Origin of the sequence: Peptoniphilus sp. GNH (genome assembly GCA_021307325.1) — a bacterium.
Lineage (GTDB): Bacteria > Bacillota > Clostridia > Tissierellales > Peptoniphilaceae > KA00134.
This window is the reverse complement of record CP089931.1, coordinates 1268776-1384118: the sequence shown is the minus strand read 5'-3', so window position 1 is coordinate 1384118 and position 115343 is coordinate 1268776. Positions and strand designations below refer to the sequence as shown.

Here is a 115343-nt window from a genome sequence, read left to right as displayed (position 1 = left end):
ATTAAAGACGGTGATTACTTTAGTCATTTTTTCACCTCTTTGTTTATTATACTTGCTTTTAAATTTATTTAAAAGCGTTTCACGTGAAACGCACGAATTTATTTTTTGTTTTTTATTTGTGCCGCATTTAATTTTGCCACCTATTATGTATGAGGATTTTTAAAAATTTTTATTCTTTTATAAGTTCTTTGTTGTCTTGTAAGTTTTTTTGATTTTATTTTAAAACACAAAAACCGTTTCACGTGAAACGGTTTTTTATTTTTCTTTTTAGTATTTGTTTGTGTCTTTGTTAATAATTTTTATAGTAAAACTTTTTCTAAGTTATTTTGTTTTCTTTAAAAGTGTATATTAATTTTATCTGTACTTAAAAATTTTTTTGCTAACTTTTTAATCTTTTTTTAGATTGCTTGTGTCGATTCCAAGTTCTTCAAAGAGATTTAGCCAATCATTTTTATCGGTGTCTTCTGCGTTTTTGGTATCCTCGTTTACTTTTTCGAGTGTATCTCTATCAAGCTTGCTCTCTCCTAGGGGGTAGACCACATTATTCTCTTGATATATGTGCCTTCTTAAAAGATATACATAAGACATGGTGTTTGCTATTATGTGAAGTTTATTAAGAGCTGATGGGTCTTTTTCGTAGTTTTCTATGGCATCTTCTAGGATCATAACTGTTGCCCTTGCCATTTGATGCTCTGCAAGCATGCCGTATTGGATTACTTTTTGAGCTGCCTGACCTAGATTGGCGCTCATCTCTTTAAATAAGAAATCTTCCTCCTTGCCATGGTGCTTTTTATCGGCATAATTTCTTATAAAATATATAGCCCTTTTGAAAAAGTCTGGATTTAATTTCTTACCTTCTAAAATATCCACACATTCTTTTTCTACTATATCCAAAAATTTTGAAATATTTTCATGTTCTTTTACTAAAACATCTATACAGTACATTTTACCTCCTTAATATCAGACGAATCTATATAGTTTAAATTATAAGACTTGCATAAACCTTTCACAAAGTTATTTCTCAATTCTCTATAAATAACGCCTTTATCTTTCCAGAATTTTGAATGTATTTCTAGATTCTCCCTCCAGGCAATCCCATCCTCATTCTCTTTTAAAAGTTCCAAGGCCCTATCACAGGGCATCCCATCTAAAAATCTCTCATTTAGTTTTTCAAAGACTTGAATAGGTTTTTCGATTTGTTTACCTTCCTCTAGTCCCAGCTTATAAAAATAATTTTTTATATCGTCTAAATTATTTTTTTCAAGAATTAAATCCACAGTCTTTGCAAGACCAAGCTCCACTATGGAGATATTTTGATTTATCCATCCATGAATGTTTTCTAAATTTATGATATCTTCCAAGTTTCCCTCTTCAAGGCTACCAGCGTATCTCAAAACTTCTTCTCTTTTTTCCTCGAGGTCAAATTTTTCCAAAAGGTCTCTATTTATCCAATCTAAATATTTGATTTTATTGTACATAAAATAATGAATTGCTGACAAAAATCTGCTCATACTCTCTCCTTTTCTTTTATGAGTAGAGTATATTACAAAAGCTTAAATAAATCTGTGACATTTGCCACACTTTTAAGTCTTAAAAACTTATTCCCGTATCTCTTGTTTACAATAAAAAAAACAGATCAAATTTTCGATCTGTTTTAGTTTAAAATTCAAAATCTCAATATTCTCTTTCTTTTTGAATGACAACCTTTCTGTAAGGATCTTTTCCTTCTGAATGGGTTGATACTCCTTCAAAAGATTGAAGAGCTGAGTGAATGATTCTTCTTTCAGCAGCATTCATAGGTTCTAGTCTTATTGATCTTCCAGATTTCACGACCTTATCAGCCATTCTTTCAGCAAGCTCCACTAGAGTATTTTCTCTCTTTTTTCTATAACCTGATGCATCGACTATAACCCTTATATAGGTTTGTGACACCTTGTTTACAAGTAGAGAGAGCAGATATTGAATCGAATCCAGAGTCACTCCTCTTTTTCCGATTACAATTCCCAATTTTTCCTCATCACCTAAGATGTTTATATTTAGAAAGTTGTCCACTCTTTCAATTTCTACTTCATATTCAATTCCAAGATTTGATAAAACTTTATTCAAAAATCCAAAGACTACTGAATCTATCTTAGCTTCTTCATCCTCTTCTTCTCTTTCTATCTCATTTTCTAAAACTTCTATTTTTTCTTCAATTTCTTCTTCTAAGTCATCAGAAGTTTCAGATTCTTGGCTCTTCTCTCTTTCCTTTTTTTCTTGGAAAATTTCTTTTACAATATCCTTAGCATCTTGAATTACAGTCACCTTTACAGTAGCTTCCTTGCTACCTATAAGGCCAAAAAAGCCCTTGCTTGGTTCTTCTATAATTTCGACTTCGACTTCACTTTCATTTTTTCCAAGTTCAATAAGAGCCTCATTAACAGCTTCTTCAACAGTCTTAGCTGTCTTTATCAGGTACATCTTTATCCTCCTCGGTCTTTTTTATAACCATATTGGTAATTTGTTGTTGTAAAACTTGGAATAAGTTTGAAACAATCCAATAGATTACAAGTGCAGCAGCAAATCTCCTACCCATCATGAAGATCATAACAGGCATCACGAGCATCATTGTATTCATCATACTCTTGCCCTGGTCCATACCTTGACTTTCATTTGCCTTTTGAGCCAAGTAACTCGAAAGGAAGGTCGAAAGACCTGCTAAAAATGGCAAGATCACGCTTGGATCGGGATTATCTATATTGGAGATGTAGAAAAAATTCTTTTGAATTGAATCATACATTCCCGCTTCTTTAAAGATATATTGAGCCGGATACATAAACACCCTATAAAAAGCGATAAGTACCACTAGGGTAAATATCATAGGCAAGCATCCTCCCAACATTGAGTAATTAGAATCCTTGTAGAGCTGTTGTTGTTTTTGTGCAAGAGTTTGGGGATCGTGTTTGTATTTTTGCTTTAGCTTTTCAATTTCTGGCTGCAAAATAGCCATCTTCTTTTGGTTTTTAATTTGAGAAAAGCTAAGAGGCAACATAACCAGCTTGAGAATCAGCGTTGCAAGAACTATAGATATTGCAAAAAATGATACAGAACTAGGCTCTGCAAAGGCTCCTTGAAGCCCATCATAGATTGCCCTTACAAACATTCCCAAGACATTTCTTAGTAATTCCATTTATCCTCCTATGGTAAGGGATCATATCCTCCCTTAGAAAATGGATGACATCTTAAAATTCTTCTTATCAAGAGATAGCTTCCCTTAAAAAATCCGTATTTTTCGTAAGCCTCTTTACCATACTGGCTACAAGTCGGTCTAAATCGACAATGAGCTCCTGGAAAAATATAAGGTGAAATAATTTTTTGATAAAATTTTATTAAAATCAACATGAAATTTTTAGGCAAATCCATCATAAATTTCAATATAATCACCTCTTAAATTTTTTTAAGCCACCCCTTATAACGTGAACAAAAGAGCCCTCCAATTCTTTATAAGAAATATCTACGCAGCTTTTTTTTACTACAATTACCCCATCGACTCCCAAATTCAAAATATCCTTATATTGTCTATATATGGACTTGAGCCTTCTTTTTAGCAAGTTTCTAGTAACGGCATTGCCGACCTTTTTAGAAATGGAAAATCCCAATCTAGGATGACCCATTCTATTTTTTTTCATGTAAAAAGTGAGGTTTCTGTTTCCGAAAATATTTCTCTTTCCATAAACCGAATCAAAGTCTCGACTCTTTTTCAAATAGATGTCCTTATCCATAACTTATGCGGAAAGTCTCTTTCTACCCTTTCTTCTTCTAGCCTTCAAAACAGCACGACCGTTTTTAGTTCTCATTCTAGCTCTAAAACCGTGTTCTCTTTTTCTAGACTTATTTTTTGGTTGAAATGTTCTTTTCACATTTATCCCTCCTTTCGTAAAGCTAACTAGTATTATATTGACCACCAGACCCTTATGTCAAGTTTTTTGTCTACAAATACCACTTTTTTAAGGATTTTTTGACAAATTTGCCTGTGGATACTTTGTTGATAAGTTTTTGGCTTTTTGATAAAATAATTGTGGATAAATTTGCTTTTTACAAGCAATTATACTTAATTTTTATAAACAACCTGTTTATACTTTGTGGATAAGTCACTTTTTAAGCTGCAATAATTTTGTTGATTATAAAGATGTTTTCCACATCACTACAAAAGAGGAGGGCTATTTCAATATGGAAATGGACGGGCTATTTTCTAAAATAATGAAAATAATAGAAAAAAATTCCATGAACCCGGCGACTTATCACACCTGGTTTTCTAAATTAAAATACAAGTCCATAGATTATGATAAAAATATTTTTGCAATGACTGTTCCCACAGCTTTTATTTCAACTTATTTAAACAACACTCCCAAGCATTTCAAACTCATAAAAGATTCTGTTAGGGAAGTCACAGGTGTAGATTTTGAGATAAAAATTTCAACAGATGATCAAGAAGATTTTGACATCAAAGATTCTCTACATATAAAAAAGGAAGATATTTTTAGAAATTTTTCAAGGCTCAACGAAAAATACACCTTCGATACATTCGTAGTTGGAAAATCAAACGAATTTGCCAGGGCAATCTCCCTTCAAGTAGCTGAAAATTATGACGACCCTTCTAGAGTGCAGGCCAACCCTCTTTTTATATATGGTGGAGTTGGACTTGGTAAAACTCACCTTATGCAGGCCATAGGTCATTTTTATTTGGAACAAGACCCGAACAAAAAAGTTCTCTATGTCACAAGTGAGCAGTTTACAAACGAACTCATAAATTCAATTCAAAAGGGAACTAATGAAAAATTTCGACAAAAATACCGATCTGTCGACCTTCTTCTAATAGATGATATCCAATTTATAGCTGACAAAGACACCACTCAGGAGGAGTTTTTTAATACCTTTAACGAACTTCACTCCAGAAATAAACAGATAGTCTTGACATCTGATAAGCCTCCCAAGGAAATCAAAAAACTAGAAGAAAGACTTATTTCAAGATTTGCCTGGGGCATTGTTGTGGATATAGGCCCGCCAGATTTGGAAACTAGAATAGCCATTTTGAGAAATAAGGCCGATTCAGAAGGCTTTGAAGTGGATGCAGAAATCATAAATTTAATAGCTGAAAATGTCAGAAGCAACATCAGAGAGCTAGAGGGAGCTCTTTCTAGTATCATAGCCTATTCCAAGCTTGTAAATGGAAATATCTCAACAGATATAGCCAAGATAGTATTAAAAGATTTGATAGATTCCAAAAAGAAAAAAGTCATAAATTCGGACTATATAAAGCAAGTTGTAGCAAAAGAATTTCAAATCTCGGTTCAAGATCTAAACTCCAAAAAGAGGACAGCAAACATAGCCTTCCCGAGGCAAATTGCCATGTATATAACAAGAGAACTAACTGAACTATCTCTTCCTAGAATAGGAGAGGAGTTTGGAGGAAGAGATCACTCAACTGTAATTCACGCCATAGATAAGATAAGTAAAAATATGGAAGAATCTACGGAATTTAAAGTAAAAATAAAGCAGATTTTGGCAAAAATAAAATCCTAATGTGGATAAAAATAAACTTATAAAAAACTTATCCACAACTTATCCAAATAAAAAAGTTCTACTTTTTATTATTTGATGGACTTATTAACAAATCAACAAGTACTACTACTATTACTAAATATATATCTATTATATCTAGGAGGAACAATGAATTTCAAAATAAATAAAATTTCCTTAAATCAAGCTATATCAACAGTACAAAAAGCAATCTCGACTAGGACAACAGATCCTCTACTAGAAGGCATCTATGTAAGAGTAAAAGACAATACCATAACTCTTTTCGCAACTGACAACATAATAAGTATAGTTACAAAAATAGAATGCAAGTCCACAGAAGATGGGGAATTTGTTGTAGCATCCAAACTTTTCGGAGACATCATAAGAAAGCTACCAGACGCCTTAATAGACATCACTGTTGACAAAAATATGATGAATATAAAATGCGAAAAGTCAAAATTCAACATAAGCATTCACTCAGCATCAGGTTTTCCTGAAATACCTTCCATAAGCGGAAGTCAAAGTTTCACAATGGATTGCCAAGAACTAAAGACAGCCATAAGGCAGACAAGTTTTGCGGTTTCACAAGATGAAATAAGAAAGACCTTCACCGGTGTTCTTATGCACATAAAAAAAGACCATATAAATTTTGTAGCCCTAGATGGTTTTAGATTGGCCCTAAAAAGGGTTGACTTACAAGTGGATTTAGAAGAAAAATCAATCATACCGGCAAGATCGCTTACAGAGCTTTCAAAAATCTTGCCGGAAGAAGGAGAAGTAAAAATCATAACAAGTCTAAATGCAATTTCCTTTGAAAGTGAGTCTACTTGCCTTTATTCGACCTTACTAGCAGGTGAATTCTTTTCTTATGATGAGCTAATAAGAAAAGACCATGATTTAGTCGCCAAGGTCATAAGAAGAGAACTCATAAATTCATTAGAAAGAGCGTCTTTACTTGCAAAAGAAGAAAGAGCCAATCTTGTGAGAGTTGAAATAAAAGACCAAATACTAAATATATCTTCCAATTCAGAAATAGGAGATGTAAAAGAAGATATTTTCTGTCAAATGGAAGGCAGGGAAATACAAATAGCCTTCAACTCCAAATACCTTCTAGACGGATTAAAAATAATGGAAGACGAAGAAGTAAGGCTAAACTTCATAGATTCAGTAAATCCTCTTATCATAAAAGGAGTAGATGATGAGTCCTACCTCTACTTAGTATTACCAGTGAGGTTGGCAGGATGATCGAATTTAAGCTGGAAACAGAATATATAAAGCTCCAAGACCTCTTAAAAGTCTTAAATCTAGTTTACTCTGGTGGAGAAGCAAAACAATTAATCTTAGAAGGGCTAGTCAAGGTAAATGGAGAAATCTGTACCATGAGAGGTAAAAAACTAAGACCCAAAGACAAGGTTCTTTTTGAAAATCAAGAAATACTAATAAAATAGGTGGAAAATGAAAATTTTAAGCCTACGGCTTGTAGATTTTAGGTCGTACAGGTCATATATTTTAAAGCCAAGCGAACACAAAAATATAATTTTAGGAGAAAATGGCAGGGGTAAGACCAACCTCCTAGAAGCCATAGGCATGTGTATAAATGGCAAAAGTTTTAGAAATTCAAAAGACAAGGACCTCATAAATTTTCAAGCAGAGGCCATGTGTATAGAGGCCAAGGCTGATATAGCAGGTCTTATATATGACATTAAAATTTTAATGACAAAAGAAGTAAAGACCATCTATATAAATGAAAAAGTAATCAAATCCTTGAGAGAACTTGCTCAAATAGGAAGCAAGGTGGTTTTCACTCCGGATGACATATTCATGATAAAAGGCTCGCCCCAAGACAGGAGAAACTTCCTAGACTCCTGTTTGGAAAACTTGACCTACATCTATGAATTTAACAACAAAAATTACAAAAAAGTCCTTGCTCAGAGAAATAAACTCTTAAAAATGAGAAATACCAAGGATTTTGACAGCTTAATAAACATATATGATAGACAGTTGGTAAAATACGGAAGCTACCTAATAAGAAGTAGAAAAAGATATATAGACAGACTCTTGCAAGTTTCAGCCTTAAATTTCAAAAAAATATTTTCGCAAGATGCAAAATTTCATATATCCTACAAATCTTGTCTTGAATATATGGAAGATGAAAGAGAAATGCAAAAAGAATTTTTAAAACTTTTGAAAGATAACTTAGAAAGAGATAGATATTTTGGAAACACCGGCATCGGACCTCATAGAGAAGATTTAGAATTTTATTTTAATCAAAAAGATTTAAAAGACTTCGGATCTCAAGGTCAGGTGCGATCAGCAGTTTTGGCACTAAAAATTTCAGAGTGTCAGCTGGTAAAAGAACTAAGAGGAATAAATCCGATTCTCCTCTTAGACGATGTTTTTTCAGAATTGGATGAAAAAAGAAGAAAAGATTTATTTTCAAACTTGGGAGATCTTCAATCATTTATTACAACAACTGATTTTGACATATATGAAGAAGATGCTAACATAATCAGAATTTAGGAGATAAGAATTATAATGGTAAAATCAAAAACTAGTAGACATTATGATGCAGACGACATAAGAGTCTTAACAGGGCTAGAGCCGGTAAGGACAAGACCTGGTATGTATATAGGTTCGACAGGACCTAGAGGTCTTCACCACATGGTTTATGAAGTAGTTGACAACTCAATTGACGAGGCCCTTGCGGGAATTTGCGACAAAATAACAATAAGATTGGAAAAAGATGGGGCAGCCTCAGTAGAAGACAACGGATCGGGAATACCTACAAAGACCCATCCACAAACTGGAAAATCAACACTTGAAACAGTCCTCACAGTGCTTCATGCAGGTGGAAAGTTTGACAATAACGCCTATAAGGTTTCTGGAGGTCTACACGGAGTAGGGGTATCCGTAGTAAATGCCTTATCAAACAAACTCATAGCCATCGTAAAAAGAGAAGGAAAAGTATTCAAGCAAGAATTTTCAAAGGGAAATCCTACAAGTGAATTGCAAATCATAGGAACAGCGGAAGAAGGAGAAACTGGAACCAAGATAATATTTTATCCAGATCCAGAAATATTCAAAGAAACTGTCGAATTTGACTATGATATCCTAGCCAAGAGATTTAGAGAAATGGCATTTCTAAATAAGGGAATCAGAATTGAATTTATAGACGATAGAAATGACAAAAAAGACACCTACCACTATGAAGGTGGGATTAAAAGTTTTGTAGAATTTATAAACAAGAAAAAAGTACCTATCCACAATAAAATAATATATATGGATGAATTAAAAGAAGGAGTCGCAGTAGAAGCTGCCTTCCAATACACAGATTCCTATTCTGAAACAATTTTGACCTTTGCCAACAACATCAACACAGAAGAAGGCGGAACCCATATGTCCGGCTTTAGAACAGCCCTAACAAGGACTATAAATGACTATGGAAGAAAGTACAACATAATAAAAGAAAAAGAAGAAAACCTCTCTGGAGAAGATGTAAGAGAAGGACTTTCTGGAGTCATAAGTGTAAAGCTACCCAATCCCCAATTCGAAGGTCAAACCAAAACTAAACTTGGAAACTCTGAAATAAGAGGAATTGTAGATTCTATAATTTCAGACAAATTAATAAACTTCTTGGAAGAAAGCCCAAAAGATGCCAAGCAGATTCTAGACAAGGCCCTACAAGCCAGAAGAGCAAGAGAAGCAGCTCGCAAGGCGAGAGATTTGACCAGAAAAAAATCAGTTCTAGATACAATGGCACTTCCCGGAAAACTTTGGGACTGTCATCTTTCAGATATAGGACAAAATGAAATCTTTCTAGTCGAAGGAGATTCTGCCGGCGGCACTGCGAAAACAGGAAGAGACTCAGAAATTCAAGCCATCCTCCCACTTAGAGGAAAGATAATGAACGTAGAAAAGGCTAGACTTGACAAGATTTTAAATTCAGAAGAAATAAAAAATATGATCACAGCCTTTGGTACGGGTATAGGAGACGATTTCTCATTAGAAGGCTTGAGATATGGAAAGATAATAATAATGACAGATGCCGATGTAGACGGTGCTCATATAATGACCCTACTTTTGACATTCTTCTTTAGATACATGAGACCCCTCATAGAAGAAGGTCATGTCTATGTGGCAAAATCACCCCTATTTGGAATAAAAAGAGGGGAAAAAGTCATAAGATATTGCTACTCTGAAGAAGAACTTGACTCAGCCATGAAAGAACTTGGCAGAGAAAAGAATTACAAAATTTCCAGATACAAGGGACTTGGAGAAATGAATGCCGACCAACTTTGGGAGACCACAATGAATCCAGACTCGAGAATTTTGATAAAAGTCCAAATAGAAGACTTAGTAGAAGCAGATGAAGTATTCTCAACCCTTATGGGATCAGAAGTAGACCCCAGAAGAGAATTTATTCAAGAAAATGCAATTTACGCCACAAACATAGATGCATAGGAGTGGAAAATGGAAACAGAAAATAGAGAAACAGGAATAATAGACGCATCCATAGAAGACAAAATGCGTACATCCTACTTAGACTACTCCATGAGTGTCATAGTATCACGTGCCCTTCCGGATGTCAGAGACGGTTTAAAACCAGTCCACAGAAGAATAATTTATGGAATGCAAACCCTTGGCATCACACCAGACAAGGGATATAGAAAATCCGCAAGTCTTGTCGGAGAAATCATGGGTAAATTTCACCCCCATGGCGACTCCTCAATCTATGATGCAGCCGTAAGACTAGCTCAAGACTTCAACACTCGCTATCTCTTAGCAGACGGTCAAGGTAACTTTGGTACAGTAGACGGAGACCCGCCAGCAGCCATGAGGTATACAGAAATTAGAATGTCACCCTTGGCACTTGAAATGCTAAAAGATATAAACAAGGACACAGTAGATTTTGTTCCAAACTTTGATGAAAGAGAAGTAGAACCGACAGTCCTTCCATCAAGATTTCCAAATCTTTTGGTAAATGGTTCAGCTGGTATAGCTGTCGGCATGGCTACAAATATGGCTCCTCACAATCTAAAAGAAGTCATAGATGCCTGCGTGCTTTATATAAAAGACAAGTCCATATCAGTTGAAGAACTCATGAAAACTATTAAGGGACCAGACTTTCCAACAGGAGCCTTGATTCTTGGAAAAAATGGAATAGAAAGAGCCTATAAGACGGGCAGAGGCAAAATCCAAGTAAGAGCCAGAGCCGAAATAGAAGAATACAAAAATAAGCAGAGGATTCTCGTAACAGAAATCCCCTATCAAGTCAACAAGGCCAATCTAATCATGAAGATTGCAGAACTTGTAAAAGATAAAAAACTAGAAGGAATAAGTGCCATAAGAGACGAATCCTCCAGAAAAGGCATGAAGATTGTAATTGAGATAAAAAGAGATGCCAACGCCAACGTGGTACTTAACAATCTCTACAAAAACACCCAAATGCAAATCACCTTTGGCATTATAAATCTGGCCTTAGTAGACGGAGTTCCCAAAGTTTTAAACCTAAAAGAACTCATAAAATACTATATAAAGCACCAAGAAGAAATAGTAACAAGAAGAACCCGCTTTGATTTAAAAAAGGCTGAAGCTAGAGCCCACATCATAGAAGGCTTAAAAATTGCCCTTGATAACATAGACAGAATAATAAAAATAGTAAGATCATCCAAGACAGATGAAGAAGCCTTAAATAAATTTACAGAAGAATTTGGACTTTCCAAAGAACAAGGTCAAGCAATATTAAGTATGCAAATAAGAAGACTAACAGGTTTGGAAAGAGACAAGTTAGAAGCTGAATACGAAGATCTCATAAAAAAGATTCAAAAATTCAAGGCCATCTTGGAAAACAAAAATCTCCTAGACCAAGTAGTCATAGAAGAATTAGAAGAAATCAAAGAAAAATATAAGGATCTGAGAAGGACAGTAATAGTTCCAGATGAAGGCGAAATAAATATAGAAGACCTCATCCCAGAAGAAGATGTAGTAGTCACCATGACTCAATTTGGCTATATAAAAAGAATGCCAGAAGGCACCTACAAACCTCAAAAAAGAGGGGGAACGGGAGTCTCAGCCCTCACAACTAGAGAAGAAGACTTCGTAAAAGATCTCTATATAACATCAACCCATGACAACATCCTCTTCTTCACATCTTTAGGCAGAGTCTTTTGCAAAAAAGCCTATGAAATACCCGAAGGCTCAAGACAGGCTAGGGGAACAGCCATAGTAAATCTTTTGGAATTGCAAAAGAAAGAAGAAGTGACAGAAGTCGTGCCAATAAGCAAAAATCACAAGGACAAGTATCTATTTATGGTGACCAAAGAAGGTTACATCAAAAAGACGGACCTTGATGAATACAAAAACATTCGTAAATCGGGAATTATAGGCATCAACCTAAGAGAAGGCGACAACCTAGTCGGAGTAAGGCCCACATCAGGAGAAGACGAAATAATCCTTGTAACTAAAAAAGGTAAAGCCATCAATTTCTCAGAAAAAGACACAAGACCCCTCGGTAGAAATTCCATAGGAGTCATAGGCATAAAACTAGAAAAAGACGACCAAGTTGTAGGCTTTGATATCAATTTCAAAGACAAGTACCTGCTTGTAATATCTGAAAAAGGTTATGGAAAGATGACAAAAACAGAAGAATACAAGATTCAAAATAGAGGAGGAAAGGGACTTATAACCTACAACGTCAAAGAAAAGACAGGTCCTCTAATGAGTGCAAAAGTAGTAGATAAGGAAGACGAGCTAATGATGATTACAGAAAAAGGAGTCATAATCAGAATAGAAGCCGCAGACATCTCCATCCAAGGCAGGGCAACAAGTGGAGTAAAACTCATGAACTTAAAAGATTCTGAAATTGTAGCCGTAGCAAAATATATTGGAGAAAACTAGGAGGAAGTATGGATTTCAGATTAAAATTTGAATCAAGAGAAAAGCTCTATGTCTATCCCATAGGAGAACTTGACATAAACTCCACAGATATATTCAAGACAGAAATAATAAACAAGTACAAGGAAGATCCTAAAAACATAGTTATAGTTGGCGATGAATTTGAATATGTAGATTCCACAGGTTTGGGAGCCATGATCTATCTTTTAAAAGAAATAAAAGACAAAAACAACACAATATCCTTAGAAAACCTAAAACCCAACATAGAAAAACTCTTCAAAATAACCAAACTCGATGAAGTTTTTGAAATAAGGAGCGGGTCAGATGATTGATTTAATAGAATACAAAATTCCTAAAAAAATGCAATATCTACCAGCGACCCGCCTCCTCATAGGAGGCCTCCTGCTTGGTAAAAATGTCTCCTTAGAAACAGTAGAAGACATCAAAATGGCAGTAGGAGAAGCTCTAAACATAAGCCTTCTAGAAGAAGAACCAAAAGAGCTTTTTATACTTTTTGAAATCGGCGAAAAATTTGTCATAAAAATAAAGGGCATAAAAAAGGAAAGTCTTTACAAAGAAGAAAACGAAATGTCCAAACTAATAATAGAATCGACAGTTGACAAGCTAGAAGCAGAAAATAATCAATTGATATTAGAAAAGGTACTTCTATGAGTGAAAAGCTGCAAGAAGAAAAGACCCTCAGCAAAGACAAGAGGAGAGAGCTTTTCTTAGAATATTATAAGACAAAAGACAAGAAAATCAGAAACATACTCATAGAAGAACACCTCTACATAGCTGAAATACTTGCAAAAAAATACATGGGTAGGGGAATAGACTATGACGACATCTTTCAAGTCGCCTCCATGGGACTTATATATGCAGTCGACAGGTATGACCCGGAAAAAGGATTTGAATTTTCAAGCTTTGCCACCCCGACCATAATAGGGGAAATAAAAAAATATTTCAGAGACAAGGGCTGGACCATAAGAGTGCCAAGGAGAATCCAAGAACTCTCACAAAAAATAAACCTTGCCAAAAGTCAGCTAACACAAATAAAGCAGAGAAAACCCAGCATAGAAGACATAGCAGACTATATAGGAGCAAGTCCAGAAGAAATAATAGAAAGCATGGAAGCCTCAAAAGTCTACACACCCCGCTCTCTAGACATGGTCTATGACTCATCAGCAGATGATAAAGAAGTCAATCTAGGAGATCTCATAGGAGTCGAAGAAGACTACTTTGACAGGATAGAAATAAATGATTTTCTCAAAGAATTTTTCAAAACTTTGACCGAAAACGAAAAGACCATCCTAATAGACAGATATTTCAACAAAAAAACCCAAGCCTCCATAGCAGAAAAGTTGAACATATCGCAGATGACAGTTTCCAGAGTGGAAAAGAAAATAATCGAAAAAATAAAAAAAGAAATAAATAAAACAATAGAGGTTTGATATGAACAGAAGAAAATTTTTAGCCTACGTAAACAGAGTAGCCTTTGTAGTAGAAGCAGTAATCTCCTTAATTCTCCTTATAGGAATAGTAATCTCCATACCCGACATAATAAAATACTATGTAGAGATTCTAAGCTCGGGAATAGAAGTCTCCTATGAACTCTTCAAGCAATTTTTATCCCACGTTTTACTCTTAGTCGTGGCAATAGAATTTGTCCTACTCATGATAGCTCATACAGAGTCCACCATAATCCACTTAATCTGTCTTGTAATAGCAAGAAAGCTACTTGTCTATTCAGACAACATGAAAGACCTTTTAATAGGAGTAGTAGCCATACTCATACTCTTTCTTGTAAGAAAATACTTGACTGATACAGAGCCAGCCAGAGATACAGAATATATATTCACAGCAGCCAAGGAAATAGAATTTATAAATAACACCTACGACATAGAAATCCATGCAGGAAACATAAAGACCCTGGGAGGCTATGTATCAAAACTTTTAGAGGAAAAATCCGTCCCGGCAGAAACAGGCTCACTTGTAGATGATGGAGAATACCTCTACGAAATTCAAAAAACAGAGATGGGCATAATCCAACTCATATCCATAGACAGAATAAAAAACTCAACAAAATATCACACAAAGGGATGGTCTTAAAGGACCATCTTTTTGATTTGATAAATTAATTAAAAATTAAAGTTATAAATGGTCTTTATGACCATATTTTTTTATTAATTTTTTAAATATATAAAGCAAAAAAAAAACAAAATAATAGAACATATCAAAAAGCACACACACTTGTCAAAACCTAAATTACAGGTCAGATACCCCATATGAAAAGAAAAAAAAACACATTTTTTTATCAATAACATCTTTTATATCAGTAAAAATAGAAGAAAAATTTAAAATATGTATTGTATAAGAGAAAATTTTGAAATAAAATGTATATAGAAATAATACATATAAAAAAACTTAATATTTTTTGCCAATTATAAATTAAAGACATTACATAAAATTAAAAAGAATTTAAAAATTAAATAATAAAATTTAAGGTAGATAAACAAAATTAGAAGAAAAACAGATTGGGGATAGTAAAAAATGAGAGAAACATTAAAAAGAATGATGGGCCTTTTCTTGGCGTTTTTGATTTTAATGGACGTATTCACGCCTTTGGTAGCCTATGCAAATGTAAACAGACAAGGACCGGGCGCAAATTTTAAAAATTCACAAAGAATACAAGATCAAAACTATCCTGAAATCACAGATTTAAAAAAGGAAGAAGAATCAAGTGGTCGATCTCATGATAAGGGCCTTTTGATAAAAGACCAAAATGTTTCAACCTATACATCTTGGCGATTAAAAAGCCCGAGAAAACTCAGGTTTAAGGAAGGAGAAAAATTAAATCTGGGTGGACTTTGGATAGAAGCCACAGATACAAGAGGAGAAATCAAATATCTAAACTATGACCAAGTTCTAGCAGATGAAAATATAAGCGTGAGAGATAATATAAGGTCCAAGAACTCCTTGAAAAAGGGAAATTCCAGTTTGACAATATCTACTCCAGGTCTTGCTGACATAGTTATAGAAATAGAAGTCGGAGATTTAGAAAACTCCGCTTTAAAAGAAAATGAAAACCAAAACCCCAATCCTATCAAAGATAAAAATAAATCAATCGTAGAAGAAAATAATGAAATAGGAGAAAATCTACAAAAAGACATAAAGAACGAAAAGAAAATAGAAGCTGGCAAGGAAGAAAATAAAGAAGAAGCTGGCAAGGAAGAAAAAGACGGAATCCTAGATAAAATAAAAGAAACTTTAGGCATTACAGGTCTGCAAAAGGCTGATAAGGAATTGAAAAAGGCCCTGGCAGACGAAAAAAATGGAATAAAAGAAATCCAAGCCCTTCTTGACACATTTGAAGAAAAATATGAGCTTTCAAGAGAAGACCAAGAAAAGCTAATGGCAGACAACGATGCCGCCATAAAAAGACTAGTAGAAAAAGATAGAAACGAAAACTTCAGACCTAATCTTTTTGTCGATGCTAATGGCCTCAATCTAGAAGGCAAAAAATTCCACATCATCACTCGTTTTGACACCTCAAATGCTGGCGGCCCAATCCAACCTTATCAGTATTTCTACATTCACTTGGATAACAAGTTGACTGTCAATAATCCAGCCGAATTAAAACCGATTATGTACCAAGGAAGGGTAATAGCAATTCCAGAGTACATTGAGAAAGAAAACAAGATAAAATACCAAATCCAAGGAACAATACCGGAAAACATCCAATTGCCCTTGGACATTCCAGTTGACTACAATACTAACAATATTAGTCTTGACCCTGATGGAACCTTCACCGTAACGAACAAGGTGTCGGGACTCGGAGTAAAAGCTCCGAAAGACCTCGTGCCACAAAAAATCGATAAAAATGGCAACTTTGCAGGCTCAATCATCGAGCCGGGCAGACACGACGTAACGCAAATAATGGAAGCAGACGCTTTCAACTACAGAGTTTACATCGGGGGACGTGGAGGTACACCGAGATACCAAAATGGAGAATTAGAAGGATTTGACTGGAACATAACAGTAGAATCCACCTTCCAAGACCTAAAGAGCTTAAATTTTGCTGCCAACTTCACGACAGTAAAAGGCTCCGGACTTGGTGAAATAGAAGATTTAAAAATAAATGGACAAGCAAGCTCTGAAGTAACAGACAACGATATAAAAGGAAAGTTTGGAATAGTTGATTCCAAAAACTACAAGGCAACAACAGCTGGAGTGAGAAAGTTCACTTACACCTTCTTCACAAAGAAAATAAACACACAAGAAGATTACGTCCTAGACCTATCAGCCATTGCCAACAACAAACTCGGGGCAGCAAGACTCATAGCCCACGACAACTACTCCAAGGAAAAGATTGACCAAGCCACTCCGACGAGGGTAGGTGTCAACAACAGAACTACCATCATGGGTCAGTTCACAAGAGAAGACACATCCTTGTGGACGGTGACGGATGCAGTGTCAACTGGTGACGACAAGGGTCAAAACGCACTAAAAGGCCTACCACTAGCTGACAGAAATCTCACAGATCAGACGGTGACATCGTCCAATATGGCAGTTTATGTAATGGACACAACAGATGTAACTAGTCCGACTTACGGCAAGATGGTCATCAAGCCACAAACATCTGCACCGACTAACCTTAACACTCAAATACCAGCCAAGGAAACTAACCCAGCAGGAACACCGAGCGTTGGTACGATTGCAGTTTACGAGTACGGTGCGAACTTAATACCATCATCACCTCAAAAACCTAGCGTTTACAGCTTAGGCGGAGTGACTATATCGAAAAACACCAACATCTACCTTGACCAAAACTGGTCAATTCCAGATGGGTTTAATATGCCGGCACAAGACATTGAGGCGAAAGACCCACAAGGCAACCCAATAGGTACAGTTCATGTAGCCGAAGCGACAGATCCGAGTCTTAGAAGAAGACAGATAATAATCCCCGACGTAAAAGTCTGGAATATCGTTAATGATGGCAAGGTAACGAAAGCGAATAGAATAGTTCCGAAAGTTGTCCAAGATTTGCCGAAAACTGTAGAGATTGATAAAAAGAATTATAAGTACCTTGAAAACTACAACTACTACACATCTTTAAACAATGAATACTTCATCCATAACAGAATGACGGAGGACATTACAGCAAAGCTCGCAAGCTTTACTTTGAAGAAAGTAGACGAAAAGGGAAATCCACTCGGAAAAGCGAGATTCAGACTCTTCCGTGGACCGGAAGTAGAGACTGACCCAGTAACGGGTGAGGCACAATTTTCCAACATTCCAGCTGGATCATATTCTTTAATAGAAACCAAGGCGCCAGAAGGTTATAAATTGGGAGAAGATATCTACTTCACAGTCGACCTCGAAGGTAGAATCAACAAGACAAGTGGCCCCGGCACCATCGAAGGTGGAGTGACACCGACAACGACAATCGAAAATCAACAATGGCCGAGCTATATGAACGCAATGCACTACGGGAAAAAAGATGCAGAAGGAAACATCGAATCCTACATCTTCCTAAAAGCTTTGGGCAACAAATCTGGCGGCACGACAGACAGGGACACGAGAGTCGACATCAAACAAACTGGAATTTCTAATTTAAAAGTTGAGGTCTTCGATGTAGACCCAGTCGACAGAAACAACATCCGAAGTCAGATGAACTTGCAAGCGACAACTTCAAATGGACTAAATCCAGTATTAAATATAGAAAACAACAACCCAATAAAAGGATGGGTTACTAGCGAAAATGGTTATTCAGTAAGATTTCCTTTAAGCAGATTTGGAGGAGCTAAGGACTGGGGATTCTTAGTAAAAATCACGGGAAAGGCGACGGGCACTTCAAGCCTAAGCTATGACTGGGTGACAGACGATGACCCAGGTCAAGCGAGCTTGAAAAATAACAGCATTAACTTGTCCTCTTCAACTAGCAAGCAGACAGTCATCACAGTTAAAAACGAGCCTTTCACCAAAAAACCGATAGAGGTTATAAAGGTAGATTCAGCTCAACAGCCTCTTGCTGGAGCGACATTTGTCCTAAGAGATGTAAATGGCGACCCAATCGCTACGAAAATTTCGGGTACAGATGGTAAGGCGACATTCGGAGAATATCCAGAAGGCACTTACACAATAGAAGAACAATCTAGCCCCGACAACTACATCGAATCGCAAGTCATCTTTGATGTAAAAGTCGACAAGGCTGGACAAGTAACCTACACTGCCCGCAACAAAAACGGACAAGGCTTTCCAACCAACGGACAAGACTACTGGATTAAAAACGAAGAAGTGAAAGACACATCAAATAAAGTCGAGATAGTTACAGTAAGTCAATCGATGTCCTTAAAAGAAGGACAAGCTGGAGGGCTTAGCTCCAAGGCAGGAGTGTGGGAAGCTTATCGTTACGAATCCTACACCTACCATGCCATAATCGATTTAAAACAAACTCAACCGGGCAAGAGATTTGAAATTCAATTTGACCCCAACTTGGACTTAACACAATATGTAAATGAATTTCCGAGCATTAAAGAAAACGGAAAAGTAATAGGTAAGCCCTACTTCGACTACGACACCAACCTCTTAACCTATGTATTCACAAAAGACTCCAGCGGAGGGGATGTCAAGTTTGATTTGACAATCCTCGGCATAATCCCATCCAAGTTTTATGCCAAGACAGATGGAAACTACACTTTCACCGTAGATGTAGGACCAAACTTACCTCAAGAAAAAGTAAAGGGCAACAAACACTTGAGCTTTGATGTCAAAGCGGATTATGGTGTGTATGACAACAGAGATTTTTCTGCACCAGCTCAAGCCTACTACTTTAGAGATGTCTACAAAAAAGGAAATGACTGGTATGTAAAGGCAATCGCCTACTATAACCCAACAGCTCGCACGAGCGGTGGTAGAACTTTATCCTTTAACTGGATGTCTACCGACTGGAGAGGCGATATGAATATGCTTTATTGGCCAGGAGTTGGGATATCGCCAGCCTTTGGGCTAGACGAGGTCAAGATTTATAGGGTCTTGCCATCTTATGGATACGACCCTGGAAGCTCGGCGCGCAAGTTGACATCATCCATGTATATGCCATTGTCAATGGGGGTTAAGCCAGAAAATGACCCCAACACCTACAGACTTGTTTTTTCATCTGACATTGATTCGGCAAACTCGAAGAACGAATACCAAAATGGTATCAGATTGTCATATAATCCTAACTTATTTAAATATTCAAAAACTGATAATCTAATGTCAGCTACACCATTAAAAATTCAAATGCCGGCTATCTCTGGACAAAAAGAAGGTTATGTAATCGAACAAAATTTTAAGGTAACAGACCTAAATAAATTCAGGAATAGATTCAGAGCCTTCTATATGTATAATGGCGGAGATATGAAATCCTCTTTCGCATCAAAGGTTAACACCAACGAAGCGGCAGCAGAACAAAACAAGAGGGAAATCCCTAAGTTCTACAGCCAAATAGTAAAGATGGCTAACCAAAAATATGATCCGGGACATTTCAAAATTATCAAAAAGGACGAATCGGACTCGACTAAGAAATTAGCGGATGCAGAATTTGCACTAAAAGACTCCCAAGGTATCACAATTTACAGGTCATCAGATACAAAAGGTGAAGTGCCATTCACAGACCTAAAACCGGGAGTCTATACCCTAACAGAAACGAAGGCACCTAAAGACTATATAAACGCTAGTAAAACATGGCAAGTTAGTGTTGCCATGGATGGTACTGTTACGATAACAGAAATCGGACTAAATGCTGATGACACAACTATTGTAGGAGAAGATATAACCCTACCGGTCAACAACAAACCATCGGGACAAGAGTTCAGAGTTTACAAAAAAGGCGAAGACAATAAACCACTAGAAGGTGCAAGCTTTATAGTAAAGAAAAAAGGAGAAGACAAAGTTTATACTAGTGGTACTTCCAACGGTAAAGGTGTAGTCACATTCGACAGAAAATTAGAAAATGGAACCTACATCTTGGAAGAATCTGCCGCTCCGACAGGCTACAAAAAGCTCGACGACAAGTGGGTACTAGTTGTAGATTCCAAGGGAGTAAAAGTCTACTCTTATATCGAAGGGCCAAGTGGACAAGCTGGCAATAAAAACAAATCGCTCCTCGGAGAAGAGAACACTAAATGGGTAAACGTGGCTGCTAGACCGGTCGCAAACTTCAACGGATTAACTGACCCAAGATGGAGAGGATACCTAGACAACTCGGTAATTCCATACAAGGTCGGAACGAGAATCATTGGAATCAACAAAGCTAAAAACTATGTAATCCAAAGATACGTCCTAAACCCAGAAGGAAAACACATCGGAAAATCCAAGGCGCAAATCTACAGAGAGCCACTAAGAGAAAACAATATGACCTGGTACGCTGGAACTGAAGACATAAAAGTCTTCAGACTGGACAAGCCGGTAAAAGAATACGTCGGCGATATCAGACTGGACAACTACAACGTAGAAAAACTCAACGTGATTAAGAAAAAAGTCGAAAAGCCGGGCGAAGTACCAAAAAGAGTCGAAATAGACATACCGGAAACTGACAAGCCAATTATAATTGACGTCAAAATCCCCTACAAGAACCTAGAAGGTGCAATAGGTACTGGTATCGACTATTTCGAAAACTACGGCACGCCAGAACAAAAAGTTTACTGGAAGCCGGACTACTACGACAAAGTAAGTGAAATTCCGGAAGGAGACCTCGTAAACACTGGTAACGACCAATCACAAGGTGGCAACATAATAGGCTCCTACATCTCGGAAGGCTCACTCGATGTTACCAACAATAGAAACAAACACGAGTTCGAATTTAAAAAGATAAGAGAAAAAACGACCGACGCAGTATCAGGAGCAACCTTCTACTTGGAAAAAACTGACAAACCAGAACAAAAAACCAAGTGGGAAAAATCTGGAGCTGACGGCAAAGTCCACTTCTCTGACCTACTACCGGGAAAATACAAACTCGTAGAACATGGGGCAGCCCAAGGCTACGACTTGGCTAACACGGACTGGACAGTGACGATATTAGAAGACGGAAAAGTCTACATCAAAGACAACAACGGGTCAAATACCGTAACTGACAATAATCCAGAGCACAAGTGGCAAAAAGTAAATGTGGACGGTGGAACCAAGGAAAACAAGTCTGACTCACATAACCCAGATTTTAAGGACAATCCTCGTAAAAAACTAAATACAAACATCGTGGAAATAAACCAAATAACTCACAGAATGAGACAGGTTTATATATTGAACAGTGCGACAGAAAACTTGAACAACCCAAGCTTGCAAATCCACTCTCAACCAGAAAACAGAGATATCACAAATGTCAACACAAAGGTAGTGAGCATCAACGAAGTACAATCGAACTCAACACCGAACAACTTGGTAAGAGTGGGAGACTCAGTGCCATTTAAGGCAGAGCAACTGTTTGTCAACGGACACAATAGACTAAAAGTCGACACATCCGTAGTTGGAGAAAAGACACTCGCTGTCACAATCGAGACAGACCTACCACAATCCGGTGCAATCGGAACTGGTATGGACTTTGTAAACTTTAACAACAAGTACTGGGCAGCAGAATCCTATGAGAGTCTGGATGATTTCATGCTAGAAATCCTATCAGACAAAAAAGTTGGCAAAAACTCCGGTTTAATAGTGGGAAAAGAAGAGCCAATAAAAGATTTGACAACAAGATCGGCGAAAGGGCAAGAAGAAAATCAATACGGTCCCATCTATAAAATAAGGACAACGTATTTGGCCCCGAGAACCTTCACCCTCTCCTACAACCTAATGAAGAGTGCAACAAGGGGAAGTGATTGGGAAGCAGTGGATCCAGATAAGTCATCTGGTAGAGCTAATATCAAACATAATGAAAGCTTGGTTCAAACAAAGATAACTGAAATAAATAAGGGACAAAAGAGATTCAAGCAAGTCTTCTTATACAAGGAAGAAACTGCTTCAAGAGATAGGTTAATAGAAATCCACAGACAACCAGAAAACGAAGAATTGCGTTTGGGTTATTCGGCAGATATAGAAACCTATGTCAATGTTTATAAGGTGAATGCTTCAAGCATAGACCAAGCCTTAAATGCAAATAAAACAAAAATAATCGTAACTGTTAAACAAAAAGAAGCAACAAATGGCAAACCGAGAAGAATACAAGTAGAAGTACCGGCTGCCCACAGAGGCTATATTTTAGTTGAAGTCGAAGCAAAATATACTGATGCAGTGGGACTAGGCTCTGACTACTATCCAAATAGAAATCAACAATATGGAAAAACGATACAATGGGTAGGAGATTCTTATTCAAGCGACTCAAGCATAAATGACAAGACGCAAATAACTTATGAATATGGCTACGAAGAAGAAGTTATCCCCATAACCCATGCCACACAATCTGATCCCAATATGGACGAAGGTCAGACTAGAGTTGAACAAGGTCAAGAGGGTAAAAAAAGAGTTTACTACAAGTATGAAGTGTCAAATGGTGTGCGAACTGGAAGAAAATTCATAGACACGGGACATGGAAACAATGGTGTAGAGATAATCACACCAATGAAGCCAGAGATAACATACAGAGGTACGAGAAAGCCACAACCACAAGAACCGACCTATGATGTAACGGTCTATGGATATATTTACAACGGAAAAGTTACTTCAAACAAGACAAAAGCCAAGGCTGGAGAAGAAGTCACACTCACTATCGAGTCGGATTCTGGTTATGAATTGAAAACACTTTATTATAATGATGAAATCACGGGCGATGACATCCCTATAACAAATTATAAATTCATAATGCCAAAATCAAATGTCAGAATAAATGCTACATTTGGACCTAAAAACCAACCGCAGCCAAAGAAATACAACATAAACACAAGTGTTACGGGCAATGTGGGTGGTAGTGTGACTGCAAATCCTACTTCCCAAGAAGAAGGCAAGGATGTGACAATCACTGTCACTCCACAAGCAGGTTATGTGATTCAAAAAGTAACCTTAAACAAAACTAATATAACGGATCAATTTAACAACTCAAGCACCTACACATTTCATATGGGACATGAGGATGCTAATATAGTCGCTACTTTCACACAAACTGGACAATATAATATAAATATACTTCCAACAACCAATGGTAGTGTGACGACAGATCACAATACTGCCAAGGCGGGAGACTCTGTTTTACTGACCTTCCATCCAGCTGATGGCTATGAAGTGGATAGGCTCTTGATAAACGGTGACGAATACACAGTTACAAACAACGGATTTAGGTTTGAAATGCCAGATTATAGTATCAATGTGCAAGCTACATTTAAGGCAAAGGAAGAGTATTTTGATATCAATACTGACCAAACTGACGGAGGTTGGGTAAGTGTTGACAAGACAAGGGCTAAAAAGGGCGACGAAGTTACAATCACAGTTCAAGTCCACAATGGATACGAGCTGGGACAGGTGACTGCCAACGGAAAGCCGATTTTGCTACAAGACGGCAAGTACACCTTCACGATGCCGGCCTATAAGGTAAATGTAAGTGCTACCTTCATCAAAAAGGAAGTCAAACCAAAAGCCTACTATTACGTTGGTTATGATCCCAACAATGATAGATACACTGTAAATATAAAAGGACTTAAAAATGGAAAGGCCGAGAGTGGATCTAAGGTTGAATTCTCTGTTAGCCCAAAACTTGGATATGACATCACAAAAACTTATGTAAAAACTAAAAATGGTATAACAATTCCTACGCAATTCGACACAAACACGGGACAAGGATCCTTCACGATGCCGGATTTCAACGCTACGATTTATGTAAGATACAAAAAACATCAACAACAACAAGGAGAACATGCAGTCTTTGTAGATGGAGGAATAGTCGGTGGAAATGTCTATCTAGAAGTTAATCAAACTAAAGGTGGCAAAAATAAACCGATACTAGCAAAAACTGGAGATAAAGTAAGAATCAAAATTGAAAAATGGAGTAAGGAGTACAGATATATTGGTTGCTGGGTAAGTGACGGAAATCCTGGCGGAGGAGTGCCAGTCCAAAATGACAGCCAAGGTCTCTACTTTATGATGCCGGATAAAGATGTGTCGGTATCTGCAAACTTCACAAAACAAAAAGTTGGTAATTACGAAGTCAACATAAGCCAAAGCGAGCATGGTAGTGTTACTGCAAGGCCGACAAGTGCGAATGAGAAAGACTTGATAACACTTGAAGCAAGACCTGATGTCGGCTACAAACTAGCATCACTTACAGTTAAAGATGTAAATGGTAAAAAAATAGAGGTTTCAAATAATTCTTTCTCAATGCCAGCTTCAAATGTAAGCATTGAGGCGACCTTTATCGGAGAAGATGAGCCATTGCCTGGAGATCCAGGAAGTGGCCAAACTCTTCCAGACGATGCTGAATTAGGTTATTTGATTTATGACCCGGTTAATAAAAAACAAAAAAATCTAAGTATCACAAACAAACCGGCAGGTTTGGAATTAAATATCTACAAGAAAGACCCTCTAGGATCACCCCTACAAGGTGGAGAATTTACCTTAACTAGAGTCGATGAAAGCTACGAAAACCCAATAGGAAACTTAACCTTGACGGGTATTTCAACTAACGAAGGCAAGATAATCTTTAGAGATGGAAAGGGTAATGTTGCCAAGCTTGAAAAAGGCTACTACATCTTGAAGGAAACCAAACCACCACTAGGCTACAAAAAGGCGACTTCCGATTGGAAGATTGAAGTCAAGGACGACCAAGGCAGGATGCACGCAGCCTACTACGGTCCGAAAAAGACGGCGAACGAATTTTTGCGAGACGACACGCTCGCCAAGTTCAACGACACGATGAACTCGAACAAATTAATAAAGACCGCATCTCGTATCACTCACATCGACCCAGTTGCAAAGACCTTCGTTCAAAGAACTGTAATAGATTTGAGAAACTACTCGGGCGACAAGTTAAACGTTCAGATAAGTCCGAAATACAAGAGGGGTGAAACGGACTTCGTTCCTGACAAAGTTCACGGAATCAGACCTCCAAACACGAACGACGAAGGTTTGAAGACGGCTTACAGAACGACTTACAAGATAGCGAACCCACCTGATAATATAAACATCGACAACGTCCTACAGTACTACGACCTTTCTAAGAAGGAAGTATCCATGGTAAACACTGCAAGGTGGAGACCATTCGACTGGGGCTTTGACGAAGACCAACTCAACCTAGAGCCGGGCGGATTGTACTTCATTGACGTGGAAGGCTACTACGACGAGGCACTTTTGACGGGAATCGCAAAAAATGAAAAAGACAAAAATGGAAATATAAAACCTGCCCACACGAGGACGGACATCTTGCAAGATGATTTGGGCAAACTTCAAATGGACTTCAAGCTCTACAAGGGTGCCAGAGAGTTCCAACAAGCGGTATACAATGATAAAACAAAAGATATTGAATGGAAGGCATTCAAAAAGGCATCCTACCAAGCAGGTGCTCAGGCTATCGCCAAGACACAATCACCTGGATGGGCTGGAAAGTACGACAAGAACGGTAAATACCAAAACTGGCTTGGAAAAGATGGTGGTAGGATTTGGCCAGAGCTAAAAGGCACTGTTGAAGAAGAAATAAGTACGGCACCGGATATATCCCAACTCTACACGACAACAAAGAAGACGGATGTTCCGGTTGAAATTCCAAAGACGGGATTGGACCTTGTAAATGAAGAAGAGTCCTACAACATCACCTTCTCGAAACACGGACGTGATGGAGAAGGAGAAGCTTGGTCAAACAACTCGGATAATGTAGCGACGAACAGACTTGAAGGGGCAATCTTCAAGCTACAACAAGAAGTACAAGGCAGTTTTGTCGATATGCCAGGAAGTTATGTATCCTCAGCCTTCAATGGCTACTTCGGATTCAGAGGCTTGAAGCCGGGACGTTACAGACTGATGGAAGTGCAAGCGCCTCCTGGATACAGACCGATTTATGACCCGATACTTCACATGACAATATCTTACGAAAAGCCGACGACAAATGCTCAGGGTGAAATCACACCGGGTAGAGGTTCTATCACTTTAGAGTACAACAACTCCAACGGTATTGTCCAATACGAACCGGAAAAAGGTGGACAATTGGTCGACTTCGTAACATCTGCGACAGCCAAGAATATGGGTAAGATTATCAACGAAAAGCCTGGAAAAGGTAAGGTAACTCTCGTTAAAAAAGACGAGCAATCCCAATTGATAAACGGAGCCAAGTTCAAGCTCACTCGACTAGGTGTCAAAAAAGATGAAAATGACCAAAATTCTAAAAACAAGTTCACTTACACGGGAACAGTTGGCACAAAAAACAGCGACAAAATAGAAGCTAAGGACGGAGAATTAGTCTTCGACCAATTGCCAATCGGTAATTACGAATTGGAAGAAGTGACACCGGCACCAGGACACAAGTTGACCGGACAAAGGTGGTACTTCACAGTCGGCGGTAAAGACCTTGACCCTTATGCGGGGGCAATCGAAAGGACAGGCGTCGACCAAAGTAAGAACATCACGTTGACGACCGAAATGACGATAAAACGTCCGGACAAGAACGACACGACTACTGACGACGGAACAATCTATCCAAACAAAGCGCAAATGCTAAACTTCGCTACGACATTTAAGATAGACTCTAAGACGACAATAAGTCCGGGAGACTTTTTCACAGTCAAACTCACGGACAATATGGACTTGAAGGGAATATTTAAAAAGAAAAAAGTAGAAGGTTTGGACATCTTCGCAGACGGAGTAGGTACAATTGCCAAGGCGGATTACAACGAAGCTGCGGGCGAGATAACCTACACCTTCACAGACTACGCTAGAACCTACAAGTTGTTGGAATTTAACGCCAACTACATCGCCCACATAGATGCAGACAAGATAAAGAAATCAGAGAACAATCTAAGTGTTGGACCAAGCATCAAGGGCGGAGCAGACACTACAAAACAAATCAACGTATTCTACGATAGAGGAGTGACAAACTCCGGCAAGAACTACAATGGTGACCAGGTTAGTATGTCATCTAAGATAACGGAATTTGACCCGGATACGGGAGAATTTACGCAAATCTTCTACATCAACCCTAGCAAAAACAACGCAGGTTTTGATTATTATGACAACCCGATACCGACTTACTTCAACTACTACCCTGGAAAAGGAGTAGATGATTTGAGGATTTCCGCTTACTGGTATGACAACAGTAAATACGGAGATTTCCTTAACGAAAAAATGCCGGAATCCTACGGACTTGACCTATCCAAGGAAACCTTGTGGAACACGAAATTCTACGGAAGAACCGTAACGGACTACAACAACGGTTGGATGAAGTTCAAAAGAATGAACGCTACCGACTCTTACGTAGTCAAAGTCACTGGTAGAATAGCCGACGGACAGGACAAGACATCATTCACACCGAGGGCGAACCTAATCAACTACAAAGGTGGTGGAGGAATAAGACTTGGTGTCAAAAGGTATGACGCAGTCTACTCCAACAAGAGCGATGCGACAGCCAAGGCAGATTTGACAATAAGCGCCATCAACCCTAAAAACGAGATAGTCTTCAAAAAGATTGACCAAAACAAGGACGTCCTCAAGGGAGCCGAGTTCAAACTTTTGAGAAAGACCACTCAAAACGCAGAAGGCTGGGAAGATGCGAAAGATGCAAATGGAAATTTCTTGACGGCTACGTCCGGAGAAGACGGATTGTTCAAGTTCGAAACCTTACCTGAAGGGACTTATGCTCTTGTAGAGACGAAAGCACCAGATGGCTACACGAGAATCGACAGACACATCGAAGAATTTATGGTGACACAAACTGGAATCATAAAACTCAAAGTTAAAGCAGATGAAACTGCAAATACAACAAAGACAAAAGCTATTAAAGCAGTCAAAGCATTTAAAGCATTGTTCCAGGACAAAGCAGAAATGGGAGCAGAAAATAAAGTCGATACAAATCCAGTACAAGGACAAGATAAAAGCAAGTATAAAGTCATAGGCACTGATCCAATAGAAGTCATCAACTACAAGGACATCGACTTTGTAAAGATTGATGCCCTTGATAAAAATAGACTAAGGGGAGCCGAGTTCAAACTTTGGTACAAGGAAAATGAAAAGGACGAGTATGAACCGATAGACACGAATGTGTACAAGAACCTCATAGTATATGGCAAGGACAAAAATGGTGAGCTTGACGGATCCTTCAAGATACACGTTACAAAAGCGGGTTACTATGCTCTAGAAGAAACCAAGGCACCAGCAGGCTACACCAAGATGCCAGGCTTTATAAGAGAATTAAAACTTGGAGATGGCAAGGTGCAAGTGCTTGAAAAAGATCCCCTAAGGGCAAGTCACAGAGTAAGTGACAGGGGAATGCTAGAATCTGAAATCTTGGAAGTAGATGAAAAGAATAATACTTTCAAGCAAAGAGTAATAATAAACCCAGACCACACTAATTGGAAGTTCGACAGCACATCTACTATATTTGGCATTGAAGCAAAAGATTGGCAAGTGCCAAATCAAAAAATCAAGTACGCAGTCCTAGACAAGGAAAAGAAAATCGAAGACCTAGAGTACAAAGAAATCCAAGCAGGCTCCGGCCAAGGAAACACAATCTCGTATTTCCAAATCAGCCAGATGCTAAAAGATGGAGATTACACTAGCTCACAAGAAACAGTCGATGGAAAAGAAAGCACATTCTACACAACAGAAAAAGCAATCGTACTTGAAATCACGGGTAAGCCAAATGATGGTAGTAAGGCTAATTTGCACTACGACCTAAAAGATGGCGTTAAGATACTCGGCCATTTGATTTATAGCTACGACAAAAAAAACTTTGGCAAGGATACAAAGCCAACTTATGTAGATAAGCCTAAACTAAGGGCAATCGAAGTTGAAAACAAAAAGGCGATTTATCCGAGAACTGGCGGTATAGGTACTTTGATCTTTACAGGCCTAGGACTATCGCTTATGGGTCTTGCCCTCTTGACCTACAAAAGGAGGAGGATAGACCATGAATAACTACAAGGACAACCAGAGGTATCCTCCTTAAAAAATGAATCAAGGGCAGCTAGACTGCCCCCGATTCAAGGCAAGTAATAATAGGCAGTAGCCTCTTATATAAGGGCACCGAGACCCCATCTCGGAAAAAATAGACAAGGAGAAAAATATGAAAAAACTACTTTCACTCCTTCTAGCCATAATTTTGCTAGTAGGAACAGCCACACCAGTTTTAGCAAGCAATGAGAATACACCGCCACCAACTGGTGATATTAAAAAAGAAAGTCTGACCAAAATGCCTGGCGAAAAAGCAAGTGACACCGAAAAAGAGATGGAAACAACTCTAAAAATTCATAAGCTAGTAGCAGAAAAAAGTTTTAAGAAAAATCCAAACGGATTTCCTTTTGATCACAACGGCGGAGAAATTCAATTAAAAACCTTGACAGAATATAACGAACAAAAGGAAGTAAAAGGTCTTGCAGGGGTAGAGTTCACTTACTACAAGGTTGCAAGCTTAGACCAGTTGGAAAAAATGAAAAAGGACCCAACTAAATACGACAGCAAGAAAGAACTTGACGACCTGGTTACAAACAATAAAGAAGGAATAAGTGCTGGAGGCAAGTTGGATCTTACAACAGCGCCTAATGGAGAAACTACAATAAAGCTTAAAAAGGGTTATTATTGGTTTATAGAAACAGATAGACCAACTACAATTACAGGGGTAGTTGCTGTACCTTTTGGCATTTCAATACCAGTTCCTCTAAAAGATGATTTGAATATAGAAGGAACAGCTTACAAGGCAGGAGAATATTATCTAAACACTGTTTATCTATATCCTAAAAACACCGAAGAAGAAACTAAAATTGACAAGGCCTATAGAAACGACCCAAATTTTGGAAAAGATTCAAAGGCTTTAAAAGAATGGGAAGACAAATATGGAACAGATTATGAAAAATATACAACAGAAAAGGCTACAATAGATGGACGTAAAGGTTCACCAGTTCCATATGATGTAAAAACAAAACTTATAAAAGGTCAAATTTATAAAGTTCTTCAATGGTCAGATGCTATGACCAAGGGTCTAACATACAATAAAGACATGAAAGTACAAGTAAAACTTGACCCGGCAAAGGACTTTACAGACGTAGAAAAGTCAAAATACTCAATAGATGAAAGAGATAATGGTTTTGATTTGACAATCGAAAATGCTGATTACATTAAAACTATAAACGAAGCTCTAGAAAAAAATGATGTAGAATTTAGGCTTGTATATTCAGCTAAGATAAATGGTGAAACAATAGTTAATGAACCAGAAGAAAATAATATAACTTTTACTCCAAGAAAAAGCACTCCAGGTACACCAACCCCATCAGATACTGGAGAGTTGAGAGTAAAGAAAAATTGGTCTGACACAGTAGAAAATAGATCAACCAAGGTAAGATATATTTTGGAAAAAGATGGAAAAACTGTTGCACAAGTTTACACAAACGGAAAAGATGTTGTTGTAAAAGCTGATGAAGGAATTAAGTTTAAGGCAGATGAAACAGATAAGTATTCAGGTACTTTTACTGGACTTGACAAGGATGCAACATATAAATTTAGAGAATTTGTAAACGGATACGAAGCAAAATACGATACACAAACCAAGGGTCAAATCACAATCGAAAATAAATTTGACCCGTCAAGAAAAACACCAGAGCCACCAAAGGTAACAACATATGATGCAAAATTTGTAAAGACAGATGGTGCTGGCAAAAAACTTGCAGGAGCAGAATTCTATGTTACAAGAACTCTTGAAGGAAACAAGACAGAATATCTTGCAAAGGCCGATGGTGAAGACTTGAAAAAAAGAGTTGAAGCTTACACAACAGCAGAAGATGCTTATCAACAAGCTATTAAAGATTTAAACGAACAGCTTAAAAAACCAGCTAATGAACAAGACAACGCTTTAGTAACTAAACTTAATGGTAATGAAGACGTTACAGGTTCAATAAAACAACTAGAAAAAGCAAGAAATGACGCATATAGCAAAATGAAGATTGAATGGAAATGGATTGACGGTGAAACTGGCGCATTTGTATTCAAGTCAAATCAAGACGGACAAATTTATGTAGAAGGTCTAGCCAAGGGAACTTATGACTTAGTTGAAAAGACTGCACCAGATGGATTTGCTAAACTTACAACTCCATTCCAATTCACAGTTGGTTCAGCTAAAGAAGAAGACTATAAGATTAAGTATAGTGAAAAAAGTGAAAAAAATGATGCTTTTGAAGTTGTAAATAAAAAAATAGATATTCCACAAGTCGGTGGCATTGGTACTCTTATATTCACAGTTGTCGGTGTTGGTCTTATGATTGGCGCTGTTGTGGCTATGAAGAAAAATAAGGAAGAAGCTTGAGATTTAAAAATTGATTAGCAGTTTCCCTAAAAAGGATGGTCTTTTTAGGCCGTCCTTTGGAAACTAAAGTACAAAAATCTAAAAAAACATATAAAATTAAGGGGAGATATCTTCCCTTAACTACATAAAGTAAAAATTGAGGTAGAGATGAAAAATAAAAAACATATATTTACAATTTTATATTTGATAATGAGTCTGGTCTTGCTACCTCTTAGAGTTTGTGGGGATTCCTCTGTGACTATAGATATAAAAACTAGGGAAGACCTTAGCAAAGAAGATTTGGATGGGAGAAGTCTTTGTGTTTGGAAACTAAATCCAAATGTTTTTGATACTTCTATGGATAAGACTAGACTAAATGAACTATTGGCGAATGTATCTGATGAAGATTTGGACAGACAGCTTGAAAGTCCTAACTACAAGTGGATTCTTTATCCGAAAGAGGGAAGTGATTATAAGGTAAAATTAAATAATCTTAGCCCAGGTCTTTATTATGTAAGAGAGATTGGCAACAAAGATAGGTTACGCTATCCTCTTTCGGCAATTTTTTCAGCAGAAGATACAAGTCTAGTTAGACTAAAATGGGGCAATCGAATAACTCCGCCACCAGGAAATCCACCAGGAAATCCGCCGGAAAATCCACCAAGGACTTTTTTGCTAATCAAGACGGATGAGGCAGGACTACCTCTTGCAGGAGCTAAATTTACTCTTCATCAAGAAAATGGCGAACAAATTCGGACTAAAAACTTTAAGTATGATCCATATGGAGATTTTGAAGTTTTTGAAACTGGCAAAGATGGAAAGATTTTGATTTCAGATTTGCCTGCTGGCACTTATTTTTTCAAAGAAATTGAAGCGCCTTTTGGATATCAAATAGAAAAAGAGGATAATGATTTTATTATTTTTGAAGAAGAGGCCTCTTCTCTTAGAGTAATAAATAAGCGAAAAAAAGGCTCAATAAATTTTTTAAAAACGGATGAGACTGGAAAAAATCCTCTTGCAGGAGCTCAATTTACTATAACCCAACTTGTTGATGGCAAACACATAAGGCTTAAGGATGATAAGGGAAAAGAATTGAGAATTGTGTCGGGAAAAGATGGAAGATTTTTTGCAAATGGTCTCAAATATGGAAATTATTATATTTGGGAGACCAAGGCACCTGAAGGATATAGCCTATTAAATACAGGGTTAGAGTTTAAAATTGATGATGAGTCCTCGGATAAGGTTTTGGTAATAAAGAATAGGAAGACAGGGCCAATCCCTAAAACAGGAGATATTACTCTTATTATACTTATAATAGCAGGTGGCATCATGATAGGACTTGGCAGATATCTAATCAAGGAAGAATAAATTTGAGGGTAGTCTTTTTTAGACTACCCCTAAATTTTTAAATAAAAATAATATATTATAATTCATATAAGAGATGATGTAATATTTGGGAGATAAGATGGTAGAGCAAACAAAAAAGAAAAAGAAGAAAAAATCAAATATAATTTTTATTATTATATTTATTTTAGGCCTAGGTATTCTAGCTTATCCTATGATATCTGATTTTTATTATAGAATTGAGGCAAACAACCAAATCAAAGATTTTAAAGAGGCACTAGATGAACTTTCTGCAGAAGAAATAGAAAAAAGAATGAAACTTGCCAAGATTTATAATGAAAATTTATCTAACCAAGTGCATGATTTTTATACGGATGAGGAGAAAAAGGAAGCAGTTGATAACTATGCGAGGATGCTAGAGCTTAGGACCAAGATAGGAACTATAAAAGTACCTTCTATAAATGTCGAACTTCCCATTTATGCAGGAACTACTGAGGATGTTTTACAAAAAGGGGCAGGACACCTTGAGGGAACTTCTCTTCCCATAGGCGGCAAATCATCTCATACTGTAATTGCGGCTCATTCTGGTCTTCCAACCGCAAGACTTTTTACAGATTTAGAGAAAGTTAAGATTGGTGATAGATTTTATATTCAGAATATTGAGGGCATCATGGCTTATGAGGTTGACCGTATAAAGGTTATAGCTCCAAGTGATTTTGAAGAGCTTCTTATTGTTCCAGAAGAGGACTATGCAACTATGATAACTTGTACTCCTGTAATGATAAACACCCATAGGTTGACGGTAAGAGGTCATAGGGTTTCTTATGTACCTGAAGTTGACGAAAAAATAATGGAAGAAAAGGGCAACAATTTAGGCATAGATATAAGGCTTATTATTCTTATATTGTTTGCTATAATAATTTCGCTAATGGCATTTATATCTAAGAGGAAGAGGAAAAAGAAGTCTAAGGTAAACACTCATGTTAAAAAAGATTAAGAGAAATTGGAAAGTTTTATCTATGTTCATTTTGGGGTTTTTTATTGCAATTTATCCCATAGTTTCAAATAAATACTATACAATAAAAAACAATAATCAAATTAGGGTTTTCGAAGAAGCGGCTAGCGGGTTGTCAAAAGAAGAGGTTGATAAAAGAATTGACCTTGCAAAAGCGTATAATGAAACCCTGGACCCATCAAGGCTTACAGACCCATATACTGAAAGGGAAAAAGAAGGGGTTGCGAATTATGCCAGGATGCTTGAATTAAAAGAGCAGATTGGCTTTATAAATATCCCCAAAATTGAACAAAAACTCCCCGTATTTGCAGGCACTAGCGAGGAAGTGCTTCAAAAAGCTGCAGGACATCTTGAGGGCACATCTCTGCCAATAGGCGGAAAAGATACCCATGCCGTTATTACTGCTCACAGAGGATTACCTAAAGTAAAACTTTTTAGAGACCTTGATAAGCTAGATATTGGCGATGTTTTTTATTACACAAACGTCAAGGAAACGATGGCATATGAGGTCGACCAAGTTTTGACTATAGAACCATGGAACTTTGATCCTGTTCTTGTGGTGGATGGCAAAGATTATATGTCTTTATTAACATGTACACCTTATATGATAAACTCTCACAGACTTTTGGTGAGAGGTCACAGGATACCTTATGTGGAATCTTCTGAGAAAGAAATAGTAGCCGATAAGGGATTTGATTTTAAAACTATCACTTGGTTGGGATTTGTAATTCTTATAATTATATTTATTTTCTCTATAAAATGGGCGATTACAAGGAGGAAAAATGAAAAAAAGAACTAGAATTGTAGTCGGATATATATTTGTGCTTTTTGGAATATTCATGCCGCTTTTGGCCTTTACTATCATGTCTTATAGAGAAATTTCTGCTGATAGAGAATATAGGTCATTCAAGGAAAAATTACCAAAACTTACAGAGTCTATTAAATCTTATAATGACAGTATAAAAAGTGTGAATGCAAGCATAATTGATCCATTTGAAAACGAAGATTATATAGGCTCATATCCTATTGAAGGGTTAGATACGGATGAAGTTTTTGCTTATCTAATAATTCCTAAGTTGGATTTAAAGAAACCCATTTATTTAGATGCAAGTTCCAAGCATTTGAATTTAGGAGTTGCACAAATTGAGGGAACCAGTCTACCCTTGGGTGGAAAGTCTACCAGATCGGTTCTTGCAGGACACAGGGGGTACTGGGAAGATTTTATGTTTTATAGAGTTGATGAACTGGAAGCTGGAGATAGTATTTTTATTGATGGAAGGACTGGGTTATTAAAATATGAGGTAGTTGATAAGGAGATTATAAATCCATCTGAATGGGATAAGATTTTACCGATAGAAGGAAAAGATATTCTAACTCTTTTAACTTGTCATCCCAAAAGACCTCCTAGACCAAAAAGACTTCTAATAAATGCAAAAAGGGTCTTGGAAGAAAAAGAAACTAAAAATAGCCATGAAAAAATTACAAAAGAAGATATAAAAAACTTTAATTACTTGAAATATATAACTTATATAATCACTATAATTGGATGGATTTTTATGGTATTTTTTATTTTCAAGCTGATTAAGTTTTTGAAGGCTTGAGGGCGGTTGTATGACCGCTCTTTTTTCTTGTCAATAAAAATATAAAGCGGGGCTTTGCAATTTCTCAATTAATGGGTTTGTTATGGTATAATGAAAGGTCGAAGGAGTGAGATTATGGACGAATTGATTGCTGCGATTTCTACTGCTCAGGGTCTGGGCGGGATTGGAATTGTGAGAATGAGCGGCAAGGGAGCTGTGGATGTTGCCGATTTGATTTTTAGGGGCAGGTCTGAGCTTAAAAACGGCGAGGACAGAAAATTGTATTATGGAAATATTTATGATGGAGATTTTCTTGTCGATGAGGTTTTGATTGTCAAGATGCTTGCTCCACGCACTTATACTAGGGAGGATATTGTCGAGATTTATTGTCATGGTGGACTTATACCTACTAGAAAAATTTTAAGTTTACTTATAAAAAATGGCGCCAGACTTGCGGAGCCGGGCGAGTTTACTAAGAGGGCTTTTTTAAATGGAAGGCTGGATTTGGCTCAGGCTGAGGCTGTAATTGACCTTATAAATTCTAAGACTGAGTCGGCTTATGAGAATACTATAGCTCAATTTGAGGGTAAGCTTTCGAATACGATTAATGAAATCAGAGAGGATCTCATAAGGCTTATGGCTTTTATTGTTGCCAATGTGGATTTTCCAGATGAGGATATAGAGGATATTTTGCATGCTGATATAGCGAAGAGGTGCGAGCTGGTGCTTTCTAAGCTGGATGCTTTGCTTTCAAATGCAAAGATAGGTAAGCTTGTCAGAGATGGTATAAATACGGTTATTTTGGGAAGGCCCAATGTGGGCAAGTCGTCTTTTTTGAATAATATTTTGAAGGAGCAAAGGGCGATTGTGACGGATATACCTGGTACGACTAGGGACACCATCGAGGAATTTGTAAATATGGATGGGATTTTATTAAAGATTTCTGATACTGCTGGTATTAGGCATACTGATGATAAGGTCGAAAAAATTGGTGTGGAAAGAGCGAAAAAGTCTTTGGATGATGCGGATCTTTTGGTTCTTATTTTTGATCTTTCTCGGGAGCCTTCTGATGAGGACAGGGAGATTTTAAAACTTTCTAAGGGCAAGCCTTCTATTGTGATTTTTAATAAGGAAGATCTGGGTTCTGTTTGGACTGATGAGGATATAAGGAGCTTTTCTCTGGGCAGGACTTATTTTAAGACTTCTATCAAGAATAAGGATTTGGGAGCTGATATAAAGTCTTTTGTGGAGGATTTATTTTTTAAGGGAAGTCTTAATGTGACAAAGGATACTTATGTGTCTAGGCAAAGACAGATTAATGCTATGAAGGATGCGAGAGAGTCTTTGCTTCTTGCTCTTGAGGCTGCTAGGAATGAGGAGTTTTTGGATCTTATTGAGATAGATGTTAGTGATGCCTTGGATAAACTTGGAGAAATCGTGGGCAAGGTTTTTACGGATGATATTTTGGATAAGGTATTTTCTGAATTTTGTATTGGAAAGTAGGACTTAGTAGATGGATGTAAAAAATTATCGTGTAAGAGATTATGATGTGATAGTTGTGGGGGCTGGTCATGCTGGAGCGGAGGCAGGGCTTGCTGCTGCTAGGATGGGGCTTGATACTCTAATTTTGACTATGAATTTGGATTCGGTTGTGGCTATGAGTTGCAATCCTAATATAGGCGGCACTGGCAAGGGCCATTTGGTAAGAGAGATTGATGCTTTGGGCGGAGAGATGGCAAAAAACATCGATAAGACTTTTATTCAGTCTAGAATGCTCAACACTTCTAAGGGGCCTGCTGTGCATTCTTTGAGGGTGCAGGCTGACAAGAGGCGCTACCATGACGAGATGAAAAGAACTATTGAAAGACAAAAAAATTTGAGCCTGCGTCAAGCGGAGGTTGTGGAAGTGCTTGTTGAGGATGGCATTTGCAAGGGTGTCAGAACGAGGACAGGAGCAATCTATGGTGCCAAGGCTGTGGTGCTTGCTACTGGAACTTATCTAAGGGGCAGGGTTTATATGGGTGAGTTAAATTACTCTTCGGGGCCTGATGGCATGATGGCTGCAAATTATTTATCCGACTCTTTGGAAGGCCTTGGCATGGAGCTTATGAGATTTAAAACTGGAACTCCTGCGAGGGTTTTGAAGTCTTCTATAAATTATGAGGGGATGGAGGTCCAAAAGGGTGATGAGAAGGTAGTACCTTTTTCTTTTTTGAATTTCAATAAGGATATGAATAAGGAGCAAGTGGATTGCTATTTGACTTATACTAGCCCGGAGTGCCACCAAATAATAAGGGACAATTTGTCTAGATCTGCTCTTTATTTGGGGGACATCAAGGGTTTGGGACCCAGATACTGTCCTTCTATTGAGGACAAGGTCGTGAGATTTGCAGACAAGGAAAAGCATCAGGTTTTTTTGGAGCCGGAAGGTCTTTCTACTGATGAAATTTATGTGCAAGGGGTGTCTTCGTCTTTGCCAGAGGAGATTCAAGTTGAGTTGTATAAGAAAATCGAGGGCTTGGAAAATGTTGAGTTTATGAGATCTGCCTATGCGATTGAATATGATGCGATTGATGCGACTGTTTTAAAGAGAAGTTTGGAACACATGGAAATTGAAAATCTCTTTTTTGCTGGTCAAATAAATGGCTCGTCTGGGTATGAAGAGGCAGGGGCCCAGGGGCTTATTGCTGGAATAAATGCTGCTCTTAAAGTGGAGGGCAGGGCTCCTTTTATTATGGATAGGTCCGAGGGCTATATAGGAGTGCTTATTGATGACTTGGTGACTAAGGGTACCAAGGAGCCTTATAGGATGATGACAGCTAGGGCAGAGTATAGACTTTCTCTTAGACAAGATAATGCTGATTTGAGACTTACCGAGATAGGTCATGAGCTGGGCTTGGTGGATGAAGAAAGGTATAGCCTTTTTAAAGAGAGAAAAAGTAAAATTGAAGCCGAGCTAAAGAGGTTGGAGGAAGTTTTTATAAGTCCTAACGAAAAGAACAATGCCCTTATAGAATCTTTGGGTTCTACAAGATTAAATAATGGACTTAGCTTGAAGGAGCTTATCAGAAGACCTGAGCTTGGTTATAGGGAAGTTGCTTGTCTTGATTATGATAGGCCGGAGCTTGCCCAAGATGTAATTGATCAGGTTGAGATTTCTATCAAGTATGAAGGATATATAAAAAAGCAAGAAGAACAGATGCGCAAATTCAAAAAGATTGAAAACAAGAAGTTGGATGTGGATTTTGATTATGAGTCTGTGCATGGGCTAAGAAATGAAGCCAGAGAAAAGCTACAAAAGATAAGGCCGGAGTCGATAGGTCAGGCTTCTAGAATCACTGGAGTTTCTCCTGCTGATATAAATGTGCTTATGATACATCTGGAAAAATTAAGGAGACAAAATGGAATTTAAAGAGGGTCTTAGGAGCTTGGGGCTTTGCGAGGACATAGATTTTTTGAGTTTTGAAAAATACAAAGATTACCTCTTGGAAAAGAACAAGGAGTTTAATATAACTAGAATCACTGAAGAGTCGGAGATTTATTCTAAACATTTTTTAGATTCTTTGAGCCTTATGACTCTTGGAATTTTTGATGGCAAAAAGTCCTTGATTGACATTGGAACTGGCGGAGGTTTCCCCGGATTGCCACTTAAAATTTACAAAAAGGACTTGGATGTGGTGCTGATGGATTCTTTAAAAAAGAGGATAAATTTTCTAGAGGAAGTTTGCAATCTTTTAAAGCTTGAAAATATTAAGTGCATCCACCACAGGGCAGAGGAGATGGCAAGAGAAGATATTTACAGGGAGAAGTTTGATATAGCAACTTCCAGAGCGGTCGCATCTTTGCCAACTCTTTTGGAATATGCCATGGGCTTTGTGAAAGTCGGGGGATATTTTGTTGCTATGAAGGGGCCCAATTTTCACGAGGAGCTTCAAGATTCGAAAAGAGCCATAGAGGAGCTTGGAGGAGTTTTACAAGATGTAAAGGAAATAGAGATTGAAGATTTTTATAGAAGTCTTATACTTGTAAAAAAGGTAAAACCAACTCCTAAAAAGTATCCAAGAGCTGGTGGCAAGCCCAAGAAGGCACCTATAAAGTAGAAATTTTGTTGATGTATAAATGTAAAATGAAATGGGAAATCCCCGGTTAGACTTAGTCTATGCCGGGGATTTTTCTTTGTTGTTTTCTTTATTTTTATCTCTATTTTGATTTTTGACAAAAGTTCTCGTCAGTAAAAATCCTGAAATCAAAAGGGTCGCCGCTTCTGAAAGGACGCTGGAATACCAGATGAGTTCGGGATCTATTCCTGATGTTATTTTAAGCGCCAAGAAAATCATGACTAAAGACCTGGAGAGGTTTATTATAAGTGATTTATTTGCCTCTACAAGGGCCGACATGAAACCGGAGATCAAGATATTGTAGCCCATGAATAAAAATGCCAGAGAATATTTTTCAAGAGCTCTTACAGATATCAAGATGTGGTCTAGATCGTCTTCCAAGAAAAGACAGAGGATGTTGACGCCAAAAGTTTCTAGTAGAAATATTGAAAGCAGACTAAAGGCCAAGACGCACAAGAGTCCGAGCTTTAACAAATTTATATAAGTTTTCCTATCTTTTTTGCCATAGGCTTTGGAGACCAGGGGTCCCATGCCCTGTATTATTCCTGCAAAGGACATGGCTGTTAGTTGGCTTATATATGCTATTACTGTAAAGGTTGGCACATAGTTTTCTCCAAGAAAATCTATTATGAAAATGTTGTATAAAAAGACAGTAAATCCAAAGCCAATTTCTGATATGAAACCGCCGATTCCCAAATGGCACGACCTCTTTAAAAGAGTTGAGTCAAATGAGAAGGGTCTAAGTTTTAAGCTGGATGCTCCAAAGACAAAGTGCCAAGCGAAAAAAACTGTGGATAAGACTTGGGAGATACCAGTAGCTAGGGCTGCCCCTCTTAGTCCAAAAGACCAAACTGCAACGAAGAGATAGTCTAGGACTATATTGGTGATGGCAGCACCAAGCACTCCTATTATGGAAAGATTTGGAAAGCCATCGACCTTGACCAAGACCTCGAGATTGTAGGAGATTATAAAAAATGGGCCAAAGGCTATTATAATCTTTAAATATTCGAGGACGAGGCTTAAAAGTTCTCCTCTTGCTCCGAGCAGACTTGCAATTTTACTTGAAAAAACAAAGCAAAATAATGTAAAAAATATAGAGATGAAAAAGACAGAAAACAGAGTTTGAGAAAAGACCAAGTCAGCTTTTTCCTTCTCTCCCCTGCCCAGATAAACGCCGCAAAAAGTTTGAGCTCCTATGGCAAAAATCGTAGATATTGCAAAGAGAAGACTCACATAGGGAAGAGAGATATTTACTGCTGAAAGGGCCATTTCCGATACGTAATTCGCAACGAAAAATCCGTCTACCATGGAGTAGAGAGAAAAGAGCACTAGTGCCATAATCGAAGGAATGACGTACTTAAAAAATCTTTTTCTTACCTTAACCAAAATATCATCCTTTAACTTTTAAAAATTCTTTAATTTCTTTTATCAGTCTTCTGTTTTCAGACTCTGTAAGTATGCAAAATCTGAAAAATTTGTCTCCGAGTCTAAAACCGGCACAATCTCTTACAATCAAAAGACGTCTTAGAAGATATTCTCTGATTTCATATGAAGTGAAATCTCCAAGAATTTCTACAAGTATAAAGTTGGAATCTGATTTATAGGCCTTGAGAGCTTTGATTTTATCAAGCTCTTTGTAAAAATAAGCCTTTTCTTTTTTTATGAATTTGTAAGTTTCATCTATGTAACTTTTATCTTTAAACATGATCTGACCGACTTGGTCGGCGACTATATTTATTGACCAAAGATAGGAGAAATTCTCCATAGATTTTTTAATAAGCTCATCTGAACTCAAACCGTATCCCAGTCTAATGCCGGGAGCTGCAAAAAATTTGGAGCTGCCCCTTACCACAAAGAGGTTTGGATATTTATCGACAAGTCTAGTTGCTGGAAGAGAGTCTGAGAATTCTTGGTAACATTCGTCTACTAAGAGCTTGGCCCTTGTTTTATTTAGAATTTTTTCTATTTCAGCCAAGTCGAGCCTAAGTCCAGTGGGGTTATTGGGATTTGCAAAGACGAAAAGCTCAATTTCATTAGAATTTATAAGCTCTATAAGCTCATCTACATGGGCCTTGAAATTGTCTTCTTTTTTCAATCTGTATTTAAAAATCTGACAAGATATGTCTGAAAGATTCTTTTCATATTCAGAATAAGATGGCTCAAAAATAAGCCCCTTGCGAGGATTTAGAAGTGTTATGTAGTTTTTGGTAAGTTCTGTGGCACCTTGACCCAAGATGATGTTATCAAAGCTAGAGCCTGTATATGATGAGATTGCCCTTTTGAGATCTGCATAAGAAGGATCTGGATAAAGGGACAACAAATCTGGATTTTTCATCAAAAAGTCCTTGGCCCTTGGACTGATACCCAGGGGATTTATATTTGACGAAAAATCAGAAAAATCTTTTATATCGGCTCCGAGATGCTTGGAGAGTTCGAATAAGTTGGCGCCATGTTTTTCTGCTTTCATAATGCCTCCTTAATAATTATACCATGATTTGTGCCAAAATAATAAAAATAAGCCATAAATAGCTACTTTAGCTTTATTGATTAATGAGAAGCAAAAAATGATATAATTAAAAAAAGAGGTGAGAGAATGTTTTTGAACGATTATAACGACTTGGCCCATCCCAAAGTTATGGAAGAACTTTTAAAAATTCAAAAAGGACATCCTGGCTATGGAAGGGATAAATTAACAGATGATGCTATCAATTACATAAAAAGAGATTTGGAAACAAAAGACGCTGGAATCTACTTTATCCCAGGAGGAACAATGACAAACATCTTGGTTGCGGAAGCTGTTTTGAGACCTTACGAGGCTATCTTGGCGGCAGAAACAGCTCATATAGAGGGTCATGAAGCCGGCTCCATAGAAGCTCTTGGACACAAGATTTTAAGTATAAAAACAGAGGATGGCAAACTTTTTGCGAAACAGGTGAGAAATTTTTCGAGAACTTTCAAAAATGATTACCAAGTAAAACCCGGCATGGTATATATTTCAAACACTAGTGAAGTGGGAACTTATTATAGCAAAAATGAGCTGACAGACCTCTTTAGAGTGTGCGAGCAGGAGGGACTTTTTCTTTTTATAGACGGGGCAAGGCTTTCTGTTGCAATGGCAAAGGCGGGCATTAAAGCTAAGGATATGAAAAATCTTTGCCATGGATTTTCTTTTGGGGCGACCAAGAATGGAGCGCTTTTTGGCGAGGCGCTTGTATTTTTTAAAGAGGACTTGGGCCTTGATTTCAGGCGGATTATGAAAAGAAGAGGGGCTATGATGGCAAAGGGATTTTTGCTTGGCAGCCAATTCAAAACACTTTTCGAAGACGGACTTTATTATGAAAATGGAAGAATCGCTCAAGATATGGCTGACTATTTGATTATGGGCCTTGAAAATTTGGCAATCAAATTCGCAGAAAAACCTCAGACAAATCAGATTTTTATAGAGCTGGATAAGAAAATAGTAGATGAACTCAAGCTAAATTATGACTTTGAAATAGTAAAAGATGAGATGAGCCAAAACATAATAAGGCTGGTGACAAATTACACAAGCACGAGAGAAGAAATAAATGAATTTTTACAAGAACTTGCGACTTTGTTGGGTCAAGACCTGGACAGGGGGCTTTTAAAAAAGAGCCTAAAAAAGAATTTGGCGACCCTGTGCTTTGAATATGACAACTTAAAAACTTCTGCCATCTTGGGAGCCTTGGAAGAAAATAAAATCTACTATGAAATAAAAAGCGAAAAGAACCCCAATTCTCTAGGTGTTTATGTGGAGACGGGCTCATCTAGTTCATCTTTTCCGACAGAAATTTTAGTAGATGAAGAAGATTTTGAAAGAGCTGATGAAATTTATAGAAATTTGTTTGCGAGGGCATGATGAGAGAATTTTACTTTGAAAACAAGGGGCAAAAGATACATGGCTGCGCCTTTGAGGTGGAAAATCCAAGGACAAGCCTAATGATTATTCATGGGATTAGTGAACATATAAAAAGATACGAGGACTTTGCCGAGTTTTTAAATGAGAAGGGAATTTCAGTCTATGGAATAGACCTAAGAGGTCATGGACAGAGTGTGCGTTCAGAAAGAGGCTTGGGAGACTTTTATTCATATGATTTTTTAGACGACATAGTAGATGATTTAAGAAGGGTCTTTGAAAGTATGCCAAGGGACAAGGCGAGGTTTATCTTGGGTCACTCTATGGGGTCTTTTATATTGAAATACTACATGGCAAGCTATGATGACATGGACGGAGCCATATTTTCTGGAACTGGCAGTTTGAAGGAAGTGGAGGCTAGAGGTCTTGGTCTTATTGCCAAGCTAATTTGCCTTGGAGGAAATAAAAAGAGGTCGCAAGTTTTAAATAGTCTGCTAATGGGAAGATACTCAAGGGCTATCAAGAATCGAAAGACTGATTTGGATTGGCTTTCCTATGATGAGGACAATGTGAAATCTTTTGCCGAGGACCCCTATTGCGGCAAGGCTCTTACCAATAGATCTTATAAAGTTTTTTCTAAAGCAATGCTAAAAATAATAAATGCAGACTATAAAAACACGAGAAAAGACCTACCTCTTGGATTTTATTCAGGAGCAGAAGATCCGGTAGGAGATTTTGCAAAAGGTGTGCACCAAGAAATAAAGAGATTCAAACACGAGGGATTTGAAAATATAAGGGCAAAAATATACGATAAGATGCGCCACGAAATTTTAAATGAAAGAGAAAAGCGTATAGTCTATTATGATATTTTAAATTTTATGGAAGATCTTATATAAAAATAAAATCTATACCAATAAAAAGAGGGTATAGATTTTTTCTTGCTGTTAAAATTTAATTTATATTAAAATTAGATTGTTTGAAGAAATAGTAAAATTTAGGCATAATAAGTGGTATAATGATATGGAAATGACAAGAAGGACTGATATATATTAGCTCTATAGAAGTAGAAAGAGCCTTGATTAAAACTTACAGAAAAGATTTGTGGGTCAAGTTTATCAAGGCGGTAAATAAATATGAACTGGTAGAAGAAAATGACAAAATTGCAGTTGCGATTTCTGGTGGCAAGGACTCTTTGACTCTTGCTAAGCTTTTTCAAGAACTAAAAAAGCACGGCAAAAAGAAATTTGAACTTGAATTTATAGCTATGGATCCAGGCTACAAGTCTGAAAACAGAAAAAGGTTGGAGGACAATTGCAAGAAGATGGGTATTCCTGTTAAGGTTCACGATTCAGATATTTTCGAAGTGGCAAACAAGGTCGCTGGGGAAAGACCCTGTTATATGTGTGCTCGCATGAGAAGGGGCAATCTCTATGCCAAGGCTAAGGAGCTTGGTTGCAATAAGCTTGCTCTTGGCCATCATATGGATGATGTTGTAGAAACAATTCTTTTAAATATTATTTTTTCTGCAAATTTTAAGACCATGATGCCCAAACTAAGAAGCGAAAACTTTGAAGACATGGAGCTTATAAGACCCATGTATTTTATCGAGGAAGAATCTGTCCGAAGGTACATGAGACATATAGGCATAGAGGCTCTGGACTGTGCTTGTTCAATCACAGAAAAAAAGCAAGGAAATATGAGATTTTTTGTAAAAAGTCTTATAGAGGATTTGGAAAAGGTAAACAAAAATGTAAAAATTTCCATTTTTAGATCAGCTGAAAATGTCAATTTGGATGCCATTACAGGCTTTATTAAGGCCGGCCAAAAGCATGAATTTTTAGAATTTTATTAGAAAGTAAACTTGTTTTTAGTGTAAAGGAGTGAGGGAAAATGAAAAATTTATTATCACAAAAAATTAGAGATGACCTTTTTTATATTGGAGTAAATGACAGGAACACACAACTATTTGAAGCCATGTGGCCCCTGCCAGACGGAGTTGCCTATAATTCTTATCTTGTAAAGGGCAGCAAAAACATCCTATTTGACCTTGTCAAGGAAACAGAACAAATTGATTTTTTTGAAAAGCTAAGAGAAGTTTTGGGACCGGATGAAAAGATAGACTATCTAATAATAAATCACATGGAGCCAGACCACACATCGGGCATTGTTGCTCTACTAGCAAGATATCCAGATGTAAAAATCATCACCAATAAAAAGGCTCTTCCATTTTTGAAAAACTTCTATGATGTTGAAAAAAATATTGACCTTGTAGAAGATGGTCAAACCATCCAACTTGGAGATCATGACTTCACCTTCTATATGACACCCATGGTTCACTGGCCTGAATCAATGGTGGCTTACGAAGAAAAGACCAAGACTTTATTTTCCCAAGACATATTCGGAGGTTTTGGAACTCTGGATGGAGCTATCTTTGATGATCAAGTTGAATTTGACAAGTACTATTTAGACGAAACAAACAGATATTTTATAAACATTGTGGGCAAGTATGCTCAACAAGCTGTTAAAGCTTTGGAAAAATTAGCTCCTCTTGAAATAAAAATGATTTGCCCTGACCATGGCCCTATTTGGAGAAAAAATCCTAAGAAAATCATGGAAATTTATACAAGTCTTGCCAAGCAAGAAACTGAAAAAGGGGTTGCTATAATTTTTGGTTCCATGTATGGAAACACTGAAAGAATGGCTCAAGCTGTAGCCAAGGGGGTGGCTGAAGCAGGCCTTACAAATATAAGAATGCACGATGTTTCAAAGACTGCTCAATCATATCTACTTGCAGACTGCTGGAAATACAAGGGAATAATCCTAGGATCTTGCTCCTACAACAACAATATTTTCCCTGTAATGGGCTTCTTGCTACAAGAACTCAAGCACCAAAGAATGAAAAATAATATTTGGGGATTTTTCGGATCCTATTCTTGGAATGGCGGAGCAATGAAAGAATTTAAAAAATTTGTAGAAGAAAATAAGTGCAACACTCTAGAAAGCTTCCCAGAAATTCAAGGCTCTGCTACAGATGAAGAATTAGAAGAATTAAAAAATCTTGGCAGAGAAATGGCAAAGAGAATACTAGAGGACTAAAATTTTATAAAAGATTTAAAAAGGCGGTTTATCCGTCTTTTTTTATGCAAAAGAAAATTTAAAATAAAAATTACTATCAATAAATGTTTAAAAATATGAGTGATATGGTATACTTAAATTAATAGCAGATATCAAAAACAGTTTTTATAAAAATTAAGGAGGAAATTATGTCACTAATCGGAAAGAAAATTCCTGAGTTTAAAACTAATGGTTACAATCCCAAAAAAGAGGAGTTTGTAACAGTATCAAACAAAGATTTTGAAGGTAAATGGACAGTTCTGATGTTCTATCCAGCAGATTTTACTTTTGTTTGTCCTACTGAACTAGAAGACATGCAAGAACAATATAAAAAGTTGCAAGAACTTGGAGTAGAAGTTTATTCTATGTCTTGCGACACTCACTTTGTGCACAAGGCTTGGCATGATCATTCAGAAGCTATTGGAAAGTTGCAATACACCATGCTTGCAGATCCTCACAAGTCTATCGCTCGTGATTTTGACGTGCTGGATGAAGAAGCTGGTCTAGCTCAAAGGGCGACTTTTGTAATAGATCCAGACGGAGTTATCCAAACTCTTGAAATAAATGCTGATGGCATTGGTCGTGATGCAAGTCAAGTATATGACAAGATTCGTGCGGCTCAATTTGTTCGCAAAAACCCCGGAGAAGTTTGTCCTGCTAAGTGGAAGGAATCAGGAAAGACTTTGACACCTGGTTTGGATCTTGTAGGTAAGATTTAATGTTAGATCAAAATTTAAAAGAACAGGTAAAAGCTTATTTAGAACTTCTTGAGAAAGAAGTTCTAATTACGCTTAGCCTAGATGGATCTGACAAGTCAAAAGAAGTCAAAGCTTTTATAGATGAACTTTTACCTCTTAGCAAAAAGTTAAAAGTAAAAGAGGCTTCTTTAAAATACAGTCCCAGCTTTAGTCTTTCCTCCGAGGATAGGAAGGGCCTTGTTTTTGCGGGGATTCCTCTAGGTCATGAATTTGAGTCTTTTATACTTGCTCTTTTGCAAGTGGGTGGCAGGACGCCCAGAATTGAAGAGGCTCAAATAAAAAGAATAAAAGAAATAGATAAGGAATTAGAATTTGAAACCATAGTTAGCTTGAGCTGCCACAATTGCCCTGAAGTTGTACAAGCCTTAAATGTCATGGCAGTTTTAAATCCTAAGATTAACCACACTATGATTGACGGATCTATGTATCAAGATTATGTTGAAAGCCTTGGAGTCTTGGCTGTGCCAGCTTGTCGTCTAAATGGCGAGGAGTTTAACAACGGAAAGATAAGTCTTAACCAAATCTTGGACAAGCTTACAGGGGCTAAAGAAGATCTCAAATTAGAACAAAGGCCTACATATGATCTCTTGGTTATAGGAGGAGGACCGGCTGGAGCGACAGCTGCAATTTATGCTGCCAGAAAGGGAATAAAGACAGGTTTGATTGCCAAGGATTTTGGGGGTCAAGTGAAGGAAACTCTAGCGATTGAAAATATAACTGGTCTTTTGTATACAGAAGGGCCTAAATATATGGACAATGTGAAGGAGCAAGTCCTCAAATACAAGGTGGACATCATTGATGAGCTTGAAGTAGAAGATTTTGAAAGCGGAAGTCCTCTTACTATAAAAACCAAAAAAGGAGATCTCCTTTCTAAGACTTTGGTAATAGCGACAGGAGCCAAGTGGAGACTTATAGGCATACCTGGTGAGATTGAATTTAGAAATAAGGGAGTCGCCTATTGTACTCATTGTGACGGACCTCTTTTTAAAGATAAGAAGGTAACGGTTATAGGTGGAGGCAATTCAGGTATAGAAGCTGCGATTGATCTTGCTTCTTTAGCCAAAGAAGTTTTGGTCTTGGAATTTTTGGATGAACTAAAGGCGGATTCTGTTTTGCAAGAAAAACTCAAGACTTTCAAGAATGTCAGAGTTGTCACATCAGCAGAGACCAAGGGTCTTTATGGGGACAAGGTGCTTGAAAAAATTGTTTACAAAAATCGCAAGACGGGAGAAGAAGTAGAAGAGGCCACAGACGGATGCTTTATTCAAGTTGGACTTGTGCCTCAAACTGAGTGGATAGAAAAACTTGAAAAGAACCCAAGAGGAGAAATAATAGTCGATGCTTTTGGAGCAACTAATGTAGAAGGGGTTTATGCAGCAGGAGATTGCACAAATTCAAGCTTTAAACAAGTTGTAATAGCACAAGGAAGTGGAGCTGTGGCAGCCCTTGGCGCCTACAATTATTTGATGAGAAAATAAAAACTTAAAGGATCAGATTTTATCTGGTCCTTTTATATTTTAAAAATGTATTAGACTATGGAAAATTAAAAGATGTATTTCGAGCAAGCCTTAGCATTTTGTGCTATACTGTAATAAACAAGCGAAAAATTGTATTTTCTTATGACGTTATCTGATAACGTCTTTTTATTATCGTCAAAAAGGAGAAGCTATGACAAAATATAAAAATTGGGACAATCCTCTAGGCACTAAAGACATATCAAAACTTATTTTGGAGTTTTCCATACCAGCCATAATAAGTTTTTTGGTCGGGGCCTTGTATAATATAGTCGATCAAATATTTATAGGTCAAGGTGTAGGGATACTTGGAAATGCGGCTACAAATGTGGCTTTTCCCCTTGTAAATCTTTCGATTTCCATAGCTCTTTTAATTGGGGCTGGTGGAGCTGCTGCTTATAACTTATATTTGGGAGCGAGAGATTACAAAAAAGCGGAAAAATTTGCCGGCAATGCCGCATCTTATTTAATCATCTTTGGCATTTTTGTAGTGCTTTTTACTCTGGCATTTTTGGAACCACTTTTGAAAATTTTTGGAGCGACTGATAATATCTTGGAGCTTTCTAAAACCTATGCAGGCATCACAGCATTTGGTCTGCCATTTATGATGTTTTCGGGAGGGTATTCAGCTCTTATAAGAGGAGATGGATCCCCTAAATTTTCTATGATGTGTACTCTTGTAGGTGCTATTGTAAATACTATACTAGATCCTATATTTATTTTTGGATTAGAACTTGGCATTGCAGGAGCTGCCTATGCGACTGTGATAGGTCAATTTTTGTCATTTGTTGTGACAGCCTACTATTTGAAAAAAATGAGAAATGTCAGCTTGAAAAAAGATAGCTTTATACCATCTTTCTTTGTTCTTAAAGAGATGGCGAGGCTTGGCATGGCCCCTTTTATAAATCAACTGGCCCTGATGTTTTTCCAAATCGTATTAAACAATACCCTGACCTATTATGGGGCAAGGTCCGATTATGGGTCGGATATTCCCCTTGCTGTTGTAGGAGTAATAAGCAAGGTCAATATAATATATTTGGCATTCACCTTGGGTATATGTCAAGGCTGCCAACCTGTTATGGGCTTTAATTACGGGGCCAAGTCCTACAAGAGGGTAAAAGAAACCTTTTTTAAGGGCCTAAGAGCTGTTATGATAATTTCTGTTATAGCATTTTTGATTTTTCAAATTTTCCCCTTGCAACTTTTAAAGATTTTCGGCAAGGGCTCAGACTTATACTATAGGTTTGGAATAAAGTATTTTAGAATATTTCTTGCAATGACATTTATAAATGGTATACAACCAATTTGCTCCTTCTTTTTTACTAGCATTGGAAAGGCTAAAAAGGGAACCTTTATTTCACTTACAAGACAAATTGTATTTTTAATCCCCTTGATTATAATATTTTCAAGGCTTTTTGGAATAGAGGGAGTGCTTTTTACAGGACCTATAGCTGATTTTGCAGCTGCAAGTCTAGCTGTATATCTTGCAAGTTTAGAGATAAAAGAACTCGATGCTTTTATGAAAAATTAAATTAATATATAAATTTTTGTGGTAATATTTTTTTATGGTATATTTATTTGATTTAGATGGAACAATTATAGATTCGCAAATAGGAATCACAAGGGGCTTGGCATATGCAATTGAAAAAATGAAGCTGCCAAAACTCCCCCAAGAAAGACTCATAGAATTTATAGGACCAAGTTTTGTGGAGATTTTTCCTCTTGCTTTCGGACTGGATTTTAACGATACAAAAAAGATGATAGCCTATTATAGAGAATATTATTCTAAAAAAGGCAAGGATGAGTGCGTGCTTTATGATGGTATGTATGAGCTCTTAAAAGATTTAAACTCAGAAGGCCATCATCTTTATATGGCGACTGCCAAGCCGGAAAATTTGGCAAGAGAAATTTCTGAAAGTTTGGATATTTATAAGTTTTTCAAAGGCCTTGTAGGAGCCACAGAAGATGAGTCTAGGCACAAAAAAGAAGATGTGATAGAAGAATTGATAAGAAGACATGGGCCCCTTGAAAAGGCTTATATGATAGGGGATAGGGCATCGGATTTAATAGCAGCAAAGAAAAAGAAAATGGGCTCTATTGGTGTGCTTTATGGATTTGCAAAAGATGGAGAGCTTGAAAGAGAAAATCCAGATTATATTTGCAAGGATGTGCCTTCTTTGAGGAAGTTGCTCTTGGAGAAATTATGAAAAAGACAGGATTTTTTTATTTGTTAGCTAGCTTGTCCCTACTTAGCAATCTGGTTTTTCTTTTAAGCAAAAAAATCAGCCTAAGACCCTTAGGATATGTGGAATATTTTTCCTTTGTATTTATTATTTTTGTCTTTTCATATCTTATAGCAAAGCTCTATGAAAACTTTGGCAATAAGACTTATAAAGATCCCATATTCAAAACGGGACTTATCTGCATATTTATTTTGGATTTAGTAAATCTTGGAATTTTACTTATGAGGTTTTAATATGTTTAAAGAAATTGCTTATATAATGGAGATGATTGGGACGGTGGCCTTTGCATCTTCTGGTGCCATCCTAGGCATAAGAAAGGGAATGGATGTATTTGGCATAATAATCCTAGGAGGAGTTACAGCTCTTGGTGGGGGAGTGATAAGGGATTTAGTCCTTGGCGCCACACCACCTGCCATGTTTACGAGTCCTACGGCTGTGATTTTATCCGTTATTACAACTCTTATTTTATTTTGCATTTTTTATGCAAAGATAGACTTTTTAGATACAAAAATTTTCTCGACTTTTGAAAAGTTGATGAACATATTGGATGCGATTGGCCTGGGAGTTTTCACTTCCATAGGAATATCCAAGGCCATCTACATGGGATATGAAAACAAGATTCTACTTCTTTTTGTGGGCATGGTCACAGGAGTTGGAGGGGGAATCATAAGAGATACCCTTTCTAACATAAGTCCGGTAATTTTTAGAGAACAAATTTATGCCATAGCTTCTCTTATAGGAGCGACTTTTTACATTTATTTTTTCCACAAAGTAGAAACTTATAAGCTCATGATAATTTCTGCTGTCATAGTAACAGCCGTAAGGCTTGTATCAATAAAATTAAATTTGAGACTACCAAGAATAAAATTCAAAGAGGAGGATTGACCTTCTCTTTTTTTTGTATTTGGCAGAAGTCTAGGCTTTTGCAAATATATGATATAATAGCTCTATATTGAGAAAAATTTAGTAATAAAAAAGGAGTTTTAATGGACAAAATTTTAGTTGTTGATGATGAAAAGGCCATAGCCGATATAATAAAATTTAATTTAGAAAAAGAAGGCTACGAAGTCTACACCTGCGAAAATGGCAAGGAGGCTCTTAACCTTTTGAAAAAAACTGACATAAATTTGGTTCTGCTTGATGTGATGATGCCTGTAATGGATGGGTTCTCATGCCTTAGAAATATAAGAGTTGATTCGAGAGTGCCAGTTATCATGCTAACAGCCAAGGACGAAGAGTTTGACAGGGTCTTGGGACTTGAACTAGGAGCTGATGATTATGTTGTAAAGCCCTTCTCAATGAGAGAACTAATAGCAAGAGTCAAGGCAAATCTCAGAAGAAGAGATTTTGAAGCTAAAGAAGTCCAAGAAAATGAAGTAATATCTTTTAGAGATTTGGAAGTAGACACAAACAGATATGAGGTAAAAAAATCTGGCAAGATTATAGATCTTACTCTTAGAGAATATGAACTTTTGATATTTTTTATGAAAAGTCCCGACCAAGTTTTTTCAAGAGAGGAACTCTTGGAGAAGGTATGGGGCTATGAGTACTTCGGCGATATCAGAACAGTCGATGTAACAGTAAGAAGACTTAGAGAGAAGATTGAAGACAAGGACAAGGATTTTCAATATATCCTCACAAAAAGAGGGGTAGGATATTACTTCGGAGGCTGAGATGTTTCAGAGTATAAAGTGGAGATTTATAATTATATATTTTATTCTGGTTTTGATTTCTATGGGCATAGTGGGCTCTTTTATAATAGCTCGCTTGGAAGTTAGTCAAATAAACTCCATAACAGAAAATATGAAATCTCAGGTCCAGTCTATAATAAATGCCTCCGACAATTTGAACAAGGAAGACTGGGTAAAGTCTGCCCAAAAAATTGACAACACTTTAAAATCCTGGAGATTTGCAGCAGGAGATAAGGTTTATGTGATAAAAAATAGTGACCAGGCAGAGATAGTTTCATCATCGGCTGATCCATTAGACTCTGTATTGGGAAAATCTGCCCTTACATACAAAAATCTCAGACCAGATCTAATAATGGAAGCTTTTTCTGGAAATTCAGCAGAGGGAATAGTGGAAGATGATAGGGGTGCCAACAAAGAGAAACACTTGCTAGAGCCAGTTATTTCTGCGAACGGAGATATAGAAGGGGTCTTTTATATGACATCTTCTTTAAATCCTGTCTATCAGGTCATAAGAGATGCTGGCAGAATTTTGACTTATGCAACCGCCATAGCACTTTTGATAACAAGTATTCTAGGGATAATAATATCATCTTCTATAACAAGACCCATAAAAAATGTGACCAAGGTGGCCAAGGAAATGGCTCAGGGCAATTTTGACCAAAAGGTTGAAGTCATGAGCAATGACGAGATAGGAAAGCTTGCAACTATGTTTAACATCCTGACTGGGGAGCTAAAAGACACAATAAAGAAGATGGATCTTGAAAGGTCTAAACTGGATACTATTATAAACTACATGGCAGAGGGCGTTTTGGCAGTTGATGCAAGTGGGAGATTAATCCACGCCAATCCCACAGCAGAAGAACTTTTAAATTTGGAAGAAGGCTCTATCGGTCAAGATTTCAATTTAAATTCCTTAAACATAAAAAATTTGGACTATTCCAAACCGTCGTCCTTAAAAGCAACGAGTGAATTGGAAGTGCAGGGCAAATTTTATTCTATAAAATATGCACCTTATAGGTCTGATAGGGGACATTATTCTGGTCTTATAATAGTAGTCCAAGATATGACCAAGGAGCATAGGTTAGAAAAGATGCGAAAAGAGTTTGTAGCCAATGTATCCCATGAATTAAAGACTCCTATAACTACTATAAAATCTTATACAGAAACTCTTTTGGACTCAGATATGGATAAGCAGTCTTCTAATTATTTTTTGCAAGTAATAGATAGGGAAAACAACAGGATGCAAAGACTTGTAAATGACCTTTTGCAGCTTTCAAATGTGGATTATGGAGCCTTGAAATTAGATTTGCAATCACTTGATACAAGAAGGCTTATAGAAAGAGCCAGGGATTCTTTAGATCTGATGGTCAAGGAAAAAAATCAAAAAGTATATATAGATGTGGAAAACAAAATCTTGCCAATAAAGGCCGATCCGTCTTTTGCAGAGCAAGTGCTTATAAATATTTTATCCAATGCTGTTAAATACACTGGCAATAATGGCGTTATAGAAATACAAGCAAGTTCTCGTTTTGGAAGGGTAACCATAAGTGTCAAGGACAATGGAATAGGAATACCAAAAAATGATATGGAGAGGATTTTTGAAAGGTTTTACAGAGTTGAGAAGGGTAGATCACGCGCCATGGGAGGCACTGGTCTAGGCCTTTCTATAGCCAAGGAAATGATGGAGCTAATGAGGGGCAAGATAAAAATATATTCCGAATTTAAAAAGGGAACTACTGTGAGCTTGGAATTTTTAGCGGGTGAGAAAGATGAACTTGTCTAAAAATGCTTGGAGCAATTTGGTAATTTGTATCTTGTTGGCATCAGCCGTATTTTTGGCAGCTAGGCTTTGGCTTGACTTTCCGGGATCGGAAAAAAAGATTCAAGCAGATGTAGAAAGCGACAAGGTACTTTCTGAGGATAGCCTTTTGAAAATTTTTAGACCCGAGCATCTCTTAGTAAGGACTGAGGATGGCAAGTCCTATATGCTAAGGGATTCCAATGATTTTTTTGCTGAAAATATAGAAAAAATAAAGGATATATTCTTAGACCTATCTGGCAAGGGACTAGAGCAAATAAATGAGGAACTTTATATTCAGCTTTTATCCGCCCCGTCTGTTACTATGTGCTTTGATACGCAGATAAATACCAGGGCGCTTGTAAACCTTTTGGGAAGCCAAAAGAGAAGCGATCTGGAGAAGTCTATCCCTTTTGAATTTTCAGAGGTCTATCTGGGTCAAAATGGCTTGCTTTGCATAAAAAATAAGCAGGGCTATTTTTTGTTCAAGGGCAAGGCCAAGGGCATAGATATAGATGATTATATAAAAAATGTAAAAAAACAGAATCCCCCAGAATACTATTGTCTAAGGGAAAAGTATGGCAGCAAAAACAATGTCTATTATCCAAAAGACTATTATATATGCTCGGAAAAAATAAAATATGTAAATGGATTAGAAAATCTGACAAGAAAATACAAGCTAAACTTTGCGGAAAGATTTTTGAAGTCGGATATAAACTATATTGGAGAAATCCAAGAGCAAGATGTGCTAACCTATGTTTATGGCTTGAGGAGTTTAAAGCTAAGAGATGACGGAAGCCTTTTTTATACGAATGGACAAGACCCCAAAGAGGAAAGGCCGAATTTTTACAAGAGCTTGGAGGCAGCTTTAAATTTCATAGGAGAGCTTACAGGCATAGAGGATGACCTCTATATTTCTAAGATAGAAGAAATAGATTCGCAAGCTCACAAGGGGTTTAAGATTTATTGCAACTTTAGACAGGACTCTTTTCCCATAATCTTAAAAGAAGAAGCAAGCTATATAGAAGTCGAGGCCTACAATGATTTCATAAAATCTTATAGGCAATTTTATAGAAGACCTTATGAAAATCCGGGCTACTATATGGAGAAAATTCATCCGGTAAGCCCAGAAAAGATTTTTGAAAGTTATATGAGTCAAAAAAATATAGATATAAAAAATTATGCTGAGGATTTTTTGGCTTTTCTAAACTCTGTAAAGAGTATAAGACCTGTCTATCTGGACTCCAAGGAAGGAGAATTTAATGGATTTTTAAAACCGGCCTTGGAAATTGTTACAGATGGGGGAAAAATTTACATGGATCCTAAAAACGCAAACATTATTATGGAGGTTAAATGAACTGGTCAAAGGCAAAAAAAATTTTAATAATTGCACTTGTTTTTACCAACTTAATATTGTTTACCTTTAATTTAAAGGCCAAATCTTTTACTGATGGCATTGACAAAAGGAGCTTTTTAAAGCAAGTTGAACAACTTCTTGAAAAAGATGATATAAAGCTTTCTTGCGAAATACCCAGAGGCAAAAGGTCGCTTTCATCCTTGAGGGTGGAGTTTGAATCAATTGATTCTAAGATACTAAACGAGAGATTTTTTGAAAAAGAGGCAATTTTGAGTAGTCCTTCTAGAGATACTATAAAGCTTCAAAAAAAGGATGAGCTTTTGACTGTGATAAATAAGAGAAGATTGCTCTATGAGAACTTGGCAGAGGGTGAAAAAGGAGAAAATATAAAGGCGGACGAAGCAGAGAAGCTGGCTCTTGAATTTTTAAAAAAGAGAAAATATCCGACAGATGACCTTAGGCTTGTGCAAAATGAAATCGAAGGAAGGGGTCGTAGACTCGTTTTCGCAAAAATTTATAAAAATACAATTTTGGAAAAGTCCTTCACATCTTTTTATATAGAAAAGACTGGGATAAAGACTATGGATAGACTTTGGCTAAATGTTTTAGAAGAAGGGGATTTGAGAATTTATTTGCCACCGGCTTCTAAGACTATCTTGGGTCTTTTATCTAAAAAAGATTTGCAGCACAAGACGATAGAAAAAATAGAAACTTGCTACTATTTTGACCCGGAAGCCCAAGGCTTTGTAGAAGACATCACAAAGGCCCTCCAGGGAAAGGCCACTCCAGCGTGGAGAGTGGAGTTTAGTGACGGAGAAGCAATTATTTTGGCGGGTAATTAGTTATCTTTTTCAAATAATGTTATAATAAATGATATTTACAAGGAGGATCCATGATGAAGAAAAAACCAATCATAGGCATCACGCCACTTTACAATAAAAGACTGGACACAATTTGGATATTAAGTCATTATTTTGACATGATTAAAGCCTTGGGGGGCTTGCCCATAATGCTTCCCTTTGCTTGCGAAAGAAAAGATATGGATCAGCTTTTAGATCTTTTAGATGGGGTTGTCTTTACAGGGGGTCAGGACGTAAATCCTTCCTACTACAACGAAAAACCCAAGCCAGAACTTGGCAATGTTTCAGATAAAAGGGATAGATTCGAATGGAATTTCTTGGATTTTGTCTTAGAAAGCAAGATTCCAGTGCTTTTTATATGCAGAGGTCTTCAGATTATAAATGTAAAGATGGGCGGAAGCCTTTATCAAGATATAAAAAGTCAGGTCAAGACAGAAATTTTAAAACACTCCTACGGAGATGACAGGGCGCAGGACTTGGTTCACAAGGTAATATATCAAAAGGGATCCAAGTTTGATTATATATTTGAAGATGAATTTGAGGTAAACAGCCTTCACCACCAAGCGGTAAAAGACCTTGGCAAAAATCTAAGGGTAAATTTACTTTCTGAAGATGGCATAGTTGAAGGATTAGAAATGACTGACAGACCATTTGGCTTGGCGTTTCAATTTCATCCAGAGCTGATTTTTGAAAAGCAGGAAGTTGCCAAAAAGGCGGTAGAAGAATTTATAAAAGCAGCGGGTGACTACAAATGACCTATAAATTAGGAGTCCTAGGAGGAATGGGGACTCTTGCAAGTCTGGTTTTTTATGAAAAATTATATAAAAACACTAGAGCCAAAAAAGACCAAGACCACATAGATGCAGTGATTTTAAACCATGCGAGCCTGCCTGATAGGACAAGGGAGATTTTGGAAAAAAGAGGAGAATTTTTAAAAGAAGTCAGAGAAGATTTTGAGATTTTTAACTCTATCGGAGTAGATTATATAGCCATAACTTGCAATACTTCTCATTATTTTTTAGAAGAAATGAAAAAAATGACAAGAGCAGAGATTATAAATATGCCCTTGGAAGCCTTAAAAGAAGCTGCCAAAAGAGGAAAAGACATCACTTTTTTTGGCACATTAGGCTCAATAGAAGGCAGGGTTTATAAGAGATATGAAAATGAGCTGGGGTTAAAAATAAATTATCCAGACAAAAAAGACCAAGACACTCTTATGGATATAATTTACAGAGTAAAGTCTGATGGAAAAAGGCACTTTTCTGAATTTGACAAACTTCTTGAAAAATACGGCAAGGATACAACTGTAATCACAGGCTGCACAGAGCTTTCTGTCTTGGATTATAAAGATGCGGTAGATGCCATGGATGTCTTGGTTGGGGTCTGCCTTAGAAAGTGTGGCAAGCTATGAAAGAATTTAAAGCAATAATCTTGGGAACCGACTTAAATGCTTATGGAGTTGCTAGAAGTATCCACGAGGCATATGGACTTAGCTCTATTTGTCTGGGCAAAAAAGAACTAAGAGATACGGAGGCTTCGAAAATTTGCGAGGTCAGGATTTTTGAAAATTTTGACAGAGAGGATATCTTTTTAAAAAGCCTTATGGAGATAAAAAAGGAGTATAAGGACCTTCCGCTTCTTCTAATATCTTGTTCAGACGGTTATACTTCTCTTATCACAAAAAATAGAGAAGTCCTCAAGGAGAGTTTTATATTTAATTATATAGACGAAAAAATGCAAAGTAGTTTGGAAAACAAAAAAGACTTCTACAAAATTTGCGAAAAGTATGGCTTGGACTATCCTAAAACCCAGATAATTTCCTATGAAGAAAAAGATAAGTATGAAATTAAAATGGCCTATCCTCTTGCTCTAAAACCCAATGATTCCATAGAGTATGTGAAGATAAAATTCCCAAATAAGAAAAAAGCCTACAAGATTCACTCAGAAGAAGAGATGAGAGAAACCGTAAAAAAGATTTACGATGCAGGCTATACTGGTGAGCTTATAGTGCAAGATTTCATACCTGGTGATACATCGGCCATGTTTGTTTTAAATGCCTATGTGAATACTAGGGGCAAGGTGAAATTTATGAGCCTTGGAAAGTGCCTCTTGGATGAGGTCCTGCCCTTAAATATAGGCAATTACAATGCGCTTCTTAGCATGGGCGATGAAAAGATTTACAAGAATTTCGAAAAATTTTTAGAGGAAATTTCTTACAGGGGCTATGCTAATTTCGATCTCAAATATGACTACAGGGATGGAAGTTATAAGGTGTTTGAAATCAATATAAGACAGGGAAGATCAAGCTATTATATGAATGCAGCTGGCTCCAATTTCATAAAACCTCTTGTAGAAGATTTGATACTTGAAAGCGATAAGGACTGCTACTATGAATACAAGCAAGGACTCTGGCTCTATGTAGACCCCTTTGTTTTAAAAAAGTATGTGGCAGATGAGGATAGAAAAAAGGCAGAAGAAGCTCTAAAAAAAGGCTTTGTCTTTACAACTTGGTACAAGAAAGACAGATCAGTAAAGAGATTTGTATCTTATATGAGAAGAAGGTTATCCACAATAAAATACTATCCCATATATTTTGGGAAAAATTAAGAAGTAAAATGAACTGAGCTGCTCCCTAAAAAGTCCTTGGGGAGCGGACAAACTCAGAAGGAATTAAGACTTCTATTTTTTATTATAAAACCAAGAGATCCAAGGGAGGTAAAGATGAAGGCTTTAGGAACAAAAGAACTTCAAACAGATAGGCTAATACTTAGAAGATTTAGACTAGAAGATGCAAATGAAGCTTATAAAAACTGGATGAGTAGAGATCAGGTGACAAAGTTTTTGACTTGGAAAACTAACAAGAGTGAAAAAGAGTCAGAAGCCACAATAAAATCTTGGGTAGAAAACTATGAGGGCTTGAATTTTTATCAATGGGCAATAGAAACAAAAGAAAAAAAGGAACTAATAGGCTCTATATCAATTGTAAGAATTGATGAAAAGATAGAAATGATGGGGGTAGGATATTGTATAGGAGATAGGTGGTGGCACAAGGGATACACATCAGAAGCTTTAAAAAGAGTCGTTAAATTTGCCTTTGAGGAAGTCGGAGCAAATAGATTTGAGGCAAGACACGATTTAAAAAATCCAAATTCTGGCAAGGTAATGGAAAAGGCTAAGATGATTTACGAAGGCACACTTAGAAAGTCTGCTATGAGTAATTCTGGTCTTGGAGACATGGCGATTTATTCCATATTAAGAAAAGACTATAAAAAAGGTGATTAAGAGTGATACAAGACATCCTTTTATTCTTTGTAAGCCTAGTCGGTGCCGAGATTTTGGGTAAGAAAAGGAAATGGAAAGAGAAAAAAATCTTGTTCGCATGGCTTTTTATTTTTTTTATATGTAAATTTTTGATAGACAAACTGCTTAAACAAATTTAAGAGATAATATAAAAAGGCGAGAATAAGTAGTAAAGCTTAATACTTTAAGGGGTAAGAGAAAGGCATATTTTTGTATATTTTTTTAATTGTTTAGGATAAAATTAAAGATGGTGATTAGATGAAGCATCTATATTTAGTTATTTTTACCATAGCTTTTATTTTAATTTTTGCCCTTCTAAACCTCCAATACATAAGAGGGCTGGGGCTTAGTCCTCAAGTGGCACTTGCTCCTTACAAGGGCAATAAATTTGTAGAGAGGCTGCTAAGAGCCATCCAGGCTCTCGCTGCTTTTTTGACTTTTTTTAGCATTTGTTCCCAGGGCGGACTAAGGGAAAAAGATGCTATTTATTTCATAGCAGGTTATCTTATCTTTAATGTACTAATTAAGACTTTTTGCAGTAAAAATACTAAGCTGAAAAAATTCTATATCATTTCTCTTGTAACGGGACTGATATTATTATTTGCTTATTATTATATATTTTTTAAAATTTTATATACTTTTTAAAATTTTGTAAAAAATTAACCCTCCAAGACGGAGGGTTTTATTTATATATATTTTTCTAGAGTTTCTTTTAGTCTTTCTTGGATTTTTTCCTTGCCCAAGAGCAAGATTATGTTATTCATCTCTGGACCATGGACATTGCCTGATATGGCAGCTCTAAAAGGCATGTAGAGATTTTTGCCCTTGATGCCAGTCTTTTTTTGCAAGGTCTTCATAAAGGTCTTGGAATTTTCTTCATCAAAAGCATCTATTTCATCAACAAGCTCTAGGCCGGCTTGCAAGAGCTCTTTTACACTTTCTCCCTTCAAGACCTCTAGGGCCGATTCTTCAGAAATTTTAAATTCGTCAAATATAAATCCTATTCGATCTTTTATTTCGTCTAGACGGGAGAGAGAATCCCTTATTGTAGCTATCATTATTTCATAGTAGTGGGGATCTTTTTCTATATCTTCCCTAGTCATATATCCAGATTCTTCTACAAAGCTCTTGGAAAGTTCTATAATTTTTTCGAGGGGATACTCTTTTATATAGTGAGCATTTACCCAGTCCAGCTTGTCCTTATCAAAAATTCCACCGCTTTTTCCGACTCTTTCAAAAGTAAATACCTTTTCCAAATCTTCTAGAGAAAATATTTCCTTTTCATCTTCAGGAGACCAGCCTACAAGAGCCAAATAATTTATAAGACCTTCTGGAAGGTAGCCTCTTTTTTTGAAGTCTTCAACAGAGACATCGCCTTCTCTCTTAGAAAGTTTTTTTCTATTTTTATTTAAAACTGTTGGCAGGTGGACAAAGGTCGGCTCTTCCCAACCCAAGGCCTTGTAGAGGTAGACGTGTTTTGGAGTTGATGATAGCCATTCCTCTCCTCTAACTATATGAGTAACACCCATGAGGTGGTCATCTACTACCACAGCCATGTGATAGGTCGGGAATCCGTCTGACTTCATGAGGACTTGGTCATCTATTTCATTTGTGTTTATTGTAACTTGACCTCTTACCAAATCTGTAAAGGTTATATTTTCATCATGGGGTAGCTTTAATCTGACAACATAGTCTTCTCCAGCAGCTATACGCTTTTTGGCATCCTCTATGCTAACTCCCCTGCAAAGGCCATCATACTTGGGGACTTGTCCCTTGATTCTTTGCTCCTCTCTTAGAGAATCAAGACGGTCTTTAGAGCAAAAACAGTAGTAGGCATAGCCATCTTCTATGAGCTTGTCTACATATTTTTTGTAAATATCAAGACGCTTGGATTGGATATAGGGTCCGTTTTCTCCTTTTTCTATTACATGACCATCTTCTACAAAAACGCCCTCATCATAGCAAAGGCCAGCCCAGCTAAGAGATGAGATGAGATTTTCAATAGCCCCTTCTACAAATCTGGTCCTGTCGGTGTCTTCGATTCTCAAAATAAATTTGCCGCCATTGTGCTTGGCATACAAGTAATTATAAAGCGCTGTTCTAAGTCCTCCTATGTGTAGATATCCTGTTGGACTCGGAGCAAAACGCACTACGGGTTTAGTCATAAATACCTCCAAAAAATAATAGTCAAAAATTATTAAGCTCTGCAAAAATTTTTTCAAAGCCTGCATGGGCTAGGTGGAATATGCCAAGGCAAATCAAAGATGCGAGGTTCTGCTTACTCAAGTAAAAATAAAAGGATAGCCCCAACATGAAAAAGCCCACTAGGATTTTAAAGAAGATGATGCCAAGGAAGCCCTCAACTTTTTTGCCATTTTTAGATCTTATTATGATTTGAGCGAAGATATTATCCTCTTTTTTTATAAGAATCATAAAGGCTCCCAACAATTCGACAAGCAAAAAAAATATGCCGAATCCTCCTAAAAATTTTATTGCAACCAGCATAGCTCCTCCTATAATAAGCTTATTTTATCATTAAATAGTCTAAATGTTTAGACCTAGAGACAAAAAACAGCCTTGTTTGGTTTTTCAAAAGAAGTTTTGCATAAAATACCTTCTCTTATTTAGCTTAAAAATAAAAAAATCATGCAAGCTATGTGATATTTTAAAATCACAAAAGCCTTACATGACTTGTATAGCTAAGCATATGAATATAGGTAATGGAGCTATTAGCGGGACTTGAACCCGCGACCTCTACATTACCAATGTAGTGCTCTACCGCCTGAGCTATAATAGCAAACCTGATACCTAAGACATTGTACCTAAAATTTATTTGTTAGTCAATCTTTTTAAACTCTGCATAATAAATAGGTTGGCCCAGACTTCTAAACTTATTTTCATATTCTGTGACTATATTATCCGGGTAGAGCTCAAGCTTCATATCGAAATCTCTTTTTATACATTCAAAACCCTCTTCATCAAAATACTCCAAGGATTCCTCAAAGAGATTTCTATCGTCTGTCTTAAATTTTATAAATCCTCCGTCTTTAAGGATGGTTTTATAAATTTTTAAGAAATTGGGATGGGTAAGCCTTCTCTTTTTATGCTTTTTCTTGGGCCAAGGATTGCAAAAGTTTATATAAATCCCATGAGCCTCGCAGGGGGCTACTATCTCTTTTAAGTGCATTATATCTCCGGGGACACATCTCACATTTTCAAGTTCATTTTCCCTTACCTTTCTGGTGGCATAGATGAAGGCATTTGATTCTCGATCAAAAATTATAAAATTGCAATTTGGCTCTCTTTTTGCAAGCTCTTGTATAAATTGACCCTTGCCAGCGCCCAACTCTAAAAAGATTTTGTTGTCATTTTTAAATTCTTCCTTCCACTTGCCCCTCATGTCGTAGGCCGAGAAAATGACATATTTATTTTCTTGCATTTCTGGAATTGCAAAGTGTTTTTTTCTAAGTCTCATGATTTCCTTTCTAAGTAATTTTTATTTGTCTAATTTTTTCTTTAACTCCAGCAAATCTTCCATAGTTGAAGAAGTCATGGAACCGGAATTCTTATAAAATTCTGCTCGGATTTCTTTGGTTTTCCTTTTTAGTTTTATTTGCTCAGCTTCTACTTCTGCCAAAAGCTCTCTTGCAGAGATGCGAGAGCCTCCTCTTTGCATTATGATTTGCTGCTCAATTTTGTCGGATGTTGCGACTCTAACTCGTCTTAGCCTGCCAACCTTATCTAGCTCTTGTTCAATGTAGTGGTCTGCTGTTTGCAATTCTTTGGTAAAGACCACACTGATTCCATCAACCCTGTAATGGGCACCAGGAGATTTTTTGACCTTGTAGCCATCAAAGACTAGGATTATTTCTTGCTTGGTTAGGTGGGCATATTGGGCTAATATAGTGCAGAGATCCTTTCTCGCTTTTTCCAAGTCAACTTCCATTGTATCTTTGAAAATATCCCAGGAATTCATGATATTGTATCCGTCTACAAAGAGGTAGTCCTTGTTTTTTAAATAGTATCTTCTATGCATTGTCTTTGAACTTCAAATACTACAATGCTGGCGGCACAAGAAGCATTTAGGGAGTCGAAGCTTTTGGTCATGGGAATAGAAATTTTGCCGTCGCAGGCCTTTAATATATTGTCGCTTATTCCCTTTGCTTCGTTTCCAACAACTAGGGCAATATTTCCTCTAAGATCGGTCTTGTAGTATTTTTCGCCTTCCATATCCAAGCCGTAGATCCAATAATTTTCCTTCTTAAGTATTTCTATGGTCTTTGATATATTGGTTACTCTAGCGACTTTTATATTTTCAATAGCTCCAGCTGATGCCTTGTAAGCACCTTCATTTACTTGAGCAGATCTGTGTTTTTGTATTATTATGCCTGTAAAGCCTGCGGCATAGGCTGAACGAGCACAGGCCCCCAGATTGTGAGAGTCTTGAATCCCATCTAAGATTAAAATTTTGCCGCCACCTTTTACAGAGGAAGCCTCTTTCAAAATGTCATCTAGTTCAGCATACTCAAAGTCATTTACTAGAGCGATTACGCCTTGATGCCTGCCACCTTCTGCCAGTTCATCAAGCTTTTTTCCATCCACTTTTGTAAGGGGGATTTTCTTTTCACGGGCCAGAGCATAGATTTTGTTTATAGACCCCTCCATATCTCTGGAAGAGAGGTAGAGTTTTTTTGCCCTGCCATCTTTTATTACTTCTATGACTGCATTGCGGCCATATATATACATATCTTTCATTTAAAGGCTCCTAAAATGTTCTCTAACTTCATTTATCTTACCACAGGTCATCTTGCCTTCGGGGCAAGGGCCATTTAAGCAGGATGGCCCAGCTTTTTTAAAGAGGATGGGACTTACCCTTTTTAATTCTATAAGCATGAGTTCTGCCATATGCCTGATTTCCCATTGGGCTCTGTTGCAAGTCCTAAGTTCAAAAAAATGCAAAAGAGATCGCACATTCATAGTAAAGACAAGCTTAGTTTCGCAAGCGTTGGGGAAGATGTATCGGGCATCTTCTAAAGCTTCTTTTTCTACTTTTTTTCTGGCATCTTGCTCTTCCATGCCAGCTTTTATAAGAGGTGCCGCCTTTTGGTCTATCAAAATAGAACAGAGGTCTTCATAAGCTTTTTTATCTAGCTGCATTATGTTGTCGTAGATTTCTCTTGCCTTTTTATTTTCTTTTATGGCAGGAGGAGTTATATATTCAAAATCTTCAAGCCTTACATATCTTTGCGATTGTTGTGAATATGAAGCAATCCTATGCCTTACAAGTTGGTGGGACAGAGCCCTTGATACTCCTTCCACAGCAAAGGAAAATGAAGCATGCTCCAAGGGAGAGTTGTGAGAAAGGCCCATTAACATATTCAAAAATTTTTCTATGCTTGCAGAATCCATTTTTTGGGTGATTTCTTCGACTCCAACTTTGGAATAGCACAGCTTAGCGGATGCGGCAATAAGTTCTTCTGGGTTATGAGTGTAGGATATGAGTTTAACTTTCATGCAAGTTCTCCTTAATAATTTCAAAAATTTCTTCAAGTCTTTCGTCTTGATAGGTCAAATACAAGTAGCCGATTAGGGCTTCGAAGCCGGTAGAAATTCTATAAGTAGTCACATCAGTATTTTTGGGAACGGTGTGGGGTTTTTGATTTCTGCCTCTTTTAAAGATGCGGTCCTCATCTGGGCTTAGTCTTTCTTCTAAAAAAGTCATAATCCGAGCTTGGGACTTGGCAGATACAAGTTCAATATTTTTCCTGTGCAGCCTTTTCGGATTTATTTGCATATCAGCTACTAAAATTCTTGTAAAGACTTCATACACAGCATCCCCAACAAATGCCAAGGCCAGAGGACTCAAAAGCTCCGGCCTTTCCAACTTAAAATTTTTTCTAAATAAGTCTAAATCTTTTTCCAAACAGTTCCACTCCTAGTGTCTTCGATTACTATACCCATATCAAGGAGCTGATCTCTTATTTCATCGGCTCTTTTAAAATCTTTAGCCTTTCTTGCAGCATTTCTTTCATCGATAAGAGCCACTATACCATCTTCAAGGTTGCCCCTATTTTTATTTAAAAGACCAAGGACTTTAGCAAGGCTTAAAAAGAAATCAAGGGACTTTTCTATTAGCTCCTTGGAGGAGGATTCGTCAATTTCCACATTTATATCCTTAGAAATATTGAAAAGAGCAGTTATGGCATCAGCAGTATTTAAATCATCATCCATTGCCCTTTCAAACTCTTGTCTGTGGGATAAAATCTTTTTGTATTTTTCATTATCTTTTTCATCCATTTGCCCCTTGGCATTTTTCAAGAGGTCTTGTAATTTATATTTGGCATTGTAAAGTCTTTCAAGAGAAGACTTGCAAGCATCCATGACCTCTCTTGTGAAGTTTAAGGTAGATCTATAATGGGAGCTAAGTAGGAAAAATCTCAAAACTTCCAAATTGTATAAGTTTGCTATATCTCTTACGGTAAAGAAATTGCCAAGAGACTTACTCATTTTTTCGTTATCCACATTTATCATGGAGTTGTGAAGCCAAAATCTGGCAAAGGGTTTGGCGTTGCAAGTTTCTGATTGGGCGATTTCATTTTCGTGGTGGGGGAATTGCAAATCTTCTCCACCGGCGTGGATATCTATGGTATCACCAAGCAGGGTCTTTGCCATTACAGAGCATTCTATATGCCAACCGGGTCTACCTTCTCCCCAGGGAGCCTTCCAGGAGGGTTCGCCTTCTTTTTTATTCTTCCAAAGGGCGAAGTCGAGGGGATTTTTTTTGAGCTGACTCACATCTACTCTAGCACCAGCAAATAAGTCTTCGATTTTTTTTCTTGAAAGTTTGCCATAGTCTTTGGCTGAATTGATATCAAAATACACATCACCGTCTGAAACATAGGCAGCCTTTTTGTCGATAAGAGTTTGGATGAAGTCTATAATTTCATCAATATGTTCAGTTGCTCTGGGATGTAGACATTCGTAGTCGTAAAAATTTAGACCAGATACATCCTTTTTAAATTCTTGTATATATTTTTCGGCAATTTCTTTTACTGTGGTATTTTCTTCCTTAGCCCTATTTATTAACTTGTCATCAATATCTGTAAAATTCACTACAAATTTCACATCATAGCCCTTGTAGATGAAATATCTTCTTAGAGTATCAAAAACTACTATGGGTCTGGCATTGCCGACATGAATCAAATTATAGACAGTAGGCCCGCATGTATACATCCTGACCTTCTTGTCTTCTATTGGCACAAAGTCTTCTTTTTTTCTCGTAAGCGTGTTGTAAAGTTTCATTTTTCCTCCTTATTAAGGGGTTTAAAAGTTCCCAAATTATCAAAAAAGCTCTTATAGTAATCAAGACCTATAAAACTCTTATCATCTATCATCTTATTAATTTCATCAATATTTTTTATAGCAACCTCAGCGACTTCTTCTCTTTGAATTTTTATATCATGAAGGTCAATGATCTTGTCACAGAGGTAAATATAAAAAATACTGGAAGTTTCTGTAATTATTCTTTTTAATTTTAGCTCTTTTGGCAAAAGTTTAAGGGAAAGCTCCTCTTTTACTTCTCTAAGAATCCCATCAAGGGGTTCTTCTCCTGCAAGGACACTTCCGCCAGCTGAACAATACCACATATTCGGAAACATATTTTTTTGGGAAGACCTTTTTTGAATTAGAAAAGAATCTTCGGATGTCCTTATCCAAACCTCAACTACCAAATGATATTCGCCTTGCCCCAAAACCCAGCCCCTCTTTATGGTTTTGTTTTTCTTTTTTCCATTTTTATCATACACGTCCCAGTATTCCACCATATAATCACCCTATAAATTCTATTATAAACTATGTTTAAGTTCATGTCATAATTTGTATAATATATATGAAACAAATATTTTCAAATATAAAAGCTGTGAAAAGTGTTAAATTGTGAACAACTATGTTAAAATGGCAGTACTATTAAAAAAAGGTGAAATCATATGATTGAAGTAAAAAATCTCACAAAACTTTTTTCAATCGATGGCAATGAGTTCAAGGCGGTCGACGATGTGAGCTTTGAGGTTAAAAAAGGAGAAATATACGGTATAATAGGTCTTTCTGGAGCGGGTAAATCCACTCTTGTAAGATGTATAAATAGGCTGGAGGAGCCTGAGTACGGAGATATTTTGATTGAGGGACAGAGCATATTAAATCTTTCCAAGAAGGAGCTTCTAAAAGAACGCAAGGATATAGGAATGATTTTTCAACAGTTCAATCTTTTTTATCAAAAGACGGTCTATGACAACATAGCTTTTCCACTTAGAATCTCTCATTATAATAAAAAAGACATAGAAGAAAGGGTAGAGGAACTTCTCAAATTTATAGGTCTGGAGCATAAAAAAAAGGCCTACCCCAGTGAACTTTCTGGAGGACAAAAGCAAAGAGTTGCAATAGCAAGAGCAATCGCAACATCGCCCAAGATTTTGCTTTCAGACGAGGGCACATCAGCCCTTGACCCGGCAAATACAAAGGCGATTTTAGACCTACTAAAAAATGTTGTAAAAAAATATGATATGACTATAATCATGATTACTCATCAGATGGAAGTTGCCAAGGAGATTTGTGATAGGATAGCTGTCATGGATTCGGGTAAAATTGTAGAAGAAAATACTGTCGAGGAACTTTTTAAAAATCCAAAGACTAAACTTGCCAAGTCATTTATCCATTCTCTTAGGATAAAAGACCAAGAAGAAGTCAAAGAGGCTGATTTCAAAGGCACACTTGTGAGACTTTCCTATGATGATAAGTCCTATAAGGAGCCTATTCTTTCAAATTGCATTAAGAAATTTAATGTGGATGTATCCATAGTGTCTGGAAATATAAGTAACCTCTCCAAAAATAGTGTCGGCTATCTCATGGTAGATTTTGTCGGGGAGAGGGATGAGATTTTGAAGGCCCTAGATTATTTAAAAGAAAAGAATGTAAACTGTGAGGTGATTTGATGGATAAAGTTATTGAAATTATAAACCCTGCCATCATCCAAACAATTTACATGGTGGGAGTATCTTCTATAATAGCCATAGTACTGGGCTTATTTTTTGGTATAATATTGACCCTGACAAGACCGGGTGGACTTTGGCAGATGGCAAGTTTTTATAGAGCCTTAGATTTTGTAGTAAATATTATGAGGTCCATGCCCTTTATAATTTTGATGATAGTGGTTTTGCCGCTTACTAAGATTATTGTGGGCAAGGGATATGGAACAAATGCAGCCATAGTACCACTTGCGATTTCTGCTATACCTTTTGTAGCAAGGCTTGTGGAAGTACAACTGATAGAAATTGACAAGGGCATCATAGAAGCTGCAAAATCTATGGGGGCATCGACTTTTCAAATAGTATTTAAGGTAATGCTTCCAGAGGCTATGCCATCAATTTTAAATGGCTTTACCCTCACCATAATAAATATAATAGGATATTCTGCCATGGCGGGTGCTATGGGAGGCGGCGGACTTGGAGATGTTGCCATGAGATATGGATATCAGAGAAGACAGTATGACATCTTACTTTTTACAGTAATAGCCATTGTAATTTTAGTTCAAGTTATTCAAATTACAGGAGATTTTATATCCGCTAAATTAAATAAAAAATAGGAGGAAGAAAATGAAGAAAAAATTATTGGCCCTAGTGCTGGGAACACTTTTAGTCCTAGTAGGATGTGGCAAGAAAGAAGCAAATGCACCAGCAGAAAATAAATCGGCAGAAAAAGAAAAAGAAACCATCACAATTGGAGTTTCTCCAGTGCCACATGAAGAGATTATAAATGCATTAAAAGACAAGTTTGAAGAAGCAAACTTGGATGTCAAGGTAGTAGTATTTGATGACTATGTTCAACCAAATATCCAAACAAATTCAGGAGATTTGGATGCCAACTTTTTCCAACATAAACCCTACTTAGATACCTTCAATAAAGAACAAGGCACAGACCTTGTGAGCATTGGAGCAGTTCACCTCGAACCACTTGGAGCTTATTCAGATAAAATAAAAGAACTTTCAGAGCTAAAAGAAGGTGGACATATAATCATACCAAATGATGCGACAAATGGCGCCAGAGCTCTTTTGCTTTTGCAAGACCAAGGCCTTATAAAGCTAAAGGACGGAGTGGATATTTTAGCAACTGAAAAAGATATAGTTGAAAATCCAAAAAATCTTGAAATCGTAGCAATGGAAGCTGCAAACATTCCAAATGTATATAAGGATGCTGATTTGGCAATAATAAATTCAAATTATGCACTAGGAGCGGGACTTGACCCGGCAAAAGATGCTCTTGTAATAGAGTCTGCAGAAAATAATCCCTATGCCAATATAGTTGCAGTTAAAAAGGAAAGAGAAGGCGAAGAAAAATTCAAAAAGCTGATGGAAGTTTTGCAATCTGATGCCTGCAAGAAATATATAGAAGAAACTTATAAAAATTCAATAATCCCAGCATTTTAAAAACTGAGAGTTAAAGACCTTTGGAGCTAATAAAAGTTCCAGAGGTCTTTTTTTAAAAGAAAAATAAAAAAAAAGAGCCTTGCGGCTCTTGGATCAGGAGATGGTTAAAGTAAATCAAATTACTACTTAGGTATTTATGTATTTTCGTAACACTGATCCAAGAAGAATAATATCACAAATACCTAAAAAATTAAAGTCATTCAAAATTTTTTCTAGAGCCTGGCATAAAAGAGTCCACCAATCCGATCATAAAGGCACCTAAAAGAGCTCCAGGCATAGAAATTCTTACACCACTTAGGATAAATGATGAGAGCTTCAAGATGACTGCTGCTAGTAAGAAACCCTTAAAACCCTTGCCTTTGGGCGATGCCTCTATGTTTGTAAGCTTTTCTAGCAAGTGGTCAAGGACTGCAATTAAAATTGCAAGTCCAATCGCGGTAGAGTAAGAATGTACATAAAATTGGAAACCCAAAAATGTACAAAGTTTGGATGCTATTAAAAGGGAAAGGGCGGATATCAAAAATCTAAATAATAATTTCAAAAAATAAACCTCCTAAAATTCTTTAAAGAATTTTTCAAAAGATGAGGCGAGCGAAGTTTTGAAATCAAACTCCAGAAAACATTCGTCTAAAGCCTTATACATGGCAAGAAAATCTTCGTAATTATTGTTACCACCCATGTGTCCAATTCTAAAGACCCTATCTGCCAAATGCCCCATAGAACCAGAAAGCAAAAAGCCCTTGGATTTCATTTTTCCAAGTAAGTCCTTGGCAGAAATTTTTTGAGGACATACAACAGCTGTAAGAGTAGATGAGAAGTTGGACTCTGGATAGAGTTCTAAGTCATTTTCTTTTAGGCTTGCTCTTGTTGCAGCTGCAAAGCGCTTGTGGATGGCGACAAAATCTTCTTTAGATATTTCATCCAAAGCGGCATCTAGAGCGTAGACCAAATTTTCGTTCATGGTATAGGGAAAAGCGAAGTCGCCTTCATACTTTAAATAATTCTTTATATTTAAATAATACCCGCATATATCATTTCTACTCAAAATTAGGTCGATAGCCTTTTTAGAAAGTGTCAAAAGGGTGAGCCCCGTAGGAGCTGAAATGGCTTTTTGAGTACCACCTATTAGGATATCGGTATTTATTTCATCAAAATTTATTTCTTCTCCAAGTACGGAGGAAACTCCATCGACAATGGTAAGCATGTCATACTTTTTTAGTAGACCACAGATTTTTTTGATGTCATTTGTAAGTCCTGTTGGTGTTTCACAATGGACCATGGTTGCCAATTTGAAGGGGCCATTTTCTATTATATATTTTTCAAGTTCGTCTAGATCAAAAGATTTTCTAAAATCATTTTCATAGACACAAGCGACGCCACCGTAGGATTCTACATAATCTTTAAATCCGGCTCCAAAAAAGCCGTTTGAAAGCACCAAGACGCGATCATTTTTTTGCATAAGACTTACTACACTTGCTTCGAGTCCCATTATGGCTTCGCCAAGCATTATTATGCTCGGGGCATCTGTATTTAAGAGAGAGGAATATTTTTTTTCAACCTGTCTGTGAAAGGTTACATATTCCGGGTCCAGATCGGGATTAGTTAGAAATTTTCCCATAGCAGCAATAGCGGACTTCCTGACCTTGGTTGGGCCGGCACACATTAAATGCATATTATCACCTCGAATAGTATTCTAACATAAAAATGAGGCCGACAAAATTTTTTAAGTGTTATAATTATGAAAAAGGAGAAAAGCAATGTTTTTAAAAGTTGAAGTATATATACCAGAAGATAAGGTTGCAGAGCTTGCAAATGCTTTGAATGAGGCTGGCTATATAGGTGATGGCATGTATGATTATGTATTTTCTGCATCTAAGGTCAAGGGCTATTTTAGACCTTTAAAAAGTGCCAAACCCTACTTGGGCAAAGAGGGAGAGATTTCGTGCGTGGATGAAATCAAGATGGAATTTAGGATAGATGCCAATTGCAAGGATGAAGTTTTAAAACTCATAAGAGAGATTCATCCTTATCAGGTGCCAGTTATAAATTTTGTGAGCCTGGTTTAGAATAAGTTTAAAATTTTTCAAAGATGAAATTGTATTTTTATAAAAATATCCTGATAAAATAGATTTCTATGTTAGAATTTATATAGATGGAAATTCCAAATATTTTTTTAGAAGGTAAGATATGACAGACAAAGATATAAATGCAGAGGGAAAATTTTTAAAAAGAATTGACAGGCAAGTTGCAAGAAGAACGGTCTTTAGAAAGTTAATGGCACTTATTGTAGGAGATTTTGTTTCTTCTGTCGCCTTGGTGTTTTTTTTAAGAGCCCACCATATGCTTTCAGGAGGAGTAAATGGCATTTCGATAATCTTGGACTATGTGACAGGGATCCCTGTTGGTCTTTTGATTTTACTCTTGAATCTGCCACTTATAGTGCTGGGGCTTATTTATCTTAAAAAAGAATTTATGTTTTATACGATTATTTCCATATTTCTTTATTCTTTTTATGTGAGCATGTTTACAAAACTTATGCCAAAGGGCTTTATGGTGACAAATGACATCCTTCTTGCTGCAATATTTGGAGGAGTTTTGAGTGGACTTGGCTCTGGCATAAATTTTAGAAATGGAACATCCACAGGCGGCTTTGACATAGTTGCCGCCATTATGAAAAAAAAGCTAAACATAAGCATAGGAAATGTGCTTTTAACTTGCAACTTCTTTATAGTTTCCACATCGGCCTTTATCTTTTCTCTGGACAAGGCCTTATATACAATTTTATCCATGGCTGTTACTTATAGTCTGGTTGATAGAATCCAGCTTGGAGTCGGCAAGCAAAAGCAGATATTTATAATATCCAATCAGTACGAAAAAATTGCTGAAATAATCCAGTTTAAATTGGATAGGGGCATCACCTATATAGATGGAGAAGGCGCTTGGTCAGGAGATGCGGTCAAGATAATTTATTGCGTAGCTTCTTCTTATCAAGTTGTAAAGATTCGCCAATATGTAAAAGAATTAGACCCTAGGGCCTTTATGGCTGTTTCTGACACTGCAGAAATTCAGGGTAAGGGCTTTAAAAATACAGAAATATAAATAAAAAGACTCTTGAAGCTTGATGTTTCAAGAGTTTTTTTATAAAAATTTTAACTTTAAAAGGTTAGACTTATTTTTTATTTCCAGCAAGAGAAAGGCAGATAACTGCCAAAAGAATTATACCTATTCCACTCATGTCTATAAGACCAGTCTTGTGGCCTAAGAGGACAGCTGAGAAAAATACAGAGGCAACAGGCTCAATAGTAGCCAAAAGAGAACCAGTAAGAGGGCCAACGAGATTGACTCCGCTAAGGAAGAGGTAAAAGGCGAGGGCAGTACCCATTATAACCATGCCGGCAAGGGCTAGATAAAAATAAATATCGCCGCTATAAGACATGGCATAGGTTCTAGCAGATAGAGTTAGGATAATGCCTCCTATAAGCATGCCAAATCCTGTGACTGGTTCGGGTCCGTATTTTGAAATTATTTTGCTTGGTAATATTGTGTAGGTCATAAGGCAAAGAGCAGATACTAGTCCCCAAATCAGACCTTCTTTAGAAATCACCAAGTTGTGGATATTGAAGTGGGTGGTCAGCACAAATGTGCCAAGCATGGCAAGAAAAATCGCCAGACTTTCTCCAAGGCTGGGCAATCTTTTTTCAACTATACATACGTAAAAAACGACCATGACTGCTCCGGTATATTGCAGGACTGTTGCCGTAGCAGCATTGGTGTAAAAAATTGTTTTTAAGTAGGTAAGTTGTGTTGCCATCAAGCCAAAGACGGCAAAAAATAAGAGGACGAGAACGTCCTTTTTGTTTTTAAAAATGTCAAAAGACTTCTTTTTTTGCTTAAAAAGAGAAAAAATTATTAGAATAATTCCAGCACAGGTAAGTCTTATGCTTGAAATCCAGGCTGGATTTACCTCGTCTACTTGGAGAAGAAATTGCCCCAGAGTCCCCGAAAGTCCCCAATTTATAGCACCTAAGAGGGTCATGATTATGCCCAACTTATATCGTTTTTTATCAAAAATTTCCATTTTCAGCTCCTTAAGATTAATACAAGTATTTTACAACAAATGGGGTATAAAAGACATATAGGAGGTCGAAAATGCTGAAGAAATTATTGACATACGGATTTAAGATAGAGCAAAGATACGAAAAACTCAAAAAAATTTGCAAAAAAAATGACGTGGAGCTTGTAGATATAGACAAGAGCGACCTGAATGAAAAGGTTGGATTTTTGGTTGGTCTGCCAGGATTTTCTGAAGGGGAAAACAAGATCCCAATAGAAAATATGGACACAGAGTATTTGCTTTTTGCAGGTTTTTCGCCAGATGATCTCAACAAATTTTTAAACGATTTAAGAGATGAGGCAGTTTTAGTCGCTCACAAGTCGGTCTTGACAGAAAACTCAAAAAATTGGACTATGGGTTATTTGATTTCTCATGTCATGGATGAGCACAAGTTGATGATGGTTTGGGAGAGATACAGAAAGCTTGTCCTTATGGGAGAAGAAGTTTTGAAGGTAAAACAAAATGAAAGATTAAAACTCTGCATAGACCATGGCAAAAATTTGCTCAAAAATAGAGAGCCGGCATTTGAAGATTTGGTAAAGGGCTATAACAATCTTTTTGAGTGTTTGGAAAAGCTGGGTAAGGAAGAATGAAAAATAAGATTTTAGAATTTTCGCTTATAATTAGAGAGAATGAAGATGACTACAAGATTTATTATTACAATAAAGAAAAAAATCCGGACATTTTGAGATATGGTTACAAGGAAGATTTAGAAGATCAGATATTTTTTGAAAAAGAAGGAGATTTTTTTGAAAACCATATGGGAGAGGATGCTAAGTACTTTTTTGAAGAAATAGAAAAAGCAAGTCCAAGAACTTGGACGGGTAACTATAAAAATGACTTCAGAGGTCCCTATCCAATATGGGAATTGGGTCTTGTAGTAGAAGGCGAGGAGGCTCTAAGTATATCTGGCTCGGGAGATTATCCAAAGGCTCTGATGGACTTGGTGCTTGTTTTAAAATCTTTTGAATAGAGAACTCAAAGGGCAAAGACCAGGTAGATAATCTGGTCTATTTTTATTTTTTTAATCGCTTTTTCTTCATCTTCTATTTGCAAAAGATTGTCTTTAAAATTTTTTAGTCTAAATAAGCCCTTTGTATCCTCTGTGAAGATATAGACTCCTTGACCAAGACTTTGCTCTAGAGCTTTAGACAGAATGTTTTCTGAAAAAAGTGGGCCTTTTAGCCTTTTTTTATTGTAAATTTTTAGTTTTTTATTAAAATCTGATTTGCTTGTGAGCTCTTCTGTAAAAGAGTTGTTTTGGGAACTTTCTATAAAATTTTCTCTTACAAGCAAAAGTCCGTCAAAAAACCCGTCCTCATTTACAAGTTCTACATAGGCAAAAGATTCCAAATAGGCTATGAAAAAGCCGAAATACTTTCTTTCATTTTTTAAATTTATTTTATTTACACAATCTTGTAGCATACGATCACCCAGAGAGATTATACCTTAAATAAGTTATTAAGATAAGGTCGAGAAATTCATAAAGTGTTTTCGAACCTAAAAGCAAAGAAGTTATTATCATTTTTTAAAAATACAAGTCTCAAAAAATAATCATTAAGGGCAAAAATTTTCAACAAGTAGAAAGGTCTTGATTTAACTTATCCCCAATCTTATCCACATTATCCACAGGTCTTGAATGTATAAAATTTCAAAAACAAAAAAATCAAAATAAATCGTTAAATAGGCTTAAATAAAGGGTTTTCAGACTATGATATTTTTGATAAGGGCAATTCTTAAAATGTCTTGTGTGGAAAACTTGTGAAAAGAAAAAAACTATCTCTAGACTTTTGAAATACTGGATTGTAAAAAACTTATGAAAATGATAAGACCAAAATACATATAAAAAATTTTATAGATATTTTAAAACCTTAACTAAAATTTAAAAGCAAGCATGCCTTGATTGTAAATAAAAATTGAGTCAAAAAAAATCTGCCTTTATAGGCAGATCTTTAAAGACCTAAATTAGGTATGGCTCTTACATTTTTTGATGGGCCGTATTTTTTATAGGTGTAATAGGCACAAGAGGCAATCATGGCTGCATTATCCGTACACAAAATTTTGCTAGGATAAAAAATTTTAATATTATTATCCTTGCCCAAGGCCTCGAATCTGTCCCTTAGACCTTGATTGGCTGCAACGCCACCAGAAATTACAATTTTATCTGAATTTTTTTCTTTTGCAAGGCGCAGAGTTTTTTCTGTAAGTATCTCCACCACACAGTCTTGGAAGGATCTGCAAACATCTTCCACATTTACAGCTTCCTTATTTTGTTCCAGCTTGTGGATGTAGTTTATCACAGCTGTCTTGATGCCAGAAAAAGAAAAGTCGTAGTTGTTTTCATTTAGCATGGCACGGGGAAAGTCTATGCAGGATTTACCCTTTTTTGCAAGCGCATCAACAATAGGCCCTCCTGGATAGCCAATGCCCAAAACTCTGGCAACCTTGTCAAAGGCTTCTCCGGCTGCATCGTCTTTAGTCCTTCCCATCAGGTCAAAATCTATATGACTTTTCACATCTATTAGATAGGTATGACCTCCTGATACTATAAGCCCCACAAAGGGAGGCTCCAAGTCAGGATGAGCAATATAATTTGCACAAGTGTGGCCTATGACGTGGTTGACTCCGACAAAGGGTTTGTCTAAAGAAAAAGCCAGGGTCTTGGCAGCAGAAAGCCCAACTAAAAGAGCGCCTACTAGGCCGGGGCCCATAGTGCCTCCTATTAAATCTACATCCGAAAAATTTAAAGAAGCCTCATCAAGAGCTCTTTGTATGACATCATTTATGACTTCCACATGCATACGAGATGCAATTTCTGGGACTACACCTCCATATTTTTTGTGAGTTTCAATTTGTGTTGCAATTACATTTGAAAGCACTTTTCTTCCGTCTTCGACTAGGGCAACGCTGCATTCGTCGCAGGAAGACTCAACTCCCATTACAATCATATCTTTACCTCATATATCTTTCCACATTATATAGGCATCCTTGCCTATACCATAATAATCATTTCTCTTGCCTTCTATTTCAAATCCCAGCTTGCTATAAAGTGAAAGAGCCGGTTTATTAGTAGTTTTTACTTCCAAACTCGCTCTGGCAATATTTTCCTTCTTGCAGACATCTATAAAATACTCCATAAGCCTTTTGCCATAGCCCAAAGAGCGAAAATCTTTTTTGATTGCCACATTAGTTATAAAGGCCTCGGAAAAAATACTTTGAAAGCCCATATATCCTATCACCATATCGCCATAGAGGGCGAGATAATAAGAAGATATGGGATTTTCGAGTTCGGATTGCACATTTTCATAAGACCAAGGACTCTCGAAACATTCAAGCTCCAAGCGATAGATGGAGATGGCATCGTCTAAAGTTGCCTTTTTAATTTCCATGTTTTTTTAAATATTCTCTTTGAGCTTGAGAGAGATTTAAGTAGCGGGGGAGGATTTCCGACAAGTCTTGCGCTCCAGTTTCATTAAAATTATAAAAACCGGCAAGAGCTATTGAGGATCCCCTTATTTTAGAATTTAAAAATTTGGCAAAAACAAGTTCAGACTTTAAATCAGCTAGGGAATCTTTTATAGCACAAAGATCTGGCGATACTAAAAGGCAGGGCTCTTTAAGCGATAAAATCTCATCTTTTAAGTCGCTTATATTTATTAGTTCATCGTCTTTTACAAGAGTTATTTCCTTTTCTTTTAGTTTGTAGATGCCCCTGTAAACTCTTTGCCTTCTAGCATCTACACAGGCGCATATATAGCCTTCAAATGAGCTATTAAAGCACAAAGACTTGAGAGAAGAAGTTGCAACTATTGGGATTTTTTTAACTTGAGCAAGAGTTTTAGCGACTGTGACAGCTATCCTTATGCCAGTAAAAGAACCCGGTCCCACTCCCACGCTTATAAGGTCTATATCATCAAGTTTAAGAGCAAGCCCATTTAAAAGGTATCCGATGAGGTCTACCAATTTTTCAGAGGCATAATTATAACCTCCCAAGCTTATCTCGCCCAAAAGATCTCCATCTTCAATAAGAGCCAAGGAGCAAATTTTAGTTGAAGTATCAAGTCCAAGAACCTTCATTTATAATCACCTTTTCAATTTCATCCTTTCTTTCGCCACCAAAAAATTCGACTATCCTCTTGCCATCATCTACCTTTATGAGAAGCTCCAGGCTGTTTTTGGGCAAGAGATTTTTGATAATCTCGCCCCATTCCACAAGGCAGACTCCATTTCTATAAAAATAATCTTCAAAATCCATAAAGAGAAAGTCATCTTCGGTGATTCTATAAGCATCAAAGTGATAGAGGGGAAGCCTTCCAGACTCATATTCATTTAAGATTGTAAAAGTCGGAGAAGAAATGTAGTCACAAATGCCAAGCCCCTTGCCTATTGATTGGGAAAGGGTAGTCTTGCCAGCACCCAAATCACCAGTCAAGACCAGCACATCATTTTCTTTTAGAAGACTGGATAAGAATATTCCAAAGTCATTAAACTCATCTAAATTGTTCATAATAAATTGCATAAAATCACCCTTACTATAATTATATACTATAGCCAAGTCTGATAAAAATTAAAAGTATTTATTAGCACTATCTTGAATTTCTTAAAAGGTAATTTTGTTTGCAAAAATGTCTTTAGATTTAAAATTAGTAGAAGATTATTTAAGGGGCATGATAATTAAATAAAAATAGGATCTGCTAGTTGCAAATCCCATTTTTTTGAAATTAAAATTTGTCGTAGTGAATTTTTTTGCGGTCTGCTGCTTTTGCTTTTAGTTCTTCTTTTTTGTGACCAAGACCGATGACACATTCCACATGAAAATCTGATGGTATCTCCAAAAGCTCCCTTATGAAATCTTTACAATCCCTATCATCCTTATACTTGGCCTTGTAGGTGTTGGCCCAGCAGGAACCCAGCCCCATATCTTCGCAAGCTAGCTGGATAAAGATAGCTGCAAGCGAGGCATCTTGGAAATAGGTGGGGGCATCTTTTTTAGATAAGACCACTATGGCTGCCTTTGATTTTTCTAAAAAGCAAGCTCCGGCTTCTTTAAAAGTCGAAAGAGCCTTTAACTGATTTTTATCTCTAACTAGAACAAGCTCGACACTTTTTGCATTTTTGCCAGTCGGAGCCAAAAGGCCCGCTTCCATAATTTTATTTAGGTCCTCAAGAGAAACTTCCTCATCTGTGAAGTCCCTATAAGATCTTCTCTTACAAGCTAAATCATAAAACATTTTATCCCTCCTTCTACCAATTATACCCAAATTGTTATAAGATACTTATGAGGTGGATCATGAAACTATTAGAAGAAAAAATACAAAAAGATGCCAGACTTTTAGAAGGCAATATTGTAAAAGTGGATTCTTTTTTGAATCATCAATTAGACGTAGCTTTTTTAGACAAGCTGGCTGAAGAATTTGCAAAATACTTTTCAAAAAGGGGAATAAATAAGATCCTCACAATCGAAGCATCGGGCATAGCCTTGGCAGTTTTATTATCCAAGCACATGGACGATATCCCAGTTGTATTTGCCAAAAAGGCAAAGAGCCTTAATATAGGAGATGATGTCTTTACATCTTCTGTCGAATCTTTCACTTACAAGAAAGAATACACTATAACTGTCTCAAAAAAATATCTTTCTCAAAATGACAAGCTGGTAATAGTAGATGACTTTCTCGCAGAGGGGATGGCGATGAAAGGACTTATAGATGTCGCCAAGCAAGCCGGCTCACAAATTTTAGGACTTGGGGTTGCCATAGAGAAGGGATTTCAAAAGGGAGGCAAGTTTTTAAGACAAGAAGGCTATGACCTCTGTTCGCTTGCAATAATAGATGAAATAAAAGAAGATGGCATAGTTTTTAGAAAATAAAATAGGCGATGAGCGTTTTTTAAAACAGCTCTCGCCCATTTTTTTATGTATAAGAGAGGACAATCCCCTCTTGTTTTAGTAAGCTTCAACCCAAAGTTCGAAGTACTTTTGTGGGTGCGCACATGCAGGACAAACTTCTGGAGCTGATTTTCCTTCGTGGATATAACCACAGTTTAGGCAGTGCCATCTCACAACTTCGTCCCTTTCAAATACCTTTCCTTCTTCGATATTTTTTAGAAGTTTCAAGTATCTTTCTTCGTGGGCTTCTTCAACTTCACCGATTTCAGTAAAAGCTTTAGCAATATCTTCAAAGCCTTCTTCCTTTGCAACCTTTGCGAATTCAGGATACATTGAAGTCGCTTCTTCATTTTCTCCAGCAGCTGCAGCCTTTAAGTTGGCCTTAGTGTCTGTAAGTTCAACTGGGAAAGATGAAGTAATTTCAATAGTCTCTCCACCAAAACCACCTGCTTGTAGGAATTTGAAAAATCTCTTTGCGTGTTCAGATTCATTCCTTGCAGTTTCGGTAAAGATATCCCTTATTTGAATGTAGCCATCTTTTTCAGCTTGCTTTGCATAGAAGGTGTAACGTCTATTAGCTTGACATTCACCTGCGAAAGACTTCATAAGATTTATTGCTGTTTGTGTACCTTTTAAATTTTTAGCCATATTATTCACTCCTTAAATAATTTTAAATAAATTTTCCCCGATAATATATATGCCCCAATTATCATTTACTAAACAAATTGATAAAAACTTTTTTGAAAATGTGTAAGACATAAAAATATTTATTCAAAAATGAGCCCATAAACCAGTTAAAATGGCCAAAATTTTATAAAAAGGAGTCAAATATTATTTTTTAAAAAACTTTGCCAATAAAAGCCCCAAAAAAACACTTGCTAAGTAGGCAAGCTCTCCCAAAAATGTGAGAATGATGAAAGCCTTAATATTTTCTCTTTTTATTCCAGAGCTTATAAGATTTAAGATAAGCTAAAACAACAGGGCGAATATATTATAGATAAGAACCTTTTTAAAGCTTCTTTTCAAAATAATCTCCTCCTTACAAAAGCTTAAAAGCAAAACCAAAAATTTCCGTAAATTTTATTTTCAATCCAAATTGTATCTGTAAAGCTTCCTATAAAGAGTGGACAGATTAATCCCGAGCTTATCGGCAATCTCTTGCTTTTGAGATGTAGATGAGCCAAAATGCCTTACATACATACTTAAAACATCCTTTTCATACTTATCCATAAGAGTCTTTAAAGTTTCATTTTCTATATCAACACTTACACTTTGTTTAGAGTAGTCGGGCGATGGAGCAGATACAGTTTTAAATTTAAGGGGCAAGAGATCTTGCGAGATTATCTGATCATTGGAAATATTTACCAGATACTCTATTATATTTTCTAGCTCTCTGATATTGCCGGGCCAAGCATAAGACTTCAAAATATCCATAGTAGCAGGAGATAATATCATGCCATTTTTGTTTAGCTTCTTGCAATATTGCCTTAGCTTGAGATCGGCTATAAGAGGTATATCCTCTGGTCTCTGTCTAAGAGGCGGTATATTTATAGGTATTACATTTAGTCTGTAATATAAATCATCTCTGAAAGTATTATCTAGCACCATCTTTTCCAAATTTTTATTAGTCGCAGTTATGAGCCTAAAATTTATCTGAATTCTCTTTTTGCCGCCAAGACGCACAAAGCTTCTATCTTGCAAAACCCTCAAAAGTTTAGGCTGCAAGTGGATTGGCAAATCCCCAATCTCATCAAGAAAAAGAGTCCCCCCATTGGCAAGCTCAAACCTGCCGAGCTTACCTCTTTCATTGGCACCAGTAAAGGCCCCCCTTTCATAGCCGAAAAGCTCCGACTCCAATAAGTTCTCGGGAATAGAAGCACAATTTATAGCGACAAAGGGCTTATTTTTTCTGGGCGAATTATTGTGAATCGCCCTGGCAAAAAGCTCCTTGCCAGTCCCACTCTCTCCCCTTACCATAACAGTGGAATCGCCTCCTGAAGAAATCCTCTTGGCAAGATCCAAAGTAGCCTTCAAACTTGGACTCTCGCCGACAATATCAGCAAAACTTATCTTGTACTTAGAACCCAAGATATCATAGGCAGACTCAATCGCATCCGAATAAGACTCGATTTGAGCAATAGAAGAAATTATATTATCATCAAGACTTGTCAAAATTAGCTTTAGTAAAAATTCCCCACCCATAGCAGATTTGACAAGTTGTTGCTTTTTGCTATCGTCAATAGTCATATTCACAAATACATCAGACAGATTTTTCTCAACAAGATCATGAGCCTCTATATTTAAAATATTAAGAGCCTTGGAATTGAAATTTTTGATATTAAAATTTTGATCTGTAAAAATTATCCCCGAATCTATAGAATTTACAATATTGCTTATTTCCTTATTTCTGACAGTCAAATTATGGTTTGCATCCTCATAGCTCAAATTGCCAGCTATAAGAGATGAAATTTTCTTTAGAAAGATTTTGATAGCCTCGAGATTGTTATAAATATAATTTCTCTGATCCTGATCAAAAGCAATAATCCCAATAACACCAAGACAAGTAAGATTATTTGACATGATAGGATAACCAAGAGTAGCAATCTCATCGCAAGTGCTAGCCATATCACAATTTAGACATCTCTCGCTGAGATCTTTTTTTATTATAATTTCTGAAGATTTGTTATTTATTATGTAGTCATAAGAACAGCCCTTGGGCAAAGTTTCGCCGATAAGCTCCTTGTATTTGCCAGTAGCCGCAATTCTTTTAAGAGAATTGTCGACCACAGTAACATCAACCGACAAAACAGAAGCAATAGCCTCGGCAGCCTCTTGAACCGAGCTTTGGATGCTAAAAAGATTTTTCAAATAAAAGACCTCCATAATTCTTTTGCATTTTTGCAAAAGAATTACTCATTTTGCAAAAATGCAAAATGAGTATATCATATGTGCCGTATTTGTGCCAGATTTAAAATTGGCATGCAAATTGCTTGTATTATAACTTTGAAGGCAATTATAATTATTTTATATATTTTAAATTTAGAGAGGATGATTTAATTGACGCAAATGACTAAAAGAGAGAGGGTTATGGCTACTCTGAGAGGAGAAAAAACAGATAGACCTCCTATCACAGCTTATAGACACTTTCCAAAAGTTGAAAGAGAACCTAAAGATTTGGCAAATATAATGCTAAAGTGGCAAAAAGATTATGATTGGGATATCGTAAAAGTTCATCCATCGGCTGTTTATATGCAAGAGGCTTATGGAGATAAGATCGATTATGTGAATTATGAACAAGAAATTTTTCCGACAAAATTAAGTTCAGCTGCAAGGGGTTATGATCTTAGTGTATTTAAGATTTTAGATATGACTAATCAAGTTTTAAAGGATCATGTTGAAGCTATCAAATACATAAGGGATGGATTGGATGAAGATGTGCCTATCCTTCAAACTGTTTTCACACCTTTACAAATTATAAGTGGAGTTTTTGATCTTCCTTTCGTTAGAAGACATTTTCCAGCAGCTAGAGAAGAAAATCCAATTTTCAAGATAATGGAAGAACATGAAGAAGAACTTTTAAAAGCGCTTGATAATATAACAGAAACGTATATAAATTATTGGAAGGCTTTAAAAGAGGTTGGATGTGATGGATTCTTCCTTGCTGGCATTTCATGGGCTAGAACAGACTATATGAAGTTTGAAGAATGGGAAAAGTTTGTAAAGAGATTTGACGTTAAATTTTCTAAAGCTGTTAAAGCTGATGGCGGAATAATTATGTATCATACATGTGGTATTAAGTCTAATCCTGATAGATTCAAGGATTTTCCTATAGACATTCTTCATTGGGACCAAGGTGCAGAGGACAACCCTTCAATAAAAGAAGCATCAGCTTATCTTGGCAAAATAACACCTATGGGTGGCGTTGATGAGATGATTTTTGGAAATAATGCAGAAGAAGAAATAGCTAGACAAGCTAAAAAAGCTATAGAAGAAAATAAGGATATACCTTTCATTTTAGCACCATATTGTTCAGTTTCTATACATTCAACAGACGCTGAAATGAGAGCTTTTAGAGATTCAGTAGAAAAGTAAAAATTAGGAGGAAAACATGACAACTCAAGCGACAATAACTTGTATCGTATTTGTTGCAACTATGATTTTATTAATATGGCAACCCATACACCCTATTATAATAGGAGCGTTGGTGCCTTCAGTTTTGGCATCTTTTAAAATTATAGAAGCAAAATCAGCATATATGGAATTTGCGAACACTACAGTAGTATTCTTCTTAGGACTATGTGTAGTTGGAGAAGCCTTCTTCAAAACAGGGCTTGCAGATTACATTGGAGGAAAAATAATTGGACTAATAGGTGGTACTGAAAAGGGACTTATAGTTGGAACTGGTCTTGTAGCTGGCGGACTCTCCGCTTTTCTAAATGATACAGGCTCAACAGCATGCCTAATGCCTATAGTTAGTTCAATGTCTGAAAAGGCAAAAGTAAACAAGTCTAAACTTTTAATGGCACTTGCTTATTTTGCATCTCTTGGCGGAACAATTACTTTAATAGGAACAACGCCCCATATAGTGGCAAATGGTATACTTGCTGATATGAAATTAAGAGAATTTACATTCTTTGAATATGCAAAGATAGGTCTTCCCCTTCTTGTTGCAGGTATTATTTATATGATATTCATAGGAACAAAGCTTTTGCCTGTAAAAGAAATAGACATGGGAGAAGTTAAAGAACCGGTTTACAACAAAAGCAAAATGGTAATAATAGCTCTTATATTTCTAGGAGTAGTTTTGTGTATGGCAACTAAGGTTATACCAATGCATGTTGCTGGTGTTTTCGGAGCAATTTTGGCTGTTTTGACAGGATGTATAGATGTAAAAGATGCTGTCAAGTCGTTTTCGGCTACTACAATATTCTTAGTAGGAGGAATTTTCCCTCTAAGTAAAGCTTTGGTATCTACTGGCGCAGCAGAATACTTTGTAAATAAATTAAGTCCTATTTTATCAGGAATGCCTCCAGTTGTAGTTATTGGTGGAATAGCGCTTTTGATGCTTGTAGCTACTCAATTTTTGCTTAATTCTTCAGCAACAGTTTTGATTCTTCCTGTAAGCATTTTAATTTGTCAAGCTAGTGGAATTAATCCATTGGCGGGTGCTATGGCTGTATCAGTATGTGCTTCAGGTGTATTCACTACACCATTTGGAACAGGACCGAACTTATTGGTTTGGGAAGCTGGCGGATACACAATGAGAGACTATATTAAGTGTGGATTCCCACTGCTTATAGTATTTTGGCTAGTTACAACTGCCCTCTGTTCAGTATTTTATCTATAAAAATAAATATATAAATTATTTGAACGGAATGGGAGGAAATTGTGGATTATAAAGAATATTTAAAACAAGAACTTATAACAGCGTTTGGATGCACGGAGCCAATAGCAATAGCATATGCTTCAGCTAAGGCTTCTGAAGTGCTTGGAGCTAAACCTGAAAAATTAGAAGGAATTTTTTCGGGGAATATTATAAAAAATGCTCACAGCATAACAGTTCCTGGTACTGATGGAAGAAAAGGAATTGAAATATCAATAGTTGCTGGTGCTTTTTTAGGGAATGCAGACAAGAAACTAGAAGTTTTGGCGGATATTGATAAGTCTAAACTTAAAGAATGCGATCAATTTATAAAAGAAGGAAGTGTAAGTGTAGAATTAAAACCTAATACTGCAAACTTATATATAGAGATAATCGCTAAAAAAGGTAAGGACGAGTCTAGAGTAATAATAAAAGACGATCATACTAATATAGTATTGATTGAAAAAAATTCTGAAGTGATTTTCGAAAAGTCTGTAGGCACTGAAGAAGATAAGAAGGTCGATTTTTCGTTTGAAAAAATATATGAATTTTCAAAAAGTTGTGATTATACTGATATAAAGGACATTTTCGATAAAGAAATTGAGTACAACTATGCCATAGCTAAAGAAGGAATAACCAATAATTGGGGTTCTAACATAGGCAAAATCATATTAGAAAACTCTAATGGTGATTATTTTGAAAGTTTGACAGCTTATGCAAGTGCTGGCTCGGATGCTAGAATGAGTGGAGCTGAGAATCCAGTTGTTATAAACTCCGGTAGTGGAAATCAAGGAATAACTTTGTCTGTACCGATAATAAAATATGCGCTAGATAATAAAGTCGACAGAGATACTCTATATAGAGCTTTAATATTTGGAAATTTAATCGGATTATATTTAAAACAAGGCATAGGAAAGTTGTCTGCTTATTGTGGAGTTGTTTCGGCGGCCTCGGCATCCATATGTGGGATTGCTTATATGGAAGGTAAACCACTAGAGACAATAAAGGAAACTATATCTAATGCTCTAGCTGTAAATTCTGGACTTATATGTGATGGTGCCAAGGCTTCTTGCGCAATGAAAATAGCATCGTCTTTGAGAAATGCTTTCCTTGCATACAGACAAGCCTTATCAAATAATTCATTCCATTCAGGAGATGGAATAGTAAAAGATGACATTGAAAAAACGATAGATACAGTAGGCCATATTGCTAGGTATGGTATGAAAAAAACTGATGAAGTTGTTTTAAATGAAATGATAGAAAATAGAAACTATCTAAAAGAATTTGAATAAAAAATCCCGGGATTTGGATTCCCGGGATTTTTTTATTTTTTCAACTCCTAAATAAAATTATACTTTTCAAATTTACTTATTATTTTTTTTAAAAATTTTCATATTAAGGATAAGTGTTCCTATTATAACTAAAGCCAAACCTATGAAAAGTAAAAAAGTAAACTTTTCTTTCAAGAATATTATCGAAAGAATTGTTCCGAATATTGGAATAAATAATTTATAAATTCCAAACTCTCCAGCACTATGATATTGAAGTATTATAGTCCAAAGAGAAAAAGCGGTGGCTGATATGAAGGCGCCATAGGCTATCATGATAAAGGCTAGGGGACTTATGTTGAAGGCGGATTTTTTTAAGAAAAGGCCTCCCAAAATAAGGACTAAACCGCCTAGGGCGAATTGACTTCCTGTTAAGAGGAAGGGGTCTTGATTTCTTCCTCTTAGTCTAACGAGTATGGTTGCAAGGGCATTGAAGAAGGTGGCTATTAGGATGAAGCCTTCTCCTTTTAGGCTTATTCCTCCGCTAGCATCGCCTTTTAAGTTTGTGACTAGAATGCCTGCTGTTCCTATGATGACAGCTAGTACTTTGTTTAGGTTTAGTTTGTCGCCGGGGACAAGGGCCGCTGCCATGATGACGATTAAAAATGAGCCAAAGGCTTGGATTATTGAGGCTTTTACTCCGTGAGTGTTGGAGAGTCCTATATAGTAGAAAAAGTACTGAAAAGTAGTTTGAACTAGGGATAGAATTATGACAAATTTCAAGTTAAATTTAGAAAATTTGCCCTCCTTGGTCTTGAAGAATTGATGATAAAAAAGGGCTAAGATTCCTGCTGCGAGAAATCTCACTCCTGCTATCAAAATCTTTAGGCCGAAGTCATCACTTGGCACTTGCATTACCTTATAGGTCGTCTTGATAAGGGGGATTGCAGACCCCCAAAGCAGCATTGCAAATAATGAAAGTATTATTGCATTTTTTTTATTTTTAAATATTTTTTCCATGTATATAGCTTATCAGAAAAGCGGTTATTTTACTAGTTTTTACGCTGGAAATGATTTTTTCTCGGGGCTTATTTTCTTGTGTTTTTAAGTTTAAAATTTTAATTTTTTAATTGAAATCATCGTTGAATTTGGCAAAGATACTGATATAGTAAGTATTATATGATTATATATTTGTACTGAAGGGGGGTTGCAGATTTGGAGCTTGATAAGATGGTTTTGGATGAGGAGCTGGAGTGTGCTTTGGAGATTGGGGCGCAGATGTTGAAGTCTGGAGCTGAGATAAGTCGGGTTGAGGATACTATTGAAAGGATATGTAGAAGCTTTGGGGCTTTTGAAGCTGATGTGTTTGCCACTCCTTCTCTTATTGTAGCCAATTTGAGAACTGAGTCTGGATTAAATGTCACTCAGGCTAGGCGTATCAAGGGCGTGTCTTATAATTTGGAGGCTCTTTCTGAGTACAATGACTTATCCAGGACTATTTGCCGGTCTAATTTGAAGGTGGATGAGGTCAAAAAGAGAATAGAAAAGATAAAGAAAACGGCTGGTGTAAGTTTTCCTCTGGTTGTTTTTTCCTATACGTTAACTTCTGCAACTTTTACTGTATTTTTTGGTGGAGGGGCTTATGCCGCTTTTATATCTGCCCTTATTGGTTTTATAATGTGTTTTGTGGAGAAAGGATTAAAGACTGCAAGGATAAATAGGTTTGTGGTCATTATTGCCTGTGGATTTACTATATCATCTCTTTCTAAGATGGCTGCTTTTTTGGGGCTAGCCCAATCAAGAGGTGTGATCAGCATGGGGGTTACCATGGTTTTGATTTCTGGTCTGCTTTTTACTAATTCTATCAGGGATATGTTTATGGATAATATTTTGTCTGGGGCTATGAAGTGCATAGAGGCTCTTTTTATAGCTCTTGCCATTTATATAGGATTTGCCTTATCTGTTATGGTCATGGGAGGTTGAGAGTGAAGGAAGTAGTACAAATAATGGCTGCCTTTATGGGTTCTTTTGCCTATGCCATTCTTTTTAACATAAGAGGAAAAAAGATGCTCTGGGCATCTGTGGGCGGCATGATAACTTGGTCGATTTATATATTGGTAGGGCTTTGGACTTTGAATGAATACTATAAATATTTTTTAGCGTCCTTGTTTTTAGGTGCTTATTCGCAAGTTGTAGCTAGAACGACTAAGACTCCTGCGACTGTCTACCTGACAATAGGTTCTATTCCCCTTGTGCCGGGGAGGGCTCTTTTTATGACTATGGAGTCCTTGTTTGCAAAAAATCTACACGCAGCCTTCACTTACGGCTCTACTGTTGTAAACATAGCTATCGCCATTACTGGTGGGATGGTCTTGGAAATAGTGTTTACAAACTTGTATGATTTTTATAAGAAGAGTAAGAACAAGGTGTCGCTTTCTAAAAGGCTCTAAAAATTTTGGAGCCTTTTTATTGTGAGTGTTTTAAATTATAATAAAATTGAGGTGAGGGCTTATGCTAGAGGCTAATATATATGGAATTAATAGATCTCTTATTCCGAGGCTATCCAATCTTGAAAAGGCGTGGAAGGTGGACACCAGCCTTCCTATTTTAGATAATGAAATTCTAATAGAAGTGAGTGTTTTAAATTTGAATAAGGCTAGCTTTGAACAGATTTATGAGACTGCAAGAGGAAATAGGCAGACTATGGCAGAGCTTATTTTAAACATAGTAAGAGAAAGAGGAAAGCTACATAATCCAGTTACTGGAACTGGAGGGATGTTTGAGGGTCTTGTAATGGAAATGGGCGCTTCTTATAAAAAGTCGTCAAAATTAAAGGTTGGCGACAGGGTAATAAGTCTTGTGTCTCTTATAGCAACTCCTATCATAATAGACGAAATAAAGTACATAGATTTTGAATATGGTCAAGTTTTTGTAAAAGGCAAGGCCATCCTATTTAAAAATTCTCCGATAATAAAAAGTCCAGACAAGCTTCCACTAAAAATTACTTTGGCGGCCTTGGACATAGCTGGCACACCTGCGACTGTAAATCGTCTTGTAAAAAAAGACCAAAAGGTCTTGGTTATAGGAGCTGATAACAGGGGAGGTTTTCTCTCGGCAATAGCTGCCAGAAAAAAACTAGAAAATACTGGAAGACTAGATGGTTTTGTTTTGGGTAACAGCCTTAATAAGAGCACCTACAAGGATATATTTACTCATTTGAGCAAGTTGGACTTGCTTGATGTGAGAAATTTATTTAAAAACCCCAACTTTGAGTCAAATTATTACGATGTGATTATAGACTCGACATCTCTTTCTAGTATGAGTTTGGTTGATAGTCTTCTTGTAAAAAACAAGGGCAAAATCTTCTTGCCAGAGCCGGGGACCAAGGCCTTTGATATAAGCTACAACACCGAGTCCATGGGCAAGGAAGTAGAAATAATATCTTACAGAGGCTATTTGGAAAATCATACAGACTTCACTTTGGAGCTTTTGAAAGAAAATGAGGCCTACTTAGATTTATTTGAAAGTTTCAGCTTGGTAAATTTAGCGGAAAGAGAAACAGAAGATGAGCCCCATGAGATGATTTGCCTTCCTGATGACAAGGGTGTCTTAAAAAATTTTATAATGAAAAGTCCTCTTATAAGAAAAACGGTTCAAAGTGCCATAAAAGTTTCTAAATTTGACTGCACAGTCTTGATAACGGGCGAATCGGGAACTGGAAAGGAAATGATAGCAAAAATAATCTATTCCCATTCGAAGAGAGTAAACTCGCCCTATGTGAGATTAAATTGTGCCGCTATACCATCAAATCTTCTTGAATCTGAACTGTTCGGATACGAGAAAGGAGCCTTCACAGGAGCTCAAGCAGGTGGCAAGACGGGGCTTTGGGAGATGGCAAAGGGAGGCATAATTTTGCTTGATGAAATAGGAGAGCTGCCTCTTATGCTTCAAGCTAAACTTTTAAGAGTGCTGCAAGAAAATGAGTTTTATAGAGTCGGGGGTACTAGTCCCATAGAAAGTGATGTAAGAGTGCTTGCCATAACAAATAAAAATCTAATCAAGATGGTGGAAAAGGGAAGATTTAGAGAAGACCTCTATTACAGGCTAAACGTCTTTCCCATATATGTTCCTCCTCTCAGATATAGAAAAGAAGATATCAGAGATTTGATTGGAGTCTTTGTAAATGCTTACAACAAAAAATTTTCTCTAGAAAAAAGAGTAGACCCAGAAGTCATAAAGAGAATGGAAGAATATAATTGGAAGGGCAATATAAGAGAGTTGGAAAATTTTGTCCAAAGACTCTTAATTGAATCAAACAAAAATGTAATAGGTTTAGAAGTATTAGATAGATGTATAAATGGTGGTGTCATAGCAAGCAAGGAAGACTTTGTAAAAGACAAGATAAGACCAGATCAAGACTATAAAAGCTATATGGAAGAAGCGGAAAAATCACTGCTTTTGTCTTTGAGAAAAGAAGGACTAACGACCAGACAGATGGCAAGTAGATTGAATATATCCCAGGCCTCTGTATCCAGAAAAATAAATAAATTTGAAATAGAGTGAGTCGAAAAAATCGACTCATTTTTAATGTATAGATACATAAATGAATAGAAATCATTTTCCTGATACAAAAACTAATCAAAACTTATTCCACAAAAAACAAAGAATGTGTAAAACTTAACATTCGCCTATAAAAATATCTTGGCACGATACTTGCTTATATATAAAGGCAGAAAGATATTAACTTTTCTGAATTTTATAATTATATAGGAGGGAGGTAATTATGAAAAAGGAATCTCTAATAAGACTTAGGATGAGTCAGGCAGATGCTCACTATGGCGGAGATCTGGTAGACGGAGCGAGAATGTTGCAACTTTTTGGAGATGTGGCAACTGAGCTTCTGATACAAAATGACGGAGATGAGGGCTTATTCCTAAATTATGACAAGGTGGAATTTTTGGCTCCGGTCTACGCAGGTGATTACATAGAAGCTATTGGCCATATAACTGAAGTTGGAAATACGTCAAGAAAGATGGTCTTTGAAGCGAAAAAGGTAATTGTGCCAAGAAGGGACATAAACGACTCGGCTTGTGATGTGCTAGAAGAACCTATTGTAGTTACAAGAGCAAGTGGAATTTGCGTTGTAAAAAAAGAAAATCAAAGAAAGTGAGGTCCGGGAGATTATTTATGGAAAAGCTAATTATTACTTGTGCCATTTGTGGGGCAGAGGTAACAAAAGAAAATAATCCCGCCGTGCCTTATACAGTAGAAGAAATTGCTCGTGAGGCTTACTTGGCCTACAAAGAGGGAGCTGCCATAATCCATCTTCATGTGAGAGAGGATGATGGTACACCCACTCAAGACAAGCAAAGATATAAGATTTGCATTGATGCTATAAGAGAAAAGTGTCCAGATGTCATAATACAAGTCTCCACAGGAGGAGCGACCGGAATGAGCGATGAGGAAAGGCTTGAGGTTTGCGAACTAAATCCAGAGATGGCAACTCTAGATTGTGGTACTTGTAATTTTGGCGGAGATGAAATTTTCGTAAACACAGAAACTACTATAAAAAATTTTGCAACTGTAATGAACAAGTTGAACATAAAACCAGAAATTGAAGTTTTTGACAAGGGTATGGTAGATTATGCCATCCTCTACAACAAGCAGGGCTTTTTAAAATCGCCCATGCATTTTGACTTTGTATTAGGTGTTCAAATGACAGCAACTGCAAGAGACCTCGCTTTTATGGTGGACTCCATACCTGAAGGCTCCACATGGACAGTGGCAGGCATGGGAAAAAATGAAATGCCTATGGCAATGATGGGAATAGCCATGGGAGGTCATGTGAGAGTCGGCTTTGAAGATAATGTGTATTTGAAAAAGGGTGTTCTTGCAAAAAGCAATGGAGAACTTGTAAGGAAAGTTGTTGATATGGCAAATCTCTTGGGAAGAGAGGTTGCCAGTCCGAATGAAGCTAGAAAGATTTTGAATATAAAAAAAGAAGGGTGAATTAAATGAGAAAATCGTACATAAGGTATATTACTATATTTTTGACACTAGTAATGATAATGGGACTTTTCGGATGTGGACGTCCATCATCTAAATCGGCAGAAGGAAATAACAAAAAGACAGAAGCGAAGGCTTCAAGTGATGAGCCAATCATGGTAAAAATCGGTCACACAGACTCATCATCAAGATCTACTCACCTTGCAGCTGTGGAACTTGGAAAGTTCTTAGAAGAAAAGGCGCCCGGCAAATTTAAGGTAGAGGTTTATCCCGATGGACAATTAGGAGACTCACCAGATTTATTTGCAGGAGTTAAACTTGGCACAATGCAAGTTGCTTTTGACCTTTCAAGTGTTGTATCTTCAGCGGCTGGAGATGGAGCGAGTGTTATAGACCTTCCTTACCTATATCCTACTTATGAAGACTGGATTGAAGGAACTTTCAAAAATGGAGGACTTGAAGCTTACAACAAGACTCTTGAAGATGCTGGATACTACTGCTTAGATATGTTCTACAATGGTATGAGACAAGTTATTTCTGCAAAAGGAAATTATCACAATTCAGCAGATTTAAAGGGACAAAAGATTAGAATTGCTCAAACTGAATTAAACATCGAAATGTGGAAGGCTATGGGAGCAAACCCAACACCTATGGCATGGGGAGAAGTAATAACATCTCTATCTCAAGGTACAGTAGATGCTCTTGACCACTCACTAGGAGTATTTAATGACTTCAATCTTCACGAAATTGCACCTTATATAACTCTAACTAATCACGCATCTTCGCCTTTCCCTCTTATCTGTTCAAAAGAGTGGATAGATTCTATGCCTGAAGCTGAAAAGAAAATTTTCATGGAAGGTGTCAAGATGGTAGCTGAAAAACAACGTGCAGAAGAAAGAGCTAATGAAGAAGGCTATATAGAAAGATTTAAGAAAGAGGGAGCTACTGTAGAAGAGCTTACTAAAGAAGAAGTTGCGGCTTTTAGAGAAGCTGTACAACCTGTATATGATAGCCTAAGAGCCAAAGTTGGCGACGAAGTAATGGACATGTTTTTGAACACTGTTCCTAAGAAATAAGAGGTCCGGCTAAGGCCGGCTCTCTTTATAAATTGAGGAGTGCAAAATGAGGAAAAAGTTAATAAACTTCCTCGATCAAGTTGAAAATATAGTTCTAGTTGGCATGTTTGTGGCGATGGTTTTGGTTATATTTTTTCAAGTAATAATGAGGTATGTGTTTCACAATTCCTCATCTTGGTCTGAGGAGCTTGGTAAATTTATATTTGTTTGGATTTCCTGGCTGGGTATTCTTATTGGGCAAAAGAAAAATGAACACATAAAGATTACCTTAGTAGTGGATAGACTTCCCCAAAGAGGTAAACATTTTTTAAATCTTTTATCTGATCTTATTGTTGTGGGGATTTGTTTTGTAACTGCTTACTATGGGTTTTTCTTGGTTAAAACTCAAGCTTCGACAAGGTATGCAGGTATAAAGATTTCAATGAGCTGGGGGTATCTTGCTGTTGCAATAGGATGTTCTCTTATGGTTTTAAGATGTCTTTTGACTTCTTATGGGCATTTGAAGGCTATGATAAAGGCAAAAGAGGTGTAGTATGGCAGTAGGATCATTATTTATTATATTATTTGTAATGCTTATGATTGGCGTGCCGGTTGGATTTGCAATTGGTGGAGCCACCATGATTTCTATGTGGTTTTTCTCAGATCTCAACATGGTTGTCAATGCACAATATTGCTATTCGGGTATCTCATCTTTTACAGTAATGGCTATTCCATTTTTCATGTTGGCAGGCTCAATCATGTCAACAGGTGGAATTGCTAAAAGGATTGTAAGTTTTGCATCGGCTCTTATTGATTTTGTAACAGGGGCCCTTGGTTGTGTAACTCTTTTATCGTGTATGTTTTTCGGAGCTCTTTGTGGATCTGGAATGGCTACTACATCAGCTATTGGTGGAATGATGATTCCAGAGATGACCAAAAAAGGTTATCCGTCTGAATATGCGGCCACGATAGTTTGCTTTGGAGGTATAATAGGACCTATAATTCCTCCTTCTTTATCGTTTGTATTGTACGGAGCGGCGACAGGAGTTTCTGTGCCTCAACTTTTCTTGGCAGGAGTGCTTCCCGGAATCCTGCTTGGCCTTGTATTTATAATTTTAAATATAGCCACTTGTAAAAAACGTGGCATAGATGTCAAATCATCACATGAAAGTTTAATAGATGGAGAAGTTAAAAAAGTCCCAGCTGGTCAAGCTATGAAGGCTAGAGCCAAAAAAGTTTGGATAAGCTTTAAAGAGGGAATATGGGCTTTACTATCACCTCTTATTATCTTGGGTGGCATCTATTCGGGAGTTTTTACCCCGACAGAAGCTGCTTGTGTTTCTGTAATATATTCGGCTCTTGTGAGCTTGCTAGTTTACAGAGATATGAAGCTAAAAGATCTTTACTATGTTGTCTTGGACTCGGCTGTTCTAAATGGGGTAACATCTTTCTTGCTTGGTTATTCAACAGTATTTTCTACCTTTATGACCTTCGAGAAAGTGCCACAGATGATAACTGTATTTTTGACAAATGTGTCGGACAATCCTTTGGTTGTTCTATTATTTATAAACTTGATACTACTTTTGGTAGGACTTTTCCTAGACACAGTTCCTGCCATAATAGTAATGGCACCCATGCTGCTGCCAACAGTGAAGGCTCTTGGCATAAATCCAATTCACTTTGGTGTAGTTATGGCTGTTAACCTTGCGATAGGTTTGTGTACACCTCCTTATGGTTGCAATCTCTTTGTTGGGGCAGCGGTTGCCAAGATAAAATTGGAAGCCATGTTTAAGGACATAGCGCCTTATTTTGCGGCAGCTATAATAGCCTTGGCAATAATCACATATGTGCCATGGATATCGTTGGCTCTCCTATAATTTAATATAAATCCGACAGAAGAGAAGTCTTATGGCTTCTCTTTTGTTGCGGGAAAATTTAAGCCTACATATGATTTGCGAGTTTTTTAAGTATGATATCAAAAAATGAATCTTGTAATTATGGATATAATATTGTTTCAACTTGATATAAAATTTAGAAAAAATATCTTATAATATGAGCAGGAGGAGAATATGTTAATTTTAAAAGCTATAATACTTGGAATAATTGAGGGAATCACAGAGTTTTTGCCGATTTCTTCAACTGGTCATTTGATAATTGCAAATAATTTTGTGGGCTTTCCGTCTGCTAGATTCGAAAATGCTTTCAACATAATTATTCAACTTGGAGCCATTCTCTCGGTGGTTTTTATATATTTTGATAAACTAAACCCCTTTTCTTTGAAAAGGATTGAAAAGAGAGAGGAGATTTGCACAGCTAAACTTTCTTTTAAAGAAAAATTTAAACTAGCTCTTAAAGCCTATGATAAAAGGACTATGAGTTTATGGATTAAGATTATCGTGGGAGTTTTGCCTGCTATGATTTTGGGGCTACTTTTAGATGACTATATAGATGCCCACTTTTTCTCTACGAAAGTTGTTGCAATAAATCTCATTTTTTACGGACTCATAATAATTTGGATTGAAAGCTCTTTTAAAAAGAAGGCCAAATTCAAAACTGTATATGATGTTGGATTTTCGACCTGCTTTTTAATTGGACTTTTTCAATGTCTAGCCATGATACCAGGCACATCGAGATCTGCTGCTACTATAATTGGAGCCATGCTTCTTGGCCTATCGAGAACAGCTGCTGCTGAATTTTCGTTTTTCTTGGCAATTCCAACTATGCTGGGAGCGACTCTTTTAAAAATGTTAAAACTTGGTTCTAGTTTTTCGACTTACCAATTTTTTATAATTTTTATAGGCGGCTTAGTCTCTTTTATAGTTGCCCTTGTCGTTATTAGATCGTTTATGAGGTTTGTAAAAAGACATTCATTCAAACCCTTTGGATATTATAGGATTTTATTGGGCTTGCTCTTGTTTGTTCTTATGTTAATGGGAGTGATTTGATGAAGATAAAAATTGGGCTCGTTCAAAATGCGCCGGGCGATGATTTTTATAAAAATGTCGAAAGGGTGCTTGCTCTTTCTGAAAAGCTTCTCGATGAAGGGGCAGAGGTCTTGGTATTGCCAGAGCTTTTCACCTGCCCTATGAGAAGGAGATTTTTTAAAGAATTTGAAGAAGAAAAAGAGGGTTACACTTATAAAAAGTTAAAGGATTTGGCAAAAAGAAGGGGAGCTTATATAGTTGCAGGCTCGCTTCCAATAAAAGATGGAGAAAATCGCTACAATAGGACCTATGTATTTTCAGATGAGGGTCGTGAGATTTTTTCTTATGACAAGACTTATCTTGCAGATATCTTGGTTAAGGAAGGTCTTTATTCAAACGAGTCTGAAATTTTTTCGAATGGTAAGTCCTTGGGTATTTTTGATTTAAAGGGGATAAAGGCGTCTGTGCTTATCTGCTATGATTTGAGATTTCCAGAACTTTTTTCTCAGCTAAAAAGAAGGGGCGTGCAAGTGATTTTTATGCCAGTTGGCTTTGCGGACTTAAATGGCAAGAATCATTACAGGCAACTTTTAAAGGCTAGGGCCTTGGACTATGGAATATTTACTGTGTCAGTAAATCAGGCAAAGGATGATGGCCTTAACAAATACATCTATGGCTCTTCCGCTTCGTATGGGCCTTATGGAGATGAGTTAATATCTTTTTCTCAAGCAGAAACTTGCGGGATTTTAGAGCTGGATACAGATGAAATAGCAGCTGCAGAAGAAAAACTCGGTTTGGATAAAGCGAGAGATATCCTGAAAAAAAGATAGATTTTAGATTAAAATATAAAATATGTAAATAAAAAGACCCCAAAGCAAAATTTTAATTATGCTCTGAGGTCTTTTTTGTCCTAAAATTTAATACTATCTTCTTTTTAAGGCGCCCAGAAGTCCTCTTGCTATTTCTCTTCCTATTGTCCTTGTCATGGAGCCTAAAATAGAGTCTAAGCTCTTTTCCAAGTAAGTTTTTTTGTTGGAGGAAGATTTAAAATGCTTGTCTACTTTCTCATCTAGAGTTTTCTCTTTTAAAATAGTTCTTTCTTTTAAAATTTCATATGCCGATTCTCTGTCGATGGGGGTTTTGTATTTGTGATAATAGGTTGAATTTTCAAGTAGACTCTTGATTTCATCAGAAGAAAGAGGTTCAAAGCTCGACTCTGGTGGTCTTATCAGAGCTTTTTCAACAGGGCGTGGACTTCCGTCTTCGTCCAAAAAAGAGACCAGAGCCTCGCCTGTTTTGAGATTTAAAATCTCGTCTTCAACCTTAAAGCCCTCTTTAGGTCTAAATGTTTTAGATATCTTCCTGACAGCTTCGAGTTCTTTTGGTGAGAAGGCCCTTAGCTGATGAACGATTCTATTGCCGAGTTGATTTAGCACTTCTTCGTCTATATCCAGAGGATTTTGTGTTATGAAAAATATGCCGACTCCCTTGGATCTTATGAGTTTTACAACTTGTCTTATTTTTTCTAGTAGCTCCTTGGGGGCCTTGTCGAAAAGCAGATGAGCCTCATCAAAGAAAAATACACATTTGGGTTTTTCTGGATTGCCAACTTCCGGCAAAGCCTCGAAAAGTTCACTCAAAAGCCACAACAAAAAGATGGAATAGATTTTTGGCGAGTTGATAAGTTTTTTAGCATTTATTATGTTTACTTGCCCCATGCCAGATGGACTTGTTTTTAGAAAGTCCTCGATACTTATAGCGGGTTCTTGAAAAAACTCGTTTCCGCCTTCGCCTTCTAGCACCAAGAGTTTTCTTTGGATGGCAGAGATGGATTGGCTAGAGATTAAGCCGAATTCTTCCGAAAGACTCTTCTTATTTTCTGCTATGTAATTTAAGAGAGCTTTTAAATCTTTCAAATCCAAAAGCAAAAGACCGTTTTGATCTGCAAATCTAAATGCCAAATTTAAAATGCCTTCTTGAGTTTCATTCAAGTCCAAGATTCGAGCCAAGAGGACAGGCCCCATTTGAGATAGGGTTATTCTAAGACTTGCGCCTTGCTTACCATACACATCCCAAAGCGTAAGAGGAAAGCCCCTAAAAGCGAAATCCTCAATCCCTATTTTTTCAATTCTTTCACTCACCTTGGAGTTTGCACTGCCGGGATTTGTAATATTTACAAGATCGCCTTTTACATCTGTTAGAATTGTGGGAACACCTATCGAAGAAAGATATTCGCATATGACCTTTAAACTTATTGTTTTACCGCTACCAGTTGCGCCAACTATAAGACCATGTTGGTTAAATTTATTGTTCAGCAAAAACACTTTTTGTGTGCCCTTGCCTACAAGCATTTTTTCCATACAACCTCCTTTATAAAAATTATATCATAGTAAGTTTTTTTAATTTCACTAAAATTTAATAAATCGAAAGACTTCATGTGATATAATTTTCTATTAGAAGATAATTACTATATATCCAAGCACCCACAAGGAGGCAGAGCGGATGGACGGAGTATTAGATACTCAAATTATAAAAATTTCTTCTATTAAAGAAGTTGAAAAAATAAAGAAGGCAGGAAGTTTTCTTGCAGAGGGCAAATTGGTTGTATTTCCTACTGAAACAGTCTATGGACTAGGCGCTGATGGCCTAAATAAAGAGGCTGTTGAAAAAATTTTTATAGCCAAGGGTAGGCCTCAAGATAATCCTCTCATACTACATATAGCTGACAGGGAGTCCTTAGAAAAATTCACCAAAAATATCCCGGCAGTTGCTTATGATTGCATGGAAATGTTTTGGCCGGGTCCTCTCACAATGATTTTGGAGAAAAAAGACCTAGTCCCCGATGCGACCTCGGCAGGACTTGATACTGTTGCAGTGAGGATGCCTTCTCATGAAATAGCAAGAGCAATTATAAAAGAGTCGGGCTGTGTTATAGCAGCTCCATCAGCAAATTTATCTGGAAGGCCATCGCCTACAAGAGTGGGCCATGTAATAGAAGATTTAAAGGGCAAGGTTGATATAATCGTAGATGGAGGGCCTGCAGAAGTTGGAATTGAATCTACAGTCCTAGATCTTACCGTAAATCCACCGACCATTCTAAGACCAGGCGGAGTCACTCTTGAAGATTTGAAAGTTTTGATTCCAGATGTGGAAGTAGACCACACCATTATAGATCCCTTGGATAAGTCTGTGCCAAAATCACCAGGACAAAAATACAAACACTACTCCCCAAAGGCTGAGGCTATTTTATTCGGAGGAAATCTTTCAAACGTAGTAAGAGAAATAAATAAAAGGCTGGCAGCTCAAGAAGGCAAAAAGACCGCTGTTTTGGCTACCGAGCAAACCCATAAAGACTATGTTGGAGTTGACCTTTTAATCAATTTAGGCTCTAGAGAAAATTTACAAGAGATTGCAAAAAATATATTTGATGCGCTTAGAAAATGCGACGAAGAAAATGTAGATATAATTTTTGTTGAAGGATACGACATAAGAGGAATTGGACAAGGTATAATGAACAGGCTTTTAAAGGCTTGTGCCGGTAGGATAGTTTTAGGACTTTAAGGAGAAATTATGAAAATATCAATGGGCTCAGATCATGCTGGTTTTGATTTGAGAAAGGAATTGGCAGATTATTTAAGAGAAAAGGGACACGATGTCATAGACTGTGGCCCCGATTCAAAAGAGTCGTGCGATTATCCCGACTTTGCGAAAAAAGCTGGAAGACTTTTACAAGAAAAAGAGGTTGACAGGACAATCTTAGTTTGTGGATCTGGCATAGGTATTTCCATAGCGGCCAACAAATTAAAAGGGATTAGGTGTGCTTTGTGTTCGGAGCCCTTGTCAGCCGAGCTTTCAAGAAGACACAATGATGCCAATGCCTTAGCTATGGGAGCAAGACTTATAGGATCTGATATGGCAAAAAAGATAGTGGATATTTTTTTGACGACTGATTTTGAAGGAGGTCGTCACAGTAGAAGAATAGAAAAAATAGAGGAGTGAAAAAATGGGAAAAGTACACGTAACAGATCATCCGCTTATTCAACACAAGCTTACAATCATGAGAAAAAAGGAAACTTCATCCAAGGCCTTTCATGAGCTGGCAACAGAAATTGCCATTCTAATGGGCTATGAAGTCACAAGAGACTTGGAGCTTAAAGATGTAGAAATCGAAACCCCCCTTACAAAAATGATAGGCAAGCAAATTTCCGGCAAGAAGTTCGGACTTGTTCCTATTTTAAGAGCGGGGCTTGGAATGGTAGATGGATTTTTGAACGTGGCACCTTCTGCAAGGGTTGCTCACATTGGTATGTATAGGGATCCCAAGACCTTAAAACCTGTGACCTACTACTCTAAATTTCCAAGCGATGTAGCAGAAAGAACTATGATAATCTTGGACCCCATGCTTGCAACTGGTGGATCTCTTATAGAAGCCATAAGAGAACTAAAGGCGCAAGGAGTGACATCCATAAAATCAGTAAACCTTGTTGCCGCACCTGAAGGACTAAAGGCTGTCCAAGAAGCATACCCCGATGTAGATATATATGTGGCAGCCATAGATGAATGCCTAAATGACCATGGATATATCTTACCAGGCTTGGGAGATGCCGGGGATAGACTTTTCGGAACTAGATAGGAGAGATTTAGTATTGTTTAAGACGGCGATAACAGCCAATTACAAATTTTTTGCCATAGCATTTGTCATAAGTTTTGTCATAAGTCCGATTTTAATTAAGATTATGCCAAAGCTTGGCTATATAGACATACCTAAGGATAAGAGAAGAATTCACAAAAAAGCCATGCCTCTGGGAGGAGGTTTGGCAATTTTCATAGCATTCTTAGCAACTGCCTTATATGGACTCTCTTTAAATAGGGAGTACATCTGTCTATTCATAGGAAGTGGACTTATAGTAATTTCTGGTCTGATAGATGACAAGCTAAATCTGTCACCAAAAAAGAAACTGATGTTTCAAATTTTGGCTGGGCTGACCTTGATTTTTGGTGGAGTCAAAATAAACTTCTTTACCAATCCATTTTTCGCAAAAGATTTGATTTGGTTATCCTATTTGTCCATTCCAATCACTCTTTTTTGGATAATAGGAATTACAAACACTGTAAACTTAATAGATGGCTTAGATGGACTAGCGGCCGGAATATCAATGATAAGTGCTGCAAGCATATCTTTTATAGCATTTGCTGGTGGGTCTTTTGATCAAGCACTTATGGGAGCAATCCTAGCGGGGGCTTGTTTGGGATTTTTGCCCTACAACTTCAATCCAGCTAAAATATTTATGGGAGACACAGGGGCTCTCTTTTTAGGATATGTGCTTTCTTATATATCAATTCAAGGCTTCATGAAATCAGCCACAGTGCTTACCATTTTTGTGCCTGTTTTGATTTTGGGAGTACCTGTTTTTGATACGACCTTTGCCATGATAAGGAGAAAACTTTCTGGTCAAAGTATCATGCAGGCAGACAAGGGACATTTGCATCACAGACTTTTAGGTCTAGGACTAAGCCAAAGACAGACAGTTTCAATCCTCTATATCATATCCATGATTTTTGGTATATTGGCAAATTTGATAGCGGACTTTAACACTCAAAAAGGTCTTTTGATATCCGCTTTAATTATAATAGGAATAGTATTGGTTGCTTGGGCAAGTGGCATGTTTAAAGGACCCAAGGCAAGTGATAAGAGCAAGGAGGAAGAATGAAAATTCTAGTGGTTTTTGGAACCAGACCCGAGGCAATAAAAATGGCTCCGATAGTAAAGGAGCTTGAAAAAAGAAAAGCTGATTTCAAAGTTCTAGTAACTGCTCAGCATAGACAGATGTTGGACTCAGTTTTAGAGATTTTTGATATAAAACCAGACTATGATCTAAACATATTCAAAAACAATCAAACTCTTACAGATATAACAGTAGCAAGTCTACAAGGACTTGAAAAAGTAATAAAAGAATACGAGCCGGATGTGCTTTTAGTTCAAGGAGATACGACAAGTGTATTTGCCGGTGCTTTGGCAGCCTTCTATCAAAAGGTAAAGATAGGTCATGTGGAGGCGGGACTTAGATCTCACAATCTTTACTCCCCCTACCCAGAAGAAGCAAATAGAAAACTCACAGGGGTCTTGAGCACTTATCACTTTGCTCCGACCGAAGGTAACAGACAAAATCTTCTAAATGAAGGCTTTGACGACAAAAATATTTATCTTGTAGGAAACACCGTAATAGATGCTTTGCATTATGCAGTAAAAGAAGATTACAAATTTGAAGACCAGATTTTGAATGATTTAGATTATGAAAACAAAAAAATAATCTTGCTCACATCGCACAGGAGGGAGAACATAGGCGAGCCTATGGAAAACATTTTCAGTGCAGTTAGAGATGTTTTAAAAGACCACGAAGATGTGGAAGTTGTTTTTCCGATTCATTTAAACCCAAAAGTAAGAACAATCGCAAAAGCAATCTTTAAAGACCATCCGAGAGTTCACTTGATTGAACCCTTAGACTATCTTCCGTTTTCAAATTTAATGAAGAGAGTTTATATGGTGGTAACAGACTCAGGTGGAATTCAAGAAGAGGCACCGGCACTTGGAAAGCCTGTAGTGGTTGTGAGAGAAGAAACCGAGAGGATGGAAGGTGTGGATGCCAAGACGGCAGTTTTGGCTGGTACCAAATATAAAAAAATTTATGAGACAGTAAAAGAACTCATAGAAAATGATAAACTCTACAAATTAATGGCTCAAGCTATAAATCCATACGGAGATGGAAGGTCGGCAGAAAAGATAGTAGAAATCTTATTAAAAAGGTAAAGAATAGGTGAAAAGATAGTTAAAAAAATAGTTAAAAATTTATCTAATTCTCTTGAATTTTCTTTACAAAGGGATATAATAATAAATAGAGATGGTACAAAATGATTACATACTTAGGAGGTATTTATGAAAGGCAAAACTATAAACGAGATTAAAATTGGCGATAAGGCTTCTTTCACCAAGACATTAACTGAAACAGATGTTTATTTGTTCGCAGGAATCACAGGAGATTTGAATCCTGCTCACATAAATCAAGTTGCTTCAGAACAGACTATGTTCAAGGGAAGAATTGTTCACGGAATGCTTACAGCTGGATTGATATCGACAGTTCTAGGCATGTATTTACCAGGCCCAGGAACCATCTATATGGGACAAGAGCTAAAATTTACAAAGCCGGTTCATATGGGAGATACAATCACAGCTGAAGCGGAAGTTGTAGAAATAATAAAAGAGAAATTTCTAAAGATTAAGACTACTTGCACTAATCAAGACGGAGAAATCGTAGTTGACGGATTTGCGCAAGTTATGCCGCCTCGTTAGGATTTGTCAGTTATAAGTCAGTAAATTTATAAGAGAATAGGAGGATAAAATGAAAGTAGTTATCGCAAGTGCGGTTAGAACACCGATAGGCTCATTTGGTGGCGCTTTTAAGACTGTTTCAGCAGCGGAACTAGGAATTGTAGCAGCAAAAGAAGCGCTAAAAAGAGCAAAAGTAAGCCCGGATCAAGTAGACGAAGCCCTAATTGGAAATGTACTCCAAGCAGGACAAGGACAAAACGTTGCTCGCCAAGTTGTATTGGGAGCTGGCATGTCAGAAGATACTCCAGCAATCACAGTTAACATGGTTTGCGGATCGGGTTTGAGGACAGTTTCTCTAGCAGCACAAATGATTAAAGCGGGCGATGCTGAAATCGTTCTCGCAGGAGGAACAGAAAGCATGTCATCAGCACCTTACTTACTTCCAAAAGAAAGATGGGGAGCAAGAATGGGCGATGGAAAAGTTGTTGACGTAATGATTAAAGACGGTCTATGGGACGTATACAACAACTACCATATGGGAATCACAGCTGAAAATGTTGCTGCTGAATATGGCATAACAAGACAAATGCAAGATGAAATTGCAACAAGAAGCCAAAACAGAGCAGAAAAAGCTAGAGCTGAAGGCAGATTTAAAGAAGAAATTGTTCCAGTAGAAGTTAAGGGACGCAAGGGCAAGGTTACAGTTGTAGATACTGATGAATACATCAAAGAAGGAGTAACTGTTGAAGGACTTGCAGGATTAAAGCCAGCCTTCAAACCAGACGGAGGCACTGTAACAGCTGCAAATGCTTCAGGTATCAATGACGGAGCAGCTATGCTAGTTGTGATGACAGAAGAAAAAGCTAAAGAGCTTGGAGTAGAACCTCTAGCAGAAATCGTAGCTTATGCTGATGCAGGTATTGATCCTAAGGTAATGGGAACAGGCCCAATTCCTTCTTCAAGAAAAGCTCTTAAAAAAGCAGGCTGGACTGTTGAAGATCTAGATCTTGTTGAAGCTAACGAAGCTTTCGCAGCCCAAGCAGGAGCTGTTTCAAAAGAATTAAAACTTGATGACGAAAAAACCAATGTAAACGGTGGAGCCATAGCTCTTGGACATCCAATAGGAGCATCAGGAGCCAGAATTCTTACAACTCTTCTTTATGAAATGAAGAGAAGAGATGCAAAAAAAGGTCTTGCAACACTTTGCATAGGCGGAGGAATGGGAACAGCAATACTAGTTCAAAGATAAGAAGGGAGTATCCATGGATTACAAATATCTTCTATTAGACAAAAAAGAAGACGGAGTTCTTCTGATTACAATAAATAAAGAAAAAAGTTTAAATGCTTTAAATTCAGAAGTTTTAAAAGAAATCAAAGATTGTTTTGAAAAAATAGATACAGATGATTCTGTAAGTTGTGTAGTGTTTACAGGAGCGGGCAAGGCTTTTATAGCAGGAGCTGATATAACTGAAATGGCACCCCTAAATGCGGGAGAAGCATATGCGTTTGCAAAACTTGGAATGGATACCATGTTCAGGATTGAACAACTATCAAAACCTGTAATAGCAGCTGTAAATGGATTTGCTCTTGGTGGAGGATGTGAACTTTCTCTAGCATGTGATATAAGATTGGCATCTAGCAAGGCTAAATTTGGTCAACCTGAAGTGGGTCTTGGAATTACACCTGGATTTGGTGGAACTCAAAGGCTAATAAGGACAATAGGACCTGGATTAGCTAAAGAACTAATCTACACAGCAAAGATTATTGGAGCTGAAGAAGCTAAGGAAATGGGACTTGTAAACCATGTTTATGAACCAGAAGTACTTATAGAAGAAGCTCTAAAATTGGCAAGTCAAATAGCTAAGAATGCTAAACAGGCAGTTAAGTATTCAAAGGCAGCTATTAACAACGGTATTCAAACAGATATCGAAACAGGCATGTCAATCGAAAGAAACGTATTTGGCCTATGCTTTGCAACATATGACCAAAAAGAAGGTATGAAGGCATTCGTAGAAAAAAGAAAAGCGGAATTTAAAGGAGAATGACAATGAAAATAGCAGTAATCGGATCAGGTACAATGGGAGCAGGCATTGCTCAAGTATTAGCACCACTTCACAAGGTAGTAGTAAGAGATATAGCACCAGAACAACTTGAAAAAGCAAAAGCTCTAATGGAAAAGAACTTTTCAAGAAATGTTGAAAAGGGAAGAATGACAGAAGAAGCTAAAAAAGCAGCTCTTGCAAATGTAAGCTACTCAGCAAAGATGGAAGATATAAAGGATTGCGACCTTGTAATCGAAGCAGCAACAGAAAACCCAACAATTAAAAAAGCCATCTTCAAGGAATTGTGCGAAAATGTAAAGAAAGAATGCATACTTGCATCAAATACTTCATCTCTTTCAATAACAGATATCGCAGCAGCAACTTGCAGACCGGACAAAGTTATAGGAATGCACTTCTTCAATCCTGTTCCAATGATGAAACTTATAGAAGTAATCAAGGGACAATTGACATCTGAAGAAACTAAAAACAAGATTGTTGAACTTTCTAAAGAAATAGGAAAGACTCCAGTTGAAGTAGAAGAGGCACCAGGATTTGTAGTAAATAGAATTCTTATTCCAATGATAAACGAAGCTATCGGAATATTGGCAGAAGGTATTGCATCAGCATCAGATATAGATGAAGCTATGAAATTGGGCGCAAACCACCCAATGGGACCTCTAGCTCTAGGAGATCTTATAGGACTTGATGTAGTTTTGGCTATAATGGATGTACTTTATACTGAATTTGGTGATTCTAAATACAGAGCTCATCCACTACTAAGAAAGATGGTAAGAGCAGGTCTACTTGGAAGAAAGACCAAGAGAGGCTTCTTTGACTACAATAAATAAAAATTAATTTTATGAGATAAAAATCTGTCGGAGGATTAGTCCCCGGCAGATTTTTTTATTTTTTAAAATCTTTGAGATTGCAAAAATTTTAAAAAATATATTTATTAAAAGTCGGAAAACATAAAATTCAACTTATTTATTTGCATTTTTATATTTTTAATGTGATCTCTTATTAAATATATTAAATATAAAAATTTACCCGTAAGGTGATTTTAAGTTATCTATTTACATAGATAAGGCACTATATTAAAATGTTTAGAGGAAATGAGGTACTTCCTTGGGAAACCTAAATGCAAATATGCTGATGACTTCTACTTTTGTAGAGACATCAGCTTTTTTTATAAGGAGGATTATATTTATGATTGCATCGCTTGGAATGATTTTATTTTTGGGCTTTGTATCAGGGGGAATTTTCAAAAATTTTAAACTGCCTTCCATAGTTGGGATGATTTTATTAGGTATTCTTATAGGACCTTATGAACTTAATTTAATTGATTCTAATATTTTATCTATGTCTGCAGATATACGAAAGATGGCATTGATAGTTATTTTGTTGAAGGCGGGACTTTCGCTTGATATTGATGATTTAAAAAAGGCGGGAAAGCCAGCCTTGCTCTTGTCTTTTATACCTGCATCTTTTGAAATTGTTGGGTTTTTCATTTTTGCACCAATAATACTTGGGATAAGAAGAGTTGATGCCCTTGTTATGGGTTCTGTTATGGCAGCTGTTTCTCCAGCTGTGGTGGTTCCTAGAATGATAAGCTTGATTGAAAAGGGGTATGGTAAAAAGAAAGCTATACCTCAGATGATTATGGCTGGTGCATCTTGTGATGATATTTTTGTAATAGTACTTTTCACATCGTTTTTGAGCATGGCAAAGGGGGAAAAGTTTAAAGTTTTTGACTTAATAAATATCCCTCTTTCTATAATTTCTGGTGTAGTAGTTGGTTTATTAGCTGGATATATTGTGGTTTATTTTTTAAAAAAGCTAAGCAATATAGAGAAATTACAAAATGCAGGAAAAATTTTAATAATTATATCAACATCATTTTTGCTTATGGGGTTAGAAAAAGTTTTAGAAACTAGTATGCCCATGTCTGGCCTTTTGGGAGTGGTTAGCATGGCTCTTATCATAAAAATTAAATCGCATGAAACAATAAGTAAAAATTTGGCGAAAAACTTAGGCGTAATATGGACATACGCAGAAATATTTTTGTTTGTTCTTGTCGGAGCTGCAATAAATATAAGCTATGCTTTTGAGGCTGGATTTGCGGCACTTGTAATCATAGCGGTTGGCCTTATTTTTAGATCTGTTGGACTTTTATTGGCTATAAGCTCAGAAAAGTTTACAATAAAACAGAGAATTTTTTGCCTTATATCTTATTTACCCAAAGCTACTGTTCAGGCGGCGATTGGCTCTGTACCTTTAGCTTCTGGGTTGAGGTGTGGGCAAATAGTGCTGACCATAGCTGTTGTTGGAATTTTGGTAACTGCTCCAATAGGAGCTTTGGGTATAGATTTATCATATAAAAAACTTTTAGATGAGAAATAAAAAATAGAAAAATTTATAAATAATATTTCAATCTAAAAAGTGCTGTGATATAATTATGATATCAAAAAGAAGTTAGGAGTTTTGTCAATGGAAGATAGTAAAAAAATTGAAGAAAAAGTTTTGCGTGGCGCAAAGATGGGAGGACTTGTCCTAATTATATATGTGATTTTGTTGGGTCTGTCTGTATTTTCTTTTATAAGATATATTAATGGACCGGCTGAAAAATCTATGCTAGATAATATATTATTTGGACTGGCGATTGTATTTGTTGCCTTAGGTTGGATTTTGCTTTTGGGATTGAAAGTTCTAAGACCTCAAGAGGCATATGTCATCACAGTTTTTGGAAAGTATATGGGCACCTTGAAGGAAGAGGGATTTTATTTTTTAAATCCTTTTGCCAGGGCCTTTAATCCTGCTGCTGATACTAAATTGGGTCAAAGCGGCGATGTGAGAGATTCTAAAGTTTCGATTAAGCTTGGCAGAGATGAATCTGTGCAGGCAACCAATATATCTGATAAGAGAATATCTCTTAAAGTGATGACACTTAATAATAGCAAGCAAAAAATAAATGATGTTCTTGGAAATCCTGTAGAAATTGGTATTGCTGTGATGTGGAGAGTAAAGGACACGGCCAAAGCGGTCTTTAATGTTGATAACTTCAAAGAATATCTCTCCTTGCAAACTGACACAGCTCTTAGAAATATTGTGCGCCAATATCCCTACGATTTAAATTCAAATTTTCAGATTGATACAACGGGAGATGGCGAACCTGATGACGGGTCTTTGAGAGGGTCTAGTGAAGTCGTAGCTAAAAGAATAAGAGATGAAATCCAAAATAGGGTTGAGTTTGCTGGACTTGAAATTGTGGAAGCTAGAATTACTCATCTGTCCTATGCACCAGAAATTGCAGCAGCCATGCTCCAAAGACAACAAGCATCTGCCCTTATAGATGCAAGGTCTATGATTGTGGATGGTGCTGTTGGAATGGTTGAGATGGCACTTGAAAAGCTAGCTGAAAACAAGGTTGTAGATTTGGATGAAGAAAGAAAGGCTGCAATGGTTTCCAATCTCATGGTTGTACTTTGCGGTAACAGCGAGGTCAGCCCGGTAATAAATTCTGGAAGCTTGTACTAATGGCTGAAAGAAAACAAATCCCCTTGCGCATTTCGAAAGATTTATGTGACAAAATAGCAGCCTGGGCAGAGGATGATTTTAGATCTCTTAATGGTCAAATTGAATACTTGCTTACGGAATGTGTTAGACAGAGGAAAAAAGATGGAAAATATGTTTCTGAAGAATTGGATAAGCCTTTAGATATAGATATAAAATAAAAGGGATAAAGAATTTACAAAAAGACACCCTAATCAAGTAGGGTGTCCATTCTGTAAATAATTGCTACAAGATAGGATCTAAGTGCTTGACCGCTGGGGTCAAAAAATCTTCCTGCAAGTCCATGGTCATTATTAAAGCCTGTGATTATTCCGAGTGAAGAGACTTTATATACGCAGTCTTTTGCCCAAGCTGGAATCTTCGCATCATCTGAAAAATTTTCACAAGAGCTATTTACCTCTTGATGAGTAGAAAACTCTAGAAAATTTGATACGATAGTTGCCATTTCAGCTCTACTTACTGTTTGGTTTGGCTTTATGGTGCCATCGGGATAGCCCTTTATTATAGAATGACTTTTGGCCCACTCTATGTAGGGTCCATAATAGGTATTTATATTTGAGTCGGGAAAAGTCGAAGTCTTATAAGAGGATATGTCGGCATCTACATATCGACCAAGGGCTGTTATAAGCATTGCTCTTGTCACAGATAAATCTGGTGAAAATGTAGCAGGGCCTGTTCCTTTTATATATCCCTTTTCAAAGCAATAGTTTGCATAGGGACTTGACCAATGATTTTCAAGATCTAAAAAATTACATTGATATCCTTCGCTGGCATATGTAACAGTGATTAGAAAAAGAAAAATAAAAGACAAAAATTTCTTCAAAGCTATCACTCCTTAATTATTTTATTTATATATTGTATAATAATTAGGAAAACTTATCCATAAAATATAAATATACAGAAATAAAGGAGTTTAATTTGAAACAGGAAAAATCTTTTACAAGAAAACTATTACTTATGCTGGGGGCTTTGATATTTCTAAGTCCGATAATATATTTTGAATTTGTAAAATCGTGTAGGATAGAAAAATATTCATCTACATATGTGATATTTTGGGCGGTTGTAAACTTGGCAACAGCCTATTCCATTAGTGAAATGGGAAGATCCTATTTTAGAGTTTTGGGCTTGGAAGAATTGAATATGAATAAATTTGCCTTAATAGCGCATCTAGCAATCATCTGCATATTTTTGCTGATGGCAAATTGCTATTTTATTTATGAAATTTACGGAGTTAGAAGTGACATATTAAGGTTTTTGGGCAATCAATGGGCATTTTTGGTTATAATAGTTTTTTTTATTGCAATTACAAGTTTTGGAAGGATGCCTGAACTTGCTGAAAACAATGGCATAAGAGTCTTTACGCTAAGACCTGTAAAGTTTGGTTTGATGGGTGGCAATGAGAGATTCGGCTGTCATATAGGCTCTTTTAAAGACGGATTTGTAGTTGGCACTTATAGCTTTTTTTATGATGGCGTGAGAACTATAAACAAGGCAAAAGATGGAGTCCTTGTCATAAAAGGAGAAGATGCAGATGGCAAATATGTGATAAATGTATCGGCTCCAAAGAGCAAGAAAGCCTTGGAAGATATATTTAAAAGTGAAAAGACTAAGGCTCTAAAAGCAATAAATATAAAGTTTTAAAATAAATAATATGAGGTTATATCATCGACAAGTTCCAAGGGGGATTTTGAGATGTTTATAATATAAAAAAATCATTTTTAGGAGGAAAAAATGAAAAAGAAATTAAGCGTAGTTTTGCTAATGCTATCATTTCTTCTAATCTTGGGAGGATGTAGTCCAGTAAGTTCAAACTACATAAAAGAAGTCGAAAAAGTAATGGCTTGGCAAGGCGTTGAAGCAAAGACTGAAGGTAAAGTTAAAATTGAATATGACGGCGAAAAGATGGAAGTTCCAATCAAGGTTCAAGCTCTTTCTAAAGGACAAGACAAGGCTTATATTAAGATGGATATGGACCTTGGTTCCGTAGGAAAATTTGCATCTAAATCTGAAGATAAACTTCCTCTTGATCTACCAAAGACCATAGCAATGGAAATGTATGTGATTGATGGTCAAGTCTATATCGGAAAAGAATATTTCAACACTCTTGCAAAATCGTTTAAGAGCAAGAGCGAAATAAAAGAAGACTTTGTAAAATTGCCAATTGATTACAAATTATCAGGACCACAACAAGAAGCGGCTATGCAATATGTGCAAAGCACCCAATATCAAAAAGATTTTCTAAATGTACTAAAGGTTGCACTAAAGGACTTTAAACCGACAAATGAAATTAAAATGTCCGATGGAAAATATGTTTATGAAGCTGATGGCGAAGCTATTTTGAAAGATTTTACAGCTGCCATAGCTACAACAGTTAAAAATTGGAATGAAACATCAAAAGCCCTTAAACCAATCCTAAAGGGCATGGATATAAAAGTTTCAGATAAGGAACTTGAAGATGCAGTTAAGGGATTTGACCTTGAAAAAATGACTCAATCCTTTGGCGATGCAAAAGAACTTATAAAGCCCCTAAAAATAAAGGCAGAAATTGAGTTTAAGGAAAATGAATATGAACAAAAACTAGAAGTTAAATACAAAAACGAAAAATTTGGCTTAGAACTTGAAATGGAATCGGAAAGCAAGAAGTCAAACAAAGATATCAAAGCGCCTACAAGTGTAAAGGCTCTTACGGAAGAAGAACTTAAGAGTATCTTCAAGACCAGCAATTTCTTTGTAAGTGTAAATGACAAAATGCTTGATTTTGATGTCGAACCAATAATAGAAAATGGAAGAACTCTTGTTCCTTTCAGGACACTTTTTGAATCCTTGGGAGCAGAAGTAAACTGGGATCAAGAAAACAAGATCGCTAGCTGCAAGAAAGACGATAAGGAAATAAAAATCTTTATAGGACAAAATAAGGCAGAAGTAAATGGAAAAGCTATTGAACTTGACTCTCTTCCAAAAATTAAAGACGGAAGAACCCTAGTGCCACTTCGTTTTGTATCTGAAAACCTTGGATACGAAGTAGAATTTGAAAAAGCAGGAGATGCTAAATTCATATCTATAATGGACAAGGAATACGCAAAGAAGCACAAGGAAGAAATGGCAAAGCTTGAAACACAATTAAAGGATTCTCAAAAACAAACTGAAAAGAAAAACTAAAGATATAAAAAAGCCCCAAAATATTGGGGCTTTTTTTATAGCATTTTATTAGCTTTTAAGGTAAATAAAGCTCGCCTACTTAAAATATTTGGAAGACTTTATATAAATTAGGTTTAAAAATTAAGAAGGCTTGTCTTTTCATAAGATGAGTTCTCCTTGGATATAAAAAGTCTAAAAGCTTGAAAATTTCGTATGTCTAGTGTATTATTGACTTGATAATATAGACTTATCTCAAGGAGGAATAAAAATGGCAAAAGGAAAATTTGAAAGAACAAAACCCCACGTAAATATAGGCACAATAGGCCACGTAGACCACGGTAAAACAACCCTAACAGCAGCCATAACCCTAGTAATGAACAAGAGATACGGCAGCGGAGAATTCGTAGACTACGCCCACATAGACAAGGCACCAGAAGAAAGAGAAAGAGGAATCACAATCTCAACATCACACGTAGAATACGAAACACCAAATAGACACTACGCTCACGTAGACTGCCCAGGCCATGCCGACTATGTAAAGAACATGATCACAGGAGCAGCCCAAATGGACGGAGCCATCCTAGTAGTATCAGCAGCAGACGGCCCAATGCCACAAACAAGAGAACACATCCTACTAGCAAGACAAGTAGGCGTACCAAAAATAGTAGTATTCCTAAACAAACAAGACCAAGTAGACGACCCAGAACTAATCGAACTAGTAGAAATGGAAGTAAGAGACCTACTATCAGAATACGACTTCGACGGAGAAAACACTCCAATAGTAGTAGGCTCAGCCCTAAAAGCCCTAGACGATCCAGAAGGAGAATGGGGAGACAAAATAGTAAAACTAATGGAAGAAGTAGACTCCTACATTGATGAACCAGTAAGAGACATCGACCACCCATTCCTAATGCCAGTAGAAGACATCTTCTCAATCACAGGAAGAGGAACAGTAGCAACAGGAAGAGTAGAAAGAGGAACAGTAAAAGTCGGCGACACAGTAGAAATCGTAGGCCTAACAGAAGAAAAGAGAAACGTAGTAGTAACAGGCGTAGAAATGTTCAAGAAAATGCTAGACCAAGCTCAAGCAGGAGACAACATAGGAGCCCTACTAAGAGGCGTACAAAGAAACGAAATCGAAAGAGGACAAGTACTAGCAAAACCAGGAACAATCCACCCACACCACAAATTCCAAGCAGAAGTATACGTACTAACCAAAGAAGAAGGCGGAAGACACACACCATTCTTCAACGGATATAGACCACAATTCTACTTCAGAACAACAGACGTAACAGGCGATATCCAACTAGCAGAAGGCACAGAAATGGTAATGCCAGGAGACAACGCAACCTTCACAGTAACCCTAATCACACCAATAGCAATGGACGAAGGATTGAGATTCGCCATAAGAGAAGGTGGAAGGACAGTAGCATCAGGCGTAGTAACAAAGCTACTAGACTAATACAAATAAAAAACAAAATGAGCGGCGAGAGTCGCTCTTTTTTTGTATTAAAATGTAAATTTTATTTAAATTTTAGAAAGCAAGGATAAGTAAATTAAGCAAGGGATACGATTAAGATTTTACTTAATAGAATACGAGGTGTATAATTTATATTGATAAAATATATTACTTAAAAAATATCAATTAAGAAGGAGGAATAAGTTTGATTGAGGTTAAAAATTTACATAAGTCTTATGGACAGGGACAAAATAAAATTGAAGTT

Annotated in this window: 107 protein-coding genes and 1 tRNA gene (2 of these 108 only partly in view); 74 read left to right on the top strand and 34 right to left on the bottom strand. The window is 36.8% G+C overall.

The annotated features are described in order from the left end of the window. From LV469_06795 to rpmH, 8 genes are all read right to left on the bottom strand, one after another. On the bottom strand, positions 1 to 27 hold the 5' end (the start) of the coding sequence (locus LV469_06795) for a ParA family protein (GenBank protein ID UHR02349.1). 735 nt of this gene lie to the left of the window's left edge; 27 of the gene's 762 nt are visible here — the first part of the coding sequence; it begins with the start codon at positions 25 to 27; its stop codon lies off the left edge, out of view. A gap of 360 nt (positions 28 to 387) precedes the next feature. Next, positions 388 to 945 (bottom strand): hemerythrin domain-containing protein, encoded by a 558-nt coding sequence (locus LV469_06790; protein ID UHR02348.1) that lies wholly within the window; start codon positions 943 to 945, stop codon positions 388 to 390. Beyond that, positions 933 to 1511: a hypothetical protein gene (locus LV469_06785; protein UHR02347.1), complete on the bottom strand. Its 579-nt coding sequence runs from the start codon at positions 1509 to 1511 to the stop codon at positions 933 to 935. Before LV469_06785 ends, LV469_06790 begins: the two co-directional genes overlap by 13 nt. A 163-nt stretch (positions 1512 to 1674) precedes the next feature. Further along, entirely contained in the window at positions 1675 to 2460 is a 786-nt protein-coding gene (locus LV469_06780) for a protein jag (protein ID UHR02346.1), read from the bottom strand. After that, positions 2438 to 3169: a YidC/Oxa1 family membrane protein insertase gene (locus LV469_06775; protein UHR02345.1), complete on the bottom strand. Its 732-nt coding sequence runs from the start codon at positions 3167 to 3169 to the stop codon at positions 2438 to 2440. Before LV469_06775 ends, LV469_06780 begins: the two co-directional genes overlap by 23 nt. Before the next feature lie 8 nt (positions 3170 to 3177). Continuing rightward, positions 3178 to 3405, bottom strand: a complete 228-nt coding sequence (yidD, locus tag LV469_06770; protein ID UHR03597.1) for a membrane protein insertion efficiency factor YidD — start codon at positions 3403 to 3405, stop codon at positions 3178 to 3180. A gap of 14 nt (positions 3406 to 3419) precedes the next feature. Next, entirely contained in the window at positions 3420 to 3743 is a 324-nt protein-coding gene (gene rnpA / locus LV469_06765; protein UHR02344.1) for a ribonuclease P protein component, read from the bottom strand. Positions 3744 to 3764: 21 nt separating this feature from the next. Continuing rightward, the gene (gene rpmH / locus LV469_06760; GenBank protein ID UHR02343.1) at positions 3765 to 3899 is read right to left on the bottom strand and encodes a 50S ribosomal protein L34; all 135 of its coding nucleotides are present in this window, start codon (positions 3897 to 3899) and stop codon (positions 3765 to 3767) included. A gap of 310 nt (positions 3900 to 4209) precedes the next feature. Here rpmH and dnaA point away from each other — a divergent pair, with 310 nt between their 5' ends. From dnaA to rsmG, 19 genes are all read left to right on the top strand, one after another. Next, the gene (dnaA, locus tag LV469_06755; GenBank protein ID UHR02342.1) at positions 4210 to 5562 is read left to right on the top strand and encodes a chromosomal replication initiator protein DnaA; all 1353 of its coding nucleotides are present in this window, start codon (positions 4210 to 4212) and stop codon (positions 5560 to 5562) included. A 147-nt stretch (positions 5563 to 5709) separates the two neighbouring features. Further along, positions 5710 to 6804: a DNA polymerase III subunit beta gene (gene dnaN / locus LV469_06750; protein UHR02341.1), complete on the top strand. Its 1095-nt coding sequence runs from the start codon at positions 5710 to 5712 to the stop codon at positions 6802 to 6804. Next, the gene (locus LV469_06745; protein ID UHR02340.1) at positions 6801 to 7007 is read left to right on the top strand and encodes an RNA-binding S4 domain-containing protein; all 207 of its coding nucleotides are present in this window, start codon (positions 6801 to 6803) and stop codon (positions 7005 to 7007) included. Before dnaN ends, LV469_06745 begins: the two co-directional genes overlap by 4 nt. A 7-nt stretch (positions 7008 to 7014) precedes the next feature. After that, entirely contained in the window at positions 7015 to 8079 is a 1065-nt protein-coding gene (recF, locus tag LV469_06740; GenBank protein ID UHR02339.1) for a DNA replication/repair protein RecF, read from the top strand. Between the two features lie 15 nt (positions 8080 to 8094). Beyond that, complete coding sequence (gene gyrB / locus LV469_06735; protein ID UHR02338.1) at positions 8095 to 10020, top strand: DNA topoisomerase (ATP-hydrolyzing) subunit B; 1926 nt, start codon at positions 8095 to 8097, stop codon at positions 10018 to 10020. 9 nt (positions 10021 to 10029) lie between these two features. Beyond that, positions 10030 to 12456 carry a DNA gyrase subunit A gene (gene gyrA / locus LV469_06730; GenBank protein UHR02337.1) on the top strand — a complete coding sequence of 809 codons (2427 nt, stop codon included), beginning with the start codon at positions 10030 to 10032 and terminating at the stop codon, positions 12454 to 12456. Between the two features lie 8 nt (positions 12457 to 12464). Beyond that, positions 12465 to 12785: an STAS domain-containing protein gene (locus LV469_06725; protein UHR02336.1), complete on the top strand. Its 321-nt coding sequence runs from the start codon at positions 12465 to 12467 to the stop codon at positions 12783 to 12785. Then, entirely contained in the window at positions 12778 to 13125 is a 348-nt protein-coding gene (locus LV469_06720; protein ID UHR02335.1) for a hypothetical protein, read from the top strand. Before LV469_06725 ends, LV469_06720 begins: the two co-directional genes overlap by 8 nt. Next, on the top strand, positions 13122 to 13904 hold the full coding sequence (locus LV469_06715; protein UHR02334.1) for a SigB/SigF/SigG family RNA polymerase sigma factor: 783 nt from the start codon (positions 13122 to 13124) through the stop codon (positions 13902 to 13904). Before LV469_06720 ends, LV469_06715 begins: the two co-directional genes overlap by 4 nt. A gap of 1 nt (position 13905) precedes the next feature. Further along, positions 13906 to 14562, top strand: coding sequence for a hypothetical protein (locus tag LV469_06710; GenBank protein UHR02333.1), 657 nt, complete (start codon positions 13906 to 13908; stop codon positions 14560 to 14562). Positions 14563 to 15003: 441 nt separating this feature from the next. Next, positions 15004 to 29529, top strand: coding sequence for an Ig-like domain-containing protein (locus tag LV469_06705; GenBank protein UHR02332.1), 14526 nt, complete (start codon positions 15004 to 15006; stop codon positions 29527 to 29529). 148 nt (positions 29530 to 29677) lie between these two features. Then, positions 29678 to 31906, top strand: coding sequence for a hypothetical protein (locus tag LV469_06700; GenBank protein UHR02331.1), 2229 nt, complete (start codon positions 29678 to 29680; stop codon positions 31904 to 31906). Between the two features lie 147 nt (positions 31907 to 32053). After that, a complete protein-coding gene (locus LV469_06695; protein UHR02330.1) occupies positions 32054 to 33253 on the top strand; it encodes a cell surface protein in 1200 nt (399 codons plus the stop codon). Between the two features lie 97 nt (positions 33254 to 33350). After that, positions 33351 to 34226, top strand: a complete 876-nt coding sequence (locus tag LV469_06690; protein UHR02329.1) for a class C sortase — start codon at positions 33351 to 33353, stop codon at positions 34224 to 34226. After that, positions 34210 to 35043, top strand: a complete 834-nt coding sequence (locus LV469_06685; protein ID UHR02328.1) for a class C sortase — start codon at positions 34210 to 34212, stop codon at positions 35041 to 35043. The genes LV469_06690 and LV469_06685 overlap by 17 nt, the downstream gene beginning before the upstream one ends. Beyond that, positions 35027 to 35845 (top strand): class C sortase, encoded by an 819-nt coding sequence (locus LV469_06680; GenBank protein ID UHR02327.1) that lies wholly within the window; start codon positions 35027 to 35029, stop codon positions 35843 to 35845. The genes LV469_06685 and LV469_06680 overlap by 17 nt, the downstream gene beginning before the upstream one ends. 114 nt (positions 35846 to 35959) lie before the next feature. Beyond that, a complete protein-coding gene (gene mnmE, locus LV469_06675) occupies positions 35960 to 37327 on the top strand; it encodes a tRNA uridine-5-carboxymethylaminomethyl(34) synthesis GTPase MnmE (GenBank protein UHR02326.1) in 1368 nt (455 codons plus the stop codon). Positions 37328 to 37337: 10 nt separating this feature from the next. Then, complete coding sequence (gene mnmG / locus LV469_06670; protein ID UHR02325.1) at positions 37338 to 39236, top strand: tRNA uridine-5-carboxymethylaminomethyl(34) synthesis enzyme MnmG; 1899 nt, start codon at positions 37338 to 37340, stop codon at positions 39234 to 39236. Then, positions 39226 to 39924 (top strand): 16S rRNA (guanine(527)-N(7))-methyltransferase RsmG, encoded by a 699-nt coding sequence (gene rsmG, locus LV469_06665; GenBank protein UHR02324.1) that lies wholly within the window; start codon positions 39226 to 39228, stop codon positions 39922 to 39924. The genes mnmG and rsmG overlap by 11 nt, the downstream gene beginning before the upstream one ends. Positions 39925 to 39981: 57 nt before the next feature. Here rsmG and LV469_06660 read toward each other — a convergent pair whose 3' ends face one another. Both LV469_06660 and LV469_06655 read right to left on the bottom strand, forming a co-directional pair. Continuing rightward, positions 39982 to 41328 carry a multidrug transporter gene (locus LV469_06660; protein UHR02323.1) on the bottom strand — a complete coding sequence of 449 codons (1347 nt, stop codon included), beginning with the start codon at positions 41326 to 41328 and terminating at the stop codon, positions 39982 to 39984. A 4-nt stretch (positions 41329 to 41332) separates the two neighbouring features. Then, positions 41333 to 42409, bottom strand: a complete 1077-nt coding sequence (locus LV469_06655; GenBank protein UHR02322.1) for an aminotransferase class I/II-fold pyridoxal phosphate-dependent enzyme — start codon at positions 42407 to 42409, stop codon at positions 41333 to 41335. A gap of 126 nt (positions 42410 to 42535) precedes the next feature. Here LV469_06655 and LV469_06650 point away from each other — a divergent pair, with 126 nt between their 5' ends. The 18 genes from LV469_06650 to LV469_06565 all read left to right on the top strand — a co-directional run bounded on the left by LV469_06650 (position 42536) and on the right by LV469_06565 (position 60433). Further along, positions 42536 to 43819 (top strand): beta-eliminating lyase-related protein, encoded by a 1284-nt coding sequence (locus tag LV469_06650; GenBank protein ID UHR02321.1) that lies wholly within the window; start codon positions 42536 to 42538, stop codon positions 43817 to 43819. Beyond that, positions 43819 to 44712 carry an alpha/beta hydrolase gene (locus tag LV469_06645; protein ID UHR02320.1) on the top strand — a complete coding sequence of 298 codons (894 nt, stop codon included), beginning with the start codon at positions 43819 to 43821 and terminating at the stop codon, positions 44710 to 44712. Before LV469_06650 ends, LV469_06645 begins: the two co-directional genes overlap by 1 nt. A 179-nt stretch (positions 44713 to 44891) precedes the next feature. Further along, on the top strand, positions 44892 to 45668 hold the full coding sequence (locus LV469_06640; protein ID UHR02319.1) for a tRNA 2-thiocytidine biosynthesis TtcA family protein: 777 nt from the start codon (positions 44892 to 44894) through the stop codon (positions 45666 to 45668). Positions 45669 to 45706: 38 nt separating this feature from the next. Then, complete coding sequence (locus tag LV469_06635; protein UHR02318.1) at positions 45707 to 46912, top strand: FprA family A-type flavoprotein; 1206 nt, start codon at positions 45707 to 45709, stop codon at positions 46910 to 46912. Between the two features lie 167 nt (positions 46913 to 47079). Then, a complete protein-coding gene (gene ahpC / locus LV469_06630) occupies positions 47080 to 47649 on the top strand; it encodes a peroxiredoxin (protein ID UHR02317.1) in 570 nt (189 codons plus the stop codon). Then, a complete protein-coding gene (gene ahpF, locus LV469_06625; protein UHR02316.1) occupies positions 47649 to 49166 on the top strand; it encodes an alkyl hydroperoxide reductase subunit F in 1518 nt (505 codons plus the stop codon). Before ahpC ends, ahpF begins: the two co-directional genes overlap by 1 nt. Before the next feature lie 190 nt (positions 49167 to 49356). After that, positions 49357 to 50733 carry an MATE family efflux transporter gene (locus LV469_06620; protein ID UHR02315.1) on the top strand — a complete coding sequence of 459 codons (1377 nt, stop codon included), beginning with the start codon at positions 49357 to 49359 and terminating at the stop codon, positions 50731 to 50733. Between the two features lie 34 nt (positions 50734 to 50767). Next, on the top strand, positions 50768 to 51409 hold the full coding sequence (locus tag LV469_06615) for an HAD hydrolase-like protein (GenBank protein ID UHR02314.1): 642 nt from the start codon (positions 50768 to 50770) through the stop codon (positions 51407 to 51409). After that, entirely contained in the window at positions 51406 to 51678 is a 273-nt protein-coding gene (locus LV469_06610) for a hypothetical protein (GenBank protein ID UHR02313.1), read from the top strand. The genes LV469_06615 and LV469_06610 overlap by 4 nt, the downstream gene beginning before the upstream one ends. A gap of 1 nt (position 51679) precedes the next feature. Further along, on the top strand, positions 51680 to 52330 hold the full coding sequence (locus tag LV469_06605; GenBank protein UHR02312.1) for a trimeric intracellular cation channel family protein: 651 nt from the start codon (positions 51680 to 51682) through the stop codon (positions 52328 to 52330). Between the two features lie 101 nt (positions 52331 to 52431). Beyond that, positions 52432 to 53118, top strand: coding sequence for a response regulator transcription factor (locus LV469_06600; protein ID UHR02311.1), 687 nt, complete (start codon positions 52432 to 52434; stop codon positions 53116 to 53118). Position 53119: 1 nt separating this feature from the next. After that, positions 53120 to 54919 carry a cell wall metabolism sensor histidine kinase WalK gene (locus LV469_06595; GenBank protein ID UHR02310.1) on the top strand — a complete coding sequence of 600 codons (1800 nt, stop codon included), beginning with the start codon at positions 53120 to 53122 and terminating at the stop codon, positions 54917 to 54919. Continuing rightward, complete coding sequence (locus LV469_06590) at positions 54906 to 56291, top strand: hypothetical protein (GenBank protein UHR02309.1); 1386 nt, start codon at positions 54906 to 54908, stop codon at positions 56289 to 56291. The genes LV469_06595 and LV469_06590 overlap by 14 nt, the downstream gene beginning before the upstream one ends. Then, positions 56288 to 57133 carry a two-component system regulatory protein YycI gene (yycI, locus tag LV469_06585; protein ID UHR02308.1) on the top strand — a complete coding sequence of 282 codons (846 nt, stop codon included), beginning with the start codon at positions 56288 to 56290 and terminating at the stop codon, positions 57131 to 57133. The genes LV469_06590 and yycI overlap by 4 nt, the downstream gene beginning before the upstream one ends. Before the next feature lie 50 nt (positions 57134 to 57183). Then, positions 57184 to 57906, top strand: coding sequence for a gamma-glutamyl-gamma-aminobutyrate hydrolase family protein (locus tag LV469_06580; GenBank protein ID UHR02307.1), 723 nt, complete (start codon positions 57184 to 57186; stop codon positions 57904 to 57906). Beyond that, positions 57903 to 58562, top strand: coding sequence for an amino acid racemase (locus tag LV469_06575; protein ID UHR02306.1), 660 nt, complete (start codon positions 57903 to 57905; stop codon positions 58560 to 58562). Before LV469_06580 ends, LV469_06575 begins: the two co-directional genes overlap by 4 nt. Next, the gene (locus tag LV469_06570) at positions 58559 to 59758 is read left to right on the top strand and encodes a carboxylate--amine ligase (GenBank protein UHR02305.1); all 1200 of its coding nucleotides are present in this window, start codon (positions 58559 to 58561) and stop codon (positions 59756 to 59758) included. The genes LV469_06575 and LV469_06570 overlap by 4 nt, the downstream gene beginning before the upstream one ends. 114 nt (positions 59759 to 59872) lie before the next feature. Beyond that, entirely contained in the window at positions 59873 to 60433 is a 561-nt protein-coding gene (locus LV469_06565; protein UHR02304.1) for a GNAT family N-acetyltransferase, read from the top strand. A gap of 704 nt (positions 60434 to 61137) precedes the next feature. On the opposite strand, the gene gltX is transcribed toward LV469_06565, so the two are convergent. From gltX to LV469_06515, 10 genes are all read right to left on the bottom strand, one after another. Continuing rightward, on the bottom strand, positions 61138 to 62616 hold the full coding sequence (gene gltX / locus LV469_06560; GenBank protein ID UHR02303.1) for a glutamate--tRNA ligase: 1479 nt from the start codon (positions 62614 to 62616) through the stop codon (positions 61138 to 61140). Positions 62617 to 62638: 22 nt separating this feature from the next. Continuing rightward, the gene (locus LV469_06555) at positions 62639 to 62956 is read right to left on the bottom strand and encodes a hypothetical protein (protein UHR02302.1); all 318 of its coding nucleotides are present in this window, start codon (positions 62954 to 62956) and stop codon (positions 62639 to 62641) included. A 216-nt stretch (positions 62957 to 63172) separates the two neighbouring features. Continuing rightward, positions 63173 to 63248, bottom strand: a tRNA-Thr gene (locus LV469_06550). A 39-nt stretch (positions 63249 to 63287) separates the two neighbouring features. Beyond that, positions 63288 to 63926 (bottom strand): tRNA (guanosine(46)-N7)-methyltransferase TrmB, encoded by a 639-nt coding sequence (gene trmB, locus LV469_06545; protein UHR02301.1) that lies wholly within the window; start codon positions 63924 to 63926, stop codon positions 63288 to 63290. Between the two features lie 21 nt (positions 63927 to 63947). Next, positions 63948 to 64487, bottom strand: coding sequence for an NYN domain-containing protein (locus LV469_06540; GenBank protein ID UHR02300.1), 540 nt, complete (start codon positions 64485 to 64487; stop codon positions 63948 to 63950). Beyond that, positions 64466 to 65206, bottom strand: a complete 741-nt coding sequence (gene rlmB / locus LV469_06535) for a 23S rRNA (guanosine(2251)-2'-O)-methyltransferase RlmB (GenBank protein ID UHR02299.1) — start codon at positions 65204 to 65206, stop codon at positions 64466 to 64468. The genes LV469_06540 and rlmB overlap by 22 nt, the downstream gene beginning before the upstream one ends. Then, complete coding sequence (gene thyX, locus LV469_06530; protein ID UHR02298.1) at positions 65207 to 65965, bottom strand: FAD-dependent thymidylate synthase; 759 nt, start codon at positions 65963 to 65965, stop codon at positions 65207 to 65209. Further along, positions 65955 to 66374, bottom strand: coding sequence for a ribonuclease III (locus LV469_06525; GenBank protein ID UHR02297.1), 420 nt, complete (start codon positions 66372 to 66374; stop codon positions 65955 to 65957). The genes thyX and LV469_06525 overlap by 11 nt, the downstream gene beginning before the upstream one ends. Then, complete coding sequence (gene cysS, locus LV469_06520; protein UHR02296.1) at positions 66359 to 67753, bottom strand: cysteine--tRNA ligase; 1395 nt, start codon at positions 67751 to 67753, stop codon at positions 66359 to 66361. Before cysS ends, LV469_06525 begins: the two co-directional genes overlap by 16 nt. Beyond that, positions 67750 to 68274, bottom strand: coding sequence for an NUDIX domain-containing protein (locus LV469_06515; protein ID UHR02295.1), 525 nt, complete (start codon positions 68272 to 68274; stop codon positions 67750 to 67752). The genes cysS and LV469_06515 overlap by 4 nt, the downstream gene beginning before the upstream one ends. Before the next feature lie 162 nt (positions 68275 to 68436). On the opposite strand from LV469_06515, the gene LV469_06510 reads away from it, so the two are divergent. From LV469_06510 to LV469_06500, 3 genes are read left to right on the top strand one after another with little or no spacing between them, the layout of a single operon-like run. Further along, positions 68437 to 69438, top strand: a complete 1002-nt coding sequence (locus LV469_06510) for an ATP-binding cassette domain-containing protein (protein UHR02294.1) — start codon at positions 68437 to 68439, stop codon at positions 69436 to 69438. Then, positions 69438 to 70088 carry an ABC transporter permease gene (locus tag LV469_06505; protein UHR02293.1) on the top strand — a complete coding sequence of 217 codons (651 nt, stop codon included), beginning with the start codon at positions 69438 to 69440 and terminating at the stop codon, positions 70086 to 70088. Before LV469_06510 ends, LV469_06505 begins: the two co-directional genes overlap by 1 nt. Before the next feature lie 10 nt (positions 70089 to 70098). Further along, on the top strand, positions 70099 to 70929 hold the full coding sequence (locus LV469_06500) for a MetQ/NlpA family ABC transporter substrate-binding protein (protein ID UHR02292.1): 831 nt from the start codon (positions 70099 to 70101) through the stop codon (positions 70927 to 70929). A gap of 196 nt (positions 70930 to 71125) precedes the next feature. Here the strand turns inward: LV469_06500 and LV469_06495 are convergent, their stop codons facing one another. Both LV469_06495 and LV469_06490 read right to left on the bottom strand, forming a co-directional pair. Beyond that, complete coding sequence (locus LV469_06495; protein UHR02291.1) at positions 71126 to 71470, bottom strand: phage holin family protein; 345 nt, start codon at positions 71468 to 71470, stop codon at positions 71126 to 71128. A 12-nt stretch (positions 71471 to 71482) separates the two neighbouring features. Then, positions 71483 to 72601, bottom strand: a complete 1119-nt coding sequence (locus tag LV469_06490; GenBank protein ID UHR02290.1) for an alanine--glyoxylate aminotransferase family protein — start codon at positions 72599 to 72601, stop codon at positions 71483 to 71485. 85 nt (positions 72602 to 72686) lie between these two features. Here LV469_06490 and LV469_06485 point away from each other — a divergent pair, with 85 nt between their 5' ends. Together LV469_06485 and LV469_06480 are read left to right on the top strand one after the other, a co-directional pair. Continuing rightward, positions 72687 to 72995, top strand: coding sequence for a hypothetical protein (locus LV469_06485; protein ID UHR02289.1), 309 nt, complete (start codon positions 72687 to 72689; stop codon positions 72993 to 72995). Positions 72996 to 73116: 121 nt separating this feature from the next. Next, entirely contained in the window at positions 73117 to 74028 is a 912-nt protein-coding gene (locus LV469_06480; protein ID UHR02288.1) for a YitT family protein, read from the top strand. Between the two features lie 70 nt (positions 74029 to 74098). Here LV469_06480 and LV469_06475 read toward each other — a convergent pair whose 3' ends face one another. Beyond that, positions 74099 to 75007, bottom strand: a complete 909-nt coding sequence (locus tag LV469_06475; protein ID UHR02287.1) for a DMT family transporter — start codon at positions 75005 to 75007, stop codon at positions 74099 to 74101. A gap of 71 nt (positions 75008 to 75078) precedes the next feature. On the opposite strand from LV469_06475, the gene LV469_06470 reads away from it, so the two are divergent. Together LV469_06470 and LV469_06465 are read left to right on the top strand one after the other, a co-directional pair. Beyond that, positions 75079 to 75636 (top strand): DUF3783 domain-containing protein, encoded by a 558-nt coding sequence (locus LV469_06470; protein UHR02286.1) that lies wholly within the window; start codon positions 75079 to 75081, stop codon positions 75634 to 75636. After that, a complete protein-coding gene (locus tag LV469_06465) occupies positions 75633 to 76016 on the top strand; it encodes a hypothetical protein (protein ID UHR02285.1) in 384 nt (127 codons plus the stop codon). The genes LV469_06470 and LV469_06465 overlap by 4 nt, the downstream gene beginning before the upstream one ends. A 5-nt stretch (positions 76017 to 76021) precedes the next feature. Here LV469_06465 and LV469_06460 read toward each other — a convergent pair whose 3' ends face one another. The 6 genes from LV469_06460 to LV469_06435 all read right to left on the bottom strand — a co-directional run bounded on the left by LV469_06460 (position 76022) and on the right by LV469_06435 (position 80274). Continuing rightward, the gene (locus LV469_06460) at positions 76022 to 76468 is read right to left on the bottom strand and encodes a hypothetical protein (protein UHR02284.1); all 447 of its coding nucleotides are present in this window, start codon (positions 76466 to 76468) and stop codon (positions 76022 to 76024) included. Positions 76469 to 76995: 527 nt separating this feature from the next. Next, complete coding sequence (gene tsaD, locus LV469_06455; GenBank protein ID UHR02283.1) at positions 76996 to 77991, bottom strand: tRNA (adenosine(37)-N6)-threonylcarbamoyltransferase complex transferase subunit TsaD; 996 nt, start codon at positions 77989 to 77991, stop codon at positions 76996 to 76998. A gap of 9 nt (positions 77992 to 78000) precedes the next feature. After that, on the bottom strand, positions 78001 to 78432 hold the full coding sequence (gene rimI, locus LV469_06450; protein ID UHR02282.1) for a ribosomal protein S18-alanine N-acetyltransferase: 432 nt from the start codon (positions 78430 to 78432) through the stop codon (positions 78001 to 78003). Beyond that, positions 78422 to 79120 (bottom strand): tRNA (adenosine(37)-N6)-threonylcarbamoyltransferase complex dimerization subunit type 1 TsaB, encoded by a 699-nt coding sequence (gene tsaB / locus LV469_06445; protein ID UHR02281.1) that lies wholly within the window; start codon positions 79118 to 79120, stop codon positions 78422 to 78424. The genes rimI and tsaB overlap by 11 nt, the downstream gene beginning before the upstream one ends. Further along, a complete protein-coding gene (gene tsaE, locus LV469_06440) occupies positions 79101 to 79562 on the bottom strand; it encodes a tRNA (adenosine(37)-N6)-threonylcarbamoyltransferase complex ATPase subunit type 1 TsaE (GenBank protein ID UHR02280.1) in 462 nt (153 codons plus the stop codon). Before tsaE ends, tsaB begins: the two co-directional genes overlap by 20 nt. A gap of 202 nt (positions 79563 to 79764) precedes the next feature. Then, positions 79765 to 80274 (bottom strand): nitroreductase family protein, encoded by a 510-nt coding sequence (locus tag LV469_06435; protein UHR02279.1) that lies wholly within the window; start codon positions 80272 to 80274, stop codon positions 79765 to 79767. Between the two features lie 59 nt (positions 80275 to 80333). Between LV469_06435 and LV469_06430 the strand changes: the two genes are divergently transcribed. Next, positions 80334 to 80909: a xanthine phosphoribosyltransferase gene (locus tag LV469_06430; GenBank protein UHR02278.1), complete on the top strand. Its 576-nt coding sequence runs from the start codon at positions 80334 to 80336 to the stop codon at positions 80907 to 80909. Between the two features lie 75 nt (positions 80910 to 80984). On the opposite strand, the gene LV469_06425 is transcribed toward LV469_06430, so the two are convergent. Both LV469_06425 and LV469_06420 read right to left on the bottom strand, forming a co-directional pair. Further along, positions 80985 to 81575, bottom strand: coding sequence for a rubrerythrin family protein (locus LV469_06425; GenBank protein ID UHR02277.1), 591 nt, complete (start codon positions 81573 to 81575; stop codon positions 80985 to 80987). 438 nt (positions 81576 to 82013) lie between these two features. Next, positions 82014 to 83795, bottom strand: coding sequence for a sigma 54-interacting transcriptional regulator (locus LV469_06420; GenBank protein UHR02276.1), 1782 nt, complete (start codon positions 83793 to 83795; stop codon positions 82014 to 82016). Between the two features lie 219 nt (positions 83796 to 84014). On the opposite strand from LV469_06420, the gene LV469_06415 reads away from it, so the two are divergent. Genes LV469_06415 through LV469_06405 form a run of 3 tightly spaced genes read left to right on the top strand, consistent with a single transcriptional unit; the run spans position 84015 to position 87581 of the window. Next, positions 84015 to 85019, top strand: coding sequence for a uroporphyrinogen decarboxylase (locus LV469_06415; GenBank protein UHR02275.1), 1005 nt, complete (start codon positions 84015 to 84017; stop codon positions 85017 to 85019). 16 nt (positions 85020 to 85035) lie between these two features. Next, a complete protein-coding gene (locus LV469_06410) occupies positions 85036 to 86274 on the top strand; it encodes an SLC13 family permease (protein ID UHR02274.1) in 1239 nt (412 codons plus the stop codon). Positions 86275 to 86315: 41 nt separating this feature from the next. Then, positions 86316 to 87581 carry an L-serine ammonia-lyase, iron-sulfur-dependent, subunit alpha gene (locus LV469_06405; protein ID UHR02273.1) on the top strand — a complete coding sequence of 422 codons (1266 nt, stop codon included), beginning with the start codon at positions 86316 to 86318 and terminating at the stop codon, positions 87579 to 87581. A 72-nt stretch (positions 87582 to 87653) separates the two neighbouring features. On the opposite strand, the gene LV469_06400 is transcribed toward LV469_06405, so the two are convergent. Beyond that, entirely contained in the window at positions 87654 to 88577 is a 924-nt protein-coding gene (locus tag LV469_06400; GenBank protein UHR02272.1) for a DMT family transporter, read from the bottom strand. A gap of 195 nt (positions 88578 to 88772) precedes the next feature. Between LV469_06400 and LV469_06395 the strand changes: the two genes are divergently transcribed. The 10 genes from LV469_06395 to LV469_06350 all read left to right on the top strand — a co-directional run bounded on the left by LV469_06395 (position 88773) and on the right by LV469_06350 (position 98372). After that, positions 88773 to 89540: a threonine/serine exporter family protein gene (locus LV469_06395; GenBank protein ID UHR02271.1), complete on the top strand. Its 768-nt coding sequence runs from the start codon at positions 88773 to 88775 to the stop codon at positions 89538 to 89540. Positions 89541 to 89542: 2 nt separating this feature from the next. Further along, positions 89543 to 90007, top strand: coding sequence for a threonine/serine exporter family protein (locus tag LV469_06390; protein ID UHR02270.1), 465 nt, complete (start codon positions 89543 to 89545; stop codon positions 90005 to 90007). A gap of 61 nt (positions 90008 to 90068) precedes the next feature. Then, positions 90069 to 92120: a sigma 54-interacting transcriptional regulator gene (locus LV469_06385; protein ID UHR02269.1), complete on the top strand. Its 2052-nt coding sequence runs from the start codon at positions 90069 to 90071 to the stop codon at positions 92118 to 92120. Positions 92121 to 92340: 220 nt separating this feature from the next. Then, a complete protein-coding gene (locus LV469_06380; GenBank protein ID UHR02268.1) occupies positions 92341 to 92727 on the top strand; it encodes a 3-aminobutyryl-CoA ammonia lyase in 387 nt (128 codons plus the stop codon). Positions 92728 to 92744: 17 nt separating this feature from the next. Next, a complete protein-coding gene (locus LV469_06375; protein ID UHR02267.1) occupies positions 92745 to 93566 on the top strand; it encodes a 3-keto-5-aminohexanoate cleavage protein in 822 nt (273 codons plus the stop codon). Positions 93567 to 93571: 5 nt separating this feature from the next. Beyond that, complete coding sequence (locus LV469_06370) at positions 93572 to 94639, top strand: TRAP transporter substrate-binding protein (protein ID UHR02266.1); 1068 nt, start codon at positions 93572 to 93574, stop codon at positions 94637 to 94639. A 46-nt stretch (positions 94640 to 94685) separates the two neighbouring features. Then, positions 94686 to 95171: a TRAP transporter small permease gene (locus LV469_06365; GenBank protein UHR02265.1), complete on the top strand. Its 486-nt coding sequence runs from the start codon at positions 94686 to 94688 to the stop codon at positions 95169 to 95171. A gap of 1 nt (position 95172) precedes the next feature. Beyond that, positions 95173 to 96495, top strand: a complete 1323-nt coding sequence (locus tag LV469_06360) for a TRAP transporter large permease (GenBank protein UHR02264.1) — start codon at positions 95173 to 95175, stop codon at positions 96493 to 96495. Between the two features lie 192 nt (positions 96496 to 96687). Then, entirely contained in the window at positions 96688 to 97563 is an 876-nt protein-coding gene (locus LV469_06355) for an undecaprenyl-diphosphate phosphatase (GenBank protein UHR02263.1), read from the top strand. Beyond that, the gene (locus tag LV469_06350) at positions 97563 to 98372 is read left to right on the top strand and encodes a hypothetical protein (GenBank protein UHR02262.1); all 810 of its coding nucleotides are present in this window, start codon (positions 97563 to 97565) and stop codon (positions 98370 to 98372) included. Before LV469_06355 ends, LV469_06350 begins: the two co-directional genes overlap by 1 nt. Before the next feature lie 93 nt (positions 98373 to 98465). On the opposite strand, the gene LV469_06345 is transcribed toward LV469_06350, so the two are convergent. Next, complete coding sequence (locus LV469_06345; GenBank protein UHR02261.1) at positions 98466 to 99902, bottom strand: DUF853 domain-containing protein; 1437 nt, start codon at positions 99900 to 99902, stop codon at positions 98466 to 98468. A gap of 142 nt (positions 99903 to 100044) precedes the next feature. On the opposite strand from LV469_06345, the gene LV469_06340 reads away from it, so the two are divergent. From LV469_06340 to LV469_06285, 12 genes are all read left to right on the top strand, one after another. Continuing rightward, complete coding sequence (locus LV469_06340; protein ID UHR02260.1) at positions 100045 to 101103, top strand: threonylcarbamoyl-AMP synthase; 1059 nt, start codon at positions 100045 to 100047, stop codon at positions 101101 to 101103. Positions 101104 to 101109: 6 nt separating this feature from the next. Continuing rightward, a complete protein-coding gene (gene rpiB, locus LV469_06335; GenBank protein ID UHR03596.1) occupies positions 101110 to 101541 on the top strand; it encodes a ribose 5-phosphate isomerase B in 432 nt (143 codons plus the stop codon). A 4-nt stretch (positions 101542 to 101545) separates the two neighbouring features. Continuing rightward, complete coding sequence (gene upp, locus LV469_06330; GenBank protein UHR02259.1) at positions 101546 to 102175, top strand: uracil phosphoribosyltransferase; 630 nt, start codon at positions 101546 to 101548, stop codon at positions 102173 to 102175. Further along, the gene (locus tag LV469_06325; protein ID UHR02258.1) at positions 102111 to 103253 is read left to right on the top strand and encodes an undecaprenyl/decaprenyl-phosphate alpha-N-acetylglucosaminyl 1-phosphate transferase; all 1143 of its coding nucleotides are present in this window, start codon (positions 102111 to 102113) and stop codon (positions 103251 to 103253) included. Before upp ends, LV469_06325 begins: the two co-directional genes overlap by 65 nt. Further along, entirely contained in the window at positions 103250 to 104350 is a 1101-nt protein-coding gene (gene wecB, locus LV469_06320) for a UDP-N-acetylglucosamine 2-epimerase (non-hydrolyzing) (protein ID UHR02257.1), read from the top strand. The genes LV469_06325 and wecB overlap by 4 nt, the downstream gene beginning before the upstream one ends. A 126-nt stretch (positions 104351 to 104476) precedes the next feature. Next, positions 104477 to 104890, top strand: a complete 414-nt coding sequence (locus LV469_06315) for a MaoC family dehydratase (protein UHR02256.1) — start codon at positions 104477 to 104479, stop codon at positions 104888 to 104890. Positions 104891 to 104939: 49 nt separating this feature from the next. Next, positions 104940 to 106118, top strand: a complete 1179-nt coding sequence (locus LV469_06310; GenBank protein UHR02255.1) for an acetyl-CoA C-acetyltransferase — start codon at positions 104940 to 104942, stop codon at positions 106116 to 106118. A gap of 13 nt (positions 106119 to 106131) precedes the next feature. Beyond that, positions 106132 to 106914 (top strand): enoyl-CoA hydratase-related protein, encoded by a 783-nt coding sequence (locus LV469_06305; protein UHR02254.1) that lies wholly within the window; start codon positions 106132 to 106134, stop codon positions 106912 to 106914. 2 nt (positions 106915 to 106916) lie between these two features. Beyond that, entirely contained in the window at positions 106917 to 107759 is an 843-nt protein-coding gene (locus LV469_06300; protein UHR02253.1) for a 3-hydroxybutyryl-CoA dehydrogenase, read from the top strand. A 358-nt stretch (positions 107760 to 108117) separates the two neighbouring features. Continuing rightward, entirely contained in the window at positions 108118 to 109311 is a 1194-nt protein-coding gene (locus LV469_06295) for a cation:proton antiporter (GenBank protein ID UHR02252.1), read from the top strand. A gap of 87 nt (positions 109312 to 109398) precedes the next feature. Beyond that, entirely contained in the window at positions 109399 to 110445 is a 1047-nt protein-coding gene (locus tag LV469_06290) for an SPFH domain-containing protein (GenBank protein UHR02251.1), read from the top strand. Continuing rightward, on the top strand, positions 110445 to 110642 hold the full coding sequence (locus tag LV469_06285; GenBank protein UHR02250.1) for a PTS ascorbate transporter subunit IIC: 198 nt from the start codon (positions 110445 to 110447) through the stop codon (positions 110640 to 110642). Before LV469_06290 ends, LV469_06285 begins: the two co-directional genes overlap by 1 nt. Before the next feature lie 29 nt (positions 110643 to 110671). On the opposite strand, the gene LV469_06280 is transcribed toward LV469_06285, so the two are convergent. Continuing rightward, positions 110672 to 111304 (bottom strand): S-layer homology domain-containing protein, encoded by a 633-nt coding sequence (locus LV469_06280; GenBank protein UHR02249.1) that lies wholly within the window; start codon positions 111302 to 111304, stop codon positions 110672 to 110674. Between the two features lie 95 nt (positions 111305 to 111399). Between LV469_06280 and LV469_06275 the strand changes: the two genes are divergently transcribed. The 4 genes from LV469_06275 to LV469_06260 form a co-directional block, all read left to right on the top strand. After that, positions 111400 to 112122: a hypothetical protein gene (locus LV469_06275; protein UHR02248.1), complete on the top strand. Its 723-nt coding sequence runs from the start codon at positions 111400 to 111402 to the stop codon at positions 112120 to 112122. 90 nt (positions 112123 to 112212) lie between these two features. Further along, positions 112213 to 113640: a copper amine oxidase N-terminal domain-containing protein gene (locus LV469_06270; GenBank protein UHR02247.1), complete on the top strand. Its 1428-nt coding sequence runs from the start codon at positions 112213 to 112215 to the stop codon at positions 113638 to 113640. Between the two features lie 247 nt (positions 113641 to 113887). Next, positions 113888 to 115081, top strand: a complete 1194-nt coding sequence (tuf, locus tag LV469_06265; GenBank protein UHR02246.1) for an elongation factor Tu — start codon at positions 113888 to 113890, stop codon at positions 115079 to 115081. 202 nt (positions 115082 to 115283) lie between these two features. Then, on the top strand, positions 115284 to 115343 hold the beginning of the coding sequence (locus tag LV469_06260) for an ABC transporter ATP-binding protein (protein ID UHR02245.1). The gene runs 636 nt beyond the window's last position; only the first 60 of its 696 coding nucleotides appear in the window; the start codon lies at positions 115284 to 115286; its stop codon lies beyond the right edge, outside the window.

Excerpts from the sequence above, each read along its gene's own strand:
- LV469_06790 (UHR02348.1), bottom strand. The coding sequence starts at position 945 with ATGTACTGTATAGATGTTTTAGTAAAAGAACATGAAAATATTTCAAAA.
- LV469_06785 (UHR02347.1), bottom strand. The coding sequence starts at position 1,511 with ATGAGCAGATTTTTGTCAGCAATTCATTATTTTATGTACAATAAAATC.
- LV469_06780 (UHR02346.1), bottom strand. The coding sequence starts at position 2,460 with ATGTACCTGATAAAGACAGCTAAGACTGTTGAAGAAGCTGTTAATGAG.
- LV469_06775 (UHR02345.1), bottom strand. The coding sequence starts at position 3,169 with ATGGAATTACTAAGAAATGTCTTGGGAATGTTTGTAAGGGCAATCTAT.
- yidD (UHR03597.1), bottom strand. The coding sequence starts at position 3,405 with ATGATGGATTTGCCTAAAAATTTCATGTTGATTTTAATAAAATTTTAT.
- dnaA (UHR02342.1), top strand. The coding sequence starts at position 4,210 with ATGGAAATGGACGGGCTATTTTCTAAAATAATGAAAATAATAGAAAAA.
- dnaN (UHR02341.1), top strand. The coding sequence starts at position 5,710 with ATGAATTTCAAAATAAATAAAATTTCCTTAAATCAAGCTATATCAACA.
- LV469_06745 (UHR02340.1), top strand. The coding sequence starts at position 6,801 with ATGATCGAATTTAAGCTGGAAACAGAATATATAAAGCTCCAAGACCTC.
- recF (UHR02339.1), top strand. The coding sequence starts at position 7,015 with ATGAAAATTTTAAGCCTACGGCTTGTAGATTTTAGGTCGTACAGGTCA.
- gyrB (UHR02338.1), top strand. The coding sequence starts at position 8,095 with ATGGTAAAATCAAAAACTAGTAGACATTATGATGCAGACGACATAAGA.
- gyrA (UHR02337.1), top strand. The coding sequence starts at position 10,030 with ATGGAAACAGAAAATAGAGAAACAGGAATAATAGACGCATCCATAGAA.
- LV469_06725 (UHR02336.1), top strand. The coding sequence starts at position 12,465 with ATGGATTTCAGATTAAAATTTGAATCAAGAGAAAAGCTCTATGTCTAT.
- LV469_06720 (UHR02335.1), top strand. The coding sequence starts at position 12,778 with ATGATTGATTTAATAGAATACAAAATTCCTAAAAAAATGCAATATCTA.
- LV469_06715 (UHR02334.1), top strand. The coding sequence starts at position 13,122 with ATGAGTGAAAAGCTGCAAGAAGAAAAGACCCTCAGCAAAGACAAGAGG.
- LV469_06710 (UHR02333.1), top strand. The coding sequence starts at position 13,906 with ATGAACAGAAGAAAATTTTTAGCCTACGTAAACAGAGTAGCCTTTGTA.
- LV469_06705 (UHR02332.1), top strand. The coding sequence starts at position 15,004 with ATGAGAGAAACATTAAAAAGAATGATGGGCCTTTTCTTGGCGTTTTTG.
- LV469_06700 (UHR02331.1), top strand. The coding sequence starts at position 29,678 with ATGAAAAAACTACTTTCACTCCTTCTAGCCATAATTTTGCTAGTAGGA.
- LV469_06695 (UHR02330.1), top strand. The coding sequence starts at position 32,054 with ATGAAAAATAAAAAACATATATTTACAATTTTATATTTGATAATGAGT.
- LV469_06690 (UHR02329.1), top strand. The coding sequence starts at position 33,351 with ATGGTAGAGCAAACAAAAAAGAAAAAGAAGAAAAAATCAAATATAATT.
- LV469_06685 (UHR02328.1), top strand. The coding sequence starts at position 34,210 with ATGTTAAAAAAGATTAAGAGAAATTGGAAAGTTTTATCTATGTTCATT.
- LV469_06680 (UHR02327.1), top strand. The coding sequence starts at position 35,027 with ATGAAAAAAAGAACTAGAATTGTAGTCGGATATATATTTGTGCTTTTT.
- mnmE (UHR02326.1), top strand. The coding sequence starts at position 35,960 with ATGGACGAATTGATTGCTGCGATTTCTACTGCTCAGGGTCTGGGCGGG.
- mnmG (UHR02325.1), top strand. The coding sequence starts at position 37,338 with ATGGATGTAAAAAATTATCGTGTAAGAGATTATGATGTGATAGTTGTG.
- rsmG (UHR02324.1), top strand. The coding sequence starts at position 39,226 with ATGGAATTTAAAGAGGGTCTTAGGAGCTTGGGGCTTTGCGAGGACATA.
- LV469_06655 (UHR02322.1), bottom strand. The coding sequence starts at position 42,409 with ATGAAAGCAGAAAAACATGGCGCCAACTTATTCGAACTCTCCAAGCAT.
- LV469_06650 (UHR02321.1), top strand. The coding sequence starts at position 42,536 with ATGTTTTTGAACGATTATAACGACTTGGCCCATCCCAAAGTTATGGAA.
- LV469_06645 (UHR02320.1), top strand. The coding sequence starts at position 43,819 with ATGAGAGAATTTTACTTTGAAAACAAGGGGCAAAAGATACATGGCTGC.
- LV469_06635 (UHR02318.1), top strand. The coding sequence starts at position 45,707 with ATGAAAAATTTATTATCACAAAAAATTAGAGATGACCTTTTTTATATT.
- ahpC (UHR02317.1), top strand. The coding sequence starts at position 47,080 with ATGTCACTAATCGGAAAGAAAATTCCTGAGTTTAAAACTAATGGTTAC.
- ahpF (UHR02316.1), top strand. The coding sequence starts at position 47,649 with ATGTTAGATCAAAATTTAAAAGAACAGGTAAAAGCTTATTTAGAACTT.
- LV469_06620 (UHR02315.1), top strand. The coding sequence starts at position 49,357 with ATGACAAAATATAAAAATTGGGACAATCCTCTAGGCACTAAAGACATA.
- LV469_06615 (UHR02314.1), top strand. The coding sequence starts at position 50,768 with ATGGTATATTTATTTGATTTAGATGGAACAATTATAGATTCGCAAATA.
- LV469_06610 (UHR02313.1), top strand. The coding sequence starts at position 51,406 with ATGAAAAAGACAGGATTTTTTTATTTGTTAGCTAGCTTGTCCCTACTT.
- LV469_06605 (UHR02312.1), top strand. The coding sequence starts at position 51,680 with ATGTTTAAAGAAATTGCTTATATAATGGAGATGATTGGGACGGTGGCC.
- LV469_06600 (UHR02311.1), top strand. The coding sequence starts at position 52,432 with ATGGACAAAATTTTAGTTGTTGATGATGAAAAGGCCATAGCCGATATA.
- LV469_06595 (UHR02310.1), top strand. The coding sequence starts at position 53,120 with ATGTTTCAGAGTATAAAGTGGAGATTTATAATTATATATTTTATTCTG.
- LV469_06590 (UHR02309.1), top strand. The coding sequence starts at position 54,906 with ATGAACTTGTCTAAAAATGCTTGGAGCAATTTGGTAATTTGTATCTTG.
- yycI (UHR02308.1), top strand. The coding sequence starts at position 56,288 with ATGAACTGGTCAAAGGCAAAAAAAATTTTAATAATTGCACTTGTTTTT.
- LV469_06580 (UHR02307.1), top strand. The coding sequence starts at position 57,184 with ATGATGAAGAAAAAACCAATCATAGGCATCACGCCACTTTACAATAAA.
- LV469_06575 (UHR02306.1), top strand. The coding sequence starts at position 57,903 with ATGACCTATAAATTAGGAGTCCTAGGAGGAATGGGGACTCTTGCAAGT.
- LV469_06570 (UHR02305.1), top strand. The coding sequence starts at position 58,559 with ATGAAAGAATTTAAAGCAATAATCTTGGGAACCGACTTAAATGCTTAT.
- LV469_06565 (UHR02304.1), top strand. The coding sequence starts at position 59,873 with ATGAAGGCTTTAGGAACAAAAGAACTTCAAACAGATAGGCTAATACTT.
- gltX (UHR02303.1), bottom strand. The coding sequence starts at position 62,616 with ATGACTAAACCCGTAGTGCGTTTTGCTCCGAGTCCAACAGGATATCTA.
- LV469_06555 (UHR02302.1), bottom strand. The coding sequence starts at position 62,956 with ATGCTGGTTGCAATAAAATTTTTAGGAGGATTCGGCATATTTTTTTTG.
- trmB (UHR02301.1), bottom strand. The coding sequence starts at position 63,926 with ATGAGACTTAGAAAAAAACACTTTGCAATTCCAGAAATGCAAGAAAAT.
- LV469_06540 (UHR02300.1), bottom strand. The coding sequence starts at position 64,487 with ATGCATAGAAGATACTATTTAAAAAACAAGGACTACCTCTTTGTAGAC.
- rlmB (UHR02299.1), bottom strand. The coding sequence starts at position 65,206 with ATGAAAGATATGTATATATATGGCCGCAATGCAGTCATAGAAGTAATA.
- thyX (UHR02298.1), bottom strand. The coding sequence starts at position 65,965 with ATGAAAGTTAAACTCATATCCTACACTCATAACCCAGAAGAACTTATT.
- cysS (UHR02296.1), bottom strand. The coding sequence starts at position 67,753 with ATGAAACTTTACAACACGCTTACGAGAAAAAAAGAAGACTTTGTGCCA.
- LV469_06515 (UHR02295.1), bottom strand. The coding sequence starts at position 68,274 with ATGGTGGAATACTGGGACGTGTATGATAAAAATGGAAAAAAGAAAAAC.
- LV469_06510 (UHR02294.1), top strand. The coding sequence starts at position 68,437 with ATGATTGAAGTAAAAAATCTCACAAAACTTTTTTCAATCGATGGCAAT.
- LV469_06505 (UHR02293.1), top strand. The coding sequence starts at position 69,438 with ATGGATAAAGTTATTGAAATTATAAACCCTGCCATCATCCAAACAATT.
- LV469_06500 (UHR02292.1), top strand. The coding sequence starts at position 70,099 with ATGAAGAAAAAATTATTGGCCCTAGTGCTGGGAACACTTTTAGTCCTA.
- LV469_06490 (UHR02290.1), bottom strand. The coding sequence starts at position 72,601 with ATGCATTTAATGTGTGCCGGCCCAACCAAGGTCAGGAAGTCCGCTATT.
- LV469_06485 (UHR02289.1), top strand. The coding sequence starts at position 72,687 with ATGTTTTTAAAAGTTGAAGTATATATACCAGAAGATAAGGTTGCAGAG.
- LV469_06480 (UHR02288.1), top strand. The coding sequence starts at position 73,117 with ATGACAGACAAAGATATAAATGCAGAGGGAAAATTTTTAAAAAGAATT.
- LV469_06475 (UHR02287.1), bottom strand. The coding sequence starts at position 75,007 with ATGGAAATTTTTGATAAAAAACGATATAAGTTGGGCATAATCATGACC.
- LV469_06470 (UHR02286.1), top strand. The coding sequence starts at position 75,079 with ATGCTGAAGAAATTATTGACATACGGATTTAAGATAGAGCAAAGATAC.
- LV469_06465 (UHR02285.1), top strand. The coding sequence starts at position 75,633 with ATGAAAAATAAGATTTTAGAATTTTCGCTTATAATTAGAGAGAATGAA.
- LV469_06460 (UHR02284.1), bottom strand. The coding sequence starts at position 76,468 with ATGCTACAAGATTGTGTAAATAAAATAAATTTAAAAAATGAAAGAAAG.
- tsaD (UHR02283.1), bottom strand. The coding sequence starts at position 77,991 with ATGATTGTAATGGGAGTTGAGTCTTCCTGCGACGAATGCAGCGTTGCC.
- rimI (UHR02282.1), bottom strand. The coding sequence starts at position 78,432 with ATGGAAATTAAAAAGGCAACTTTAGACGATGCCATCTCCATCTATCGC.
- tsaB (UHR02281.1), bottom strand. The coding sequence starts at position 79,120 with ATGAAGGTTCTTGGACTTGATACTTCAACTAAAATTTGCTCCTTGGCT.
- tsaE (UHR02280.1), bottom strand. The coding sequence starts at position 79,562 with ATGCAATTTATTATGAACAATTTAGATGAGTTTAATGACTTTGGAATA.
- LV469_06435 (UHR02279.1), bottom strand. The coding sequence starts at position 80,274 with ATGTTTTATGATTTAGCTTGTAAGAGAAGATCTTATAGGGACTTCACA.
- LV469_06430 (UHR02278.1), top strand. The coding sequence starts at position 80,334 with ATGAAACTATTAGAAGAAAAAATACAAAAAGATGCCAGACTTTTAGAA.
- LV469_06425 (UHR02277.1), bottom strand. The coding sequence starts at position 81,575 with ATGGCTAAAAATTTAAAAGGTACACAAACAGCAATAAATCTTATGAAG.
- LV469_06415 (UHR02275.1), top strand. The coding sequence starts at position 84,015 with ATGGCTACTCTGAGAGGAGAAAAAACAGATAGACCTCCTATCACAGCT.
- LV469_06410 (UHR02274.1), top strand. The coding sequence starts at position 85,036 with ATGACAACTCAAGCGACAATAACTTGTATCGTATTTGTTGCAACTATG.
- LV469_06400 (UHR02272.1), bottom strand. The coding sequence starts at position 88,577 with ATGGAAAAAATATTTAAAAATAAAAAAAATGCAATAATACTTTCATTA.
- LV469_06385 (UHR02269.1), top strand. The coding sequence starts at position 90,069 with ATGCTAGAGGCTAATATATATGGAATTAATAGATCTCTTATTCCGAGG.
- LV469_06380 (UHR02268.1), top strand. The coding sequence starts at position 92,341 with ATGAAAAAGGAATCTCTAATAAGACTTAGGATGAGTCAGGCAGATGCT.
- LV469_06375 (UHR02267.1), top strand. The coding sequence starts at position 92,745 with ATGGAAAAGCTAATTATTACTTGTGCCATTTGTGGGGCAGAGGTAACA.
- LV469_06370 (UHR02266.1), top strand. The coding sequence starts at position 93,572 with ATGAGAAAATCGTACATAAGGTATATTACTATATTTTTGACACTAGTA.
- LV469_06365 (UHR02265.1), top strand. The coding sequence starts at position 94,686 with ATGAGGAAAAAGTTAATAAACTTCCTCGATCAAGTTGAAAATATAGTT.
- LV469_06360 (UHR02264.1), top strand. The coding sequence starts at position 95,173 with ATGGCAGTAGGATCATTATTTATTATATTATTTGTAATGCTTATGATT.
- LV469_06355 (UHR02263.1), top strand. The coding sequence starts at position 96,688 with ATGTTAATTTTAAAAGCTATAATACTTGGAATAATTGAGGGAATCACA.
- LV469_06350 (UHR02262.1), top strand. The coding sequence starts at position 97,563 with ATGAAGATAAAAATTGGGCTCGTTCAAAATGCGCCGGGCGATGATTTT.
- LV469_06345 (UHR02261.1), bottom strand. The coding sequence starts at position 99,902 with ATGGAAAAAATGCTTGTAGGCAAGGGCACACAAAAAGTGTTTTTGCTG.
- LV469_06340 (UHR02260.1), top strand. The coding sequence starts at position 100,045 with ATGGACGGAGTATTAGATACTCAAATTATAAAAATTTCTTCTATTAAA.
- upp (UHR02259.1), top strand. The coding sequence starts at position 101,546 with ATGGGAAAAGTACACGTAACAGATCATCCGCTTATTCAACACAAGCTT.
- LV469_06325 (UHR02258.1), top strand. The coding sequence starts at position 102,111 with ATGACCATGGATATATCTTACCAGGCTTGGGAGATGCCGGGGATAGAC.
- wecB (UHR02257.1), top strand. The coding sequence starts at position 103,250 with ATGAAAATTCTAGTGGTTTTTGGAACCAGACCCGAGGCAATAAAAATG.
- LV469_06315 (UHR02256.1), top strand. The coding sequence starts at position 104,477 with ATGAAAGGCAAAACTATAAACGAGATTAAAATTGGCGATAAGGCTTCT.
- LV469_06310 (UHR02255.1), top strand. The coding sequence starts at position 104,940 with ATGAAAGTAGTTATCGCAAGTGCGGTTAGAACACCGATAGGCTCATTT.
- LV469_06305 (UHR02254.1), top strand. The coding sequence starts at position 106,132 with ATGGATTACAAATATCTTCTATTAGACAAAAAAGAAGACGGAGTTCTT.
- LV469_06300 (UHR02253.1), top strand. The coding sequence starts at position 106,917 with ATGAAAATAGCAGTAATCGGATCAGGTACAATGGGAGCAGGCATTGCT.
- LV469_06295 (UHR02252.1), top strand. The coding sequence starts at position 108,118 with ATGATTGCATCGCTTGGAATGATTTTATTTTTGGGCTTTGTATCAGGG.
- LV469_06290 (UHR02251.1), top strand. The coding sequence starts at position 109,399 with ATGGAAGATAGTAAAAAAATTGAAGAAAAAGTTTTGCGTGGCGCAAAG.
- LV469_06285 (UHR02250.1), top strand. The coding sequence starts at position 110,445 with ATGGCTGAAAGAAAACAAATCCCCTTGCGCATTTCGAAAGATTTATGT.
- LV469_06270 (UHR02247.1), top strand. The coding sequence starts at position 112,213 with ATGAAAAAGAAATTAAGCGTAGTTTTGCTAATGCTATCATTTCTTCTA.
- tuf (UHR02246.1), top strand. The coding sequence starts at position 113,888 with ATGGCAAAAGGAAAATTTGAAAGAACAAAACCCCACGTAAATATAGGC.